The organism is Vibrio sp. 1874, assembly GCF_033344395.1.
GTDB lineage: Bacteria > Pseudomonadota > Gammaproteobacteria > Enterobacterales > Vibrionaceae > Vibrio > Vibrio alginolyticus.
The window spans coordinates 230686-346028 of sequence record NZ_JAWPOR010000003.1; the positions used below are offsets into that span (position 1 = coordinate 230686).

The 115343-nt window shown below is 44.4% G+C and carries 96 protein-coding genes (2 of these 96 only partly in view); 44 read left to right on the top strand and 52 right to left on the bottom strand.

The annotated features are described in order from the left end of the window. The 7 genes from pspA to R8N46_RS08510 form a co-directional block, all read left to right on the top strand. Positions 1-668, top strand: the 3' portion of a protein-coding gene (gene pspA / locus R8N46_RS08480; RefSeq protein ID WP_005378119.1) for a phage shock protein PspA. The gene continues 4 nt to the left of window position 1, outside the view; the window shows 668 of its 672 coding nt (coding positions 5-672); the start codon falls outside the window, past its left edge; its stop codon occupies positions 666-668. Positions 669-682: 14 nt separating this feature from the next. Continuing rightward, entirely contained in the window at positions 683-916 is a 234-nt protein-coding gene (gene pspB, locus R8N46_RS08485; RefSeq protein WP_005378117.1) for an envelope stress response membrane protein PspB, read from the top strand. Continuing rightward, complete coding sequence (pspC, locus tag R8N46_RS08490) at positions 909-1298, top strand: envelope stress response membrane protein PspC (protein ID WP_017820868.1); 390 nt, start codon at positions 909-911, stop codon at positions 1296-1298. The genes pspB and pspC overlap by 8 nt, the downstream gene beginning before the upstream one ends. 161 nt (positions 1299-1459) lie before the next feature. Continuing rightward, on the top strand, positions 1460-2491 hold the full coding sequence (locus R8N46_RS08495; RefSeq protein ID WP_213907831.1) for an efflux RND transporter periplasmic adaptor subunit: 1032 nt from the start codon (positions 1460-1462) through the stop codon (positions 2489-2491). A 1-nt stretch (position 2492) separates the two neighbouring features. Beyond that, the gene (locus R8N46_RS08500) at positions 2493-3590 is read left to right on the top strand and encodes an efflux RND transporter periplasmic adaptor subunit (protein WP_005378112.1); all 1098 of its coding nucleotides are present in this window, start codon (positions 2493-2495) and stop codon (positions 3588-3590) included. Beyond that, complete coding sequence (gene vmeI, locus R8N46_RS08505; RefSeq protein WP_085569587.1) at positions 3587-6697, top strand: efflux RND transporter permease subunit VmeI; 3111 nt, start codon at positions 3587-3589, stop codon at positions 6695-6697. The genes R8N46_RS08500 and vmeI overlap by 4 nt, the downstream gene beginning before the upstream one ends. 72 nt (positions 6698-6769) lie before the next feature. Beyond that, a complete protein-coding gene (locus R8N46_RS08510) occupies positions 6770-7336 on the top strand; it encodes a DNA-3-methyladenine glycosylase I (RefSeq protein WP_005378109.1) in 567 nt (188 codons plus the stop codon). 24 nt (positions 7337-7360) lie between these two features. On the opposite strand, the gene R8N46_RS08515 is transcribed toward R8N46_RS08510, so the two are convergent. The 4 genes from R8N46_RS08515 to cls form a co-directional block, all read right to left on the bottom strand. Beyond that, positions 7361-8221 carry a lipase secretion chaperone gene (locus tag R8N46_RS08515; RefSeq protein ID WP_054574032.1) on the bottom strand — a complete coding sequence of 287 codons (861 nt, stop codon included), beginning with the start codon at positions 8219-8221 and terminating at the stop codon, positions 7361-7363. Between the two features lie 12 nt (positions 8222-8233). Beyond that, positions 8234-9139 carry an esterase/lipase family protein gene (locus R8N46_RS08520; protein ID WP_206953275.1) on the bottom strand — a complete coding sequence of 302 codons (906 nt, stop codon included), beginning with the start codon at positions 9137-9139 and terminating at the stop codon, positions 8234-8236. Between the two features lie 249 nt (positions 9140-9388). Next, positions 9389-10594, bottom strand: a complete 1206-nt coding sequence (locus R8N46_RS08525; RefSeq protein ID WP_053349514.1) for a cystathionine beta-lyase — start codon at positions 10592-10594, stop codon at positions 9389-9391. Positions 10595-10808: 214 nt separating this feature from the next. Next, on the bottom strand, positions 10809-12263 hold the full coding sequence (cls, locus tag R8N46_RS08530; protein ID WP_005378105.1) for a cardiolipin synthase: 1455 nt from the start codon (positions 12261-12263) through the stop codon (positions 10809-10811). 430 nt (positions 12264-12693) lie between these two features. Here cls and R8N46_RS08535 point away from each other — a divergent pair, with 430 nt between their 5' ends. The 3 genes from R8N46_RS08535 (at position 12694) to R8N46_RS08545 (ending at position 15811) form a co-directional block, all read left to right on the top strand. After that, positions 12694-14064: a sodium-dependent transporter gene (locus tag R8N46_RS08535; protein WP_042522154.1), complete on the top strand. Its 1371-nt coding sequence runs from the start codon at positions 12694-12696 to the stop codon at positions 14062-14064. Between the two features lie 81 nt (positions 14065-14145). Next, a complete protein-coding gene (locus tag R8N46_RS08540; protein WP_017820860.1) occupies positions 14146-14838 on the top strand; it encodes a TIGR01621 family pseudouridine synthase in 693 nt (230 codons plus the stop codon). Between the two features lie 31 nt (positions 14839-14869). Continuing rightward, the gene (locus R8N46_RS08545) at positions 14870-15811 is read left to right on the top strand and encodes a class I SAM-dependent methyltransferase (RefSeq protein WP_054576417.1); all 942 of its coding nucleotides are present in this window, start codon (positions 14870-14872) and stop codon (positions 15809-15811) included. A 213-nt stretch (positions 15812-16024) separates the two neighbouring features. Here R8N46_RS08545 and R8N46_RS08550 read toward each other — a convergent pair whose 3' ends face one another. The 9 genes from R8N46_RS08550 to R8N46_RS08590 all read right to left on the bottom strand — a co-directional run bounded on the left by R8N46_RS08550 (position 16025) and on the right by R8N46_RS08590 (position 26311). Then, the gene (locus R8N46_RS08550; protein ID WP_213972291.1) at positions 16025-17080 is read right to left on the bottom strand and encodes a hybrid-cluster NAD(P)-dependent oxidoreductase; all 1056 of its coding nucleotides are present in this window, start codon (positions 17078-17080) and stop codon (positions 16025-16027) included. 81 nt (positions 17081-17161) lie between these two features. Beyond that, the gene (gene hcp / locus R8N46_RS08555) at positions 17162-18823 is read right to left on the bottom strand and encodes a hydroxylamine reductase (RefSeq protein ID WP_054576419.1); all 1662 of its coding nucleotides are present in this window, start codon (positions 18821-18823) and stop codon (positions 17162-17164) included. A gap of 174 nt (positions 18824-18997) precedes the next feature. Next, entirely contained in the window at positions 18998-20527 is a 1530-nt protein-coding gene (gene norR, locus R8N46_RS08560) for a nitric oxide reductase transcriptional regulator NorR (protein WP_054576420.1), read from the bottom strand. A gap of 202 nt (positions 20528-20729) precedes the next feature. Next, a complete protein-coding gene (locus R8N46_RS08565; protein WP_005386695.1) occupies positions 20730-21209 on the bottom strand; it encodes a glycine zipper 2TM domain-containing protein in 480 nt (159 codons plus the stop codon). A 123-nt stretch (positions 21210-21332) separates the two neighbouring features. Beyond that, on the bottom strand, positions 21333-21944 hold the full coding sequence (locus R8N46_RS08570; protein WP_005386693.1) for a CDP-alcohol phosphatidyltransferase family protein: 612 nt from the start codon (positions 21942-21944) through the stop codon (positions 21333-21335). Next, positions 21937-22584 carry an ATP-binding cassette domain-containing protein gene (locus R8N46_RS08575; protein WP_115385873.1) on the bottom strand — a complete coding sequence of 216 codons (648 nt, stop codon included), beginning with the start codon at positions 22582-22584 and terminating at the stop codon, positions 21937-21939. Before R8N46_RS08575 ends, R8N46_RS08570 begins: the two co-directional genes overlap by 8 nt. After that, on the bottom strand, positions 22550-24259 hold the full coding sequence (locus R8N46_RS08580) for an ABC transporter permease (RefSeq protein ID WP_017820854.1): 1710 nt from the start codon (positions 24257-24259) through the stop codon (positions 22550-22552). Before R8N46_RS08580 ends, R8N46_RS08575 begins: the two co-directional genes overlap by 35 nt. Before the next feature lie 9 nt (positions 24260-24268). Continuing rightward, positions 24269-25429, bottom strand: a complete 1161-nt coding sequence (locus R8N46_RS08585) for an ABC transporter substrate-binding protein (protein WP_017820853.1) — start codon at positions 25427-25429, stop codon at positions 24269-24271. Positions 25430-25864: 435 nt separating this feature from the next. Next, the gene (locus tag R8N46_RS08590) at positions 25865-26311 is read right to left on the bottom strand and encodes an META domain-containing protein (RefSeq protein ID WP_005378077.1); all 447 of its coding nucleotides are present in this window, start codon (positions 26309-26311) and stop codon (positions 25865-25867) included. Between the two features lie 184 nt (positions 26312-26495). On the opposite strand from R8N46_RS08590, the gene R8N46_RS08595 reads away from it, so the two are divergent. Next, on the top strand, positions 26496-26744 hold the full coding sequence (locus R8N46_RS08595; RefSeq protein WP_005378062.1) for a DUF1289 domain-containing protein: 249 nt from the start codon (positions 26496-26498) through the stop codon (positions 26742-26744). Between the two features lie 134 nt (positions 26745-26878). Here the strand turns inward: R8N46_RS08595 and R8N46_RS08600 are convergent, their stop codons facing one another. Both R8N46_RS08600 and ushA read right to left on the bottom strand, forming a co-directional pair. Next, positions 26879-27100 (bottom strand): hypothetical protein, encoded by a 222-nt coding sequence (locus tag R8N46_RS08600; RefSeq protein WP_005386686.1) that lies wholly within the window; start codon positions 27098-27100, stop codon positions 26879-26881. Positions 27101-27515: 415 nt separating this feature from the next. Next, positions 27516-29204: a bifunctional UDP-sugar hydrolase/5'-nucleotidase UshA gene (ushA, locus tag R8N46_RS08605; RefSeq protein WP_017820852.1), complete on the bottom strand. Its 1689-nt coding sequence runs from the start codon at positions 29202-29204 to the stop codon at positions 27516-27518. Positions 29205-29956: 752 nt separating this feature from the next. On the opposite strand from ushA, the gene R8N46_RS08610 reads away from it, so the two are divergent. After that, positions 29957-30472: a GNAT family N-acetyltransferase gene (locus tag R8N46_RS08610; protein ID WP_017634886.1), complete on the top strand. Its 516-nt coding sequence runs from the start codon at positions 29957-29959 to the stop codon at positions 30470-30472. Positions 30473-30619: 147 nt separating this feature from the next. Here the strand turns inward: R8N46_RS08610 and rplY are convergent, their stop codons facing one another. The 5 genes from rplY to R8N46_RS08635 all read right to left on the bottom strand — a co-directional run bounded on the left by rplY (position 30620) and on the right by R8N46_RS08635 (position 35529). Next, positions 30620-30898 (bottom strand): 50S ribosomal protein L25, encoded by a 279-nt coding sequence (gene rplY / locus R8N46_RS08615; RefSeq protein ID WP_005378066.1) that lies wholly within the window; start codon positions 30896-30898, stop codon positions 30620-30622. 283 nt (positions 30899-31181) lie between these two features. Then, positions 31182-32531 carry an ATP-binding protein gene (locus R8N46_RS08620; protein ID WP_025766856.1) on the bottom strand — a complete coding sequence of 450 codons (1350 nt, stop codon included), beginning with the start codon at positions 32529-32531 and terminating at the stop codon, positions 31182-31184. Further along, complete coding sequence (locus tag R8N46_RS08625) at positions 32521-33180, bottom strand: response regulator transcription factor (RefSeq protein ID WP_005378073.1); 660 nt, start codon at positions 33178-33180, stop codon at positions 32521-32523. Before R8N46_RS08625 ends, R8N46_RS08620 begins: the two co-directional genes overlap by 11 nt. A 76-nt stretch (positions 33181-33256) precedes the next feature. Beyond that, a complete protein-coding gene (locus R8N46_RS08630; RefSeq protein ID WP_025766855.1) occupies positions 33257-33682 on the bottom strand; it encodes a PepSY domain-containing protein in 426 nt (141 codons plus the stop codon). Positions 33683-33777: 95 nt separating this feature from the next. Next, positions 33778-35529 (bottom strand): DEAD/DEAH box helicase, encoded by a 1752-nt coding sequence (locus R8N46_RS08635; protein WP_025766854.1) that lies wholly within the window; start codon positions 35527-35529, stop codon positions 33778-33780. A 121-nt stretch (positions 35530-35650) separates the two neighbouring features. Here R8N46_RS08635 and rsuA point away from each other — a divergent pair, with 121 nt between their 5' ends. The 3 genes from rsuA (at position 35651) to R8N46_RS08650 (ending at position 38653) form a co-directional block, all read left to right on the top strand. Beyond that, entirely contained in the window at positions 35651-36352 is a 702-nt protein-coding gene (gene rsuA / locus R8N46_RS08640) for a 16S rRNA pseudouridine(516) synthase RsuA (protein ID WP_005388670.1), read from the top strand. A gap of 436 nt (positions 36353-36788) precedes the next feature. After that, positions 36789-37991 carry a Bcr/CflA family multidrug efflux MFS transporter gene (locus tag R8N46_RS08645; protein WP_005378055.1) on the top strand — a complete coding sequence of 401 codons (1203 nt, stop codon included), beginning with the start codon at positions 36789-36791 and terminating at the stop codon, positions 37989-37991. Beyond that, positions 37991-38653, top strand: a complete 663-nt coding sequence (locus R8N46_RS08650; RefSeq protein WP_005378053.1) for a DUF2913 family protein — start codon at positions 37991-37993, stop codon at positions 38651-38653. Before R8N46_RS08645 ends, R8N46_RS08650 begins: the two co-directional genes overlap by 1 nt. Before the next feature lie 30 nt (positions 38654-38683). On the opposite strand, the gene R8N46_RS08655 is transcribed toward R8N46_RS08650, so the two are convergent. Further along, complete coding sequence (locus R8N46_RS08655; protein WP_042522001.1) at positions 38684-40135, bottom strand: DUF2867 domain-containing protein; 1452 nt, start codon at positions 40133-40135, stop codon at positions 38684-38686. A 94-nt stretch (positions 40136-40229) separates the two neighbouring features. Between R8N46_RS08655 and R8N46_RS08660 the strand changes: the two genes are divergently transcribed. From R8N46_RS08660 to fabV, 8 genes are all read left to right on the top strand, one after another. Further along, positions 40230-41606 carry an MATE family efflux transporter gene (locus R8N46_RS08660; RefSeq protein ID WP_005378048.1) on the top strand — a complete coding sequence of 459 codons (1377 nt, stop codon included), beginning with the start codon at positions 40230-40232 and terminating at the stop codon, positions 41604-41606. Positions 41607-41793: 187 nt separating this feature from the next. Further along, positions 41794-42465, top strand: coding sequence for an ABC transporter ATP-binding protein (locus tag R8N46_RS08665; protein WP_005378040.1), 672 nt, complete (start codon positions 41794-41796; stop codon positions 42463-42465). Continuing rightward, positions 42446-44899 (top strand): ABC transporter permease, encoded by a 2454-nt coding sequence (locus R8N46_RS08670; RefSeq protein WP_005378038.1) that lies wholly within the window; start codon positions 42446-42448, stop codon positions 44897-44899. The genes R8N46_RS08665 and R8N46_RS08670 overlap by 20 nt, the downstream gene beginning before the upstream one ends. Next, positions 44899-46023, top strand: a complete 1125-nt coding sequence (locus tag R8N46_RS08675; RefSeq protein ID WP_213915711.1) for a lipocalin-like domain-containing protein — start codon at positions 44899-44901, stop codon at positions 46021-46023. Before R8N46_RS08670 ends, R8N46_RS08675 begins: the two co-directional genes overlap by 1 nt. Before the next feature lie 330 nt (positions 46024-46353). Next, positions 46354-47505 (top strand): Na+/H+ antiporter NhaA, encoded by a 1152-nt coding sequence (gene nhaA, locus R8N46_RS08680; protein WP_005378034.1) that lies wholly within the window; start codon positions 46354-46356, stop codon positions 47503-47505. Between the two features lie 718 nt (positions 47506-48223). Further along, positions 48224-48859: a TetR/AcrR family transcriptional regulator gene (locus R8N46_RS08685; protein ID WP_005378033.1), complete on the top strand. Its 636-nt coding sequence runs from the start codon at positions 48224-48226 to the stop codon at positions 48857-48859. A gap of 71 nt (positions 48860-48930) precedes the next feature. Continuing rightward, on the top strand, positions 48931-51213 hold the full coding sequence (locus R8N46_RS08690; protein WP_213972292.1) for an acyl-CoA dehydrogenase: 2283 nt from the start codon (positions 48931-48933) through the stop codon (positions 51211-51213). A 174-nt stretch (positions 51214-51387) separates the two neighbouring features. Next, positions 51388-52590: an enoyl-ACP reductase FabV gene (gene fabV / locus R8N46_RS08695; protein WP_005388648.1), complete on the top strand. Its 1203-nt coding sequence runs from the start codon at positions 51388-51390 to the stop codon at positions 52588-52590. A 78-nt stretch (positions 52591-52668) separates the two neighbouring features. Here fabV and R8N46_RS08700 read toward each other — a convergent pair whose 3' ends face one another. Both R8N46_RS08700 and R8N46_RS08705 read right to left on the bottom strand, forming a co-directional pair. Then, positions 52669-54351, bottom strand: a complete 1683-nt coding sequence (locus R8N46_RS08700) for an aspartate:alanine antiporter (protein WP_005378028.1) — start codon at positions 54349-54351, stop codon at positions 52669-52671. 175 nt (positions 54352-54526) lie between these two features. Further along, on the bottom strand, positions 54527-54793 hold the full coding sequence (locus tag R8N46_RS08705; RefSeq protein ID WP_005378026.1) for a GrxA family glutaredoxin: 267 nt from the start codon (positions 54791-54793) through the stop codon (positions 54527-54529). 377 nt (positions 54794-55170) lie between these two features. On the opposite strand from R8N46_RS08705, the gene R8N46_RS08710 reads away from it, so the two are divergent. Beyond that, positions 55171-56415, top strand: a complete 1245-nt coding sequence (locus tag R8N46_RS08710) for an iron-containing alcohol dehydrogenase (RefSeq protein ID WP_054576427.1) — start codon at positions 55171-55173, stop codon at positions 56413-56415. 76 nt (positions 56416-56491) lie between these two features. On the opposite strand, the gene R8N46_RS08715 is transcribed toward R8N46_RS08710, so the two are convergent. The 5 genes from R8N46_RS08715 to R8N46_RS08735 all read right to left on the bottom strand — a co-directional run bounded on the left by R8N46_RS08715 (position 56492) and on the right by R8N46_RS08735 (position 62209). After that, on the bottom strand, positions 56492-57346 hold the full coding sequence (locus tag R8N46_RS08715) for a MurR/RpiR family transcriptional regulator (RefSeq protein WP_005378021.1): 855 nt from the start codon (positions 57344-57346) through the stop codon (positions 56492-56494). Positions 57347-57657: 311 nt separating this feature from the next. Continuing rightward, on the bottom strand, positions 57658-59304 hold the full coding sequence (gene panP / locus R8N46_RS08720; protein WP_025766849.1) for a pyridoxal-dependent aspartate 1-decarboxylase PanP: 1647 nt from the start codon (positions 59302-59304) through the stop codon (positions 57658-57660). Between the two features lie 211 nt (positions 59305-59515). Further along, positions 59516-60028, bottom strand: a complete 513-nt coding sequence (locus R8N46_RS08725) for a hypothetical protein (protein ID WP_017634875.1) — start codon at positions 60026-60028, stop codon at positions 59516-59518. A 208-nt stretch (positions 60029-60236) separates the two neighbouring features. Next, positions 60237-61142: a lysine exporter LysO family protein gene (locus R8N46_RS08730; RefSeq protein ID WP_005378011.1), complete on the bottom strand. Its 906-nt coding sequence runs from the start codon at positions 61140-61142 to the stop codon at positions 60237-60239. A gap of 146 nt (positions 61143-61288) precedes the next feature. Further along, positions 61289-62209 (bottom strand): HDOD domain-containing protein, encoded by a 921-nt coding sequence (locus tag R8N46_RS08735; RefSeq protein ID WP_005378009.1) that lies wholly within the window; start codon positions 62207-62209, stop codon positions 61289-61291. Positions 62210-62578: 369 nt separating this feature from the next. Here R8N46_RS08735 and R8N46_RS08740 point away from each other — a divergent pair, with 369 nt between their 5' ends. After that, on the top strand, positions 62579-63166 hold the full coding sequence (locus R8N46_RS08740) for a TfoX/Sxy family DNA transformation protein (protein ID WP_005378007.1): 588 nt from the start codon (positions 62579-62581) through the stop codon (positions 63164-63166). 193 nt (positions 63167-63359) lie between these two features. Here R8N46_RS08740 and R8N46_RS08745 read toward each other — a convergent pair whose 3' ends face one another. The 3 genes from R8N46_RS08745 to R8N46_RS08755 all read right to left on the bottom strand — a co-directional run bounded on the left by R8N46_RS08745 (position 63360) and on the right by R8N46_RS08755 (position 66634). After that, positions 63360-63908: a hypothetical protein gene (locus R8N46_RS08745; protein ID WP_005378006.1), complete on the bottom strand. Its 549-nt coding sequence runs from the start codon at positions 63906-63908 to the stop codon at positions 63360-63362. Between the two features lie 291 nt (positions 63909-64199). Next, positions 64200-64697 carry a response regulator gene (locus R8N46_RS08750; protein ID WP_005378005.1) on the bottom strand — a complete coding sequence of 166 codons (498 nt, stop codon included), beginning with the start codon at positions 64695-64697 and terminating at the stop codon, positions 64200-64202. After that, positions 64694-66634: an ATP-binding protein gene (locus R8N46_RS08755; RefSeq protein WP_053349539.1), complete on the bottom strand. Its 1941-nt coding sequence runs from the start codon at positions 66632-66634 to the stop codon at positions 64694-64696. Before R8N46_RS08755 ends, R8N46_RS08750 begins: the two co-directional genes overlap by 4 nt. A 186-nt stretch (positions 66635-66820) precedes the next feature. Here R8N46_RS08755 and R8N46_RS08760 point away from each other — a divergent pair, with 186 nt between their 5' ends. The 3 genes from R8N46_RS08760 (at position 66821) to R8N46_RS08770 (ending at position 70736) form a co-directional block, all read left to right on the top strand. Continuing rightward, a complete protein-coding gene (locus R8N46_RS08760) occupies positions 66821-68089 on the top strand; it encodes a DUF945 family protein (RefSeq protein WP_115385875.1) in 1269 nt (422 codons plus the stop codon). A 137-nt stretch (positions 68090-68226) separates the two neighbouring features. Beyond that, the gene (serC, locus tag R8N46_RS08765; RefSeq protein WP_054574045.1) at positions 68227-69321 is read left to right on the top strand and encodes a 3-phosphoserine/phosphohydroxythreonine transaminase; all 1095 of its coding nucleotides are present in this window, start codon (positions 68227-68229) and stop codon (positions 69319-69321) included. A gap of 83 nt (positions 69322-69404) precedes the next feature. After that, positions 69405-70736, top strand: a complete 1332-nt coding sequence (locus tag R8N46_RS08770; RefSeq protein WP_213972293.1) for a D-serine ammonia-lyase — start codon at positions 69405-69407, stop codon at positions 70734-70736. A gap of 98 nt (positions 70737-70834) precedes the next feature. Here the strand turns inward: R8N46_RS08770 and cydC are convergent, their stop codons facing one another. The 3 genes from cydC to trxB all read right to left on the bottom strand — a co-directional run bounded on the left by cydC (position 70835) and on the right by trxB (position 75399). Continuing rightward, complete coding sequence (gene cydC, locus R8N46_RS08775; RefSeq protein WP_115385878.1) at positions 70835-72556, bottom strand: heme ABC transporter ATP-binding protein/permease CydC; 1722 nt, start codon at positions 72554-72556, stop codon at positions 70835-70837. Further along, a complete protein-coding gene (cydD, locus tag R8N46_RS08780) occupies positions 72549-74336 on the bottom strand; it encodes a heme ABC transporter permease/ATP-binding protein CydD (protein ID WP_042521981.1) in 1788 nt (595 codons plus the stop codon). The genes cydC and cydD overlap by 8 nt, the downstream gene beginning before the upstream one ends. A gap of 103 nt (positions 74337-74439) precedes the next feature. Continuing rightward, positions 74440-75399 carry a thioredoxin-disulfide reductase gene (gene trxB / locus R8N46_RS08785; protein ID WP_005377991.1) on the bottom strand — a complete coding sequence of 320 codons (960 nt, stop codon included), beginning with the start codon at positions 75397-75399 and terminating at the stop codon, positions 74440-74442. A 359-nt stretch (positions 75400-75758) separates the two neighbouring features. Between trxB and R8N46_RS08790 the strand changes: the two genes are divergently transcribed. Beyond that, positions 75759-76415, top strand: coding sequence for a 2OG-Fe dioxygenase family protein (locus tag R8N46_RS08790; RefSeq protein ID WP_005377989.1), 657 nt, complete (start codon positions 75759-75761; stop codon positions 76413-76415). Beyond that, on the top strand, positions 76399-77634 hold the full coding sequence (locus R8N46_RS08795; RefSeq protein WP_005377986.1) for a cysteine desulfurase-like protein: 1236 nt from the start codon (positions 76399-76401) through the stop codon (positions 77632-77634). Before R8N46_RS08790 ends, R8N46_RS08795 begins: the two co-directional genes overlap by 17 nt. Before the next feature lie 90 nt (positions 77635-77724). Here R8N46_RS08795 and R8N46_RS08800 read toward each other — a convergent pair whose 3' ends face one another. Continuing rightward, positions 77725-78549 (bottom strand): DUF2797 domain-containing protein, encoded by an 825-nt coding sequence (locus tag R8N46_RS08800; protein WP_005377984.1) that lies wholly within the window; start codon positions 78547-78549, stop codon positions 77725-77727. A 336-nt stretch (positions 78550-78885) separates the two neighbouring features. Here R8N46_RS08800 and R8N46_RS08805 point away from each other — a divergent pair, with 336 nt between their 5' ends. Continuing rightward, entirely contained in the window at positions 78886-80205 is a 1320-nt protein-coding gene (locus tag R8N46_RS08805; RefSeq protein ID WP_054574049.1) for a GGDEF domain-containing protein, read from the top strand. 161 nt (positions 80206-80366) lie between these two features. On the opposite strand, the gene R8N46_RS08810 is transcribed toward R8N46_RS08805, so the two are convergent. The 3 genes from R8N46_RS08810 to R8N46_RS08820 all read right to left on the bottom strand — a co-directional run bounded on the left by R8N46_RS08810 (position 80367) and on the right by R8N46_RS08820 (position 84533). After that, on the bottom strand, positions 80367-81737 hold the full coding sequence (locus tag R8N46_RS08810; protein WP_005377981.1) for an SLC13 family permease: 1371 nt from the start codon (positions 81735-81737) through the stop codon (positions 80367-80369). A 218-nt stretch (positions 81738-81955) separates the two neighbouring features. After that, positions 81956-82690, bottom strand: a complete 735-nt coding sequence (locus R8N46_RS08815; protein WP_005388862.1) for a vancomycin high temperature exclusion protein — start codon at positions 82688-82690, stop codon at positions 81956-81958. Between the two features lie 154 nt (positions 82691-82844). Further along, positions 82845-84533 (bottom strand): NAD-dependent malic enzyme, encoded by a 1689-nt coding sequence (locus R8N46_RS08820; protein ID WP_005377977.1) that lies wholly within the window; start codon positions 84531-84533, stop codon positions 82845-82847. Positions 84534-84746: 213 nt separating this feature from the next. Between R8N46_RS08820 and R8N46_RS08825 the strand changes: the two genes are divergently transcribed. The 3 genes from R8N46_RS08825 (at position 84747) to R8N46_RS08835 (ending at position 89770) form a co-directional block, all read left to right on the top strand. Continuing rightward, complete coding sequence (locus R8N46_RS08825; protein ID WP_115386397.1) at positions 84747-87101, top strand: helicase-related protein; 2355 nt, start codon at positions 84747-84749, stop codon at positions 87099-87101. A 288-nt stretch (positions 87102-87389) separates the two neighbouring features. Continuing rightward, the gene (locus R8N46_RS08830; RefSeq protein WP_005377965.1) at positions 87390-87767 is read left to right on the top strand and encodes a hypothetical protein; all 378 of its coding nucleotides are present in this window, start codon (positions 87390-87392) and stop codon (positions 87765-87767) included. A 329-nt stretch (positions 87768-88096) separates the two neighbouring features. After that, a complete protein-coding gene (locus tag R8N46_RS08835; RefSeq protein ID WP_115385880.1) occupies positions 88097-89770 on the top strand; it encodes an alkaline phosphatase D family protein in 1674 nt (557 codons plus the stop codon). Positions 89771-89848: 78 nt separating this feature from the next. Here the strand turns inward: R8N46_RS08835 and R8N46_RS08840 are convergent, their stop codons facing one another. The 7 genes from R8N46_RS08840 to R8N46_RS08870 form a co-directional block, all read right to left on the bottom strand. Next, positions 89849-90952 (bottom strand): phosphoribosylaminoimidazolesuccinocarboxamide synthase, encoded by a 1104-nt coding sequence (locus R8N46_RS08840; RefSeq protein ID WP_213972294.1) that lies wholly within the window; start codon positions 90950-90952, stop codon positions 89849-89851. 203 nt (positions 90953-91155) lie between these two features. After that, positions 91156-91548, bottom strand: coding sequence for a SulA-like leucine-rich domain-containing protein (locus R8N46_RS08845; protein ID WP_005377962.1), 393 nt, complete (start codon positions 91546-91548; stop codon positions 91156-91158). 411 nt (positions 91549-91959) lie between these two features. Continuing rightward, the gene (locus tag R8N46_RS08850) at positions 91960-92142 is read right to left on the bottom strand and encodes a hypothetical protein (RefSeq protein WP_005377960.1); all 183 of its coding nucleotides are present in this window, start codon (positions 92140-92142) and stop codon (positions 91960-91962) included. 177 nt (positions 92143-92319) lie between these two features. Next, positions 92320-93294 carry a J domain-containing protein gene (locus R8N46_RS08855; RefSeq protein WP_318098378.1) on the bottom strand — a complete coding sequence of 325 codons (975 nt, stop codon included), beginning with the start codon at positions 93292-93294 and terminating at the stop codon, positions 92320-92322. A 76-nt stretch (positions 93295-93370) separates the two neighbouring features. After that, a complete protein-coding gene (locus R8N46_RS08860; RefSeq protein WP_005377956.1) occupies positions 93371-94030 on the bottom strand; it encodes an OmpA family protein in 660 nt (219 codons plus the stop codon). 217 nt (positions 94031-94247) lie between these two features. Further along, complete coding sequence (locus R8N46_RS08865) at positions 94248-94943, bottom strand: DUF2786 domain-containing protein (RefSeq protein WP_005377954.1); 696 nt, start codon at positions 94941-94943, stop codon at positions 94248-94250. Between the two features lie 208 nt (positions 94944-95151). After that, the gene (locus R8N46_RS08870) at positions 95152-95832 is read right to left on the bottom strand and encodes a DUF3334 family protein (RefSeq protein ID WP_005388843.1); all 681 of its coding nucleotides are present in this window, start codon (positions 95830-95832) and stop codon (positions 95152-95154) included. Between the two features lie 262 nt (positions 95833-96094). Here R8N46_RS08870 and R8N46_RS08875 point away from each other — a divergent pair, with 262 nt between their 5' ends. Continuing rightward, positions 96095-99130 carry an FAD-binding and (Fe-S)-binding domain-containing protein gene (locus tag R8N46_RS08875; protein ID WP_115385883.1) on the top strand — a complete coding sequence of 1012 codons (3036 nt, stop codon included), beginning with the start codon at positions 96095-96097 and terminating at the stop codon, positions 99128-99130. A gap of 73 nt (positions 99131-99203) precedes the next feature. Next, on the top strand, positions 99204-99665 hold the full coding sequence (locus tag R8N46_RS08880; protein WP_115385884.1) for a methyltransferase family protein: 462 nt from the start codon (positions 99204-99206) through the stop codon (positions 99663-99665). A 110-nt stretch (positions 99666-99775) separates the two neighbouring features. On the opposite strand, the gene R8N46_RS08885 is transcribed toward R8N46_RS08880, so the two are convergent. The 6 genes from R8N46_RS08885 to hutC form a co-directional block, all read right to left on the bottom strand. Then, entirely contained in the window at positions 99776-100501 is a 726-nt protein-coding gene (locus R8N46_RS08885; protein ID WP_115385885.1) for a DUF3581 domain-containing protein, read from the bottom strand. A 335-nt stretch (positions 100502-100836) separates the two neighbouring features. Further along, on the bottom strand, positions 100837-102372 hold the full coding sequence (hutH, locus tag R8N46_RS08890; RefSeq protein WP_017821814.1) for a histidine ammonia-lyase: 1536 nt from the start codon (positions 102370-102372) through the stop codon (positions 100837-100839). Between the two features lie 11 nt (positions 102373-102383). Next, a complete protein-coding gene (hutU, locus tag R8N46_RS08895; protein ID WP_115386398.1) occupies positions 102384-104081 on the bottom strand; it encodes a urocanate hydratase in 1698 nt (565 codons plus the stop codon). Between the two features lie 73 nt (positions 104082-104154). Further along, positions 104155-105165: a formimidoylglutamase gene (gene hutG, locus R8N46_RS08900; RefSeq protein WP_033905138.1), complete on the bottom strand. Its 1011-nt coding sequence runs from the start codon at positions 105163-105165 to the stop codon at positions 104155-104157. A 1-nt stretch (position 105166) separates the two neighbouring features. Further along, the gene (gene hutI / locus R8N46_RS08905) at positions 105167-106417 is read right to left on the bottom strand and encodes an imidazolonepropionase (RefSeq protein ID WP_115385886.1); all 1251 of its coding nucleotides are present in this window, start codon (positions 106415-106417) and stop codon (positions 105167-105169) included. Between the two features lie 129 nt (positions 106418-106546). Next, entirely contained in the window at positions 106547-107254 is a 708-nt protein-coding gene (hutC, locus tag R8N46_RS08910; protein ID WP_115385887.1) for a histidine utilization repressor, read from the bottom strand. Between the two features lie 248 nt (positions 107255-107502). Between hutC and R8N46_RS08915 the strand changes: the two genes are divergently transcribed. Beyond that, positions 107503-108246: a sporulation protein gene (locus tag R8N46_RS08915; RefSeq protein ID WP_017821818.1), complete on the top strand. Its 744-nt coding sequence runs from the start codon at positions 107503-107505 to the stop codon at positions 108244-108246. 6 nt (positions 108247-108252) lie between these two features. On the opposite strand, the gene R8N46_RS08920 is transcribed toward R8N46_RS08915, so the two are convergent. Then, on the bottom strand, positions 108253-109230 hold the full coding sequence (locus R8N46_RS08920) for a DUF3187 family protein (protein WP_054576442.1): 978 nt from the start codon (positions 109228-109230) through the stop codon (positions 108253-108255). Positions 109231-109633: 403 nt separating this feature from the next. Between R8N46_RS08920 and thrS the strand changes: the two genes are divergently transcribed. From thrS to R8N46_RS08955, 7 genes are all read left to right on the top strand, one after another. After that, on the top strand, positions 109634-111562 hold the full coding sequence (gene thrS / locus R8N46_RS08925; RefSeq protein ID WP_005395892.1) for a threonine--tRNA ligase: 1929 nt from the start codon (positions 109634-109636) through the stop codon (positions 111560-111562). Between the two features lie 3 nt (positions 111563-111565). Beyond that, the gene (gene infC / locus R8N46_RS08930; protein ID WP_080276913.1) at positions 111566-112117 is read left to right on the top strand and encodes a translation initiation factor IF-3; all 552 of its coding nucleotides are present in this window, start codon (positions 111566-111568) and stop codon (positions 112115-112117) included. 120 nt (positions 112118-112237) lie between these two features. Beyond that, positions 112238-112432, top strand: coding sequence for a 50S ribosomal protein L35 (gene rpmI / locus R8N46_RS08935; RefSeq protein ID WP_005377932.1), 195 nt, complete (start codon positions 112238-112240; stop codon positions 112430-112432). Between the two features lie 40 nt (positions 112433-112472). Next, entirely contained in the window at positions 112473-112826 is a 354-nt protein-coding gene (rplT, locus tag R8N46_RS08940) for a 50S ribosomal protein L20 (protein ID WP_004727974.1), read from the top strand. Positions 112827-113015: 189 nt separating this feature from the next. Then, positions 113016-113333 (top strand): heavy metal-binding domain-containing protein, encoded by a 318-nt coding sequence (locus tag R8N46_RS08945; RefSeq protein WP_005377919.1) that lies wholly within the window; start codon positions 113016-113018, stop codon positions 113331-113333. 366 nt (positions 113334-113699) lie between these two features. Continuing rightward, on the top strand, positions 113700-114509 hold the full coding sequence (locus R8N46_RS08950; protein WP_005377917.1) for a helix-turn-helix domain-containing protein: 810 nt from the start codon (positions 113700-113702) through the stop codon (positions 114507-114509). Between the two features lie 448 nt (positions 114510-114957). Further along, a protein-coding gene (locus R8N46_RS08955) for a TetR/AcrR family transcriptional regulator (RefSeq protein ID WP_005377913.1) crosses the window boundary here: on the top strand, positions 114958-115343 show its 5' end (the start). 403 nt of this gene lie beyond the right edge of the window; 386 of the gene's 789 nt are visible here — the first part of the coding sequence; its start codon is at positions 114958-114960; its stop codon lies off the right edge, out of view.

The following is a 115343-nucleotide window of genomic DNA, read 5'->3' on the forward strand; positions in this document are numbered from 1 at the left end:
GTATTTTTTCTCGATTTGCAGATATCGTTAACTCAAACATCAGTGCATTACTGGACAAGGCGGAAGATCCTGAAAAAATGATCCGTCTTATCATTCAAGAAATGGAAGACACACTTGTTGAAGTGCGTACTAACTCGGCTAAAGCGATTGCAGACAAGAAAGAGTTGGCTCGTAAGGTTGAAACGTTAGAAGAGCAAATTGGCGAATGGGGCCAAAAAGCGAGCTTAGCATTAGTTAAAGAGCGTGAAGATCTAGCTCGTGCAGCGTTAATTGAAAAGCAAAAGCTAGAGCAAGTGATTAAGGGCCTCCACACTGAGCAAACCTTAGTGGAAGAAACGATCGATAAGCTTACTGGCGAGATTGGTAAGTTGGAAAGCAAAATTGCTGAAACGCGCGCAAAACAGCAAGCACTAGCAATTCGTAACCAAACTGCATCTAACCGTCGTGATGTGCAAAAACACCTGCACACTAGCCGTACTAATGAAGCGATGGCGAAATTTGAGCAGTACTCACGTAAAGTGGATGAAATGGAAGCGGAAGCAGACTTGTATGCTCAAACTGGTAATGCTAAATCGCTAGAACAAGAGTTTGCAGAGTTGCAGGCACAAGACGAAATTGAAAAAGAGTTGGCAAAACTGAAAGAACAGATGTCATCGAAAGATAAATAAGAAAGGAGCCATTTATGTCGGCATTTTTTATAGCAGGACCAGTGATTGTCTTTTTAATCTTTGTCGCTCCACTATGGCTCTTCTTACACTATCGCAGCAAACGCAAAACAGATAGTGCACTGTCGAGCCAAGATTTAGAGCGCCTTCAGGTACTATCTGAAAAAGCGGAAGCGATGCAGTCCCGAGTTGATACATTGGAGCGCATCTTGGATGCTGAGTCACCAACATGGAGACGAAAGTATGAATAATCGAGAACTGTATCGTGACCCAGTAAATGGCAAAATCTCCGGTGTTTGCGCCGGAATTGCCAACTACTTTGGTGCAGAAGTTTGGTTGATTCGTATTGTAGTGATTTCTGCAGCGCTGTTAGGTGGTACGTTTTTGGTATTGTTAGCGTACATCGCGATGGCGTTTATGTTAGAAAAGCAACCAGTAACGTATTCTGAAAATATCAGAGCGCAGCAAGAGCATACGCTCAAAAGTAAGCCTTGGCAGAAAGGGCAAAGCCCTGATCAACTGCTCAGTGTGTTGGAAAGGGATTTTGACCGTCTTGATGTCAAAATTCGTAACATGGAAGCTTATGTTACGTCTGATACATATAGGGTGAACAGAGAATTCAGTAAGCTCTAGGCATTTTGTATCCAAAGAAGATTTAACTGAAGCAGGCATAAAGCCTGCTTTTTTATCACAAATTACTAATTTTAAAGCACTATTAATCTTTTCCGCTCTGGAAGTTCGTTCAAAATTCATCTACTTTAAAAATAATCCCCCAATTTTTATGGATGAATGTAATGAGAAGATTGCTCATTCCTATTGCCATCTCGGCTGTCTTGTCGGGGTGCGGTAAAGAACTTCCTCCTGTTCCTGAACCTGAATCGCGCCCTGCGAAGCTATTTACAGTATCTGTTGGCAATGCCCAGTTTGAGCGACATTTTCCTGCCACGACGGAAGCTGGCGATAGAGCAGTACTGACATTTCGAGTTCCTGGGCTTCTTCAAACGATAGAAGTGAATGAAGGTCAAGTCGTCAGTAAAGGTGATGTTTTGGCGTCATTAAACCCAGATGAATATTCTCTGCTCGAACAGCAAGCTCGGGCAAATTTTTTGCTCGCAGATGTGCAATACAAGCGATACCAAAAGCTACGTAAAGACCAAGTAGTATCTGAGCAAGATTTTGATGAGGCAAAAGCGAACCACAACTCGGCAAAAGCTCAATGGAATCAAGCAAAGGCAAACTTAAGGTATACCAAACTTGTCGCGCCATATGATGGAACTATTTCGTACATTCCAGCAGAAAACCATGAATATGTTGCCGCGAAAGAAGGGGTGATGAATATTCAGTCCAACCAACTCCTCAAAGTGATATTCCAAATCCCAGACTATCTTCTAAATCGTTACACGCAGGGGAGCGATGTCTCTGCCAGAATGATATTTGATGCGTTCCCCGAGCGAGCCTTTGACTTAACCTTTCAGGAAATCGATACAGAAGCCGACCCTAAAACGGGCAGTTACAAAGTCACGATGGTCATGGAGCGGCCAGCAGAAATTGGCCTTTTGCCGGGAATGTCTGGCAATGCTTACCTCCTGTCCAAAAGTGCAGGAGCGACAAAGATTCCTAACTCCGCGTTGCTAGAAGAAAACGGCAAAACATACGTTTGGCGTGTCGATGAGCAAGGCATTGTATCCAAAGCCGCAATTGAGATGAATGACAAAAATCAAGTGTTAGCCGGGCTTAACGATGGCGACCAAATCATTATCTCGGGTGTCAGTGTAATTGAACCCGGAATTAAGGTAAGAGCGTGGATTAAGGAAAGAGGGTTGTAATATGAAAGGAATCATCTCTCTAGCGACTTTACTTTCAACGCTTTTTCTCGTTGGCTGTGGGGATAAGGCGCCAGAAAAAGAGCTCGAAACGCCACGAGTTAGAGTTACGTCATTAGCGGGAAACAAGGTGGATGACAACTTGTACTTCCCTGCGGTTGCGAATGCAGCGGATCGCTCTCATTTGAGCTTCAGAGTGGCAGGAGAAGTCAGCCGCATCATGGTAAAAGAGGGCGACAAAGTCACGAAGGGTGATGTCATTGCAACGCTAGATCCCACTGACTATGAGTTGGATGTAGATAATGCGAGTGCGCGTTTTTCTGTTGTCGACAGTCAGTATCGCCGCTCACGCCCTTTGGTTGATAAAGGCCTATTAGCTAAGTCTCAGTTTGATGAAATTGCAGCACAACGACAAATCGCCTTAGCTGAGCTTCAGTTAGCCAAACTTCGTCTATCATTTACTGCCTTAAAAGCGCCCGTGGATGGGATTATTTCGCGAGTTAATATCGACCAATTCGAAAATGTTCAAGTCGGACAGCATATCGTTAATATTCACAGCTTGGAGCGAGTCGAAGTGTTGATTCAGCTTCCTGACCGCCTCTATGTGAACCAACCGCCAACGGAAGAAAGGCTTACCGCGATCAAAGCATTAGTGCGCGTGCCCAGTGGTAACGAATATAACGCGACGGTAAAAGAATTTACAACCGAACCCGACCCAACAACAGGTACGTTTACTGTCACACTGTCGCTTCCTATGCCGGAAGAAGAGTACATCCTAGATGGTATGGCTGTTGAGGTAACTTCTAAAGACGAGAATGTTGGGCTTGATCTCAACCTAGGAATTAATGTTCCTATCGAAGCCATTTTTAATGCGGATGGTGACGAGCTGGGGCGCGAAAACAAATTTGTTTGGGTACTGAATGACGACAATACGGTATCGCGCAAACAGGTGCGAGCAGGTAAGGCATCTAAAACGTCCATTCAAATCCTTGATGGTCTCATGCTCAAAGACAAAGTCGTGATTGCCGGTGTTTCTCGATTAAGGGATGGCATGAAAGTGGAAGTGATACAGGAAATGGCTACGCAGGAGGCCGGTCTATGAGCGATCTTAATAAATCAGTGCCTCAAAGTGATGATGATGTGACCGGTATTGCTGCGTACTTCATCCGAAATCGCGTCATCAGTTGGATGGTCGCACTGATATTTTTGATTGGTGGTATCGCCGCATTCTTTGGTTTAGGGCGTCTTGAGGACCCTGCTTTTACTATTAAAGATGCGATGGTAGTGACCTCTTACCCTGGTGCGACACCGCAACAAGTCGAAGAAGAAGTGACGTATCCAATCGAAAAAGCGATTCAGCAGCTTACTTATGTTGATGAAGTGAATTCGATTTCTAGCCGAGGATTATCGCAAATCACGGTCACGATGAAGAACAATTATGGCCCTGATGATCTGCCACAAATCTGGGATGAGTTACGCCGTAAAGTGAACGACCTTAAAGGGACGTTGCCTCCAGGTGTGAATGAACCTCAAGTGATCGATGATTTTGGTGATGTTTACGGGATTTTGTTAGCGGTGACTGGCGACGGTTATAGCTATAAAGAGCTACTGGATTACGTCGATTACTTACGCCGAGAGCTCGAACTGGTTGATGGCGTGAGTAAAGTTTCGGTATCTGGGCAACAGCAAGAGCAAGTGTTCATCGAAGTATCGATGAAAAAATTGAGCAGTATAGGTCTTGCTCCGGATACCGTGTTTAATCTTCTTTCGACGCAAAACGTAGTTTCTGACGCAGGAGCGATCAGAATTGGTGATGAGTACATCAGAATTCAGCCGACTGGCGAGTTCCAGAGTGTGGATGAGCTAGGCGATTTGTTGATTACTGAGTCGGGTGCTCAGGGGCTCATCTTCTTGAAAGATGTGGCGGAAATAAAACGTGGTTACGTAGAAGTCCCGAATAATATTATTAATTTTAACGGAAGTCTTGCACTAAACGTCGGCGTTTCTTTTGCTGAAGGCGTCAACGTCGTTGAAGTCGGAAAAGCGTTTGATCATCGCCTTGCAGAGCTAAAGTACCAACAACCTGTTGGTATCGAAATCTCGGAAATTTACAGTCAGCCTAAAGAGGTGGATAAATCGGTTAGCGGTTTTGTTGTCAGCTTGGCTCAAGCTGTCGGTATCGTCATTATCGTACTTCTGTTCTTTATGGGGCTACGTTCTGGGCTACTTATCGGTTTAATCTTGCTGCTGACGGTGCTGGGTACGTTCATTTTCATGAAGTATCTCGCGATAGATTTACAGCGGATTTCATTAGGTGCCTTGGTTATCGCATTGGGTATGCTGGTGGACAATGCCATCGTTGTGGTTGAGGGGATTTTGATTGGTACTCAAAAAGGGCGAACTCGACTCCAAGCAGCGACCGACATTGTTACCCAAACAAAGTGGCCATTACTTGGGGCAACTGTGATTGCGGTAACTGCATTTGCGCCAATTGGACTGTCTGAAGACTCGACGGGCGAATACTGTGGCACTTTATTTACGGTTCTGCTGATCTCTTTAATGTTGAGCTGGTTTACCGCTATCTCGTTGACACCATTCTTTGCTGACATCTTCTTTAAAGGCCAGAAGATTAAACAAGGTGAAGGGGAAGAAAATGATCCATATAACGGGGTTATTTTCGTTATTTATAAAAAGTTTCTTCAGTTTTGTATGCGTCGTGCTTGGTTTACCGTTGTGGTGCTGATTGCGGGATTAGCGGCAAGTGTTTACGGGTTCACCTTTGTGAAGCAAGCGTTTTTCCCATCTTCGACAACGCCGATTTTTCAGTTAGATGTATGGATGCCAGAAGGAACTGATATTCGAGCAACTAACACAACGCTTAAAGAGTTAGAAAGTTGGTTAGCTAAGCAAGAGCATGTTGACCATATCACGACGACCGCGGGTAAAGGCTTACAGCGCTTCATGTTAACGTACGCGCCAGAGAAAAGTTATGCGGCTTATGGTGAGATAACCACTCGTATGGAAAACTACGAAGCGTTAAAACCATTAATGGCGAAGTTTCGAGAGTATTTAAAAGCCAACTACCCAGAAATCAATTACAAGCTCAAACAGATTGAATTAGGCCCTGGTGGTGGTGCAAAAATTGAAGCGCGCATTATTGGTTCAGATCCAACCGTCCTTCGTACGATAGCCGCTCAGGTCAAGGACATCATGTACGCCGATCCTCAGGCAACAAATATCAGGCATGATTGGCGTGAACGAACCCAAGTTCTTGAACCGCAGTTTAACGAGAGTCAGGCACGTCGCTATGGCATTACAAAATCAGATGTCGATGACTTCTTGTCTATGTCATTCTCTGGAATGACGATAGGCCTTTACCGAGACGGCACGACGCTCATGCCTATCGTGGCTCGCTTACCTGAAGATGAACGTATTGATATTCGTAACATCGAAGGCATGAAAATATGGAGTCCAGCACAGAGTGAGTTTATTCCACTTCAACAAGTCACAATGGGTTACGACATGCGTTGGGAGGATCCTATTATTGTGCGTAAGAACCGTAAGCGTATGCTCACTGTGATGGCAGACCCTGATATTCTAGGTGAAGAAACCGCATCGACGTTGCAAAAACGTTTACAGCCCCAAATCGAAGCGATTCAAATGCCTCCTGGCTATTCACTAGAGTGGGGTGGTGAATACGAATCTTCTGGTGATGCTCAAGAGTCGCTGTTTACTACCATGCCAATGGGGTACTTGTTCATGTTCTTGATCACTGTATTCCTATTTAACTCTATCAAAGAGCCACTCATTGTTTGGCTTACCGTGCCACTGGCGTTAATTGGTGTCACCACCGGTTTGTTGGCGCTCAACACGCCGTTTGGTTTTATGGCATTGCTCGGCTTCTTAAGCTTATCGGGAATGGTGCTCAAAAATGGCATCGTATTACTGGACCAAATTGAAATTGAAATGAAGTCCGGTAAAGAGGCTTATGACGCGGTCGTTGATGCTGCGGTAAGTCGCGTCCGTCCCGTTTGTATGGCTGCTATCACGACGATCCTTGGTATGATCCCACTGTTGCCAGATATTTTCTTCAAACCAATGGCGGTTACGATTATGTTTGGTTTGGGTTTTGCGACAGTCCTGACACTGATTGTCGTGCCAGTGTTGTATCGTTTGTTCCATAAAGTGGCAGTACCGAAACAGGCTTAGTGCTACTGATATAACGATGAAAAATATCGCGCCTCTAGCTCATCAGTTAGAGGCGCTTTTTAAGGAAGAATAATGACAGAACAAAAAACGTGTGCGTGGGCGATGAATCACCCATTAGAACGCGAATATCATGATTCCGAATGGGGCGTGCCAGTATATGACGACCAAGTCCTGTTTGAATTTATTACTTTGGAAGGTGCGCAAGCTGGGCTTAGCTGGATCACCATCCTTAAAAAACGCGAAGGTTACAGAGAAGCGTTCGAGAACTACGACCTAGATGCGTTGGAACAAAGAAATGAAGAACGCGCTGAATACATCGTGGAAAACTTCGATGTTGTGAGACATCGCGGAAAGATTAACTCGGTATTTAGTAATGCCAAAGCGGCTAAAGCGTTAATTGCTGAATACGGGAGTTTATCAGACGCGTTGTGGCAGTTCGTGGACGGTGAACCAATCGTCAATCAATGGCAACATATGAGTGACGTACCAGCTTCGACAGAGCAATCCAAAGCCATGAGTAAATTCCTAAAAAAGAAAGGCTTCAAGTTTGTCGGTGAAACCATCTGTTATGCTTTCATGCAAGCCGTCGGCATGGTGGATGACCATATCGTTGGATGTCCTAAAAAGCAGAATAAGTAACGTTTGGCGATTAAGCTAATGTTGTTAGTTCTGGCTATCATGAATACGTTCCAAAGCTTCGATTCGACGCCATTGAGTGGTATCGAAGCTTTGTTTTCTTAAAGCAATGATTTCTGCCTGTTTTTCGTCTTGCCCTAGAAAATCTCTATTCAGAATATTTTGACGCTGCTTTAAGTAAGTGGCGAGTTGAGTCTCAAATGATGCTCTTTGCTCATCAAGCTTTTGGAGCCTCTGCGCTCCGGCATCTCCTACCAGAGCAACACGGGCGATGTACTTGTCTTGTGAATCAAGCTGAGAAGCTTGCTCGAGCTGCTTTGCTAATGCGTTATTGCGTTCACTTTCTCGTATGTAATCCGGTTGTTCTGATAACGCTTGATTGAGAAGGTGTTCTTGACTCTCGCTATCCGATGCCTGTGTTTTAATCGTCAGCTTTTCTAAAGCAAGTTGGCGAAGTCGGTTTTCTTCGTCAAACAATTGGGTTATCTGCACCTCGTTAAAGTATTGAAGCTGTAAGTTCAGTATTGCTTCATTCAGCATGGTTAACTGTTCAAGCGTTAGGTGGTTGTGCTCAAAAGGCTCTAATGCAGAGAGTGCTTGCTTGTAGGAAAGGTAGGTTTGAAAAAGTTTGGCATCAATATTCAGAGTTTGCTTTGCTAAAGTGTCATCATTGACTTCCGCTTTGATCGTATCGAGATCTTCTTCGCCCAGCCGGCTAAGAGAATATTCGAAGAAATCTTTTGGTGAAGAGACATCGGCGGCTATATCTTGCTGAGATTGCGAATGGTTAGAGGTTATCTCTTGTTGTTTGTCGCTTTGCAACAGAGAAAGCGCTCCCACGCCAAATATCGAGAGCAGGATAAAAGTGGTGAGAGCGACTTTCTTCATTGTGATGACCTCTTATAAACCTTGAAGTTTGAGACGATTTGCATGTTGGCGATAAAGCGTGACTGGATCGGTTTCAAAAAGATGATGAATACCGAGTAGACCGTTAATTTCATCCAAATGGTTCATTTGATAATCATCACGTATGACTTTGCCCAAATGTGTGCTGCACGCACCAACTAAGCCATCATTTGGCCCATCAAAGGCTAAGCCAAGTACCATCATGGCAGCGTCGGTCGGATCGAAAACGTTTGTAAAAGTGGATGATCCGGTCCATGAGTAGTAATAAACGCCATTTGAAGCCAGCAAGTCACCATTACCACATTCACTGATAGGGACTCCCTCCGGGTAGTGTTGGTTAAACGCTAATGATCCTTCCGTGGTTAATGCTGCTAGTGAGGCTAAAGGGTCTTGGTCGAGATCAGAACCACCTGATAGAAGATTAATAAGAGTAGTTAAGCCTTGCGCCAGTTTTACCGCGAGCTGCTCACTACCCGAACCCTCAGATACGGTGCCACGAACTAAATCTGCCACTTTAGACCCTTTATTAACGCCTCCTATACTCGTAACTGATGCGACTAGGTCAGGACGGACAGAGGCAACATAGCGCGTTGTTGGACCACCATGACTGTGACCAATGAGATTGACTTTCTCTGCGCCTGTTGCTGCAAGTAAGGTTTCTACTTGAGCAAGCAGTTGCTCCCCTCGAACTTCGCTGCTATTGGTCGCGGATACCTGTGCAACATAAACCGTAGCGCCATCTTTTGTTAAGGAATGTGGTATTCCGAAAAAGTAATCAACGCCTGCCAGGGTATCAAAACCAAACAAACCGTGAACCAGAACAATCGGATACTTGGTTTGGGTATAACCTGTTGCAGCGTATACGGAGGTTATTGGGACGGTAACTAAGGTAAAAAGCATTAGCGCTATAAATTTGAGTTTCAAAACTATCTCCTTGTGGTATGACCTCTTATGAATGATAAAAAGTAGGAGAGAAACTCTAAATTTGGAAAGCCTATTTGTGGCACATTATTTCATTCTGTGACTGCTCAATTGAAAAACAACACAAATGATTAACATTAATTAATGGGTTCGGGTGAATGTTAGTTAATTCTAATTAAGTCAGGGGCTTATAAAAACGCCCCGCAATGCAGGGCGATTCAATCATTGTTATAGGGAGGCTTCTTTTTCAAGCATTAAGGCATTATAACGCGCAAAACCAGCCTCTAAATCAGCGATCAAGTCATTTACGTCTTCTAAGCCAATATGAATACGAACCAAAGTACCTTCAAAGTGTGGGTGAGCTATGGTTCTCAGGCTGTTAAAGCTCTTAGGTTCGTTAGCTAGAATGAGGCTTTCATAACCGCCCCAAGAGTAACCCATACTGAAGTGTTTCATACCATCAAGCAGAGCCGTCGTCGCTTTTGGATAAGACGTTTTGAGAACAAATGAAAACAAGCCGTTTCCACCTGTGAAATCTCGTTTGAAAAACTCATGGCCAGGATTTGTTTCTAAAGCTGGATGGCGGACATGATCAACTTCTGGGCGAGAAGCGAGCCACTGAGCGACTTTTAAACTGCTTTCTGCGTGCTGTCTTAGGCGAACATCCAACGTGCGAATACCTCGAAGACCTAGGTATGCGTCGTCAGGAGAAACGCACTGACCCATCAGGTAGCTTTGTTCACGAAGCTGATCCCAATACTTTTCAGAAGCCACAGCAGTACCTAGCATGACATCTGAATGTCCAACAATATACTTAGTTGCCGCTTGAATGGAAATGTCTACGCCATGCTCGAAAGGAGAGAAGTTCACGCCAGCTCCCCATGTGTTGTCTAGCATCACGATGATATCTTGCTCATGGGCAATGCGCGCTAATGTAGGTACATCTTGGACTTCCATGGTTATTGAACCAGGAGACTCTAAGAAAAGGACTTTGGTATTCGGCTGAATCAAGTCTCGGATACCTTCACCGATCATTGGGTCATAATAGGTGGTTTCGATGCCCATTTTCTTCATGATGGTGTTACAAAAGTCACGAGTTGGTTCGTAACAAGTGTCCACCATTAGAATGTGATCGCCAGTTTCAACGAAAGAGAGGATGGCGTTTGAAATTGCTGCCGTTCCACAAGGGTAAAGCGCGCAACCAGCTCCACCTTCAATCTCAACCATTGCGTCTTGGAAAGCAAAGTGCGTGTTGGTGCCTCGGCGACCATAAAACAACGTTTTGTTTGCACGATTAATGGTGGCTTGGTTCTTTTCTGCAACGGTATTGAATACCACAGTTGAAGCGCGTTGAACGGGTGGGTTTACAACACCATTTGTCCACTTTTTATCGCGGCCAGCGGTAATGAGTTTGGTTTTTTTTCCCTCTGACATAAAAGTTCCCTGTCTTAAATATTGCGGTTTTGAATATTTAAAACATGGACGACGTAGGTTATGCAAGGGAAAAGTCAACTATCAGCCAATAACAGCCAAGATGAACAGGTAATAATGATGTCGAGAGGTATCGTGTAGATAGGGAGCTAAAAGAACAAACCTCCAGCAGGATGCATGTAGCGCTGGAGGTTTTTTAGTCGGTGTATTTGAGGTATTAGAGGAGTGGGTTGAAGAGATAGAACACTCGCTCTAAGAACCGAGAAAATAGGCTCCTTTTCTCCCATTCTTCCAATACAACAGTGTGAGATTGCTTAATATAGCTATCTTGTAACCAAGACATTTGCTTGGTGAACTCTTCGTCATCAACGGCGAGGGTCACTTCGAAGTTCAGCCACAAGCTGCGCATATCCATGTTTACGGTGCCAACTAAACAGAATTGGTCGTCAATTACGACAGATTTTGTATGCAGCAAACCACCATAAAACTCATAAATCTTGACCCCTGCACTCAAGAGCTCACTATAAAAAGCGCGTGACGCCCATTGCACCATCATAGAGTCATTTTTATGTGGAATAATGAGTTCAACGTCAATGCCTCGTTGTGCTGTCATCTTTAACGTTTCGAGTAAATCAGCATTGGGCACGAAATATGGTGTTGTGATTCGTACCGAGCGATTGGCTTGGTTTATTGCCAATGTTAATACTTGATAGATCAGATATTCCGGCATACCTGGGCCAGAAGGCACAACCTGAATAGGGTGTTGGAATTCACTCTCATCGATCTTGCATTCAGGTAGTCTTGGTAAATGACGTTCGCCAGTTTCGACTTCCCAATCCCAACAGTGGATGGCACTCAATACGTTTACCGTTGGTCCCGTAATGCGAACCATGATGTCCACCCAATGCCCGACGCCACTGTTTTGCTTGAAGTAAGCCGGGTCAACCAGGTTCATTGAACCGGTATAAGCAATTTCATCATCAATTACGATGATCTTGCGATGTTGGCGAAGATCAAGACGACGTAAGAAAATACGCCACATCTTCACTTCTAGCGCTTGAATAACTTCAATTCCAGCATCCTGCATCATTCGATACCAAGGACTTCTGAAAAAACGTGGACTACCTGCTGAATCGAGCAATAGTTTGACATCTACGCCGCGTTTAGCCGCTTGAATAAGCGCAGAAGCGACAGAGTCAGCCAAACCACCCGGATGCCAAATGTAGAATACCATTCGAATACTGCTCTGCGCGTTTTCGATGTCTTCAATAATGGAATGCAAAATCTCATTAGGTGACTGTTGCAGCGACAATGTATTACCGCTCAATGCGGGAAGACCAAGGCGGTTGTTACAAAGTTCATCAATTCGGTAGATGTGCCTTCCCATCGTTTCTGGGTTGTGCGCGTTACAGTCGTTAAGCTGACTGAACCACTTCTCGAATGGTGTAAACATCTCTTTCGCACGTTCGGCTCGCTTTCTGCCTAAGTTCAGTTCACCGAAGAGGAAATAACATGCGACACCCAGAACGGGAAGGATATAAATGATCATTAGCCAAGCTAAAGACACGCTCACTGCACGGCGCTTTAAAACGACACGAATGGTCACACCTGCGACCAGTAACCAATATAGCCCGATGCCAGCTAAAGTAAGAAAGTGATAAAACTTGTCCATATACGCTCAGAGTAATATGCCCTTCTAGGATATTAAGCATAAAAGTGGGTTGGGGGAATAGATTTCCCATTTAGACGTGGGATTGACCTTATATGAGGAACGAATTTCATAACAGCTGATTCTGTTATTTTAATGTGAAAAATAAGGTCATTCTTTAACTTTTGAACAAAAAAGCAGCATTTAACCTGCGCAACTCGACACTTGTGCGATAAATGTACTTTTTTGGGGTTCCAATTTTAAAGGGGAGCTGCTTTACTTTCTAGACATAGTGCGTCGAACGCTTATTTTATAAGTGTACAATAATTTTTACATAAACTTTTTAGACGCCTATCTCTATGCATACACAACAAACTAATTTTGGAGAAAAAGCGTGGCTACAACTAATACAGCAGCACCACGTGATACGTGGGGGTCTAAACTAGGCTTCGTAATGGCAGCAGCGGGTTCCGCTGTCGGTTTAGGCAATATATGGAAATTCCCTTACACAGCAGGTGAGAGTGGCGGCGGTGCATTCGTTGCTATCTATCTTATCTTTGTAATTTTTATCGGCTTTAGCGTGATGCTGACAGAGTTCGCTATTGGTCGTAAGACAGGTCTTTCTGCCGTAGGTGCATTCAAAACAACTGACCGACGCTGGACGTTCACTGGTGTTATGGGAGTCTTCAGTGGTCTTTTGATCATGGGCTTCTACCCAGTGGTTGGTGGTTGGGCATTGGCCTACATCTTTAAAGTGGGCGGTGGTCTACTCAGCGCGCCAGAAGCAATTGGCGACAGCTTTGGCGGTTTCATCTCAGATCCGATTCAACCTTTAATGTGGATGGGTGTTTACCTGTTCCTTAACGTCATGATCGTGATGAAAGGGATTTCGGGTGGTATTGAGAAAGCCGGTAAGGTTCTGATGCCGCTTCTGTTCTTAATCCTAATCGTTGTTTCTGTTAAGGGCTTAATGCTGCCAGGTGCAATGGCTGGCCTTGAGTTCTTATTCATGCCGGACTTTTCTAAAGTCGACAGCAACGTGGTTCTTGCTGCACTAGGACAGGCGTTCTTCTCACTTAGCTTAGGTATGGGTTGTATGATGACGTACGGTTCTTACCTGAAGAAGAAAGAGAACCTAGTTCAAACAACCGGTATGGTTACAGCGATGGATACTGGTGTTGCGATTCTTGCTGGTGTTGCTATGTTCCCAGCTATGTTTGCCTTTGGCATGGAGCCTGCGGCAGGCCCTGGTCTTGTATTTGTTGTCGTTCCTCAGCTATTTGCTGAAATGGGCGGAGTGATTGGGTTGCTATTCGCGTTGCTATTTTTCATCGGTTTGACGGTGGCGGCATTAACTTCTTCAGTATCACTATTGGAAGTTGTCGTGTCTTACCTAATTGACGAGAAAGGCATGAAGCGCTCGAACGCAGTTCTGTCTGCAAGTGCAGTTATGGCGGCATTATGTATTTTTGCGTCACTATCGTTAGGTGGAATGGGACCAACGCTGTTTGGTACCGGTGCCTTTGATATCTTCGACTTGCTAACGGACAAAATCTTCTTAGCGGTTGGTGGTATGTTGGTTTGTATCTTTGCTGGATGGCGCCTAAGCCGTGCTGAGCTAGAAAAAGAGATCACTAATGACGGCGAAGTATCCTTCCCGCTATTTGGATTGTGGTACAACCTAGTTAAATACCTGATTCCTGTTGCGATTGCTATTGTTGCCTTCATGGGGATTAAGTCTGGCTTTGACAGTGGCAAAGGTGAAATCATGCTGCTGGGTATCGCAATCATTGGTCTTGCTGGCATTTTCTCTAAGAAGCTTTAGCAAAGACCTTAGGGCAAGCCTCGATAGCTTTGTCCGGTAACTTATGTATACTGCTGGCTCCAAACGTGGAGCCAGTTTTTTATGTTCGATATTCTACATACCCATCCCGATTTTCTGATCATCAATAAGCATCCCAACGTCTCTGTTCATAAAGACGATGGCGACACAATGCTGCTGCAAGAAGTGGCTAAGCAGAGTGGTGATGAGCAGCTTTATCTTATCCATCGCTTGGATAAAATGACATCGGGTATTCTGCTCCTCGGACGCAACGCCAAAGCGGCTAGTGCGTTATCGCAAGCTTTTGCTGACCGCCAAGTGGAAAAGTTCTATCTGGCGATTGGCTCTAAAAAGCCGAAAAAGAAACAAGGTTTGGTCGTTGGTGATATGGAGCGTTCGCGCCGTTCATCATGGAAGCTGGTCAACAGCAAAAACAACCCAGCCGTCACCCAGTTTTTCTCTCTTGCGGCAGAGCCCGGAGAGCGCCTATTTTTATGTAAGCCACACACTGGTAAAACGCATCAAATCCGCGTGGCATTAAAATCGGTTGGCTCAGGTATTGTTGGCGACCCGATTTACAATGCAGGCAATGAGGCTGATCGCGGTTACCTGCATGCATTTTCACTTTGCTTCCAATACCGAGATGAGCAATATCGCTTTGTTTGCGATCCACGAGAATACAAAGTGCTGGGTAGCAAATGGCACAGTGAAATCGTCTCTCAGGGCTTGGATACTTGGCTTTCCCCTTGGGAGCTGAACTGGCCTACGATCAAATAACCGTCACAAAGAAAACTAATAAGAGAACTCGATGCAAGCATCACAACTTCCGCTGTTCTTTCAGCATCTAGAAACCGAGCTCGCGCAAGCTCCTAACGAAATTCGTCGACTGTTTCATGGTCGTGGCCGTCGTTTTGAGGGCCTAGAGCAAATCACCTGTGATTGGTTACAAGGTCAGTTGATTATCAACTTGTTTAAAGAAGTCGACGACGCGTTTCTCGCTGAGCTGAAAAGCGGCCTGAATGCGTTGGCACAATCACAACTGTGGGCAGACAAGCAAGGTCGCACTATGGTTCTTCAGCACCGTTATGCCGATGGTGCGCCTTCAGAAGTACTTGTCGGTGAATTAGACGCTCGCCCTGTCGTTGAAGAAAGCGGTTTGAAATACCAATTGGATATTGGCCGCAACCAAAACTTCGGTCTGTTTTTGGACATGCGCTACGGTCGTGATTGGGTTCGCGAAAATGCGAAGCACAAAAACGTGCTTAACTTGTTTGCTTACACCTGTGGCTTTTCTGTCGCTGCCATTGCGGGTGGCGCAGATAAAGTGGTTAACGTCGACATGGCGAAAGCGTCGCTGTCTAAAGGTCGTGAGAACCACAAGCTAAATGGTCATAACATCAACCAGGTAAGCTTTATGGGGCACGATATCTTTAAATCTTGGGGTAAGATTAAGAAATCTGGTCAGTATGATTTGATCATTATCGATCCGCCTTCATTCCAGAAAGGCAGCTTTGCGCTGACGAAAGATTACAAAAAGATTCTACGTCGATTACCGGATTTGTTGGCAGACGGCGGTCAAGTGATGGCATGTGTGAACTCGCCATCTGTGACAAGCGACTTCTTGATTGAAAGCATGAAAGACGAAGCGCCAGAGTTGACATACCGTGAGCGTCTGGATAACCCACCAGAGTTTATGGACGTAGACAGCGAAGCAGCATTGAAAGTGTTGCTGTTTAGCGAGAAGCAATGACGACGAAACGAAAGTTGTACCTATCTATAATACCAGCCGTTTGAGTACGGCTGGCATTTCCACGATACCCCGTTAATCTGAATAGCGAGACGCGAGTGTGATTCAGAGTCTATTATCAGAGTGAGTTATTCCTAACACGCTGATATTAGATTCCTGATCTCGCCTAGGCTCGTCGGAATGACGGGAAACAATAAAAGATCGATACCAGCAGCATTAACCGATCTGCACTTCAAGATCCGCTTCGATGGTTGATGAGCAGGCGAGCACATAGCCTTGTTCAATTTCTTCTGGCGTCAATGTTTCTAGGCTAGTGGAATAGACGTTGCCTTTACGAACCTTGCATTTGCACGAGCCACAAATCCCGCTTCGACAAGCGACGATTAATGGTAAACCTGCGCCTTCGAGCACATCGGCCAGTACCTGACCTTTTTGAGCATCGATGCTTTGAGCAAAATCAGGAACAGAAACGTTAACCGTCTCATCGGAGACCGATGATTCTGCGCCAGTCGCTGGCGTAAAACTCTCTTGGTAGAAGTTCGTCATGTCAAAACCAAGGTCATTCAAATAGCCGTGAACATCTTGCATAAACTGGCTTGGACCACACAGGTAAACGGTGCGCTGTTTGAAATCAGGAACAAGCTCTTTAAGCCAGTCGGCATTCAAACGACCTTGTGGATGCGATGTTCCTTCGCGGTTTTTCAGCAACAACTTTAAATTGAAGTTGGGATACACAGCGTCTAACGTTTCTAGCTGATCGTAGTAAATCGTCTCTTCTGGGCTGCGTGCAATATGAAGAAATGCGATGTCCACATCGTTGTCGTTTTCATCTTGATTACTCAGCCAGTGCTTTGCCATCGAAAATACGGGCGTGACGCCGCAACCTGCACTGATAAGCAAGGCTTTTGTTTCGCCATCACGTAACACGGGTGGATGGTCGATGCAGTTAAATTCGCCTGCTGGTGGTAATGCTTGAACAGTATCACCGAGCAGCAGCGAGTCAACGATGTAGTTCGATACTTTACCGCCAGATACTCGTTTGATGGTGAGTTGAAGGTGATCGTCTTCATTGATCGAGCTGATTGAATAGGCACGAAACTCCATTTTTCCATCAATTTCGACGCCCAAGTTAATAAACTGGCCAGGCTTAAACTGAAACAGAAGTGATTCGGTTAGTTCGGCCAATTTTATGCTGACGGTGTCGTGTGTTTCGAAGTATTTGTCGATGCAACGGAGTGTGACGGGTTGGTTACCTTGCCATTCAAAAAACATAACAATCTCTTTGGTTGTGGCTATTTTTGGTTCGAAATAGATAGCGCCTCCGCGTAAGGAGGCGCGTAACAAGCAAGTTTATTAAGCTGCTAGGATGGCTTTTAGATCATCCTGAACATTGCCAATACTGCGCATATCGAACTTCTCTTGGATGATGGCGATTAGGTTTGGCGTTAGGAATGCCGGTGCAGTAGGGCCTGTGTAAATGCCTTTCACGCCCAATGCAAATAGCGTTAGCAAGATAACGATCGCTTTTTGCTCGAACCAAGAAAGCACAAGCGTGAGTGGCAGTTCATTGATGTCACAGTCAAACTCTTTCGCCAGTGCAAGTGCAAGCTGGATTGCAGAGTAAGCATCGTTACATTGGCCCACATCCAATAGGCGAGGAATGCCGTTGATATCGCCAAACGTATTCTTGTTGAAGCGGAACTTACCACACGCCAAGGTCAGGATTAGCGTGTCTTCTGGTGCTTCAGCCGTAAAATCGGTGTAGTAGCTACGTTCCGCTTTATCGCCGTCACAACCGCCGACTAGGAAGAAGTGCTTGATGTTGCCTTGCTTCACTTGGTCGATAACCGCAGGGGCGGCGTTCATCAGTGCATTTCGACCAAAACCAACCGTGATGTGGTGTTCGACTTCATCGTGTTGGAAACCATCTTGCGCTAGAGCACATTCAATCACTTGGCTAAAATCATCGCCTTCGATGTGAGCCACACCAGGCCAGCCAACAATACTACGAGTGAATAAACGGTCTGCGTATTGACCCACATTTGGATTCAACAAGCAGTTTGACGTCATTACGATTGCGCCAGGGAAGTTTGCGAATTCTTTCTGTTGGTTTTGCCATGCGCTGCCGTAGTTGCCGACAAGATGAGGATATTTCTTCAGCTCAGGGTAGCCGTGTGCAGGCAGCATTTCACCGTTGGTATAAACGTTAATGCCTTTGCCTTCAGTCTGTTGCAGGATTTTTTCTAGGTCATGCAAATCATGGCCAGAAACAAGAATACATTTGCCTTTTACTGGCTTGACGTTCACCGTGGTTGGTTCTGGATGGCCGAAGGTCATTGTTTCACCTTGGTCGAGCATTTCCATCACTTTGTAGTTCATCAGGCCGATGCGCATTGAGCAATCAAGTAGTTCGCCGAGATCTTCAGGGTCTGTGCCCAACCACGCCATGATTTCATGGTATTCGGCATAGATATCGTTGTTGGTTTGCTCAAGAACACGTGCGTGCTCCATGTACGCGGCTGCACCCTTAAGGCCGTATAGGCAAAGTAGGCGTAGGCCAATCACATCTTCATGTACTTGGTCCTTACCACGGTTAACCGCGACTTGAGGAGCAAAAGCTAAGATTGCTTCTGCGCTATTTGGTAGCTCAAAGTGAGCAACAACAGGGATGTCAGCAACTTCGGTATCGGCGAGTGTTGCAGCAGACATTACTTGCTCTTTTAGCAATGCTTTGTACGTTGCCGCTTGAGAAGTTAGCTCTAGGACACGTTCAGGGTCAAAGTTTACGTTCGTCAATGTAGAGAAAAATGCCTTTGGTGCCCATTGGTTGATTTCATCGTTAATGATGTTGAATTCAAGTGCTTTTGATGCCCAAAAAGAAACCCCTTGCAGTGTGTAAACCAACACGTCTTGAAGGTCAGATACTTCAGAAGTTTTACCACACATACCTTGTGCAAAAGAACAACCTTTAACAGCAGGGGTTTGAATTGTCTGTTCACATTGAATACAGAACATATTGGGTTCTCCAGTGATTGTTTTAATAGTCGTGATGTTGACCACTAGAGAGCAGAATGCGTGCCAATTATTATCTTGTTGATTTGTATTGAATTTTATCAGATTTAGGAGAGTGGTTGATGTGATTAAGACAACGCAGCTGATGTCTTAATCACATCGGCTTCTTGTGGTCGGTTATTTATTGATCCCGAGCTTTTTACCCATCCGATATAAGTTCCCTCGATCTATTTGTAAAAACTCCGCTGCTTTTGCCCAAACGCCACCAGTTTGGCTCAAAGCATGTTCAATTAAATCACGTTGATAGCTTTCTATTAGCTCTCGCATTGGTTGGCTTTCTTTAGGCAGATAATGCGATGTGTTTTTTACATCATCGAGAGCCAATGAGGTGTCGAAATGGTTAAGCATGATCGTGCTTGCGCCTTGTTGAATGGCGTGTAAAGCCGCGCGAGTTAAAGTGTGTTCGAGCTCGCGCACGTTTCCGTACCAAGGTAAAGATTCCAATTGAGTCAACACTTTAGGGTGAACGTGCAGATTGGGTGCATTGAATTGTTGGCGTACTTTTTCCAACAAATATCCTGCTAAAACGGGAATATCCCCGTCACGGGCACGCAGTGGGGGGACTTGGATTGGGAACACGTTCAAACGGTGGAAAAGGTCTGCTCGAAACGTGCCAGCTTCGACCTCTTTTTCTAGTTGTCGATTGGTCGCTGCGATGATGCGCACATTGACCATCAAATGCTGATCGCTACCTACACGTTGCAGCTCGCCTTGCTGAATTACGCGCAGCAATTTTGCTTGCAAAATCAAAGGCAGTTCGCCCACTTCATCAAGGAAAATCGTTCCACCGTCTGCCAGTTCAAACTTACCGGCACGGTGGCTATTAGCACCTGTAAATGCGCCTTTGACATGGCCAAACAGTTCACTTTCAGCCAGACCTTCTGGTAAAGCCGCACAGTTGACGTAAATCATCGGCTTATCGCTACGATGAGATTGCGCGTGTACCGAGTGCGCGACCAGTTCTTTACCAGTTCCGGTTTCTCCTAAGATAAGTACCGCGTAATCTGATTGAGCAACAGTCGCAATGTTGTTTCGTAACTGGTTGATCTGCGGACTCAAACCCACCATTTCGCCATGTTGAGAACGGGCTTGCTGGATAAGGGTTTGAGTGACGCTTTTTTGCTTCTGGTTTTGCGCTTTGAGTGCTTTTAACTGAGCAATGTTACGCAATGTCGCAGCGGTCAAAGCCGCAAAGGTTTCGATAGCGACAGGATCGATGCCATCAAACGCGCCCACCGTTAGTGCATCCATCGTTAGTGCGCCAACAAGTTGGCCTTCGACATACAAGCTAAAGCCCATGCAATCGTGAACATCAATGCATTGGTCTTCAGTTAATAGTGTGCCGTCGAAAGGATCCGGCAGTGAACAATCGGCATCGAAACGCACCGGTTCACCGCTATGAATAATGGCATCTAAGCGAGGGTGCGCCTTGGGGAAATAGCGACGACCTAAGACCGAGCTGGATAAGCCTTTTACCGCGACAGGAGTTAGAAAACCATCCTCATCGAAGATAAACAGGCAGCTCGCATCACATGGGAATACTTGCGCGACCCCATCAATGAGATTTTGATATTGCTGCTCGTGAGAGCGATTTGAGCTGAGGTTTAGCGCGATATTAAGGAGTACGTGGTCAACAGTCGGAGTCATAACAAGCCCAAAGTTATCTGGAATGGGCTCATGCTAGCAACTTGATGTCATTTGAACATCGAAAGGTGTGGGAGATTGATGTTCCATTGACGACGATCAAGTTTGATACGAAAAGAAACGCGCAAGTTAACAAGCCAGTGATGTAAGCTTGCGCGGGTTAGGTGTTTGAATTAAAGCAGGCCAAAGGTTTGGTTCGTCCGAATTAACGAGGAACGACTCTGGCGTCATTACCAGAAACATTGATTTGGACCGCTTGGCCTGGTTGGAAAATCATGTTTGGATTTGCTTCTTGAACAATAGAGATAATCTTTCCGTCCTCTAAACGAATGGTCAGATTCACGCCATTTCTTTTCGCGGTTGCTTCAGCCGCTTTGCTGCCTGCATAGCCACCCAATAGACCACCACCAATGGCAGCGATATCCGAGCCAGAACCGCCCCCAACTTTTGAGCCTAAGATCCCGCCCACGGCAGCACCAGCGATGGTGCCAATGGCATTGGATTGGGTAGAGGCATCAATGGTTACGGGTTCTACTTTTTCTACTGTGCCGTAGTAAACCTGCTGAACTTTGCGAGTGTCGGATGAGCCGTATGCATCTCCGTACGGGTTAGGTGAGCTACAGCCGCCAAGCACGAGCGCACAAGTAATGGTGAGCAACATGCCTAAATTGATCTGTTTTTTCATATAGCCTCCGAATGGTTTCTTCATTCAAAGAGTATATACCCCAATTTAACCTGCGTTTTGGTGCTTTATAAAACAGTGGCTTAGCGGCCTGTCCCTTAAGGAAACGCGATTGTCTAAGCAGTATTAATGATCGTTAAGCGTATGAAACCCTGAATAAATACGTGTAAAAGTGGTAAACCAGCATGCCGCGCCAAAGATATACGCGATGACGGCAAAGTGTTGCGGTAGCAAACAAAATAAAACCAAACAGCCAATGGTTTCTGTACCTTCGGTTAAGCCGCTCATGTAGTAAAGCGATTTGTTTTTATATACCGGATTATCGATGCCTTGTTTTCCTGCCATGATGGCAAAAGCTAAAAAGCTACTACCAGTGCCGATGAAGGAAAAAATCAAAAATGCGCCTGCAACGGCATTGTGCTCTGGGTTGGCAAGCACAAAGCCAAAAGGAATCAACGAATAGAACAAAAAATCTAAGCTGATATCAAGAAAACCACCCGCATCGGTAATGCCTTGAATCCTTGCCAGTGCACCGTCTAACCCATCACAGATTCTGTTCAGCAAAATAAACAGCAACGCCAACAAGTACTGTTCGGCGATCAAAGCAGGCAGGGCAAAACAGCCAAGCACAAAACCAAATACTGTCGTCTGATTTGCGGTGATGCCACATTTATCGATATATGTCGCACTGAGTGCCAGCGGTTTGCGGATGAGCTTTATACTCAGGCTATCAAGCATGATTTGTCTCCCACGGCCAGTTTAGGCAGCGGCTGCCATCAGGAATATCGTCTTCATCGTGCGTTACCATCAAAGTAGGGATGTTCGCTTGCTGCAATTGTTCGACCACCCAATTGCGAAATTGTACACGCAGGTCTTTATCCAGCTTGCTATAGGGCTCATCAAGTAGCGCAACTTTCGGCTTTGCTAGCAGCATACGAGTCAATGAAATACGGGCGCGTTGCCCTCCCGAAATTTGGTCAGGAAAGGACTCTGCTAGTTTGGTCAATGAAATGTTCTTCAGCGCTTGCATAGCGTGAGCTTTACGCTCTTCACCTTTGATTGAGTTTGGTAGCGCGAAGGCAAGGTTCTCCCACACCGTTAAATGAGGGAAGAGCAAATCTTCTTGGAACAGAATACCGACCTGACGCTTATGGGCAGGGAGGGCATCCAACTTTTCGTTATCAAGCGTAATGGCTCCAGAGTAATTGAACTCGGCGGATAGGTGCCCGGCAATGGCATCCAACAAAGTGGATTTACCACAACCGCTAGGCCCCATCAGGGTAACGATTTCACCTTTTTCTACGGTCATATTAAACGCCGAGAAAAGCGCGTCGCCATTGGTTTTACGGATGGCGAGGTTTTCGAGACAAAGACTCATTCAGTAGTAAACCTTTTATAGACAAGCGGCGATACGTCCTGTGCAAGTGGCTAAGCAGTATCGCAAAAGAGAAGAACATGAATGGCAGCAGAGCTTGCCAAATGGCGTAAATAGCGGTGACACGTCGGTCAAAACCACTGGATAGTGCAACGGCTTCGGTTGTGATGGTGCTAATGCGCCCAGCCCCTAGCACTAATGTAGGTAGGTATTGCGCTAGGCTGACACTAATACCGACAGCCCACGCGAATGCAATCGCAGGTAGGAGGATTGGCAGTTTCACTTTTAACCAAGCTTGCATCGGTGTTTTACCCAAGCTGAGTGCGACGCGAGTTAAGCTGTTATCGAAGCTGCGCCACGGCCCGTCTAGCGAGAGGTAAATAAATGGGAATGCGAAGAACACATGCGCCCAGCATACCCAAAAGAAATACGCGTTACTGTTTAAGTACAGTGTTACCACTTGCATACCGAATAGCACCGATAATTGAGGAATCAGCATCGGGATGGCGATGATGTAACCGGGTATCTGCCAGCGATAACGAAGGCGATACTCATGTGCTATTAAAGCAAGAACTAGCGCGATAGTCGCGCTGATCAGGGCGATTGACATACTTTGCTCTAGAGTCCCTAGAATACTGTGCCATTCGTATTCCCAAAAACGCAGGCTGTAACGGCTTGGGAGCAAATCTGGAAAGCGCCAACGTTGAGCAAAGCTCCACAGCACCATGAGTGGAATCATTAGAAGTGCAAGTAGCGCAATCAGTGAAAATAGGGTTTTACCGGGTAAACGAAACCCGTTTCGACCAGAGTACTGCCAGCGTTTGAAGCCTTTGGTCGTTAACCATTCCACCAATCGAGCGAAACCAATCAAAAGACTAGCCATCACAAACAGTATTACTGCGCCAGCGGCCGCTCTTGGTAGGAGCGATAAATCTGGATCGTTAAACCATTGCCATACCAAAACCGCAAACGTCGGCGGGTTGGTAGGGCCAATAATCAGGGCGACATCGACAACGGACAAACTGTAAGCCAATACCGCCAGCATTGGGAAACGAAGTTTTGCTAACCATTGCGGAAATACGCATTTCCACCACGCTTGCGCCGAACTATAGCCCATCGAGTGACTGACTTTTTCAACCTTATCGACTTTCAATTGCTGAAGGATCGGAATACTCATCAACAATAAAAACGGCACTTCTTTAATCGCAAGCATGATGACCAAACCGAGTGCATGTGGGTCTTTAATCAACAATGCTAAGTCATTCACCGTTTGTGCATTCGGGTCGTAACCAAACAGTTGGTTGAGAACACGAACGCCCATACCAGTTGGGGCAAACAAGAACGCAAAGCCAATTGCAAACGCGACGTGCGGCATCGCGAGAAGTGGGGAAAGGCTAACTTCAATTTTTCGCCAAAACTTGCTGCCCCAAGACGCCTGTAGAATGGCAAACGTGATGAAGCAAGCCAAGTAGCTACTGAAAATGGCGGAGTAGAAAGTAAGCCCGATGGATGTCCAAACACCTTCCCAATCAAAGACGGCATTGAAGCCATCAAAAGAAAAGTGGTGTAGACCGATAGGAGGTACATAACCGAGCGCAGAGACCACCACTCCAAGTAGTCCCGGAATGGTAGGCAAAATACAAACTGCGATAATGACTAAATACAGCGCTCTTAACATGGATTCTTACTAATTCCCGTAGCGTTTCAACCATTCTTTTTCCAACGCCGCTTGCCAACTTGGATGTGGCTCAGCGATGGATTTGAATTGTTGAGTGTTTTTGGCCGAACCAGTTAGGTATTGGTTGCTTAGTACCGAAGGGTCGCCCCAGATGTTTAGGTTACCTTTGCGAGACTGTGCTTCAGGGCTCAATAAAAAGTTTATCGCAACTTGTGCACCAGCACTGGCATTTGCGTTCCAAGGAATCGCTAAAAAGTGGATATTTGAGAGTGCTCCTGCGTCCATTGCGTACGCTTTGGTGCTCTCTGCAAGATTACCGCTCGACTGCGCAGAGAAAACCGCGTTCGGGTTAAAGGTAATCGCCAGGTCAGTCTGACCATCATCTAGTAGCTGAAGGGTTTCTGCTGTACCGCCTGGAAACTGCTTACCACCGCGCCAAGCGACTTTATGGAACTCATCTAGATAAGACCACAGCGGTTGAGTGACTTGTTCAAACGTGTCATCGGTAATTGGTTGTTGCAGCTCAGGGGCGTTGTTAGACAGTTCAATGAGTAATGCTTTGATAAAGCTTGTGCCATGAAACTCTGGTGGTCGAGGGTAAGTCAGGCGATTCGGGAACGCTTTTGCATAGCTCAGCATTTCTGAGAATGATTTTGGAGGGTTATGGAGGGTTTGCTCGTCATGGATAAACACTAATTGTCCTACTCCCCAAGGTGCTTCTAGACCTTCTGTTGGCTCGGAGAAGTCCACATCAATTGGTAGAGATTTATCCACATATTGCCAGCTTGGCAAACCTTCGACAAAAGGACCAAATAGCAATTGGTTATCCTTCATTGATTTGAAGTTTTCGCCATTGATCCAAACCATATCAACACTACCACCGCTGTTTTTGCCTGCCGCTTTTTCTGCGATAAGTCGAGTAGTGGTCTCAGAAATATCAGTTACTTTAACGTGGTTTAGCGTCACGTTATAACGTGATTTTAGCTCTCTACTCGCCCACTGTATGTAGCGATTAATTTCTTGGCTCCCGCCCCAAGCATGAAAGTAGACGGATTGCCCGTCGGCTTGCTGTTCGATTTTTTGCCATTCGCTATTCACTGATGAATCGGCAAAAGAAGGTGTCGCAAAAGTCGTGGCTAAAATGCCAATGCTGCTGAGTAGCTTTTTCATATCTATTCCGTGTTATGTCTTTTGGTTCTTGCTTTCGTTTCTATTGACGTTTTCGCAAGTCGTTCCGCTCTGTTACAAGGATAGTAATTCATCTCTCTCTATTATCAATGCCAATCCCAAACGGAATCACTCATTGATTCAAAGAATTACTCTCAATGTGAAGCAAAACGAATAAAGGACAAATTTGGTGTCATTTTAGGAGCGGACCGTTTGTTTGAGGATATTCTTTCAAGTAATTGAAAATTATTGTCCCCAGAGATATGAATAGGTTGTTTTACAGAGCAAAATTGATGTCTAAAGCATGGAATTGAGGGCGAAAAGAGAAAGAAAGTTGGCCATTTAAATGACTTTAGCATGCATGACTAACGATTCATCGATATAAAAAAAGCAGCCGTTTGGCTGCTTTAAGATACTATATGGTTTACTTAGTTGGGATTAGTTTACCCAGTCACGTAGTGTAAACGTCAATTCGTGATCGGCACTTTTCAGAACAAGACCATCTTTAGTTAGCGTGATATCGCTCCAGTTAGATAGTGTTTGTGTCATTGCGTTTTCGATCTTCATTTGATCTTCCATACACATCTTCATGGTCATGCCCATTTTTTCGATGCGTAGTTGGTTGTTTTTCAGCTCGGCTTGACCGAAGAAGTTGTTACAACCTGCGTTGCCGTTTGCGGTTAGATTTTCACCGATTTCTAGGCGAGCCGCTTTTTGGTGTTCGTCTAGAACGATATTTTTGCCATCAACTTGAACAAGTTCCCAGTTGTGGTGCTGCAAATCTTGAGCCGTTATTTCTTTCACATCATCACCGTTGCTAGCACAAGCAGTCATAAGAACAGGGAGAGAGATTGCTGTAACTAACGTTTTTAGGCTAAGCTTCATTTTATAGACTCCGTTTTTATAAACGCGGTAAGTATAAGTAATAAAACACTGTTTTTGTCAGCATAAGGTTATGGTTTCGTATGTTTTTGACATAACGAAGTATATAGCAAGTTTTGTTGCTGACTAATCTTCTCATTATTTAAACTAGGCCAATACGCCCTAATATGGAAAGAGCGGTTTTAGTATGGAGCAACTGGAGTTTTTTACTGTCCCAAGCCCTTGTGTTGGAGTATGTACCTCCGATGAAAAAGGGTATTGCAAGGGGTGTATGAGAAAGAGAGAGGAAAGGTTTAATTGGCTTAACTTAACCCCCGCTCAGCAGTTGCACGTTATTAAGTTGTGTCGTCAAAGGTACAGAAGAAAGATGTTGGCAGGGAAGACGAAGCCAGAACAGCTTCAAGATGAGTCATCGCCTCAACAAGACTTATTCTAGAACTCTTGTTCAGTCTGTGGGTTACGCCTTCGCTTTCGGTTCTGATTAGGCTTTTACATATTCCCGGTCCGGCAAGGTGTCCTTTAAGAACCGGGAATCTCCTATCCATTTTCCCTATAAAGCGGTAATTGGCGTTATTTCATCGACCAACGGTCGCTAACCCAGCCTCCCGCTTGTTCGTCGAAGTGATTTCCTGAAAATCGATGATTGAATTCAACATCTAATTTACTTGTTGGGCGTTCATCCATGAGTTGATGAATGTATCTCGCCATAGGATCCGTACAAGCTTCACGCTCTCTACGGGTAACTACTTCTTTGATCATTTGGAGTCTGTAGCTATTGCTGGCTCGTTTCATTTTTGACCTCCAGAACTCGATGGCAGCAGTTTGAACACATTGACGTCCAGATCGCTGCTCATTAGTGTGCGCGTGGAGGCACATCACCATCGTTTGAAGTCCAAAGACAAATTGTTTGAGAGCAGTGTTTGTAACGCCATTCACATCTTTCTCAGAATCATTGACTGTGCGATTGAAAATGTTTCGCGAAATTTAGCCGATGAACCTGCATATTTAAAAGACCTTATCAAACATAGAAGCCCAACACAGGGGCGTCAATAACACAAATGAACAATTTTTGAACATATTGTGAAGGTGGAGAGTTTTCAGTAATTTATCGAAAATAAAAAACCGAAGCACAAAGCTTCGGTTTTAAGGAAAGCCCTGACGAAATTGCTTGTAAAAGCTCTTAGCGCCAGGGGTAAGGTGTTGAGTATTAGCTACCAGTTGCAGGACAACCTTTTACTGGTTGGCCATTACTGAAGTACTTGACGTTCTCTAAGTTCTTGTTGTAGTTATCCGCAGAGATTTGTGGGTTGTTTACGAAGAACTCGCGCAAAACGTATGCATCGGTTAGCTGTGTAGATTGAACATCGATGATTGGATAGTTATCGCCACCAGCAGCACTGAAGCTGATTACAGAGAATGTGTACGTTTCGTTTAGATCGAAGCCTTTATTGTTAATATCGGTAATGGTTACTGAGCCAGCATCACAGTTTACATCTAAAGTGATGTTATCTAGTTGAGCGTAAGCACCAGACCCTGCAGATTTCGTCGCAACCACGTCTAGGTATTCTTTAACTTCTTTACCTGTCATAGTTGCTTTAGTCACGAAGTTACCAAATGGCTGAACCGTTAGTACGTCACGGTAAGTGATATCACCATCTTGGATTGAATCACGCACGCCGCCAGAGTTCATCACACCAAAGTCAGCATTTACCGTTTTGTAAGTACGGTATGCCTCGCCGAGTAGGTGACCTAGGTTAGTTTGTTGAGAGCGAACTACGTTACGATCACCTTCTAACTTACCCGTCGTATTAGAAATCTTCTCATCTAATAACTCTTGACCTTGTTGTTGGTATGGCAGTAGTAACGCTTTTACTGTTGCATCTTGTTGAATTCGTTCACCGATAACTTCATCGTTTTCGTCTAGAAGGTTTACAGGAATCAGTGCGTAGTTCGCTAAGTGAAGCTTGCCGTCGTAGTATTCGAAGTCTGCACGACCCACATATTTACCCCACTCATGCGCTTGCATAATCCAAGTGCCTTTTTGTTGGTCTGGGGCACAATCATCCCCAGGTTTGAAATCAGCATACTCATTGGTACCTGGTTCCATACATACAGGGTTTTGCGAGTGACCACCGATGATAGCGTTTAGCTGTCCTTCTTCAAGAGAGCGAGCGAGTTTAACGTCACCTGGTGCTTCACTACCGTTTTTGCCGTCTTCGTAGTGACCCATGTGCGTCGTTGCAAATACTAGGTCTACCTTTTCGTTCTCTTCGATTTCCTTCAGTACCTTTTTGATTTCTACTTGAGGGTCTTCGAAGTGGATGTTTGATACGTTGTCTGGATTGACTAGCTTCGCAGTGTCTTGCGTTGTTAGACCAATAACAGCGATCTTAAGGCCGTTGATAGTAAATACTTTGTAAGGGTCGAAGTAACGCTCGTTTGTATCTTTTTTATAGATATTCGCAGCCAGCATAGGGAAGTCAGCTAGCTCGGCTTGCATATCGAGAATATCTAGTGAGTTATCAAATTCGTGGTTACCGACAGCCATTGCATCGTAACCAAGTAGGTTCATCCCTACGAAGTCTGGAACCGCATCTTGCATGTCTGATTCTGGTACACCGGTATTAATATCACCGCCAGATAGCAGAATGGTTTCACCGCCTTTTGCTTCGACTTCTGCGCGGATAGATTCGATTAAAGTGTGACGCGCAGCCATGCCGTATTCGCCGTCGCTGTTATGCCAAAAGCGACCATGGTTATCGTTAGTGTGGAGAACGGTGAACTTTGTACAAGAATCTGCAGTCTCGCAGGTTACTGGAGAATTGTCGCTGTCTGAGCCGCATCCTGCTAGCGCAGCGCCCACTGCCACTACCAAAAGAGATTTGGAAAACTTCATAAGGGATCCTTTCTTTGTGATTTTGTTATTGTTACGGCGTGAAATATACGGAATTAATGTGAAACTTTAGTGATCTATCTCTTATTTATACTTCTATCGGAGAAATGAATTAATAAGCCTGCAAACTACGTCTATAAATAAACAGAATTGGTATTTAGTATTTATTTTATATAGCTAGCTCTATTTTTTGTGAGGTAGTTAATTGAATGTGTGTTGTTTGTGTGAATCAATGCGCATTTTTGCGAAGTATTACGCTGATTTTGGTGATTATTTTGCCAAGTTTATGTTTTTCCTAATAGGTATGACACAAATCGTTATAAATTTTCGCTCTGATGATGAGGGGTGGCGGTTTGTATGCATAATGAACAGCACAGAGCTTAAACTCATTTGATCATGGCTTTATTCTGCCAAACTCTATCAAAAATTGTATTTATCTCTTTACTATAATTGCGATCGTTTAGAAACCTTATGCTTTAAGCATCGTTTATTTATCCTCATCCGATACCTTATCGTGCTTATTCCGCATTTGACACTCGAATGTTTAAACAAATAGATTCAACCTAATGAGTCAAAATGAAAAGTAAATAATGGATCATTCTTCTTCGAATATTATGATGTGAACTATCATTTAATTAATGAAAATGAAATGGATTAATGTAAAGCGTTGCGACTGTAGCTGTTATCTTTGAGCTTTGGTTTAAAGGGTAGGGTTAAAAGAATTTGTAAGTGGTGAACGCTAATAAAGGATGCTTATGAGATACACAGTAAGGGACGCACTCAAAAAGGAAGCAGCCCAAATCGCCAAGATACACGTTGATTCTTGGCAGGTGGCGTATAAAGGATTAATGCCAAAGAGCTACATAGAGCAGTTTACGATTGAGCGTCGAGAAAGGATGTGGGCGCGAGTGATGACGGAGCAACTGGCCCAATTGATCGTAGTTGAGAGGCAAGGAGAAATTGTTGGCTTTTTAAGTTACGAGTTACCTAACCACACCAGCGAAGATAAAACGGCATTAGTGACATGTTGCTACGTTACGCCGCTACATTATGGGCAAGGAGCAGGAAGTGCACTGTTAGATGAGTTAGAGACACGTTTGCTCTCTACGTCAGTTATGCAGATCAGTTTGAAAGCACTGGATACTAATCAACAGGGGCTTAACTTTTACAAGAAGTGTGGTTTTGTGCGTACTGGAGAGGAAGAGTCGGAAGTGATTGAGAGTATGACGCTGACCGATCTCACTTTAGTGAAGTATATTGCCCGTTCATAAATCAAATGCTATATGCCAAATATAGTAAAACCCCGGAGGTGGTAAGACTCCGGGGTTTTGAAATTTTGTAGATGTCTCGGTTGGTAAGTCCGATTATCTTTTATGCAAAAGGTTTGGATTTAATCCGATTAATTCCTTGGTAGGGAATTAGATACGGATGAAGTCCATGTGTTCAACTTTTGGCTTGAACGCGTGACGTTGAACGTCTTGTGGCTTAACTTTAACTTCTTTGCCATCGATAACTAGAACGATGCCTTCGTAGAATTCAGGCTTGTCCATTTGGTTTACGATGTCGTCGTGGTTAAGAACGATAGCTACTGCTGCTTCTTCACCGCCGTATACAACTGCAGGGAATTTGCCAGCGTGACGTAGGCGGCGGCTCGCACCTTTACCTAGTTCAGTACGTACTACTGCTTCGAATTTCATAGTATTTACTCTCAAATTAGTAAAAATCAAATGTTCACAATCAACAATGCGACCTTGTTGTTCGTGGTAAAGCTTGAAACAGGAACTGTTCAAGCGAGCGCGGATACTATCATTCCACTTATAAATGGGCAACCCAAATCGTATCCAAATCAACAAAAAGGTATGATTTAGCGGGGTGGAAGGCTATCCCTTTTAACGCTTTGCTTGGATTTTGTTCACATCGACTTCATTTTCATCGGTTTACTGATCAAGGTCCGAAGAACAAAGTTTACTGTTATATGCTTTATGTTCGGCTGAGATGTAAGACTAAAGATGCTTTTAATCCACCCAAAGCGCTTGTATCCAATGTTAATTGACCTCGGTAACTGTGTGCCATTTCACTGACTATGTTTAGACCAAGACCTGAGCCAGGGGTTGTTTCATCCAATCTAACTCCTCTCTTGATTACTTGACTCAGTTTCTCTTTAGGGATGCCTGGCCCATCATCTTCAATAATGATGTGTATATTTTCCTTATCCTGAGAGGAGTGCACACGAATCATGCTGTTGGCCCACTTATAGCCATTTTCTAGCAAGTTACCTAGCATTTCATCGAGATCGGTCTGCTCTACTGCTACATTCAGCTCTGAATCAAGTTCATTAATTAAGGTAATGCTTCGGCTCGCATACACTTTATCAAACGCCATTGAGATAGCATCCACACGATCTGCTGGGTTCGACTTCACTGATAATATGTTCATCGATCCGGCCATACGGGCACGACCCAAATGGTAATCGATATGGTCTTGTATTTGATTGATTGGAGCTCGGAGACGGGATTGTGCCTCAGGTTCTAATGTCTGAACTTCATTTTTTAGAACAGAAAGTGGCGTTTTAAGTGCATGAGATAGGTTACCTGCATGATTGCGAGCTCTCTCTAGTAATTCTTGGTAATGGAACAGCAGAGCATTGAGGTCGAAGATTAGAGGAGAAATCTCTTTTGGGTAGGTTTCTTCTAGACTCTTTTTATTACCAGACTTCAGCTCGGCTAATTCTTTTTGTAGCTTTGTAAGCGGACTCAATGACCAAGCAATTTGCAGTAAAATGACGGTAAGTACGCCCGCGAATAATAAACCCAAAATAAGCCAAAGTTGGCCGATTAACGTCTGAAGGGTATTTTTAATGGGCTCTTCGTCAATACCAATAATAATGTGAATAGGACCATCGTAATCAGGAAGATACAGCGCTTTTTCTAGCGTAATTAGTTTTTCGCCTCTTGCTCCATACGCATCTTTATCCAAACCTTTGTATTCGATTTTTTTGTCCCACAAAGAACGAGAACGTTCGAGGCTTGCCTCTGTAGAGGCACTCCAATACAAACCACTGTAAGGTCGGTTAAATCGAGGGTCTGATAGCTGAGCTGTGAGTGAAAGATGCCCGGTGTTATCGACTTCTAACTGTGCGGCGACTTCATCCATAAAAATGCTGAGCTGTGAGCGAGTGTCATCAACCATATAGTTGTAGACCTGCGTCGGTATCGTCACACCAGCGGCGAGGATCATTGCCGTTAACCAAACGATCGCCGCTAAAACGAGGCGACTTTTGATACTCAGTCGTTTTATTGCGTTTAACGGTAGCCTGTTTCTATTCGGCATTTAATTGGTATCCCAACCCTCGGACAGTTTTGATGATCTTTGGTGCGATTTTTTTACGAATTCGGCCGATAAAAACTTCGATTGTGTTGGAGTCACGATCAAAGTCTTGTTTGTAAATGTGCTCGACGAGTTCGGTTCGAGAAATTACTTTTTCTGGGTTATGCATAAAGTAAGCGACCACTTTATACTCCAGCGCCGTTAAGCTTACTGCTTGCCCTTGCCACATGACTTTAGAAGTGCGCGTATCCAAGCTCAAGTCGCCAATTTGCATCACAGGAGAGGCGTTACCTGATGCTCTTCGCAGTTGTGCGCGAATACGAGCGATAAGCTCAACCATTTCAAACGGCTTAGTTAGGTAATCGTCTGCACCTGCGTTTAAGCCTTCAACTCGCTGCGTTAGGGTGTCGCGAGCGCTTAGAATCACGACAGGAGTATTAATGTTTTCATCTCTGATGCCTTTTAGGACGGTAAGACCATCCAGTTTTGGCAAGCCGAGGTCGAGAACAATGGCGTCCCATTCTTCCGAAGTCGCGCGATACAGAGCGTCTATGCCATCTTGGGACAATTCTGGTACCCAGCCGGTACTTTCTAATGTTTCGATGATTTGCTCGCCTAAACGAGGATCATCTTCAACAACAAGTATTTTCATATTGATGATTCTTATTATGTTTGGATTTTTATCGAAGTAAGTTACGCATCGTGTCTGGATTACGCATTAGACAAGTTTAGTTGTTTTGCGGCTTTAACGCTTTGTTAAAGCTGCGACCTTTGATCTCAAGCATTTCCAGCGTGGCGGCGTCGTACTCAACTTTCAGGACGCTATTGTTGTACAGAATTTTCAATTCATACACCCAAGCACCTTCATCTTCTTCAAGCTCGACCTTGATGATGCGGCCGTATAGGTCGTTTTCTACTGCGGCGTAAAGTTCCGAAAATGGTCGTATATATCCTTGTTGAACCGCGCGATAGACCTCATCTTGATCTTCATCGAATTCGATGCGTGTTCCTGGCTTTTCGACATCTTGCACGATGGCGTGGCCATTTTGTGATGTGTACTCGTTGCCATGCTTGGCAAAACTTGGTGCACACATGAATGTCGTGATAAGGCCGAAAAGTAACGCAGAATGTAGAGAAGTCGTTGCTTTATACATAGTCAAACCTTTTCTGGAGCGTTAGCCGCAGTATATCGGAGATAGATGAACAGAGAGTGAATCAGCTAATTAAGTTTTGCCATGTGTTGTCGATGTTATTTCAACTCATCTTCAAAAATCTTATCTCGCAGCTTCCAAAAGCGACCAGATTTTCTAGCAATAACAAACTGAGGCAAACGGAAACGATGTTGATTAGCGACAACGCGTGTCGGTGAAGCCTCTTCAAAAGGGCGATGCTTGTCTGCTAAGTGGGGGCGTACGAACTGATCTTTAAACGTTTGTTTTTGTTTTTTGGTACTCAATGTCCAAAACTCATGAACTAACGCATTGCCTTCGCCTTGGTATGGTTCACCAGAATACGTCACCTTTAGCTGAGATTTACCATCACTGGACTTAAATACAGATAGGTCCATTTCTGTGCATTCAAAGATCAATGCATCTTTGAGATTAAGGGCTTCTTTTAGCTTTTTATCTGGGTCAACGAGCGTCGCGTCACACTCATGACAAATTCGTGCAGCGATATCGTTGTCCGCACCACATTCACCGCAGTATTTGGCGCGAAAACGGTAGCCACAGTGTTTACGTTCGCCAGTGTCTTCATCTTCAAAGTAACCTTGGCAACGTCTGCCAAAATGTTCAACCAAGAAACCGTTACTATCCAACTTACCCCAGAAATTGTTATTGAATCCGCAAGCCGGGCAAGGAATCGTGATAATTTCACTGTCAGAGTCTGGTTTGGGATCACCGACTTCAGGTTGGTATAAATCGTAGCTGTTGCCTGCGTAATCAAGCACTAAACATTCTGATTTTCCGTCTGATAAGCGTAATCCTCGTCCTACTATCTGTTGGTACAGACTGACTGACTCTGTTGGTCGCAAAATCGCGATTAAATCGACATGCGGCGCATCAAACCCGGTTGTCAGTACCGAAACATTGACTAAGTATTTTATTTGACGATTCTTGAACGCTTGGATGATCGCATCGCGCTCCGGCGTAGGTGTATCACCAATGACGATTTCAGTTTCGCCTTCTGGCAATAAACTGTGTATCTCCTGTGCGTGTCGAACAGTTGCAGCGAAGATCATGACACCTTGACGCTCTTTCGCATATTGCATGATTTGCTCAACAATTTGTGGAGTCGCACGTTTGGCTTTATCGATCACCATATCCATTTCTGCTTCTTTGTAGCGTCCGGTGTTAGCGGGCTTCAGCTGAGAGAAGTCGTAAGACAAAACGGGCGCATCCATCATGCGGGCTGGAGTGAGGAAGTTTTCGTCGAGCAAGTAACGGATCGGCAGTTCGAAAATACAATCGCGGAAGAATCGAGGCTCTTCGGTTCGCACTTGACCTCGGGTATGATACTGATAAATCCAGCCCATTCCTAAACGATAGGGCGTTGCAGTTAATCCCAGCACCTTAATGCCAGGGTTCAGTTCTCGTAAGTGAGTAATAACTTTTTGGTAGCTGCTGTTTTTGTCATCTGGCACACGATGGCACTCATCAATAACGAGCAGAGAAAACTGGTTTTTGAACGAATCTAAGTTACGTACGACCGATTGAACCGAAGCAAACACGACTTGCTGGTCAGTTTCTTTTCGTCCCAATCCTGCTGAGAAGATAGAACCTTTTAAACCATAACCTTCATACTTCGCGTGGTTTTGCTCGACCAGTTCTTTGACGTGGGCGAGGACTAACACTCGTCCTTTCGCAAGGCGAGCAAGTTCTGCGATCACCAAGCTTTTTCCTGCACCGGTTGGCAGCACGATCACTGCTGGTGTCGAGTGTTTACGAAAGTAATGAATAACGGCTTTAACCGAGTCGGCTTGATAAGGACGAAGTGTGTACATGAAAATATGTGAAATTGCTCAACTATTCGAACGAGGAACGCTATAATACCTGACTTTTATACCCAAGTGACCTTTAAACCAAGATTTAGAGATCACTTGGGTATAATTAAATGAGGTATTCATGCGTTTAGATAAATATTTGTGTGACGCTCTGGGTGCAACACGCAAACAGGCAACAAAGATCATCAAAAGTGGAGACATCACCGTTGACGGTGAGGTTCAAAAAAGTGGTGCATTTAAAGTACCTAAAGGTGCGGAAGTGATGTGGGAAGACCGTGTTATTGGTGCTCCTGGCCCTCGTTACATTATGTTGTATAAGCCTGCTGACTTTGTTTGTTCACATGAAGATGGCTACAACCAAACTGCATTCGCATTGCTTGATGAGCCTAAAATTGAAAACCTTCACTTTGCGGGCCGATTAGATGTCGACACAACTGGTTTAGTGTTGATTACGGATGATGGTAAGTGGTCTCACCGTATTACCTCACCTAAGCATAAGTGTGAGAAAACGTACCGTGTTTGGCTCGTCGATGCTATTCAGCCAGATTACGCGGAAAAGCTCGAACAAGGCATCATTTTGCGCAATGAATCAGAAGCAACATTGCCCGCTCGTTTGGAAATCGTGAACGAGGCCGAGAATGAAGTATTGTTAACTATCGTGGAAGGTAAGTATCACCAAGTGAAACGTATGTTCGCGGCGTTAGGAAATAAAGTTGAGTACTTACATCGTGAGCGTATTGGTTCTATCGAACTTGATGAGGCACTAGAACCAGGTGATTATCGCTACCTCACGCAAGAAGAAATTGATTCTATTTGGAATTAATTGTCGGCATGGGAAATTCTTTAGTTCCTAATAGGAACTAGTCTTTTGGTAGGAATTGGCTCAAAATAAATTTTCCTACCAAAATTAGTGCCTAGACAATTCCGGTGTGCTTACTCATCTCAGTGATATGCCTTTGCATTTAGCTGATGCATGCATACTCTTATTGCAAAGCCTTCGGCTACGGTGAATGGAATGATGGTGTCAACGCCATCATTTTTACTGCATTGTGTTTGTTTCCCATAAACACATTTCGCTTTCACATGCTTTTCTATGTCGAGTTCGTCAAGGTCACACCTTGGTACATATTTGCCCTTATGATTCTCGAACGTTGGATAGAACAGGTTTTTGGCTTCTACATTCAGCGATATGAGAACTTCCGTTATTTTCACTTTGTTCTGCAAGTATTGACGGTAGGGCTCCAACAAGAGGTAAAAGAATGACAGAAAAAGCTCAAAGTGCTCCGCAATCCCAAATCAGTTTTCTATTGTTTCTGGTACTAGGAGCGATTGGTGCTTTGACGCCTTTGGCGATCGATATGTATTTGCCTGCGATGCCGACAATTGCGAAAGATTTGGGGGTCGCGCCTGGCGCGGTTCAGATTACGTTGACGGCTTATACCGCGGGTTTTGCGATCGGCCAGTTAATTCACGGGCCGCTTGCCGATAGCTTTGGTCGCAGACCTGTGTTGATTTTAGGCGTACTTTTCTTCGGCTTGGCTGCTGTTGTGAGTGCGACAACAAATGGCATTGATGCGCTGACCTATGTACGTACGGCACAAGGTTTTGCTGGCGCGGCAGCGGCGGTCATTATCCAAGCTGTCGTGCGTGACATGTTTGACCGTGAAGACTTTGCACGCGCAATGTCCTTCGTTACTCTGGTCATTACTATTGCGCCGTTGGTGGCACCGATGATCGGTGGCCATCTCGCGATTTGGTTTGGTTGGCGTTCCATTTTTTGGGTATTAGCTATTTTCGCTGTAGTCGTGATTTTTCTCGTACTTTGGAAAATCCCTGAAACGTTACAGCTTGAAAATCGTCAGCCTCTTCGTTTCCGCACGACGCTGAGAAACTACGCCAGATTATGCTCCAATCCTGAAGCGATCGGTTTGATGCTCTCAGGTGCGTTTTCATTTTCCGGAATGTTTGCATTTTTGACGGCGGGTTCGTTTGTTTATATTGATTTATATGGTGTTCGACCAGACCACTTTGGTTACCTATTTGGTTTGAACATTGTGGCGATGATCATCATGACCAGTATTAATGGTCGCTTGGTGAAGAAAGTGGGTTCCCATGCCATGCTTCGTTTTGGGTTGTTCGTGCAACTTTTGGCGGGGATTGGTTTATTCGTAAGTTGGTTAATGGACTTCGGATTATGGGGCATTGTGCCTTTTGTTGTGCTGTTTATCGGTACATTGTCGACGATAGGTAGTAACGCGATGGCGCTGCTTTTAAGTGGTTACCCATCAATGGCGGGTACGGCGTCGTCTCTAGCGGGGACATTAAGATTCGGTATCGGTTCATTGGTTGGTGCGCTGGTGGCATCACTGCCCGGGAATGTTGCTTGGCCGATGATCATCGTGATGTTTGCTTGTTCTGTGCTTTCAGCACTGTTTTATTGGACTTTAGGAAGAAAGGCGTAATGTCGAATTACACCAAAGAAATTCAAAACTTGGTTAACTCAGCACTTGAAGAGTTAGATCAAGAGCATCGCTCAGGTAAGTTAGCCAATGCCCCTGTTGCGAATAACCATTATTTAGTGCGTTGGGTAACAAAGGCGCTAAAATCACAACGTTTCGGACGTACGGTAGGCGATGACTTAACGCGTTGGCAAAAAGCAGGTCGCTCAAAGGGGAACGATGCTGGTTTGTTGTTTATCTTTAAACGTATTTCTGCTTTTTATGCGCAATTCTTCCCTGAAGGTGAAGACTCCAAAGTGTTCAAAGATTCAGATATTGAGTCTTTTCTTGATTTGATGGAGCAAGCAGGCTGGGAAGTCTCAACGTCTGAGCAACTGATTGGGTGCGGCAAAGTACAAATCTTCACTGAAGGTCAAAACTCTTTAGCGTTATGTGCAGACCAATGCGAAAGCTGTTTTGATGGCGAGTTGCTCGTAAAGCCAATGAGTTGGTTTGTACGTGGCAATCATGCTGAGTTTGTTGAGAAAGCAGCGCAAGCGGGCTTTATGGTACATAAGGTAACAGACTACAAATCGATGGTGAAATACCATGGCGAGTACCTTATTTTTCCAGCAAACGAAGGCAACCAGTTAGCCGAAATTCCACTCTCGTTCAAAGCTGACTAAAGTGACATTTTGAGTGTTTAGAAGCCCCTGTTATTGGGGCTTTTTGTTTTCTAAACGGTTTGCTTCTTTCGCGATGGCTTTGACCATGCCTTTAAATATGAAAAGATGGGCTGGCATCATTGCAAACCAATAAAGCAGCCCAAGAAACCCTTGCGGGTGCCACCAGGCGGTAATATCCAATTCTCGTTCGTCACCGAGATCTTTGATGGTAATTTCTAAACGCCCAAGGCCTGGGCCTTTCATACCAAAAAACAGTGAAAGAAACTGATTATTATCGCAGCGAATCACTTTCCAAGAGTCAATAAAATCACCGACTTTAAGCTCTGGTCCAGGAGGAGAAACGCGAATCGGTTTTCCGCCACCAAAAAAGATATCGAGCCATTCACGTGTACGCCACAAGATGTTGGCAAAGTAATAGCCTTTTTCGCGACTCCCGATCTTTTGCGCCACTTTCCATAATGCCGCAGCGGAGGCTTGAGTTTTAATGCTCGCTCCAGCTTGTTTTGGGTAATAGCCATATCCTGGTTGCCATCGACGAAGCGCTGCGGGTTCAAACCCCCAGACATTACTGCGTACAAATGTGCCTTCATCTTGAATGGTATCAGTTACCGCTTGCTCGTAGCTGATCAGCGTTTGAGGAAATCGTTCTTCAATCGCTTTGGAGTCTGCAATGTAGTCGTGCTCTAAGCCTGCAAGTAATGCTTTACCGATACTAGTTGGCACTGAGGTAACTAAACCTAGCCAGTACGATGCCATTTTCGGAGTAAGTAGCGGGGTCGACCACAACCGATACGGCTTGTTCGTGATTCGGCAAATGACCTTGAACTGCTCGCGGTAGCTAAGTGTATCTGGCCCTCCAACTTCATAAATTTCACTTTCTTCTGGATAGGGGGCTTCTGCTAACTTCAACAAATAGTGGTTGAGATTGGGCAAGGCGATAGGGTTCGCTTTTGAGTCGACCCATTTAGGCGCGATCAAAATAGGTAAGTTGTAGACAAAGTCACGCATGATTTCGAAAGCGGCAGAGCCGGGACCGATGATAACGCCAGCACGCAATTCAGTTACTGGAACACCAGACTGTCGAATTATTTTTCCCGTGGCTTTACGAGCGGCTAAATGGCGAGAGTTTCCGGTTTGAGGTTGAATGGCACTCAAATATACAACATGCTCGACGGAGCTTTGTTCCAACGCATATTTGAAGTTCAAAGCAAGGTTTAGTTCGTACTCAACAAAGTCATCACCTTGAGCCATCCCGTGCACGAGAAAAAAGACTAAATCAAAATCGTTCACTACAGCCTTCGTGGTCTCTGCGTCAGCCAAGTCGAGATACCTTAACGTTAAATTAGGGTGAGGCTGAGTTCTTGACTCTAAATAATCAATATGTCGCGCCGCTGCTGTGACGGCGTAACCTTTATCTAAAAGTAACGGAAGAAGTTGAGAGCCAATGTAACCCGAGGCGCCTAGCACCAACACCTTTTTCATTATCTGTCCTTTTATCGTTGGTGGAATAAACACCACAGAGTATAATCATGAGACACTTTCCCCATTCTATCAATAAGTTGTCGTTGGAGCGCTTGTGACTTTTCTTTCTCAACTCTCAATACACGCAGATAAAGCATTCTTACGTCGTTTATTTGCAATCGCGTTACCAATTACACTGCAAAGCATGATGTTTTCTAGCAGAAGCCTCGTCGATGTTCTTATGCTTGGTCAACTTGGTGAAGCTGAAATTGCCGCTGTTGGAGTTGCTGCGCGCGCGACTTTCGTCACCACCATCATGTTAGTTGGGGTGACAACGGGCGGTGCGTTGTTAACCGCTCAATATTGGGGGGCTGGCGATAAAGTTGGGGTGCGTCGCAGTACCGCTTTAACATGGATGATCGCAATGATGTTTGCTGCGATTGCTGTTGCTTTGTTTGTTGTTTTTCCACAGCCTATCATGAGTTTGACTACCGATTCACAAGAAGTGATTGAGCTAGGGGCCAGCTATCTCATTATTTCGTCGGTTAGCATGTTTGCTGTTGCATGTGTGGCCAGTATGTCGGTGGGCCTAAGGGCGATGCACCAACCAGGCTTAAGCACTTTTTTTAGTGGTATAGGCATTTTATCTAATGTTTTTCTTAACTGGGTTTTAATTTTTGGTCAATTAGGCTTTCCTGCTTTGGGTATTACGGGAGCAGCGATCGCAACGGTAATCAGTGGCGCGATCGAAGTAGGTTGCTTGTTTGGTTATCTATGGTTGAAAAAACACATAATCGCATTTGGCTGGGATGATATACGCGCAGGATTGGTCTTAGATAAAATTACGCGTTTCTTGAGCCTCTCTTTGCCAACCACATTTAACTTCTTGGCGTGGGCTGGTGGGTTGTTTGCTTATCACGCCATCATGGGGCAAGCAGGCGTGCAAGGTTTGGCGGCGCTTTCCGTAATGACACCTGTTGAGTCGATCGCATTGGCGATGATGATTGGTTTATCGAATGCGGCCGCAGTTCTAGTAGGGAACCAGCTCGGCGCTCGTAATTTTGAACCCGTTTATTATCAAGCATGGGCTACGGTCATTTTGAATGTGCTTATCGCATTTGTGGTCGCCGTCTTGTTGATAGTGTCAAATCAATGGATCCTTAATGCGTTTAGTGCACTGACAACGGACACTCGCGAGCTAGCTGAACAGTTTATGGTGATTCTTGCGTTGGGTGTCGTGCTACGCTCGGTGCCGATGATGGCTATTGTTGGTGTATTACGTGCGGGCGGTGATGTTAAGTTTTGTTTGTATCAAGACATCTTGGCGCAGTGGGTGATCGGGATTCCACTCGCAGCATTTGCAGCGATTTATCTCAATTGGGACCCACAATGGGTTTACTTACTCTTTTTGACGGAAGAAGTTGTGAAGTGGGCGATTTGCTTGCCAAGAATGGTTAGCCGAAAATGGATGAAAAACCTGATTGGCCAGTAAGGAGGAACAGAGTTTATTTTGGCTGCAAAAATCTGCTCAAAACGTCAACAAAATTAGCAACAGAAAGTGAATCGAGTTGCATTTGTACTTCCATAGTGTGATCAAGCATTCAAAATACTTTCTACTAACAGGATTTTAGTGTAGATTCTGATCCCAATTTTTAAACACCATCCGAGCGGCATAATCAATGTTAAAACTGTCAGACCTATGTAAAGGCTATGTAGACGGGGGAGAGTTTCACCCTGTATTACAAGGGGCAGAATTAACATTGCAGCAAGGCGACCAAGTTGCTCTGATGGGAGAAAGTGGTTCGGGTAAAAGTACTCTGCTGAATTTAATCGCCGGATTAGATACTGCTGACTCTGGTGAAGTGCAGTTTCCAAATTTTGCTATGCATGAAGCACCGGAGCATTTAAGAACCCTTTATCGCCGCAACAATATTGGGAATATCTTCCAACAATTCAACCTGCTTCCTACACTTAATATTGCCGACAATATTCGTTTTTGTCGTCAGTTAAAAGGTCTGCCGGAAGATAAAGAGTTGTGGCGTCAAATTCTTTCTGCTTTGGACTTAATGCCATTGCTAGGACGTTATCCGGAAGAGGCGTCTGGTGGTCAGCAACAACGTGCGGCGATTGCTCGTGCACTCTATATGGAACCCAAAATCCTGCTTGCTGATGAGCCAACTGGTAGTCTAGATGAGCGAAACGCAGAAGCAGTAATGCGCTTATTAACGAGTCTCGCTCGCCAACTGGAGTGTACTTTGCTGTTAGTGACGCACAGTGAAAAAGTGGCCGCCCATATGGAAGGAAAGATTCGACTTCAAGGAGGGCAGCTACATGTTATGGCCCGTAGTTAAGGCACTACTCGGTCATTACCGTCGTTACCCTCTACAAATTATTCTTGTCTGGCTGGGATTAACTTTAGGCGTGTCCCTCCTTGTTGGTGTTACTTCTATCAACCAGCATGCAAAACAAAGTTATGCTACTGGGGAAAAGCTTTTCTCCAATCCTTTGCCATACCGAATCCGAACGAAGCACTCTGCCAATAAAATTCCTCAAGGTTTCTATATTCAGTTACGTCGAGCTGGGTTCAACCAATGTGCACCGTTTGACGTGCTGCATCTAGATGCCAAGACCGATATGAGCCTGATGTTGGTGGGGATAGATCCTGTCGCGATGATCCCACTACAACAAGGAAAATCGCTAGGTGAGATGCCTGTTTTATCACTAATGAAGCCTCCTTATCCTATTCTCGTTAGTCAAGATTTGGCCGCTTACATGAGTTGGCAGGATGGGGACTTCATTGAGATGAATGACGGAAGCCGTCTTGGGCCTATTCAAGTAGATAAGGACAAGATGCTTTCGGGTACTCGGCTGGTTACTGATATATCGTTGTTGCGTATGCTCAAGCGGAGCTCAGGTTTGTCTGCGATTTCTTGTGGCGAAATGCCAGAGGAAAAGCTGATAGCACTGAAAAACATGTTGCCAAACGGAATGACGCTCGTTAGGAATACGCGTACTGAGCTTGAGTCGCTAACTAACGCATTCCATATGAATCTCACCGCGATGGGAATGCTGTCGTTTTTGGTCGGGTTGTTTATTTTTTATCAAGCGATGTCTCTGTCTTTCATCCAGCGACAACGTTTGGTAGGTATTTTGAGACAGACTGGTGTTAACGGAACACAGTTAGCGCAAGCCTTATTGCTAGAGTTGTCTTTGCTCGTCTTTATTGCGTGGGCGTGTGGTAACTTTTTTGGCTTGATCTTAGCGAATGAACTTATCCCAGCAGTGTCTTCGAGCCTGAGTGATTTGTATGATGCCAACGTAGGTTTAACCATAGGATGGTCATGGCAATCTAGCTTATATAGCCTAATCATGGCAGCGATGGGGGCGTTGATATCGTGTCTGTGGCCATTAATCCGTTTGCTGAAGTCACAACCAATCCGCCTCTCTTCTCGACTGTCGCTAATGCGATTTGCTGGAAGAGAGTTCTCTTGGCAGGCGCTTGCGGCGTGTGCGTTTTGTGTCGCTGCAATAGCGGTATATCAGGCCCCGAAAACACAAGAAACCGGCTTTGCTATTATTGCGCTGATGTTGGTTAGTGTGGCGTTGTTTATGCCATTTATTATGTGGCATATGTTCCAAAGTTTTTCTTATACCATGCGTTGGGTTCGTGTCCGTTGGTTTTTTGCTGATGCAGCAGCAAGCATGAGCTATCGCGGTGTGGCTACGATGGCGTTTATGTTAGCGCTGGCGGCAAACATTGGTGTAGAAACAATGGTCGGAAGCTTTCGAGATACAACCGATAAGTGGCTAAATCAGCGATTAGCCGCTGATGTGTACATCTATCCGACCAACAATTCAGCCGCTCGGATGAGCGCATGGCTCCAGAATCAGCCAGAGGTGAACTCGGTTTGGTGGCGTTGGGAAAAAGATATGCCGACCGAGCACGGTGCTCTGCAAGTTGTGAGTACGGGCTCTTCTGAAGGTGAGCTAGACTCACTTACCGTCAAGTTAGGTGTCCCAAATTACTGGTATCAACTGCACGCTACCAAGAGCTTAATGGTCAGCGAGTCGATGGCCTTGAAGTTGGATATCCGCCCTGGCGATTTCATTAACTTGCAGGAACCGCTTGGTGGTGATTGGCAAGTCGTAGGCGTTTACTACGATTATGGAAACCCATATAACCAGGTGATGATGTCGCACCGGAATTGGCTGTATGCATTTGCAGGTACGGGTAATGTTGGTCTTGGCGTAGTATTAAAAGATAACGTCAATGGAGAAGGGCTGAAAAATCGCTTAGAGAATGTATTCCGTCTTCCGCAAGATCGTGTGTTTGATAACGGTAATATTTATAGCCAAGCAATGAGAGTGTTTGATCATACCTTTGCTATAGCAGGAACCTTGGGCAATATCACGCTGATTATTGCCGTGTTTGGTTTATTCTTTGCGACGTTGGCAGGAGAACTTTCACGGCAGCGGCATTTTTCCTTATTAAGGTGCATGGGTGTGTCCGGAAAAGAACTTGTCGTATTAGGTGGTTTGCAGCTATTCGTCTTCGGAGCCATTTCTGCGATTATTGCAGTGCCGCTCGGCTTGGCGCTCGCACATTTGATCGTTGATATTATCATTAAGCAATCATTTGGCTGGTCTCTAGAGCTTCAAACGATTCCATGGGAGTATGCTCAAACCATTGCTTGGGCGATGCTTGCCATCATGGTTGCTGGCGCATTGCCAGTTATTAGAATGATCAAAAGTACACCGATGAAGTCATTAAGGGACGCGTTGTAATGAAAAAAATGGGCTCTAAAAAACGCTTGTTGGTTTCAACGCTCATTGTTGTTACGTTCGCTTTTCTGACTGGGGCTGCTTTTTACTCAACTTTTTGGTTAGAGGCGACAGCAACACGAGAAAGCGAACTTGATTCTATCTTAACGCGTGAAAATCAAACGATTTTCGAGCCTGTACTACCTAATGAGCATGTCTCTTTACCCTCAGACTTTCGCTTTCATCCCGAGTATCAGCATGAATGGTGGCACTACTTTGCGAAACTAAAAGATGAGCAAGGCAAGATCTACAATGTTCAATGGAGCTATTTCAGGGTTGCGACGGACGAGCGAGAAACCAGCGGTTGGCAGAACCCTCAATTGTACATTTCACATGTTGTCGTCAGTCATGGCTCGCATGTATGGAAAGAGCAACGGGTAGCTCGAGGTGGGATAGGCCAAGCTGGTATGATCAATCGTCCTTTCAGGTTATGGATTGATAATTGGACTTGGCGATCACTCGGTGCGACGCCTTTCCCGGGCAACTTGAATGTGAATACTGATACGTTTGGACTTGAGCTCAATACCATGACAAGCGGCCCCTTTGTGGTGAATGGAGACAAAGGCTTCCAAGTTAAACATGCGTTGCAATCTGTTGCTTCTTTCAGCTTCAGTGCTCCATTTTTAAAAGTAAAAGGCAGCTTAAGCTTAAATGGTAAGCGATTCTCAGTGACGGGTTCTGCTTGGGCGCAAAAAGAGTGGGGCAGCGGCTTAATTGGTGAGGGGCAACAAGGCTGGGATTGGTTTGTTTTCAATTTAGATGATGGTCGAGCATTAACTGTTAGCCGTTATCGTCACCATGGGCAAACACCGCACGTGTTTGGCACGTTGTCGACACACTCAGGTAAAGTCATCAACCTCTCAGACGATGATATCAGTATTAAACCAATGCAAGTGACCAGTTTATCCAATGGAAGAAGGTTACCTTTGCAGTGGATTATCAATATTCCGAAGCATCAAATTAATTTGACTACCCGTATTATCAAGTCAGATATGTGGCTACCCTTTGTAATACCTTACTGGGAAGGGCCTACTTTAGCTTCCGGCTCCAATGAGGCTTGGGGCTTTATGCAGCTGACAGGCTATTGAGTTGTGAAGAAAACCACCCCCTACGGGTGGTTTTTTAGTGCGCGAAGCTTCCTAGCTTTTTCTCAAAAGTACGGGGTTATCATGATGGTACAAGCCGTGTTATGCTGATTTTCTCATCATCTTGATAAATATTTGGTGCGACAAAAACAAATACGATCTCCGATCAAAATTGAGTGTCATGTTGGAAAATACGATGTATAGTAAACCTAACATCGAAAAAACCGAAGTTTATACTCTGAAGAAGCGATTATTCTAAAGTTTTCGACGGCTATACACTCTTATCACTCTTTGTTAATCGTTTATTAAGATAATAAATATAAGGACGAAACCATGAACGATGTCATTCGTGACTTTTTCAAAATGGAATCAGCAGGTGGTATTCTTCTCGTAATTGCAGCGGCAATTGCGATGACCATTGCTAACTCACCGCTGGGCGAAACTTATCAATCTGTACTGCATACTTATGTATTCGGTATGTCAGTTTCTCACTGGATTAATGACGGCCTAATGGCTGTTTTCTTCTTACTTATTGGCCTTGAAGTGAAGCGAGAGCTACTTGAAGGAGCGCTAAAATCAAAAGAAACCGCAATTTTCCCTGCGATTGCAGCGGTTGGTGGTATGTTAGCCCCTGCTCTTATTTACGTTGCGTTTAATGCTAACGACCCAGAGGCGGTTTCTGGCTGGGCCATTCCAGCTGCGACGGATATTGCATTTGCTCTAGGTATCATGGCGCTACTAGGTAAGCGCGTACCAGTAAGCCTTAAAGTGTTTTTGTTAGCTCTCGCTATCATCGACGATTTAGGCGTGGTTGTTATTATTGCACTGTTTTACACAGGTGATCTTTCTAGCATGGCGCTGCTTGTTGGCTTCATCATGACTGGTGTCCTGTTCATGTTGAATGCGAAGGAAGTAACGAAACTGACGCCATACATGATAGTCGGCGCGATCTTATGGTTTGCGGTACTTAAATCTGGTGTTCACGCAACACTTGCAGGCGTAGTGATCGGCTTTGCTATTCCTCTTAAGGGTAAACAGGGCGAACATTCCCCACTTAAGCACATGGAGCACGCACTTCATCCATACGTGGCATTTGGTATATTACCTCTATTCGCATTTGCAAATGCGGGGATTTCGCTAGAAGGCGTATCGATGTCAGGCCTAACTTCAATGCTGCCATTAGGTATTGCTTTGGGACTACTGGTTGGTAAGCCTCTAGGTATCTTCACCTTTAGTTGGGCAGCTGTGAAAATGGGTGTAGCTAAGTTACCGGAAGGCATTAACTTCAAGCATATCTTTGCGGTCTCTGTGTTGTGTGGTATCGGTTTTACAATGTCTATATTCATTTCCTCTTTAGCGTTTGGAAATGTAAGCCCTGAGTTTGATACCTATGCTCGACTAGGTATCTTAATGGGCTCGACGACAGCCGCGTTACTTGGCTACGCGTTACTGCACTTTTCTTTGCCTAAGAAAGCGCAAGCGTAAGATACACACTGTTTAGTAAAGCCTCCCATTCGGGAGGCTTTTTTATGTCTTGCAGATCGGCACATCAACCACTTCAGGGTGGTTACTTTTGTGACCAACTAAGGTCTAGCTTATGGAGTCGGGGCAAATCATCGAAAGGGGCGTTTGGTAAATCTATAGGCGAAAAAAAGCCCAGCCGAAAATTTGACTGGGCGGATACAAACATAGGAGTTAATAAGAAAAAAGCAGCAACGTAACAATTAGATGGAAACAAGTTTGACGGCCAGTGAAACTTCAAATGCCCTAACTGTTACGTATATTCAGACCGAGCCTTTTCCAAACAGTTCCATTTTTTTTCAAAAAATTTCTACTTAATGCTTTCTAGCTTCTTACACATCCGAAAGTAATAGAAAAATCGAGATGGATTACCAACTTGGCGAAGTTACTAACTTCTGTGTTTCTCATTTTATCTCCCCTAGAACCGAAGATGTATTTCATACTCTCTTCGCTCACTCCGAGCCGCCAACGCTATTGTTAGCGTTTCAATTGCGCTGGTCTGAGAAACTTGATCGTTTTCTTCTGACAAGCTTCATTGGAGTATTCGATTGAATTTCAAAAGATTAGATCACACCTTTTGCTGTCTGGTCAGACCAATTGGTTAAAGTGTGATGTTAATCATTTGTTAATCTTAGGTTTCGGGAGTATATTTTCAAACAGTTGTTTAATACGAGTGATTAAAATGGCCCCGAGAACATCAACAAAAGAAAAAATACTCGATGTCGCAGAAGGACTCTTTGCTGAACATGGCTTTAATGATACTTCGCTAAGAACGATAACAGGTAAAGCTAACGTTAACTTAGCATCGGTAAACTATCACTTTGGCGATAAAAAAACGCTGGTTAGAGCGGTTTTAGATAGGTATTTAGAAGCACTAATGCCGAGCATTAAGACTTCATTAATTGAGCTAAACACGCGCGATAGCTACAACATGGACGATGTCTTTGAGTCATTGCGATTACCTTTACGTACATTAAATGATGTACGCCCAAATGGTACTGCGCTATTTATGTTGTTAATTGGCCGCGGTTATACAGACGTTCAAGGTCATCTACGCTGGTTCATTACCACCAGATACGAAGAGGTACTGAACCTTTTCACTTTCTCGATAATGAAGGCGAACCCGGAACTATGTGAAGAACAGTTGTTTTGGCGACTGCACTTCACGTTAGGAACCTGTGTATTTACGATGGCTTCAAGCCAAGCTCTTTCGGAGCTGGCAGAAAGTAAGTTTGAAAAGGAAGTCGATGTGAAATCTGTCGTCGATTTACTGATTCCATATTTGTCAGCAGGAATGTCAGCAAAGCAGTTGGCATAAGACAAATAAGAAAGTTAAACCAATAATAAGATTATACCCCGAGCGGTTACGTGAACAAAAGGATCTGAACTATGAGCTCTCTACGAAGAAAATGGATTAGTGACCCGGCTTTTAAAGTGTTCAAAAAAGTATTGCCACCTCTGTCTAGCACCGAGAAAGAGGCGATGGAAGCGGGTAGTGTATGGTGGGATGCCGAACTATTCTCAGGCAAGCCAAACTTCACAACATTGCATCATTATCCAACGCCTACACTGACGGCAGAAGAGCAGTCATTTATGGATAATGAGCTTGAAACCCTGCTAGAAATGCTTGATGACCAGAAGATTGTCAAAGAAGACAGGGATTTACCGCCTGAAGTATGGGAGTACCTACGTAAAGAGCGATTTTTCTCTTTGATCATCTCGAAAGCATATGGTGGTCGTGAATTTTCCGCTTTGGCGAACTCAACCATTGTTTCTCGTATTGCGACTCGAAGTATCAGTACCGCGGTATCGGTAATGGTACCGAACTCTCTTGGCCCTGGTGAGCTGCTATCGCACTATGGTACGCAAGAGCAAAAAGATTACTGGTTGCCTCGTTTAGCTGATGGTACAGACATCCCTTGTTTCGCCCTAACTGGCCCTGAAGCGGGTTCTGATGCAGGTGGCATACCTGATCAAGGCGTGGTTTGTTACGGCACCCATGAAGGCAAAGAAGTGCTTGGCGTGCGAGTTAGTTGGAATAAACGCTACATCACGCTTGCGCCAGTTGCGACAGTGCTCGGGTTAGCATTTAAACTGCAGGATCCTGAAGGGCTACTTGGAGACAAGAAAGAGGTTGGCATTACATGTGCGTTGATTCCCGCTGACCATGAAGGTGTCGAGATAGGCGAGCGCCATGATCCTCTGGGGTCTGCGTTCATGAATGGCCCAACTCGTGGTGAAGATGTCTTCATCCCTATGGACTGGTTGATCGGTGGCGCTGATTACGCAGGTAAAGGTTGGCGTATGCTGGTTGAGTGTCTTTCTGCTGGTCGTGGTATCTCTCTTCCAGCGCTTGGCACAGCGATTGGTCACCTTACTACACGTACAACAGGTGCTTATGCTTACGTGCGTAAACAGTTTGGAATGTCGATCGGTAAGTTTGAAGGTGTTGCAGAAGCAATGGGGCGCATTGGTGGTCTTACTTACCTACTAGAAGCGACGCGTACGCTAACGACGACTTCTCTCGATATGAAAGAAAAACCTGGGATTGTAACCGCGATTGCCAAGTACCACATGACGGAAATCGCGCGTACCATTCTAAATGATTCGTTTGATATCCATGCGGGTCGTGCGATTCAAGATGGCCCAATGAACTATCTTGCTAAACATTACCTTGGTATCCCGGTTGCTATCACCGTTGAAGGCGCGAATATTCTGACTCGTAACCTGATGATTTTTGGTCAAGGTGCGACTCGATGTCACCCATATGTTCTAAAAGAAATGGAAGCAGCGGCGAATCCAGATTCTGAACAAGGTGCGAAAGAATTTGACAACTTACTCTTTAAACACATCAAGCACGCGCTCGGTAATACATTCGGTGCATTTGGTGCAGCACTAACTGGTTCTCGATTTGTTAACGCGCACATGAGTGGCCCAACGCAGCAATACTACAAAGACATTACTCGTCTCAGTCGTGCACTTGCAGTAAGTGCAGACTTTGCGATGTTAACCTTAGGTGGAGACTTGAAGCGTAAAGAAATGATCTCCGCACGTTTGGGTGATGGATTAAGCTATCTATACATGGCATCTGCTGCCTTGAAAAAGTATGAAGATGAAGGCCGTCAACAAGGCGATCTAGACTTCGTTCATTACGCTGTTCAACACTGTTTGTATAACGCTTCTAAGTCATTAAATGAGGCTTACACCAACTTCCCTGTGAAATACGTTGGCGGTGTGCTTAAGGGGCTATTGTTCCCGCTTGGTAATCATTTCAATAAGCCAAGTGATGGGCTGTGTGTGAATTTGGCTGAAGCGATGATGACGCCAGGCGCGCAACGTGATCGCCTCACGCATCTGTGCTACATCGGAAAATCAGAGGATGACAGCGTAGGCTTAATGGAGAATGCATTCCTTGCAATGTACGACATTAAACCTTTGGAGCGTAAACTTATGAAGGCTGCGAAGGATGGTAAAGTGGCTCGTAAAGGTCTGCTACATGATCGTTTGCAGCAAGCATTTGAAGCAGGCGTGTTAACTGAACAAGAAATTGATCAAATCATGGCTGCAGATAAATTGCGCTACAAGGCGATTCAAGTTGACCACTTTAGTCATGACTTTTCTGAAGTGCGAACTCATAGCCCAAAAAAGTCGCAGTTGAATCCGGCGGCATAATAGACAACTAATGTTAAGAAAAGCACCTCAATGAGGTGCTTTTTTGTATTCTTGGGGAGTGGATGGTGGGATAGTGCTCCAACCACTTGCCTTTTAAGAGCATTTTTACAGAAATTAGATGCGAAATCCCAACGAAACTTTTATCCTAACAAGGTTTTTTAAAGGAAGTTGAATATGATCATCAAACCTAGAATTCGTGGATTTATCTGTACTACAACGCACCCTGTTGGTTGTGAAGCTAACGTAAAAGAACAAATTGCGTACACCAAAGCGCAAGGTCCAATCAAAAACGCACCTAAGCGTGTTCTTGTTGTTGGTGCATCAAGTGGCTACGGTCTATCTTCTCGTATCGCTGCGGCATTTGGTGGCGGTGCATCAACTATCGGTGTTTTCTTCGAAAAAGAAGGTACTGAGAAGAAGCCAGGTACAGCAGGTTTTTACAATGCCGCTGCTTTTGAAAAGCTAGCGCGTGAAGAAGGTCTGTACGCAAAAAGCTTAAACGGCGACGCTTTCTCAAATGAAGCGAAACAGAAAACTATCGAGCTGATCAAAGAAGACTTAGGTCAAATCGATATGGTGGTTTACTCACTGGCATCTCCAGTACGTAAAATGCCAGAAACTGGTGAATTAGTTCGTTCATCTCTTAAACCTATCGGTGAAACTTACACATCAACGGCTGTTGATACCAACAAAGATGTGATCATCGAAGCTAGCGTTGAGCCTGCAACAGAAGAAGAAATCAAAGACACTGTCACTGTAATGGGCGGTGAAGATTGGGAACTTTGGATCAATGCGTTGTCTGATGCTGGTGTTCTTGCTGAAGGTTGTAAGACCGTCGCGTACAGCTACATTGGTACTGAGCTAACTTGGCCAATTTATTGGGATGGTGCACTAGGTAAAGCAAAAATGGACCTAGACCGTGCAGCGAAAGCGCTAAACGACAAGTTAGCAGCAACAGGTGGTAGTGCCAATGTTGCGGTACTTAAATCTGTTGTAACTCAGGCGAGTTCTGCAATTCCTGTTATGCCACTGTACATCGCAATGGTATTCAAGAAAATGCGCGAAGAAGGTGTACACGAAGGCTGTATGGAACAAATCTACCGTATGTTCAGCCAACGTCTATACAAAGAAGACGGTAGCGCGGCAGAAGTTGATGAGATGAACCGCCTACGTCTGGATGACTGGGAACTTCGTGACGACATTCAGCAGCACTGTCGTGAGCTATGGCCTCAAATTACGACTGAGAACCTAAAAGAGCTGACTGACTACGTTGAGTACAAAGAAGAGTTCTTGAAACTATTTGGTTTCGGCGTTGAAGGCGTAGATTACGAAGCGGATGTGAATCCAGCAGTTGAAGCAGACTTCATTCAAATCTAATCGAATCACAGACTAGATAACCAATAAACAAAAGGCGCTCATTGAGCGCCTTTTTGTATTTCATAGTCAAAGTGAGTATTAACTTAGTATTATCAGAATCGTACCAGCTAGCGTCATTAAAATATTCGCAATCGCATAGGTACCCGCATAACCAAGGGCAGGGATGGTGGACTTAGCGTAGTCGTTAACGACATCCATAGCTGGAGCGCAAGTACGGGCGCCAATAATGGCACCGAAGAGCAGAGCACGGTTCATCTTGAGTACGTGTGCGCCAACTAAGTAAGCCAGAACTACAGGCACAACACTGACAATAAATGCCAAACCAATGACTTTTGGTCCTACTTGCGTTAGGTGCTCGAACATCTTTCCACCTGCACTTAGACCAATTCCCACCATAAAGAACATTAACCCTAGATCTTTGACCATATTCAGCGCCCCTTGTGGGACATAACCGAAAGTAGGGTGATTTGCTCGTAAGAAACCAAGCGTAATACCGGACAACAGAAGACCCACCGCATTACCCAAACTGAAAGACACCTGACCGAACGTCATTGTGATGAGGCCAAACAGAATACCCAAAATAAAGAAGCTACAAAAAGCGAGCAAATCGGCCATTTGACTGTGGATCGAGATGAAACCGATTTTTTCCGCCAGTCCATGTACTCGGCTTTTCTCGCCGCTCACTTGAAGGACGTCCCCTTTAGCGAGCACAATGTCTAAGTCCATAGGCATTTCAATCTGAGCGCGAACTACGCGGTTTAAGAAACAGCCAAACTCAGACAAATTCAAATCCGATAAACGTTTACCAGCGATAGCGTCACTTTTTACGACGATTTCTTCTTCAACGATGCGTAAATCAAGCAAGTTACGGTCGAATACTTCTTTACCATTACGGAAGCTAGGGTCTAATCGAGCATGGCTGTCAGGGAAGCCAACCAGTGCAATTTCATCTCCCTCTTGCAAGATAGCATCACCATCTGGGTGGGCGAGAATACCATTGCGACGGATTCGTTCAATGTAACAGCCAGTTTGACGATAAATACCCAGTTCTCGCAAGTTTTTACCATCAGTCCAGTCAATTAGCTCTGGGCCCACTCGGTAAGCTCGAATAATGGGTAAATACACTTTTCTCTGGCTTGAATTTCCAAGGCCACGCTCTTGTGCGATTTGCTGCGCAGAGTCAGAAAGGTTTTGTTTTTGCAGTTTTGGCAACAATTTAGCAAACATGATCATGCTAATTAAGCCGACCAGATAAGCCATCGCGTAGCCTACGGATAGATTTTCTAATACCAGAGAAAATTCCATATTCCGCGGTATAGTCGCAAGGCCAGAGTTAAGAGCATCTTGTGCACCAACCAGTACTGGCGTTGCGGTCAATGCGCCTGCCATCATACCGGCGGATAAGCCAAAATCGAGGCCGAAATAGTGACTCAAACCATACGTTAAGCTGACCGCAGACACGAGAACAGTCATGCTTAAAATAAAATAATGCTTACCATCTCTGAAGAATATACCAAAAAAGTTTGGTCCAGCTTCAATGCCAACGCAGTAGATAAACAGCATAAAGCCAATGGTTAAAGCTTCTGCATTAAATGAGAAACCAAGGTGGCCCATTACCAAAGAGGTAATAAGAACGCCAATAGAGTTGCCTAATTGTAATTTGCCAAATCGAATTTTTCCGATGGCAAGGCCAATGGCTAATACGACGAAGATTAGAAGGATAGGGTTTTGCTCAAGAAGGTATACGACGTCTATGTTCACTGTGTGGCTCGGTAGAGTGTGTGCCAAAAAAGATTAAGAACTGTGAATTGTAACTAAATATAGCAAAAAGATAAGTGAATTTTTTTAGGTTTTACCATTAGTTGACTTAACGTAATAACCAGCTGAAAAATAATAAAAAAGCCGCATGAAGCGGCTTTTTTGAAAACAGTCTTTATTACTCGTCAAATAGACCTAGGTGCTCTTTCGCGTATGCTTCGAATTCGTCGCAGCCACCGATGTGCTCTTGGTCGATAAAGATCTGGGGAACGGTTTCAACTGGTTTACCAACTGTTTTCTCAAGATCTGCTTTAGAAATACCCTCAGCGTGAATATCAACGTAACGGTAGTTGAAGTCATCACGTTTTGCTTTTAGCGTTTCTGCGTGCTCTTTTGCACGAACACAGAAAGGACATGCAGGGCGACCAAAGATAACAACGAACATAATCTTATTTCTCCTAAATCTATTCTTTTTTGAAAGCGTACAAAACATAGCGGCTGAGTGCGCTTTCTTTTGTTGGAGTAACTATGCCCGATCCAGATACGGAAATAAAGCGGCAATTACCTCTTGGTTCTATAGGTGAAATCTATCGAATAAAAACTAAACGCGCGTGCTTATTTTACGGCTCTGAAGTATGTGAAGTGACGCATAAAAAACATACATTCTAAAGGGTTAATGATGGCAAGGTGGAATTGGTCAATTTTTTTTGTTTAAAAAAATAGCAATCTATTTTGGCTATACGCAAATAACTTCAACTCTTACATAAGTGTTAAATCAGAGGGCGAGAGGTTATTTGGGTATATTCTTTTGGGAGGGTGTGTATGTTTCAGTTTATGACTGCAACAAGGATTATATTTGGTGAAGGTGCACTTCAATCTTCATTGTCCGTTATTAACCAATTTGGCTACAGTGTTTTGCTGGTTACTGGGCAGGATACCCAACGAGCCGCCCCCATTATCCAATATCTTAAAGCTCAAAATATGCGTTACCAGCACGTAGCTATCGTTGGTGAACCATACATCACGATGGTAGAAGAGACCGCAGTGCTCGGTAGAAAATTCCAACCTGATATGGTGGTTGCGATAGGTGGTGGCAGCGTCATCGATATGGGCAAAGCCTTAGCTGCCATTATTCCCAATCAAGGCAATGTTTACGATTACGTAGAAGTGGTAGGAAGAAGCGTCCCTTTAAAAGCAAAGCCTCTTCATTTTATTGCAATTCCTACGACAGCAAGCACTGGTTCAGAAGTGACCAGAAATGCTGTGCTGAAATCTGGACAAGATAAAGTGAAAGTGAGTCTTCGAAGCCCTGATATGCTCGCAGACGTTGCCATTGTAGACCCGACACTTACTTACGGGACCGACCAATACACATCTGGACGTGGCGCAATGGATGCGTTCACTCATTTAATGGAAGCGTATGTGTGTGGTGAGCCAAACCCTCTTACTGATATGGTCTGCGAAGAGGGGCTACGCCGTTTAAGCCGTTCAGTGATTGCCGCTTGTAAGCAAGATAATCATAAGGCGCGCTCTGATTTATCGTTCGCTGCATTGCTTGGTGGTATGGCGATTACTAATGCCAAATTAGGTGCTGCTCATGGGTTAGCATCGGCGTTAGGAGGCAAGTTAGACGCCCCCCATAGCGTTATTACGGCTCGCCTAGCTCCGCACGTGATGCAGGAGAACATTAACGCTGCTAAACTCGCGGGTAGGAATGATGTGATAAGTCGTTATCGTAAGCTGGCCCAATTAGTCACTGAGCGAGTAAATGCTAACGAACACGATGGAATTCTTTGGGTAAATATGGTGCTAGATAAGTTAGCGTTACCGCTACTGGCTCAATTTGGAGTATGCCAAACCTCTTTTGAGCAAGTGGCGAATGATGCGCTTAAATCAATGGCAATCAAAGGGAATCCTTTACCTCTTAATCAGGAACGTTTGATACACATATTGCAGCAAGTCTGTGATTGTAGTGGAGAGTGTGTAGCAGAGAGTGCACAACATGTCAGTTCTGTTGAAGTACTGGAATCAAGAACGGACTTATCGAGTGTCAACGACTTAGGGTGATTGCTCCCTTAGCGGCATTAAAACAAAAGGGGAGCCTTGAGCTCCCCTAGATAAAGTATTGACTAAGCTTTAGTGCTTAGTACTGGCTTAGTTTGTCATAGCGACTGTCTTTCAACGCATCTTTTACGCGTTTTAGGTTCTCACGGAAACCTGTACCACGGCGAAGAGTGAAGCCAGTTGCTAGCACATCAATCACTGTCATTTGTACAACCCGGCTTGCCATTGGCATGTAAACGTCGGTATCTTCTGGAATATCGAGCGTGATGGCCAGCGAGCTTGCCTTTTCTAGAGGAGAATCCTTCGCTGTAATCGCAATAACCGTTGCGCCATTTTCACGAGCAAGGTTCGCTATTTCTACCTGACTCTTTGTTCGACCGGTATGAGAAATAAGAACCACAACATCATTATCACTGCAGTTGATACAACTCATGCGCTGCATAACAATATCTTCAAAACAAGTAATTGGAATATTAAAGCGAATAAACTTGTTTTGTGCGTCTCGGGCAACAGAAGATGATGCACCAAGGCCAAAGAATGAAATGCGCTTCGCTTGCGTTAGCAAATCGACCGCACGGTTCACTTGCATTGGATCTAGGCTATTTTTCGCGACATCTAAACAGGCCATCGTCGATTCGAAAATCTTATGGGTGTACGCGTCTGGGCCATCGTCTTCTTCCACATTACGGTTAACGTAAGGGGTGCCGTTTGCTAGGCTCTGTGCCAAGTGAAGCTTAAAATCTGGAAAGCCCTTGGTGTCCAGACGACGACAGAAGCGGTTTACAGTGGGCTCACTAACGTCAGCCATTTTAGCCAGCGTTGCAATGCTTGAATGAATTGCAGTTTGTGGAGACGCCATAATTACTTCCGCAACTTTGCGCTCTGACTTACTGAAATTCTCCAGGTTTTTTTGAATTTTTTCTAATGTATTCATAGTGTTCACGAGGGTATAGAGAACAACTCGCTGGCTCTGCTAACGAAAGGAAACACGAAGATTCCGGAGTAGAGTGGGGCGTTAACGAAAACAACCAGCGCCATAGAATCAGTATAAACCTGATCTTCAATCAGTCTAAACCAATAACGGGTACTATTTAGTGAGAATTTGACAGGCCTCAAACAAAATGTTGTAAAAACTACAGAATTGGATGTGTAAACGAAGTTTTGTTGCGCTAGTCGCACGATAATGATGTTTGAGTTACATCAAAACGAAAAAAAATTTCAAATTGATGTAACTCGATCTGGCTGTTAAGACGATTGAATATCAACAACCAGCTGTTGAATTCTTTTCATCAAATTTGGTGCTTGCTTGGCGATTTCGCGTTGTTCATCAAGCACTGAGCTCAAAATTTCTTTTGTGGTCAGTGGATTTGCCAAAACCACTCGAAACACTATCGTATTCATGCGTTGCCATTGGTCTGGGTTCAGTCTTGTACGTGAAACGAACGATTTGCCCGTTTCGCGCTGACGCTTTTGAATAAACTGTGTTAACTCATTGATCAGCTCATTCAGTTGTTCTTTTTGTGAGCCTTCTGCTTGTGCTAATGCTTCACGGATGAATGGCGGCAAATAACGGTATGTGAGCAGACAAAGCTCTGGTTCAGAAACTAACTCGAAATCATCTTGCTGTTTGATTAAATCCGCAAAGTATCGAGCTTTTTCAATGCTTTGGTCAATCAGAAGCTCGTAACCTGGGCGACTTATGATGTGCATTGCGGCGTAGACCAACATCGCCATGCCCGAACGTGAGCCTTCTAGTGTATGGCTGCCTAGGTCTTTTGAACCTTTGCGCAATATATATTGAGCGTGATGCTCTATGGATTTCATTGCGTCAGGGTCTTTGAACAGAACCATACCAGCGCCCATCGGGATATAGAGCTGCTTGTGTGCATCAATAGTTACTGAGTCTGCCATTTCCACACCTTTAAGAAGATGACGGTGATGGTTAGACATCAGTGTTGCGCCACCCCATGCGGCATCCACATGGAAGTGACAGCTGTGAGCTTGGCAGACTTCAGCGATTTCAGGCAATGGATCAACATTACCTGTCTCTGTTGTGCCAGCCACACCAATAACAGCAATAGGCTTGATGTTTTGTTTTTCGAGCTCAACAATTTTCGCTTTCAGGTCGTTGACAATAATACGGTTGTTGGCATCGGTTTTAACCGCAACCAAGCCCTCTTGGCCTAGACCTAATACATCGGCTGCTTTCTTAAGGGAGTAGTGACCACGCTCAGACACTAGCACCGCTAAGCCATCATAGCCATAGTGCTTCATGGCTTTAAAAAGGCCTTCCTTTTCAACGCCTTTAAATGAGCCATTGGCTCTTAACGCTTTGTTACGTGCTACCCAAAGCGCAGTGATATTGGCAATGGTGCCGCCGGAACAAAATGCGCCTAATGAGTGGTTTGCACTGTGCATCCACTGATTGTAAAACGTATCATTCTGACCATATATCAAGCGATGCAGCATACCCAAAACTTGACGCTCAAGTGGCGTAAAGGCTTTGGAAGTCTCTATTTTTACCAGGTTTTGGTTTAAGGCGATCATGATCTTTGACAGTGGCATCAAGAAATAAGGCAGTGCCGATGTCATATGACCAATGAAGCTTGGTGAAGATGTGTGAACTGAGTGCGACACCAAAGTGTCGAGTAAGTGCTCTGTATGATCTGACACGAACTCTGGCTGCTCAGGAATCTGAGCAGAAGAAAAGTCTTTTTCGATTTCGCGTAAAGGCTTTTCTTCTGCCACGATGTGTTCACGAAGAAATTGATTTAGATTTCGCGAGAGGCTCTCGTCAATTTTAGTTAACGTTGAGTCCGGACCTTCTGGGACAGTGAAGATCTTTAGCAAGCTCTCAAAGCTAACATCAGCGGTTTTTTGTTCCTTAACCATAGCAAAGAATCTTTGTAGTTATTTTGGTAATGCGAGCGGCACAATCTAAACTAAAACGGGCGCAAAGTCCCGTTTTAATTGTTGAAACCCAAGTTGTAGAAATGAAAATTTTAGGTGAAGGTTACGATATTCACATTAAAAAATTCTAGATTGAGTACGTTAAAACATTCTAGTGTTTTTGAATGCTAATCAACGACTAATGCGAGCAACCTTAGTCACATTTCTGCTTTTCAATCTTTTCTATTGACTGATTGTACTTATTAAGTGCGGTATCAATTTGTTGGGGATGACTAAGCAGATCAGCGAATGCTGAACGAAGCTCGTAGTTTTTGGGGTGGTTAGTTGATTGACGGTCGCTAAATGTCTGTTTTGCAACTTCACCTAACTTATCGCTTCGGGTCGCTAACTGCTTAACGTCATGTTGCTCTAGTTTTAACCATGCTTCGATTGGCTGTTCCGTCGCAACGCGGCTAGGGTCGTTCTCTAGAAAGTAGTGAACCGCTTCGCGGTTTAATTCAAAGTGATGTTTACGTCCATCCAAGAACCATTGACTCACTTCTTTCAGATCTGGATATTGGGTAACCGTCAAATCAACAAGATCTTGATACCACTGTAGTGAGGCATCGACGTAGCCATCGTATTTGCTAGCAAGACATTGTTGATCTGCGGCAAGCGTAAAAGTTGAGCTTGTAGCGAGGAGCGCTGCAACGACAAAGCGTTTCATTCTTCTTCCTTCTGGTTGTTATCCCTTTATTAACGCAATGCACATCAGTTGATGTTTCTCCCTTCTTTCTATTTGGTCGTGACAAATCGTTGGGCTGAATGACGAAAAGAAAGAGGGGTCTTGCCAAAAAATATTGACCACTTTGACGTTAACTGGGTATTTAAATTTTTGCCGTATTGTAATGGATGTTAAAGCGAAAACCTGAGATCTAGCTAGCAAGTGATACAAAGAAAAGCATCATAACTGGTACCAATAAACTCAAAATAAAGCCGCTAACGATAGCAACAGGAACACAACGCACACCACCGGTAGTTTGAATAACGGGTAGGGTGAAGTCCATTGCTGTTGCACCGGCATAACCAATTGCGGTGCACGGATAGCTACGAATAAAGAGAGGAATGGCAACCAGTGCGACTAACTCTCTCATCAATTCAATCAAGAACGACGCGCCACCAAATACCGGACCAAAAGCGTCACCCATTAAAATACCTGCGAGTGAATACCAGCCAAAACCTGAAGCCATTGCGAGTGCTTGATAAAGAGGAAGATCCAAAAGCACCGCTGCAAGAACGCCACCAAGCATACATGTTGCGATGACAACAGCCGCAATGGCCATTCCTTGTTTATTTAATAGGATTTGACGCAGAGTAAGTCCACTATTGCGCAGCTGAATACCAATAAAAAATAGAAGTAGAAAGAGTATCCATTCGCTTGCTGTATCTACCCAACTCAAATCAATGGGTAACAGCAGGCCAACCACTAACCCTCCGCCAACGACCACGATAAGCTTAACTGACTCTAAAGCCATCGAAGATAACGGTAGCTTCTTTTGATTCTGATTGGTCTGGAGTGGAATAATTTTATCAATAATAGGCAGAGCCAACAGGTTGCAGGCACTTAGACACAAAAAAAACGTACTCGCATAGAGGAGAATACTTTGTAAGTTGCTGCTTAAATTATCGAGCGCCGCCAAACTAAGACCCATCAACGACAAAATGACGTAAATAAGGTAGGACGTTGACTGATTGATCTTCTCCAATAACGAAGATCGAGATATAGGAATTAGATACCCCACCACAAGCGGAGCGAAAATAAATAGCATCCCTGAGAACATAAAGCTCAATGATTCCTTTTTGAGATAACATCAACACGCATAAATCAAATTATCTATCGGTTGAAATTAGAGACATTTCACCACACACAGCTCAGCCTTGAGCGAATCGTTTTATCGCGGATAAGGTATTATCAGAAAGCGATAAATTACAAACCGCTAGCATTGAGTACAGCACGGATTTGATCATTGAAGTCAGTATCACTCATGTTACTAAGTTCATACAAGACTTCTGCACCAGTTAAGTTGAATTCAACTTCATGTTCGTCAATGCGTTCATCGTGATTGCGGAACATCAATAAATGATGCGCAATTCTAGCGATGTCGAGATAACTCACTTCTGGTCGCGTTAACTCGTATTTTTCGTTTGAGGATACTTCTCTGAAGTCGTTGTCAAACCCCCAACGCTCAAGTACCAGTTTACTTGTGGCAGAACAACGTGTTTGGAAGATCTGCAATGCAATATCTGGGTCTAAGTAATTGCCCCTATCTAAGTACAAGTGGTACTCATTAATTAGGCAAAATAACCCAATATCGGCTAATAGACCGACCAATAACGCCTTTTCTTGCTCTAGATGACCATAAGTGCCTGGCTCGTGGCTACGAAACGATTGAACCAACATCACCATGACGGCACCGAGCTCACGAGATATCGCGGCACTCTTCACCAAGATGGCATTGCATTCTTTAGTGAGATTAACTGAGTGTTTAAGTTGCTCAATCGCTTGTGCGGTAACAATATCACGTACACGAAGTATTCCGAGACGAGATACCGCTGTAGTTAAGTCGTTGCAGGTGATATTTCTGCGATTGAAAATCACAGAGTTAGCGACTCGTAAAACGACCGCTGCTAATCCGGGATCTTCCAATAAACAGTTAGCAACATCGGCAATCGTGGTGTGTTCTTCGACACATAACTGCTGAATTTTAAGCACGACATCAGGAATAGGAGGTAACGAAATCTTACCCGTGGCGATGGACTGTTCTACCAGCTGAGCAAACTCGGATTCCAGTGCGTTGATAAGCTTATCTTTATTATTTGGCAGCCAAAAAAATGATAAATGTTCCATTGTGACGCTGTACTTGAGATCTTTCGTACAGTGTACCCTTACAGCGTATTCTTTATCAATTAAATGCGTATTATGTGCCCGTAATTGCCAGCGAGATCATAATGATGGCGTGTTTTAGGCATGCTATGCGTCAAAAAAATATCACCACACAAACAATAAGTGTGAAACTAATCACGTATGCAGAATTTATACTTTTTTATATGTGACCTATGTCCTAACTTATTTTTCAACGTTAAGTATGATTAAGCAAGTTGGTGAGCACAACTCACAAAAATATCGCCAACAAATCGACATTTATAATTCGCTATAAGCTGCTGTTTATCTGGTGACATCGCTAATCGGGGTAATTTATTCAGATTAAAGAGGTCAATGGACATGACAGACCAAGCTTTTTTTAAATATGTACGCACCTTCAGTGAGTACCAAAAACGTTCTATGTTCGGTGGTATTGGTTTATTCACCGATGATGCTATGTTTGCGCTTGTCAGCAATGATTGCTGCTACTTACGTGGTGGTAATGGGCTAGATGAAGTGTTTACTCAACTGAGCTGTGAGAAGTATAAGCACGTCAAAAAACAGACGACGGCAACCGTAAATTATTATGATGTAACCGATTTATTCGAATCCGGATATGTAGGGCTTGATGAACTGGTACAGAAATCAATTGAATACTCAATTAAGGAACGGAAATATCAAAAGTCCTCTGCCAGTAGACGCTTAAGAGACTTACCCAACATGCAACTAACCCTTGAACGTATGGTCAAGAAAGCCGGTGTTGATGACGTAGAAACCTTTTTAGAACTTGGACCTGTAAAAGTCTTCAACAAAGTTAAAACGGCTTACGGTAATGATGTTGATGTAAAGCTACTGTGGAAATTTGCTGGTGCAACTGATGGCGTACATTGGAAACTGATCCAAGAGCCGCGTAAAAAACAGTTATTGGCACTGTGTGACTAAGCGAAGCTGATCGCACAATGATTGACTCGTTTCGATGGAGTTAGCGGGTCGTAAAAGCAAGTGTGAAAAGCGGAAAAAGGACGTTGAAGTTTTTTACCACTTCATTGAGTTAGTCATTAAATTAGACAAAAAAACCGAGGCAGAGACCTCGGTTTTTGTTTTTTTAATTTGCTCTTTTCTTACAGCACAAATCTTAAAACTTAAAACGCGTAGTGAACATTACCTGATCACCGTAAAAATCGTTGATACGAGCTTCAGCACCCAAAGAGAAAAGCTCTGTTGAGTGGAATCGAGCGTAGGCAGAGCCAGTCCAATCGTCATCGTTATCGATAGAAACGTAGCCGACTTTGCCGCCTACTTCTAATTGAGGGCCCAACCATTGGCGAACACCTAAGTTAAGCTCCATACCAACATCTGTGCTGCTCTCATTCGAAGGTTGCACAACGCGCATTAGCATTTCACCAGTAAGATCTGCCCAGTTGTTTAGCGGAGAATGGAAGCCAAAGCCTGCAGCTGAGTCAAAATCACTTTCAAACTCAGAGTCAATACGAGCAATAACATGCGCGTTCGGGTGAATTGATTTGCTGAATCCAGCACCAAATGTCACAGGACTTGCGCCAATACGTGCTTCGAAATAGTCGTAGCTAAAGTTGCTCATAGTTGCTGGCGCATTGCGATCGTTTGCAGCTAGGGCATGGCTTGATGCCACTAGTAAGGCAGCGGCTAATAGTGTTTTACGCATAACTAACGATAAACCTTGTTCATTATTTCCATGGATTCAAGCAACCACTTGAACCGTAATCTGATTTGTCCGACATCATAATAAAAAGGAAGGTCCACGACCAACAAAAATGTGTCGATGTTTTGTCAATTAACTTAATAGTTCCTTGGTTTAAGCAAAAACTACGCCATATACGTAGTGTCCGAGAATTTCACTCGGACAAGTAACGATGTTTTTCTAACCTCATTCGACTATGCGAGGTTAGGTGGTGCAATGAGCATCGTTGAGTTCAAGTTAGAACCAAACACTTTATTACTCGCCAAAGCTTGCTCTTCTTTCTGCCATGGCGTTGAGGATTGCCTCAGAATCAAGGATTTGAGTCCAGGATAGCAGGTTATCATCATTCTCAATCACAAACGCGGTAAGCTGAGACACGATTGCTTTTCTCAATGCTTCACCTTTCCAAGGTTTGGCAATGTAATAATCGAGACTCGCGTTATTTACGGCTTCTACGGTGTCTTCCAAACCAGCTTGTCCTGTGAGTAAAACTTTGCGCGCTGCTTTTGTGTCACCATTTTGACTGAGTTCGATTAAGAAGCTGATCCCAGTTTGTTCCGGCATAATGTGGTCACATAAAATGAGCGCAAGCTGAACTTCTTCTTCCGCCATCTCCTCAATCACTTGCCGAGCTTCAGTCACCGATTCCGCTCCTTCGACGACAAAGTTCTCCTCGAAGGGAGCAAGATCTTGGAGCACGCTATCCAAGACTTCTCGTTCGTCATCGACACATAAAATTAGATACTTGGTCATGTTTCATCTCCTTCTTCGATGACTGGTAACCAGACGGTCATTCGTGTGAACTGGCCGATCTCTGATTCGACGTCAATCCACCCTCTGTGTGCTGTTACGATTTGCTGGCAGATGGACAGCCCGATGCCTAAGCCAAAATTACCTTCTTTTTTTGTGGTGAAGTTCAGCTCGAAAATGGCGTCTCTTTGCGATTCAGGAATGCCACATCCATTATCTTCAAATGAGATAACGGCATAATGTGTGTGCTCTTTTTCTATAAGGCGTGTTTGTATGTTTAACACACCTTTCTCTGGAAATGCGTCAATGGCGTTAGAGACCAAGTTCGTCCACACCTGTTGGAGTGCGATCGGTTGACAAAGGATGGAAGGCAAGTTTGCATAGTCGGTTGAAACTTGGTGCATTTTTAATTTGTTCTCGAAAATCACCAAGGTGTCTTCAATGCCCTCATGAATATCGGCATAGTGCAGGGTCTCATCATCTGACCGAGCATATCCTTTCAGGCTTTTTACCATATCAGCAATTCGTGCTGCACAGACATTAATTGAGCGAAGTGTAGAACCTGCTTTGTGGTATTGCTCTAGTGTATTGAGAGCATGATAAGACGCTTTCTGCTTTCTCGTTAGTTGGGTAAGTAGCTCTTGATCGGACTCTAATCCAAGGCTCACCACTTTTTTTGCCAATGCTCGGTCTGGAAGAGTATGGCTAAGCGCTTTTACGCGTGATCTGAGCTCGGCGGTTGAAGCGGGTTTTGAGGTTTGCGCTTTGCTCAGTAATTCAATGCCTTTGCTTTGTATATCGGAACTGGGCGCATCGTTAAGTAATCGTTCTAGCGTATGCGTTAAATTCTCTACGCCCCTCAATATCGCGGCTACTGGATTGTTTAGTTCGTGTGCCACTCCCGCAACCAATTGGCCAAGCATCGCCATTTTTTCTCTTTCAATGAGCTGCTGGTGGGCTGATTCTAAAGATTCGAGCGTTTTTTGAAGTTGCAGTTTGGTGTTGATGCTTCTTTGCAATCGGCGGTTGAAGTGGCGTAAAAGCAAGTTTGTAAAAAGAGGCAGTAAGTTTGAGTCGCTTTGCATCACTTTATTGAATACGTTGCGATCGAGTTTGATAACTTCTGTTTTGGTTAGTGTTAGAGCTGTCGAGAAAGAACATTCCCCAGTAACAAACGACATGCCTCCGACAATATTCCCTTTGTTATGGCGTACAACCTCTCGCTGCATGCCTTGCTCATCGCGCTTGTACAGAGCCACTTCACCTTCGGTGATAAACCACAAAAAGCAATTTGGCTCGCCTTCCACGGTTAATAAGTGTTCAGGTGAGTATGTACGGCACGCTCTTGTTTCGTCATTATCTTTGAAAAATTGCTGGAGAGCGGAGATCACTTGCTCGGCTAACTCGGCATCAGACATCGAGTGGTAGTCGTGTAAGAATCCGGCTTGATAATGGCTCATCTGGTTATTGATGTGCGCTCGCAACAAGCTGTGATGATCCAATATCTGACTGTAACTTAGCAGGTCTTCTTTGCCATTTCGCAAGATAAATTGGGTCAGCTCTTTTTGCACTGTGTTAAATAAGACGTGATCTGGCAAAGGTTTAGTGAGGCAGTGGTCGAGCCTGCCCTCATTAACGGCAGTGAGAATTGCCTCTATATCAGACGAGCAGCTAATAAGAATTTTTCTTGCTTGCTCGGTATGTGGCATCCGGTCTAAACCAATAAGAAAATCCACGCCGTTAAAATGAGCGTGATGGCTCGCTATAACTAAAGCAACAGTCTGTTCTCTTTCTTCTAGATACTCTAAAGCGCTTTGAGCCTCTTCTATCGATTCGACAGAAAAAATATCAAACTTACTTGAGAAGGCAGACAGCTCCAATCGAAACTGTTCAGCACTGATTGGGTTGTTGTCGAGACACAACACAGCATAACGATTCACAGATGTTTTAGCTCCGGTTAAAACTTCGCCACGCAAACTTTAACAATAAAAGGACATGATGAGTGGGAGCCAAGTATGATTCCTGATTAATGGACTAGAATAAGCATCAATAGTCTGATTTGTCTCAATGTTTTCTCCGCAGGTGGTTTGGGGTAGACTGACCGAAAATATCTAATAAGTGACGTTATGCAAAATCTTAAAAAAATCGGCGCCATTGGTGGTGCTATCTCATTAGCACTGTGTTGGCCATTGGCTGTCGGACAAATTGGTCAGTCCATCATTGAAGATGGTATTACCAATATGAATGATGAAATGATTAAAGGCGAAGTGGTCGAGTATCAGCGTGGCTATTTGTCTTCAGTCGTGCTGACTCGTTATTCAGTTGTTGATCCTGAGCTTAAAACGCAGTTAGAGCGTGATGGTATGCCAACGACGTTTGACGTAACCAGTGATGTTAGCCACGGTCTAACAAGCCTAACAGCAGATTCAAAATTGGTGGACAATGACTTTTTGCCTCTCACGATGCATAGCCAGACTCAACTAAATGGCAATACAGCATTTATCCTCGACCTAGACAGTTGGCATTATCGTAACGAAGCGCAAGGCGTTTCTGTTTCTACAAGCCCTGCAAAAGTAACAGGTGATGTGACGGTATTGGGTGATCTCAATTACCAAGTTTCCGTTCCTTCTGTTCAAGTGGATTTTGAAAACGGTGAAGAGCTTCATCTGAATGCATTGACAGGGCAAGGTAAAGGAAAGCAAGCAAAAGGCTACTGGTTAGGCGAGCAATCTTTCTCTCTAGAGAAGCTAGATGTGGTTGATGCGAACTTAACGCCTGTCTTTTTGATTGAAAATGCGAGCTACCGTGGTAACACTACGATGAGTGAGTCTGGTGATAAGCTGAACAGTCAATTAAACCTAGATGCTAAGAAACTACGTTTAACTGATGGGACGGATGTCGATAACTTTAAGTTGGATTTCTCAATTGCAGATGTGGATAGCCAGTCTTTTGATCAAATTATGTCTATCTATCAAAGCTCTCCTATGTTAGATGAGCAGGAAATTGCGAATTTATTGCCGCATTTCGATACGCTGTTTAGCAAAGGTTTTGATTTATCCGTGAACGAGCTTTCACTCGCGTTCGGTGACGGCAAGTTCCACAATGAGTGGCAACTATCCATCCCTGAAGGTACTGAGCATATTACTCAAGATCCAATGAAGTTGGTAACGGCCACTACTGGTGAACTTAGCACTTACTTCTCTGATGAATTAGTAACGCATTACCCATTTATTCAAGAAGGGATTGATGAGCTCCTTATTATGGAGTTGATCGAAAAAGTAGAGGGCGGTTATCAATTAAAAGCAGAAATTGGTGAAGGCAAATTGAAGTTCGAAAATGGGCATGAGTTCCCATTGGTGGCTCTACTTATGCCTGCTTTGATGCAACAACAGTAATTCGTGTTGTTGCGAATTTGTTCCAATTCAACGCTTAGTCTTTAAAAAGAGGTCGTAAGACCTCTTTTCTTGTTTTTATCACTGCGAAAACGTGATATTAATTTCGTAATATTTACATAGCAGGAGCAATGAGCATCATGGAACAAAATACGGACAACGTATTTAACTTCAGTGCAGGGCCAGCAGGTCTGCCTAAAGCAGTTATGCAGCAAGCACAAAAGGAACTAATCGATTGGCAAGGTCTTGGCACTTCGGTCATGGAAATCAGCCACCGAAGCAAAGAGTTCATCAAAGTTGCAGAAGAAGCCGAGCAGGATTTACGTGATCTTCTGAATATTCCGGACAACTATAAAGTGCTGTTCTGCCAAGGTGGTGCTCGTGCTCAGTTTGCTGCTGTTCCTCTAAACTTACTTGGTGATGCCGATACGGCAACTTACATCGATGGTGGTTATTGGGCTGAAAGCGCGGTAGCTGAAGCGAAAAAATACTGCGAACCAGACGTGTTTGATGCAAAAACAGAAATCAACGGGAAAGTCGCGGTTCTACCTGCAAGTGAATGGAAAATTGCTCCAGAAGCGGCTTACGTTCACTTCTGTCCAAATGAGACCATTGATGGTATTGAGATTAACGATCTTCCTATCACCGACAAACCGATTGTTGCTGACATGTCTTCGACAATTCTTTCTCGTGAGATCGATGTGTCTAAATACGGTGTGATTTACGCGGGCGCTCAGAAAAATATTGGTCCTTCCGGCATTGCTATTGCTATCGTGCGCGATGATTTATTAGGTATGGCGAAGCAGGTTCTACCAAGTATCTTGGATTACACTGTTTTGGCAGAAAAAGAATCAATGTTCAACACGCCACCAACCTTTGCATGGTACCTGTCTGGTCTTGTTTTCAAATGGCTGAAGGGACAGGGCGGAGTAAAAGCGATTGAGCAAGTGAACCGCGCTAAAGCCGCGCTACTGTATGATTACATCGATCAGTCTGATTTCTACCGTAATGGCGTGCACTCAGCGAACCGTTCTTTGATGAACGTTCCATTTCAACTTGCTAAGCCTGAACTGGATGCAACCTTCCTTGAGTTAGCAGACTCTAAAGGGCTGAAAGCGCTAAAAGGTCACCGAGCAGTTGGTGGTATGCGAGCATCCATTTATAACGCAATGCCGCTAGAAGGCGTTCAAGCGTTAGTAGACTTCATGCAAGAGTTTGAGAAAAACTACGCGTAAGCTCAAACTGATAGTTGTTCTCCAAAGCGTCGCTATTGCGGCGCTTTTGTTTATCTCAACTCACATCATTCCAGGAAGGTAAAATGACCAAGGCAAATATTGAAGCGCTGACTAAGCAGTTCCCACTCTTGGCTGCACTTATTGATCTTGAAGAGGTTTGTTGGTTCAACCCCCATATCACTTCCTTGGAGGAAGGCTTATCTCATGTCGGGTTAGATGAAAAAGATATTCAAGCGGCGAGTGAACGGCTAACACGATTTGCGCCTTATTTGATGAAAGCGTTTCCCGAAACGGAAACGTCGCGTGGCGTTATTGAGTCCGCAGTGGTGGATATTCCCAATATGAAAGTGCGTTTGGAGCAGCAATACGACACACCAATATTGGGCCATTTAATGCTCAAAAAAGACAGTCATTTGCCAATTTCTGGTTCGATCAAAGCGAGAGGTGGTATTTATGAAGTGCTCACTCATGCAGAAAAGTTGGCGTTTGAAGCCGGCTTGCTCTGTGAAAGCGATGATTACAGCAAATTGTTCAGCAATGAGTTTCGGCAGTTTTTTAAGCAGTACAGTATTGCAGTTGGCTCAACCGGCAATCTTGGTATGTCCATCGGTATCATGAGTGCGAAGCTGGGTTTTTCAGTTTCAGTCCACATGTCTGCGGATGCGCGGGAATGGAAGAAAAATAAGCTCCGGTCACATGGTGTTAATGTCGTAGAGCACCAAGAAGATTATGGTATTGCTGTCGCGCAAGGTCGTAAAGAGGCAGAAAAAGATCCCAACTGTTTCTTTATCGATGATGAAAACTCACGGACGCTGTTTCTAGGTTACTCTGTTGCGGGTGAGCGTCTTAAGCAGCAATTTGATGACTTGGGAATCGTTGTTGATGAGCATCATCCATTGTTTGTTTATCTTCCTTGTGGTGTTGGCGGCGGGCCTGGTGGCGTGGCATTTGGCTTGAAGGTAGCGTTTGGCGAGCATGTCCATTGTATTTTCGCGGAGCCAACGCACTCCCCGTGCATGCTGTTGGGCGTACATACAGGCTTGCATGACGATATTTCGGTACAAGATTTGGTTATCGATAACATCACCGCCGCTGATGGCTTGGCAGTCGGGCGTGCCTCGGGATTTGTCGGAAGAGCGATGGAAAGGCTACTTGATGGTTTTTACACCATTGATGACGCTCGTATGTATCACCACTTGGGTGAGTTAAGTGAACTGGAAGGTATTAATCTAGAGCCTTCTGCATTAGCCGGTATGATTGGGGCAGTGCACGTCTCGAATAACCATGCTTATCAGTCTCAAATGAAATTTGACGAAGAAAAACTCAAAAACGCAACACATCTTGTTTGGGCAACTGGTGGGGGCATGGTTCCGGAAGATGAAATGGCGGCTTATCTCAAAAAATCTGGTCGGTAAATCAGCACTGTATACGTGCTTAATTAGGTAACTAATTAATACAGGAATAACAAAAGGGCTCATCGTTTGATGAGCCCTTCTCGTCACTGAAAATCGAATTATAGAGATTGTAATAGCTGGTAGTAACGACCTTTTTGAGCGAGTAGCGTTGGATGGTCGCCTTGTTCGATGATCTCACCTTGTTCCATCAAACAGATGCTATCCATACTTTCTAACTCTATCAGTCGGTGTGTAATGAATACTACTGTCTTATTAGCAAAGTGTTCATTGAAAAGCGCCATCACTTTTTGTTCCGTACGCTTATCGAGGCCTTCAGTCGGTTCATCTAAGAGTAGGATTGGGGCATCACGTAGCAATGCTCGAGCAATGCCGATTCGACGTTTCTCACCGCCAGATAACTGACGACCGCCGTCGCCTAACCAAGCGTCTAACCCCGGCTCTTCAAGAAGTCCGCCAAGCTCGACTTTTTGTAAAATAGTAGACAGTTGCTCATCACTTGCATCCGGAGCGGCCATGAGTAAGTTGTCACGTAGTGTCCCGTTTAGTACATCTACGCGTTGACTGATCACAGTCATTGCTGATCGCAGGTCCGACTCGCTCCAATCTTGCAGTTTTGTACCACCGATTCGAACTTCACCTTGGTTAACATCCCAGTAGCGGCAAAGAAGCTGAATCAGTGTTGATTTACCTGAACCTGTTTGACCTACAATTGCAGTTTTAGTGCCCAACGGTAGTGAGAGTGACAAGTCTTTCAGCACCTTTTGCTGACCGTCAGGGTAAGTAAAATCTATGTTGTCGAATTCAATGTCTAACGTTGTGTCTTTATGTTTCGACAGCTCAGGGAAGACAACGTCAGGTTCAGCCAAAATTACTTCATTTAAACGACGAGCAGAGGTCAACGTTTGACCGAGATACTGGAATGCGCCCGCGATAGGCATCAGAATCTCAAAGCTCGCCATGGTTGCAAACGCAAACAGCGCAATCCAAGGATCAGGAGCACGACCACCTACGCCGTCTGCAGCAAACCAAAGCATCACAACCAGTGTAATGCCGTTCACCAGCATAAGCAGGCCTGAAGCCATGCCCGTTAAGTTCGCGTTCACAAATTGGTTAGACAGCAACTGCTTCTGCTTCTCTAGAATGAGATTACGATAACGTTCTTCTGCTCCAAAGATACTCAGTTCGCTGTAGCCTTGAAGCCAGTCCAGTGTCGCCACTCGCAATTGCGCTTTATGATGAGTGAGATTCTCGCCATTGTTTTTACCCAGTTTATAGAACAGCACTGGCCATACAAACAACATGACGGTAAGAATCGAGCCAAGCAGTAGGGCGAGATGCCAATCAAAGAACGCTAGGACAGCCGTTAAACTCAATATGCCAAAAATACCAATCACGACAGGGCTGATAAGTCGAAGGTATACGTGATCCATCGCATCTACGTCCGCTACTAGACGGTTGAGCAGATCGGCATCACGCATCGTAGAAACACGACCCGGAATCAGTGGTGCAAGTTTCTTAAAGAAGAAGATACGTAGATCGGTAAGCAGCTTGAACGTTGCATTGTGGCTAACGACACGTTCTCCCCATCGACCTGCGGTTCGAGCCATTGCAGCGCCGCGTACCCCGGCACCTGGTAACATGTAGTTGAAGGTCTCACGAGCAACCGTCAAGCCTGCCACCGCTGCGGCTGAAATAAACCAACCTGATAGCGTTAATAAGCCAATAGATGCCGCTAAGGTCAGAAATGCCAGTAGCATACCTAGCGAAAGACCAAACCAGTGTTTCTTATAGAGTTTTAGATAAGGGAGTAAATCACGCATCTAAGTTCCCCTTGTCTGTTTCACGTTGTGCGAGGTTCGCTTCCAACATGTCTTTAAATAAGCCATCTTCTGTCGACAGTGTGGCGTAATCACCACGTTGAACAATCTGGCCGTCCTGCATAACAAGAATTTGCGATACGTTTTGTAAAGGCGCAAGTTGGTGAGTAATCATCAAATTCGTTGTGGCATGCGCATACTTGTTAATGCCTTCCATCACGAGTTTTTCACTGCGAGCATCTAAGCTTGCGGTTGGTTCATCTAATAACCAAAAACGACCATTTTGTAGCATGGCGCGAGCCAGTGCTAAACGCTGCGCTTGGCCGACAGATAAACCACCAGAACGATCAGATATCGGATAATCCAACCCATGCATTTCAACAAATTCAGCAGCGTGAGAGTCATTCAACACAGAATGTACGTCTGCATCCTGAACATTGTGCTTACCTAGTGTGATGTTATCTCGAATGCTACCGTGTAATAGCATCGGGTTTTGACCAATCCAGCTTACTGCCTCTCGCCATGTGGCTAGATCCAGTTGCGACAATTCACAACCATTAATCTTCAAGCTACCTTGATAAGGCATGAAACCGAGGATGGTGTTTACCAAGCTTGTTTTACCTGCGCCACTTGGTCCAACTAAAGCCGTACTTTTGTTGGCTTCAAGAGAGAAGGATAGGGGACCTGCGAGCTGCTTACCTTCCGGACTAAAAATGGTTAACTGGTTCGCTTCAATATGGATAGGGCTGTTTTTATCTAACGCTTGGGTACCATCTTTGATTTGATCGACTTCCAAATCCAGAAACTCGACAATGCTTTCTGCTGCCCCAACCGCTTGCTGTTTCGCATGATAGAACGTGCCCAAATCACGTAATGGCTGATAAAACTCTGGAGCAAGAATCAGAATGAACAAACCAGCAAAGAGCGTAACACCTGTGCCGTAGTAGCCGAAGTCCAGCTCCCCGATATAACTAAAGCCAAAGTAGACAGCGGTAATTGCGATAGAAATGGAAGTGAAAAACTCTAACACCGCAGAAGACAGAAACGCGATTTTCAGAACGTCCATGGTACGAGTACGAAAGACTTCTGAAGCCCCCTTTAGCGTCTCAGTTTCAGATTTTGTTCTATCGAATAAGCGAATGGTTGTCATTGCTTGCAAGCGGTCATAAAAGTGACCCGACAAACGCTGCATCGCTTTAAAGTTTTTACGGTTTGCTTCTGCGGCTTTCATCCCAACCAGTGCCATGAAAATAGGCACTAGTGGTGCAGTGACCAGGAAGATCAAGCCTGCTGCCCAGTTTACTGGGAATACGACAACCAAAATGATGAAAGGCACTAGTACCGATAATGACATTTGAGGCAAGTAGCGTGAGAAGAAATCTTGCATATCTTCTACCTGCTCTAAGATGAGCGTTGCCCAACTGCCAGCAGGTTTGCCTTTGATGTAAGCTGGCCCAAGCTTATGAACTTTATCTAAAATGAGTTGGCGAATATAAACTCGAATTTGCTCCCCGCAACGGTAACCGGCAAGCTCTCGACCCCAGGTACAAGCAGCTCGACCGATAACCGTGCCACCGAGCCCAACAAAATGCCAAATGAGCTCGGCTTTGTCGACTTGGTCAATGATTAACTGGTGCAGAATGGAGGCGAGCAGGGCTGCTTGAGCCAATAAAAACACGCTTGAAAGTACGCCTAGGCCTATCGCAATCATAAGCCAGCGCTTGGCTAACTTACTTTGTTGCTTCAGCCACTTATTCAAGCTGCTTTGCTTTTTCTTATCCATCGTGAAGGCTTAATGATAATTGTTTTAATGAGGCGGTAGTATACAAAAGAAAACCCAGCGGGAATACCGCTGGGCTTTAAGGATATGACACAAATGTGAAAAGTTATTTGTCACCAAGTGAGTCTAAGAAACGTTCAGCATCTAATGCAGCCATACAACCTGTACCTGCAGAGGTGATCGCTTGACGGTAGTTGTGGTCCATTACGTCGCCAGCTGCAAATACACCTTCGATACTAGTTTGTGTTGCGTTGCCTTCAAGACCTGATTGAACGATGATGTAGCCATCTTTCATGTCTACTTGGCCTTCAAAGATTTGTGTGTTTGGCTGGTGACCAATTGCGATGAATGCACCCATTACATCGATATCTTCTGTCGCACCGCTGTTCACGTCTTTAATGCGGACGCCCGTTACGCCCATATCGTCACCCAGTACTTCATCGAGAGTGCGATCGGTATGAAGAACGATATTACCGCTTTCAACTTTATCCATCAGACGTTTCACAAGGATCTTCTCTGCGCGGAATGAATCGCGGCGGTGGATCAGGTGAACTTCTGACGCAATGTTAGATAGGTATAGCGCTTCTTCAACAGCCGTGTTACCACCGCCCACAACTGCAACTTTCTGATTACGGTAGAAGAAACCGTCACAGGTTGCACAAGCAGAAACGCCGCGACCTTTAAATGCTTCTTCAGACTCAAGGCCAAGGTATTTTGCTGATGCGCCGGTAGATATGATTAAGGCATCACAAGTGTACTCACCTGAGTCGCCTTTTAAACGAAATGGGCGTTGTGATAGCTCTACTTCATTGATGTGATCAAATACGATTTCAGTTTCAAAACGCTCGGCGTGTTCTTTCATGCGATCCATCAATGCTGGACCTGTCAGTCCCTCAGCATCGCCTGGCCAGTTTTCAACTTCAGTTGTGGTGGTTAGCTGACCACCTTGTTGCATTCCCGTCACAAGCACAGGGTTTAAGTTTGCACGCGCTGCGTAGACGGCAGCTGTGTATCCTGCAGGACCAGAACCAAGAATTAATAATTTACAGTGTTTTACGTCGCTCATTATGGCTCCAAAAAGGGCGTAACATTTCCCTCGATTGTATGGAAATTCTTAGTGCTTTAAAAGCATAAACAACGATTGTGATCGAATAATTGGTTATAGATTAGAACCCACTAAATATTGATTGAGAACGTTGACTTCTAGCATAAAATTCTATTCGTAGTAGAGAAGCCTAGTTTCAAATATTGTCAAAGCGTAAAACTGAAACATGGCTCTGTTTTTGTGGTTTGGTTTGGTTTGTTATGTTGTTTTCGTCGTTTTGTTGAAGCTATCAACGTTAAAAGCTGGTAATTGCAGAATATTTGCGTAACCTAGTGTGTAAATTAAATGTTAATTAATGTGCCTCATTAAAGGAGCAAATGATGTTACATTCACGTGAGAATACTCTACATTTAACACAGCTCAGCATGGCAGCAATTGAGCAGCTTTCCCCATCGTTTGAAGAACTGCCTCGTACCGAACATGCAGATGGTCAGTATCGACTACGACGTTATTCTGTGGTTGGCTTTGATAACGGCAAAGTCATCGACTTAAATAAAAATAGCTTTGTTCAATCCTCTGATATCAACCGATTTCAAGGTGATGTAGTAAGACAATTCGAGCCAATTGAGAAGGATATTCTTACCAGCGATGGATTTCGAGAAATGTGTGAATTGTTTGTCAATGCGAATCATCTGCCAAACGGTCAAGAAATAGAAATTCACCAAATCCGTATCAGGGCACTGGAAGAAGAAACCCAAGTAGCACCTGAAGGTGTGCACCAAGACGGTTTTGATCATATTGCAATGGTTGGTGTGGGACGCCATAACATCATCGGTGGCGACATCATGCTGTACAGCAGCCATAACCAAGCCCCATTTTTCCGTAAAGTGCTAGAAACCGGAGAGGTCGCAATCTTGGCTGATAGCAAGCTGTGGCATAACGCGTGCCCAATCCGCTCTGTTATTGATGACGAAGCGGGCCATATGGATGTATTTGTACTTACTGCTACGGATAAGCGTAATGAACTTCAATCTTAATCAGATCAGAGAGCAATTTCCGGCGTTGGCTCAATACCACAACGACAAGCCCGTGACGTTTTTTGATGGTCCAGGTGGCTCACAAGTGCCTCAACCAGTACTAGACAGCATGGTTGGGTATTTAGGTCGTTTCAACGCTAACTTAGGCGGGCATTATTTTTCTAGCCAAGTGACCGTTGACGTAATGCAAAATGCGCGTGAGTCGGCTCAGGCTCTACTTAATGCCCCTTCATCTGGCAATATTGTCTTCGGTGCCAATATGACCTCACTAACCTTTCAGCTTAGTCGCGCGATTAGTCGAGATTGGCAAGCAGGAGATGAGATCATTGTCTCCGCTTTGGATCACTATTCAAATGTATCCAGCTGGCAGCAAGCGGCAGAAGATAAAGGCGTTACGGTTCATCAAGTTCGTATCAACGAAGAAGATTGTACGCTTGATATGGAGCATTTAAGCCGCCTTCTTTCTGATAAAACGCGCCTTGTCGCTGTGACTTATGCATCGAACACGACGGGCTCTATTGTGGATGTACAGCAAGTAGTCAGCATGGCGCACAATGTTGGGGCACAAGTTTATGTGGATGCCGTCCATTATGCGCCTCATCATTTGGTTGATGTTCAAGCGTTAGGTTGTGACTTTTTAGCTTGCTCAGCTTACAAGTTTTTCGGACCACACGTTGGTATTGCTTACATAGCCGATCAGTGGCTCCACAGTATTCGCCCTTACAAAGTCGAGCCTGCCACTAATATAGGCCCTGGTCGATTTGAAACAGGAACGCAAAGTTTTGAAGGTCTTGCTGGTGTCGTTTCTGCGGTTGAGTATCTGGCTCAATTTGGTGAAGTCGGTTTACCTCTTCGCCAACGATTGGAGCAAAGCTACCAACTGTATGAACAACATGAGCAGCGCTTGAGTGAGCGTTTCTTGCAGCGTTTGAATGCATTAGATGGTGTCAATCTATTCGGTATCGCAAAGGAAGATAGCCAACTCCGCACGCCAACTTTTGCGCTAACGTTTGACCGATATTCTCCAGAGTTCATCGCGAAAACACTGGGTGAACATAACATTTGTGTATGGAATGGTCACTTTTATGCGTTGGGCTTAGTTCGTCAACTTGGTTTAGAAGAATCGGGTGGTGTAGTGCGAATTGGTTGTATGCATTACAACACAATAGAAGAAGTCGATATGTTATTCGATGTGCTAGAAAGCATCCTTGACGCATAACTAACGATTTCTTCCTAATAGAAAAACAAAAGCTCGAGTCAAACTCGAGCTTTTTTCATTTTTATTTGAATCAACGCGTTCTGCAAGCGATTACTCACTAACTTCAACTTCATAGGAAGTGAATTTTCTTACATTAATAACGCCGGTATCAAAGATGAGGTATTGACCTTTGATGCCTTGCAAAGTGCCAGTAACAACCGGGTTTTTATCGAAGTTATGCGAAGTGATCTTCGTTGGGTGCTGTTGTACCGGGTAGCTAAGGTCGGTAATGCTTTCGTTTAATACTTCAATGGCATCTTCGCCGAATTGCTGTTTTATCTCGGCAATTTTCTCTTCGACTAAAGGCAATAGCTCAGCAAAACGGTCCTGCAATGCCATAGGTTCACCGTCACCTTTTAGCAGTGTGCGCCAATTGGTCTTGTCTGCGATATGTTTCGCCAGTTCAACTTCAATTAAACCGGAGATATGGCGAGTTTTTACTTTAAAAATTGGCAAGCCCTGAGTCGCGCCTTGGTCAATCCAACGAGTCGGGATTTGAGTATGACGAGTAATACCAACTTTTAAGCTGGATGTGTTGGACAGGTAGACAAAGTGATCCACCATGCAATTCTCTTCACCCCATTGTGGTTCGCGACAAGTCCCTTGATCGTAGTGGCAGGTCTCTGGCTTCATGATACACATGTCGCAGCTTGCTAGCTTTTTCATGCATACAAAACAGTGGCCTTGCGAATAACTCTTTTTCGTTTTCTTTCCACATGAGCAACAAAAAATATTGCCAGTGTGAGTCAGTGTGAGCGTTTTACCCAGAAACGGAGTTAAGTCGATTTCTTCCTCACCGACAGGAAGACGGTAGTTGACGGCACCGTCCAGAGAAGCACGCATTTTGTTTAGCGTGCCAGTTGCAATTAATGACATGACATTACTCATTATTGTGTTTTTGCACAGTATATACTGAAGTGGAGAAGAGATGCAGGGTTGACAGGAGCTTTAAAGTAAATGTCTTGCACTAAATTATTATGCATCGTGTTTTATTTTCTAAAAATTATGGCTGTGAAATGCTTCGCAAATAGAAGTTGAGCTGCACTTTTTAGAAATTTTAAAACGTGATAACGGTTCAAAATCCGTTACTATGTGTCGAAACTAAGAATTGAATGAGAAAGTGATTTTATTTCTTGATAAATCACCTTGATTTCATTTTTTGAAATTATTGAACCTCACGTATTGCATATAATCTCAGCAGGTCACTTGCCCATGAAGTGGATCCATAACTTTATCTTTGCTCTTTCTATTTGCACTATCAGTTTGGTTGCCCTTTATAGTGTGCTTGGCGATACGCGAAAGCTGACCATTACACCTGAGCATTTCAATATCTATGCAACTAAAGATGCCAGTGAAGGAGGTGTGAGTGAGGCTGATATCACATACGATCGGCAAAGCCTAGTTCTTAGCTGTGAACTAAAGCAGAGCTCGTATGCTTGGCCTTACTGCGGAATCTCGGTTTATACCGATTCAGCAACGCCAACACAGGGTATTGACCTTTCCAACTACCATACGATTCGATTGAAGGTGCGATATGAAGAGGCAGGAATAGGGGCTAACACTAGCCACGACCTACGTTTGTATCTTCGCAATTATAATTCTGAGTATTCCAAGCCGGACGACGAGTACACCATTAAATATAATGGCATGCAGTTTTCTCCGTCGGGTTCGATCGATATTGTCGAAATTCCGATTAAAAATCTTCAGGTGATGACCTGGTGGTTAGCAGATAACGGAGTCGCGATTGAACACTCTGCACCTGAATTTTCAAACATCACACGTATTGATATTGCAACTGGGTCTGGTGCGGCACTTGGTAAACATAGAATTGTGATTGATAAAATTGAGTTTGAAGGCGCTTACCTTGCGCAAGAAACATTGTTGTATGCATTATTACTCTCTTGGATGGCGCTTGGACTGGCTTTTTCACTGCATGAGTTACGAAAAAATAGAGTGGCTTATGAAAAAGCGCAAAAGCGTCACCGTCATTTGGAAAAGGTGAATGATACTTTGCGAGCTCAAAACTATGAGTTTGCAGAGTTAGCGCATCGAGATGCTTTGACGGGCGCGATGAACCGATATGCTGTGCAACACTGGCTGGAACAACAATCTCGTCAGGTTCGCTGGGGGCATAACACCTTCAGTATTCTCTATTTGGACTTGGATAAGTTTAAAAAGGTGAACGACAAATTTGGGCACCAAATGGGGGATGACATATTGCGCGAATTTGTCATGGTGGTAGCGACTTCTATTTACTCAGACGATCGACTCGTTCGTTGGGGCGGCGAAGAGTTTGTCGTATTTTGCCCTGATACCAATATTGAACAAGCGTTAGAGAAGGCAGAAATGATTCGCAAAAATGTGGAGGATCATTTGTGGGTGCACGGTGATTCATTAACTTGCAGTATTGGCGTTGCCCAAATGCAGAATGAACGCGTCTCAGAAACCATGGCGAGAGCTGACGAAGTGTTGTATCAGGCGAAGCGCAATGGCCGCAACCGAGTGGAAGCTCATTATGGTTTACTTGCTTGAGAAAAGAAGCAAGCCTGATAGCCGTTCACTGAAAGGAAAGAAAAAAGGTGGCCAACTGGCCACCAAGAGGGAAACTGCTGAACACCACTTAGGGGGGGAAGTTTGGGTTATCGATACGATTACCGTGAGCAGCAGTGTAGTGCTAATCGAACTTGCTATTTTTACCAGAACAACCAAGCGAAAAGCGTTAGTGCAGCAATACACGCAATGTTTAATACGAAACCAATTCGCATCATTTCTTTTTGCTTGATATGACCCGTACCGAACACAATCGCGTTTGGAGGTGTTGCAACTGGTAACATAAATGCACAAGATGCAGCGACGGCAATCAGTGCAGAAAGAATAACCGGAGACATGCCTAAGGCTTCTGCAATGGTCGCAAATACAGGGACAAGTAGCGCAGCACTGGCGGTGTTACTCGCAAACTCAGTCAAGAAGACAACAAAAGCAACCACTGCAAGAATCGTTAAGAGAATACCGGCTTGCTCAAGGAAGCCTGACAAGCTATGAGCCAAAAATACGCTTGTTCCGGTTGCTTTTAGGACGTTACTCAGACAGATACCACCACCAAATAGGATTAACACACCCCAGTCGGTTGTTTTCTCAATATCTTTCCACTCGACGGCGCGAGAAGCACCAAGTAGAAGGATGGCGCCAATAGCTACAAGAGTATCGAACTTCGCGAAGCCACCCAGCATAGCGTTAATAGGCTTACTGAATATCCACAACGTCACGGTCAGTAAGAAAATCGCCAACGTAATCATTTTGCCGTTTGTCCATTCGACTGGTTGATGGTCAAGGTCAAACTTGTGGCTAAGGTCAGGCTTAGTCATCGTGTACAATACGAGGATAGCGATTGGCATTAATACTAGGGAAATAGGTACACCAAACTTCATCCATTCAGTGAAGCTTAGGCCAACTTCAGCGGCTGCAATTGCGTTTGGTGGGCTACCAACCAGTGTTGCAATACCACCAATTGAAGCACTGTAAGCGATACCGAGTAGAACAAACAAAAAGGTGTTGTGGTTTTTCTTGGCGTCTAGCTTTGTCATCACACCCAGCACAAGCGGTAACATCATCGCGGCGGTGGCGGTGTTTGAAATCCACATTGACAGGCCAGCACTCACACCAAATAGCATGAATACAGCGACAGACATTTTTCCTCTTGCCAGCAATAGTACTTTATCTGCAATAGCTTGATCTAACTTTTGTTTATGTAGAGCCGCAGCTAGTGCAAAACCACCCAAAAATAGAAAAATGATGGAGTTGGAAAAGTTATTCAGTGCGGTTTGAGTGTTGAACACACCCAAAAATACCGCAAGTAGTGGTATGAGCAGCGCGGTAATGCTGACGTGAATCGCTTCGGTTAGCCACAGAATAGCAACAAAAACTAAGATGCTCAGGCCGGTTACTACTTGTGGTTCAAAGGGTAAGGTATTAAACAAGATAATGAACAATAGGATATTCGCGTTCAAAATCATGCTGTTGCGAGTGAAGAACCAATTCTTCAATGTCACAGCGAGTGCGGTCATGGGTAGTGCTCCTTTTGCATTGCCTTTTGTCGGTTTTTTATGGCAAAGTAACTGACTTGTAGTTATTTATTGATGAAATGTTACTTTGAATGCGAAAAAGAGTTTTGCCTGAATCGTAGAGCAAATTAGAAAGTGTGATGTTGAGAATTGGAAATGGGTAGAAAACTACCCATTTGTTTTATAGAAATGTTACTAGGCTTGTGAGCCACGTTATTCCTCTATTCGACGGGGACTTGAAGAGGCTCGTTAGCTGCTTTATTTGGCTCTTTTACTGCGACGATAGGTTCTTGAGGGCCAAGAAACTTAGGCTGCGTATTGATAATATACAGGTCTAAAAACGCTTTCACACGGGCTAGCAGTTCTCGAACACGCATCGATGTTTTTTGCTTGTTGGCCGTCGGCCCTGCTACCGCGAGACACTGCGCATCAATGCTGTAAGCATCAGCGATGAACAGTGCGCGTTCGCAGTGAAAGCGTTGAGTCACAATCAGAAATCGCTCCGAAGCAAAAATTTTTTTTGCTCGTACAATCGAATCTAAGGTACGAAAGCCAGCATAATCAAGGTGAATCACTTCTTCAGGCACGCCTGCTTTAAGTAAGTCGCGTTTCATTGTCCACGGTTCGTTATATGAACGGTGGGCGTTATCACCACTCAATAAAAACTGTTTTACTTTGCCTTGGTTGTAAAGCTCAATCGCCGCATTAATGCGATGAGTGTAGTAAGTGTTGAGGATCTTTCCGATGTATTTACTGGTACCAAGAACTACGGCAACCTCATGTTGAGGGATTTGCTCGTATTCAGTGAAAATGCTCTCTTTGGCTTGTAAAACCACCCACCGGTCGATGGCAATAACAGAAACAAGCAGACTAAGTGCAGAGATCGACAAAATCAAAGCAAATCGCTTCCAGGAAAATTTCAGCTTCCACTTTGATCTTATGCGAGAAAACAACAAAACGTTTTATATCCTTAACTAAAAATTTAGTTCTCATCATATCTGATAGAAACAAAAAGAGAGAAGCCCATTTATGCCAAAATCTGGTTAGGATGATAAAAAAATAAAAGCCCCTACATGGTAGGGGCTAATTATTAAACGAATTGTCTCAAGCTTAGAACGCAGTGCGTTTGTAGCGGCGGTAAACAGGTTGCCAGAACGACTGTTCAATCGCCACGTTCAATGCTTCATCAGTAATTTCTAATGCGACACCTTGTTCAATTGCCTTTTTACCAACGGCAAATGCGATTTTTTTCGATACTAAGTGGATCTCTTCCAGTGGTGGAAGTAGTGCCCCACGACCGTTGATTGCTAGAGGAGAACATGTTGCGAGCGCGCGGCTTGATTCCATTAGCATCTCGTCAGTGACACGTTTTGCATTGACAGCAAGTACACCAAGGCCAATGCCTGGGAAGATGTAGCTGTTGTTACATTGTGCAATAGGGTAAGTGCGACCTTCATGAACCACTGGCTCAAATGGGCTACCTGTTGCAACCAGTGCTTCACCATTTGTCCAACGAATGATGTCGTTCGGTGTCGCTTCCACGCGGCTTGTTGGGTTCGACAGTGGGAAGACAATCGGACGCTTACAGTGTTTATGCATTTCTTCGATGACTTCTTGGCTAAATAGGCCAGGAGCACCAGAAACACCAATTAGTACCGTTGGCTTGGCGTTACGCATAACATCGAGTAGTGAGAAGCCATTTCCTTCATTTTCCCACTCTTTCGTATTGGTATGCTTTTGCACCAAGCGTTGTTGGAAATCAAGAAGGTTAGGCATGCCTTCTTGTAACAGACCCCAACGGTCAACCATGTAAACTTGTGAGCGAGCTTGCTCGTCAGAAATTCCTTCCGATACCATTTGTGCGATGATCGCTTCTGCGATACCACAACCAGCAGACCCTGCGCCTAGGAAGGTAATACGTTGTTTAGAAAGCTGAGTTCCTGCTGCTTTACAAGCTGCAAGTAGAGAGCCAACAGTAACAGCAGCAGTACCCTGAATATCATCATTGAAGCAACACACGCGGTCTTTGTAACGCTCAAGAAGAGGCATCGCATTTTTCTGAGCAAAGTCTTCGAATTGGATCAAAGCATCAGGCCAACGGCGCTGTACCGCTTGGATAAACTCTTCTACAAATGCATCGTATTCTGCACCCGTAATACGAGGATGACGCCAACCCATGTACATCGGATCAGCTAAGCGTTGCGGGTTATTGGTACCCACATCAAGCACGATTGGTAGCGTGTAAGCAGGGCTGATACCACCACACGCGGTATATAGTGACAGTTTACCGATAGGAATACCCATGCCGCCGATACCTTGGTCACCCAAGCCAAGGATACGTTCGCCATCTGTCACAACAATCACTTTAACGTTGTGGTTTGCTGCGTTGTTCAGCAAGTCGTCAATACGGTCACGGTTCGGGTATGAAATGAACAGACCGCGACCACGACGGTAAATGTTAGAGAAGTTTTCACATGCTGCGCCAACAGTCGGTGTGTAGATGATAGGCATCATCTCAGAAATGTGATTTTGCACTAGGCGGTAATACAATGTTTCGTTGGTGTCTTGGATATTACGCAGATAAATGTGCTTATCCATATCGCTTTCGAAACTTTTGTATTGCTGGTAGGCACGTTCCACCTGCTCTTGGATAGTTTCGGTCGACTCTGGAAGCAGACCTTCTAAGTTGAATGAACTACGTTCTTCAGCAGAGAATGCACTGCCTTTGTTCAAAAGAGGGGTTGCTAAAAGAGCCGGACCCGCATATGGAATATATAGTGGGCGTTTATCGTTGTTCATTGGGTGCCTTATGTAGGGTTGAAGGATGCGCACCAAATTTTAACGGGTTCACTATTTAGTTGTAAACATGCGTTGATGCACATCAATGTAATGTCGCAAAAAAATTCAGATACCGACGAAAATATCGGCAATATTGGTTGTTTAGAGATACCTAAAGCAGGATTTTTTTACTTGGGTATAATGTTTTGCATCATCAAATCAAATCCAATTTCTATGTTTCAACTACCTATCGACAGCCTGAAAGCCGAGTTTGACCATCATGTAAGCCTTAACCATCTTGTGGTGGAAGCCGAAACCGGGTCGGGTAAATCTACCCGCTTGCCCATGTGGGCGGCAAAACACGGACGCGTTCTGGTTATTGAACCACGTCGAATTGCTTGTACCTCGCTGGCTGAATTTCTTGCGGAGCAATCTGGAGAGCCAATAGGTCGCAAAGTCGGTTACGCGATCAAGCTTCATGCCTACTTTGATGAAAAAACCGAAGTTGTATTTGTGACTCCGGGGGTTGCACTGCGTTGGTTTTCGGAAAACAAGCTAGCAGACTTTGATGTCGTGATAGTGGACGAATTTCACGAGCGACGCTGGGATATTGATCTATTAACCGCCATTTTGAAGCATGAAAATCAACATCGATTGATCGTCACTTCCGCTACCTTAGAAGGCGAAAAGCTTGCTCGTTACCTGAATGCTAAGCGTCTGCGTTCGGAGGGACGTTGCTTTCCAGTCACGGTGACACATCGTTCTACAGACAGCCGCTATTTACCGAACAAAAAGGGATGTGAACAGGAGGTTGTCGGAGCGGTAAAAGAAGCACTGGAAGATGAAGATGGCGATATTCTTGTTTTTCTCCCAGGACGTAAAGAGATCGCCCAATGCGCGCAGATGCTACAAAGCAGCAGTGATGTCATGGTGGTTAAACTTCATGCCTCGGTCAGTGATGCAGAACGACATCGTGCGCTGACGGTACAAAAGCAACGGAAAGTCGTATTGGCAACCAACGTCGCGGAAACCTCTCTGACCATTCCTAATATCCGTGTGGTAATCGATAGTGGTTTAGAGCGCAGAACTGTACAACGAAATGGACGTACAGCACTGACATTAACCAACATTTCTAAGGCCAGTGCCGCGCAGCGAATGGGGCGAGCAGGTCGCGTTACCGAAGGGGCTTGTATTCGTCTATATGGTGAGCACGCGCCTTTAGAGTTGGTGACACCTCCAGAATTACACAGAGAAGAGCTCGTCGAGCCCATGCTGGCAGCGGCTTGTTGTGGGTACCGTCTCTCAACACTCGATTTTCTCGACTCAATTCCAGAAAAGTCGCTAGAGGCATCTCATTCGACGTTGTTATCCATGGAAGCGATTGATGAGGATGGCAATGTCACGCAGCACGGGAGAAAAGTATATCCACTACCCATTGATGCACTGTTTGCCGATCTCGTTACCAGAATTCAAGCGAAGCCAGAGAAGGAAGCAATGATTGATTTGGCTGCCGCCTTATCTGTGCCTGCGCAGCTCTATCAGCGACAAAGTGGTGAAGTTGCTGAGCTTCTATCTCAAGAGGAGCCATACGGATGTGATGCCTCTTTACTGATCCGTTTGGTTCGAGGGGAGCAACTCTCAGGCATTATCATTGACGCTAGCGCGCTCGAAGAGGCACAAGGTTTAGCGAAACAAATGCGAGAAGTGTTTGAATTGCCGGAACTTGACGTTGCCTCTCGATATAAACGTGAAGCGCTCTTTTTCTCCATCGCCTCATTGCACCCTGAGCTTGTGTTTGTCCGACGAGCTCGTCGAAGGGATGCTCTAGGAAATGGCGTAGTCGAGATGCTGGTTGGGCGTAACAGCCGCTTTCCTGACAAAGAAGAAGCGGCAATCGTGCTAGATAGCCATAGCGTGCCAGGACGAGGCGTTAAGCAAACACTAAACCTCGCATCGGTTATGATGCCTATCCCGCTGACGTTGCTACGCGAACTTGAATTTGGGGAGTGGCGACAAGGTGAGACGAATTATGAAGAAGAGACGCCAAGAGCAACAATGCATTTGGTCTACGCCGGGCGAACAGTCTGTTCTGAACACCAAGCGTTACAAGGTGATGTTGCTGTTCAGTCTATTGTCGAAATGATAGAAGACGAGACACTGTTACCAGGTTTTGCTTCTCAAAGAAAACAACAAATCCAACACTGGAAACTCTACAACGCATTGGGCCTTAATGTCGAAGGAGAAGAGGTTAACGACTTGGCCTCCTTGACATTTTCTAGCTGGTTAAAGGATCAGTTGGAAACATTAGGCGTTGAAAATGTCGATGATATGGCGTTATTTGAACCGGAAGACTTAACATTTAACGGTGTTCCAGAATGGGAATACGACGATTTCACGGAGCAGTACCCTTTAGAACTTTCGCTGCCAGAACTCCAACTGGATGTTGAGTATTACGCGTCTCGCAAGCTGGTACAGGTCGTTTATCGAGAGGGAAACCGTAAGGGGGACCCGAAGCGTTGGGAGCTGCCACGTTGGGCTGGTTGGAAGATACAGTATAAAAAGGCCAGTCGAGTGATTGATGTAAAGTAGGTCGGCGGATGACGTTGTGACAAGAATTGATATTTTTTTGGTGAATCTATAATGATTTCATATTGATAGCGTTACTTGCGTGTTGTTTTTAGTTTCTTAATTGAAATATTAATCAATTGAATGCTTATATATGGCGAAGCTGTACATCAGTTGTTACAAAGCTGGTTTTAATATTTCCTTTTGTATGTAAATTAGGGCATAAAAGACGAATGTTTTATATCCCATTGCTATATCAAAACAGTTGAACGATATTTGGTATATCTCATTTTCGAGTGTCGGGGGCATAGAATGGATCAACAAGGAAAGACGTGCATTGAATTCGACTACACTAGCTTTTTAGGAGCGACAGGTAGTAAAAAATGGACCTTTTTAGAGGCATTTGCCACCATCGCGCCTATTTTCGGTTTGATGTGGAAACAGAACATTGCGGAATTGAGCAAGCCTGAAGATCGGTTGTGGGATGCCGCATTAAAATCGATGTCTTCTCGTAAAAGTGATGAATCCAATTTGGTCCGCTTAACCCAGTTAGCTAAACATGAAGGGATCAATGAATTGCGAGTCGTTATGCCATATTCGCTCGATGTTCAGCAAATCGAGTACATAGAATCTCGCAGTCAGTTGAAGGTGGATACGTCAGAACAAGATGTTCTTAACATCAAGTTTTAGGCTGAGTATTTCCACTTCATCGATGTACTACTTAACAATAGTGCAATGAAAAGCGACCTCAAAGTAGGTCGCTTTTTTATTTTGAGGTTTTTGTCACAGGTCTTGGAAGTGTGATGAATATAGAGTATTTGCACTTAAATTAACAAAAATGTAACGTTTGGAAATGCAATTGTCATAACTAGCTTCTAACTTTGTGTTTTTAGGACAAATTACCGACTAAGTGGTTGGTACTGTAAGTTCGAATTAACGTCCCTTATTGGCACACAAGGATGATTGAGTCACCACGTCATTTGGGCATAAAAACAAACACAATAAGAAAGGAAGTCAATATGTCTTTGTCTCGTCGAGACTTTATGAAAGCTGCCTCTTCAACGGCGATTGTTACCGGGCTGGTGGGCTGTGGTAGCGATGCTAGTGAATCTGTTGCGGTTACCTTTGAGCACGGAGTGGCGAGTGGAGATCCTACTCAAACACAAGTAATCATTTGGACTCGTGTTACAACCTCAGCAAGCTACGCAGATGTAAGCTGGCAAGTTTCATCTAACGAAAATTTTACTGATATCGTGCAAAGTGGCACTTTTGCCACAGACACGAGCCGAGATTTCACGGTAAAAGTCGATGTTCAAAATCTCAATGCAAATTCTCGCTACTACTATCGATTCATGGTTGGAGATGTCACTAGCGAAGTCGGGCAAACTCAAACATTACCAGAAGATGGTGTAGAAAAGGCATCCATGGCGGTTGTTTCTTGTGCAAACTATCCTGCTGGTTACTTCCATGTGTATCGAGAGATCTTAAATCAACATGAGCAAGAACCGTTTGATGTGGTGCTTCATCTCGGTGATTACATTTATGAGTATGGTGCTGGTGGCTACGCTAGTGAAGATGCTGAGGCACTAGGGCGAGAGCCAAGCAAAGGCACTGAATGTATTACCTTAGATGATTACCGAAAACGGTATGCGCAATATCGCCAAGATGCTGATTTGCAAGCGTTACATGCGAACCTACCAATGATTGCTGTCTGGGATGACCATGAGCTTGCAAATGATAGTTGGAAAAATGGTGCGGAAAACCATCAAGAAGAGGAAGGCAGTTTTAATGATCGTCGTGCAGCTGCGGCTGCCGCGTGGACAGAATGGTTGCCCGTTCGTGAAAACACTTTCTCAAACATGCTGATTTACCGTCAGTTTTCGTTTGGAAGTTTAGTCAATTTGATGATGCTCGACACGCGACTTGTGGGGCGTGATAAACCGTTGGATTATTTCTCGCTCAGCTCACCAACGATGGAAGCTATTGGCGGTTTAGTTGCTCAGTCGCGCAGTCAAGACCGAGAGCTGTTAGGCGGTGACCAACTCGCTTGGCTGATGGATGCGTTCAGTACGCACGACGCAACTTGGAATGTGCTAGGGCAACAAGTGTTAATGTCTCGTATGGAGTTGCCAAGTTCGGTTATGACCGCGATGTTTCAATTGTTTACTGCCACTGAAGAACAAAAAACAGAGGCGTTATTAGCGGTAAACTCTGCGATTACGGGTTATCTCTCTGACCCAAGTTTAGATACCATTGCTTTACCATATAACCTAGATGCATGGGATGGTTACTACGTTGAGCGAGAGAACGTTTATCAACTGGCCAAAGCCAGCAGTGGTAACTTTGTCTGTTTGGCAGGAGATACGCACAACGCATGGGCAAGTGAGCTTAAAGACGTATCTAAGCATCCTATCGGGGTAGAGTTTGCGACTAGCTCTGTGAGTTCCCCTGGGTTAGAGGCCTACCTCGCGTTAGACCCTGTTGCGATCGCTCAAATGGAATACACGCTGCCGCACTTAGTGTCAGAATTACAGTGGGCAGACATCAAACAGCGTGGCTTTATGCGCGTTACTTTTACGCCCGACAGGGCAGAGTCGACCTGGTATTTCGTATCAACGATTAAAGACAAAACATATCAGGTGACGACCAAGTCAGCCTCTACAACAGATGGCACTACGTTAAATATCGGCTAAACTGAGCCTAATACGAAAAAAGTCCGCAAGCTAGTGCGGACTTTTTATTGGAAAGCATTTAGCAATCTAGCGACAGTGCTAGTCAATCAATCCGTATTCTTTGCTCAGAACTTCGATGATTTCCGCTTTCGGATTCTCACTCAAATGAATCGGCTTGCCTATAATCTTCTCGGCAATACCAATGTAGGTGCTCGAAATCGCCATCAAAGATTCGACGGGTAAAGCATTATCACGAGCGAGTGCTTCACGCTCTGGCATACGTTCTTTATTTAGCAAGATATCTGGGTCAGGGAAGTGGTTAAGTAGGAACTGGCGGAAACCTTCTTTTGAGTTCTCTACGATGTGACCTGCTTGGTACTCTTTAGCATCCCATATACGAGACGAGTCTGGTGTACCCACTTCATCCATGTAAATCAGCTTTTCATTGCTAGCAGCATCATGAACATAACCAAATTCGAATTTGGTATCGACAAAGATTTGGTCGATTTCTTCTAACGCTTGGCTGATAACGTTAAAGCCTTCTTTCAGCAGTTTTTCGTAGAGTGCGATATCGTCGGCACTTGAGAAGTTAAATGCTTCGTAGTTGTCTACGATGTTTTGACGAGTAATATTAACGTCATCCGCTTCTGGCACACCGGGAATACCTTTTAGAATGCCTTTTGTGGATGGGGTCATTAGCAACTCTGGCAGTGCTTTGTCTTTTCCTAACCCTTCAGGAAGTTGGATTCCACAAAACTCGCGCTCGCCATTTGCGTAAGCGCGCCACATCGAACCCGTGATGTATTTGCGGCAGATGGCTTCGATTTTTACCGGTTTGGCTTTTTGTACAATCCAAACAAAAGGGTGAGGAATGTCTAGAATATGGCTATCTGCTAAGCCATTTTCTTTGAACAGTTTGAACCAGTGATTAGAAATCGCATTAAGCGCAGCCCCTTTACCCGGGACACCATTAAGACCACCTTCAGCATGCCAAATACAATCGAATGCAGAGATTCGGTCGCTAATCACCATGATAGCCAAAGGCGCATCTGGAGCGACATTGTATCCTTTTTCTTTGATCAGTCGGGCGCTGTCTTCTTCAGTTAACCAGTAAACTGAACGAACTTTTCCACTATGAACGGGTTTATGGGTGCGAATTGGCAGGTCGTCATTGACGGCAAGTACTTGATTAGCAAGGCTCATTGCGACATTCCTATCATCTTAATCAAACGTCAGAAAGAGAAGATATTCAGCAAAATGTGGGCGCTGAATAAATCGAATGTGGGCATCATACCAGAACTATTTTAACTCGCCAGAGAAAAAGCAAACGTTTGCCTGTTTTCTTTAATACAAAAAAAGCCCCCTTAAAAAGGAGGCGAGATGCAGGATGGATAACGTCGAACTTATTAGTGGTACTTATTAACTCTGCCTTCGACGAAAAAGACTTCACACTGATAGCGCTGCGCCATGTCGCGCAACATAGATTGATTCATAAGTGCAATTTTATTGGATGCGACAACAGCACTGGCATTGCCTGAGCGGATGGCTTTTATCACGATCTCGACTTCTGAAAGCTGTTGAGAGGGCTTCATTTGAATAACGTTTTTACAGCAAATATTAGAAGCAGTGAGTTGTTCAAAGTCTGGACGAGGGCAGTCTGCTGTAAACAAAATCCATTGTTTCTGCTGCGATAAAACAGCCAGCTTAGATAGAAGCTGATCCGAAACGGCCATGGGCTTAGTTGCTTGTGCCAATACGTTGTAACGAGAGTATGTATGAGATTGACTTTGTAACTGCATCTTACTGTTCCTTTATACATGCTGTATGTGTATACAGTAGTTTGTTTTGGTGACCTGATCAACCAGTTTCTCAAAAGTTATTTGCGGTTTTTTGAGAAGGAAATAAAAGGATTTGATTCTAAGTAATTGAATTTATGTGGTTGTTTTTCATTTTTGATATGTCTAACATCAATTTAAAAATGTGAGGTGAGTAGAAAACTGGACGAGAGACATACAGGGGTTTACTACTGTATATACAGGTGTTTTTCACGGACAATGGTTTGTATACAGTGGGAGAGGGCTGATAACCGATGCGACGTGCTATGTAGGATAGGAGGGAATACGAGATAGAGATTGGAAATAGGGCTTGGCCGATCAAAAAAGCGCCTTAAGAGGCGCCTTTGAAAATCAGTTCCGTTGATTCCGTCTTGCTTAGCTCGCTCGTTGCAAGCGTTCGCGCATTTGTAATTCGCCTTGGTTAAATAGGCGCACGTCGATTTTCGCCATGTCGTAACAAGCTTTACATGAGTAGTGGTGCTTGCCATCTAAATAATCGTGACGAGTTACAAGGCTAGGTTTTTTACACCAATCACAGGTGCCTTCTTCAGTGAACATTGATTTTCTCCCCACCTAGATTAATTTGAGTCGTTAGGTGTTATTTTGCGCCGGGCATTATGGCATAAAAGCGCGACTTAAGTTAAATGTCTGTTAATTTGTTTGAGAGGGAGATCGATTGCGGCGCTTGATTATATAGGTCTAAAAGCATGCTAGCCAAAGTATCCTGACCTATTTTTACTGTTTTGTAACATTTTGTGAGACGAGCTTAAAGGCATGATTGAGTCGCTTCATTTCTTCTTCACTGCCTCTTGTGTCAGGATGATAAAGCTTTGATAGCTGTCTATAGCGTAGCTTGATTGCTTGTAAATCAGGGATGTGTTGTGGTGTGTAGCCAAACATAGCACACGCGACGCTTAGCTTATGGTTCTCTGCCTGGGTTTTGGATTTCTTAAATTCTTTGAATACTTTCTCTAGCTGGCGTTTCAGTTGCTTGTTCGTAAACTCTAGCTCTTTTATTTTTTTCGCCATTCGTTGATTTTGGCTTTCCTCTTTGGCTTCAAGCGCTTTTCTATTCTGCTTAAGTTTCTTGATTACGAGAAAACTTAAGCCGCTGATGATGAGTATCGCCGCTAGCCAGATCAGCCATAAAAACTGCGAGTGTTCTACTTTGGGGTTTGCAACTGTGCTTTTCTCTTCTTGTGTTTGCTCTGCTTTTTTATCGAGCGACTTTATTTGCGAGACTTGTTTAGCTCGTAGTTGGTTGAAGCGCAGCTCTAACAGTTGATTATAAGCTTGTTCTGCTGCTGAATTATGCTGAGAAGCCATTTGATACAAGGCTTCAGTCAATTGAGAAGTTGTGACCTTACCTGGATTGCGCTGAATAAAATCGGCGAGAAGAAAGCCACGATCGGTTGGGTCATTGAGTGCGATAGAGGTTAGCCAATATAACGCTTGTGTTTCATTTTTTTCGCCATTTATCCCTTTAGCAAAGTCGTTCGCGAGCTGTTTTTGTGCAGGGAGGTAACCTTGGTTGGCGGATTGCTCTAGCCAGTAGCGCGTTTCTGGTGAGGCTTCAGCTTCGTTTGATGCCAATAATTGTTGTGCGTACTCGTATTGTTCGATGGGGTCATTTGGAGCTTGAGAGGCAAGCGAGTAGCCAGAAAAGCTGAGGCTAAATAAGCAGAGTAGGGCAGACGTTTTGACAGACATTAATATGTCAGGCCTAACGATAATGGTTAGGCCTGCTCCGGTAATTTTTTATTATTACCGTTATGGTGCAACCAAATTACTTCAGTGGCAAGATCTGGATTTCAACACGACGGTTGCACGCACGACCTTCAGAAGTTTGGTTTGAGCAAATTGGGTTACGTTCGCCGTAGCCGCGTGCAATTGCACGACCAGGTGCAACGTTTTGAGATACTAGGAATTGACGTACGGACTCTGCACGGCGCTCTGACAACGTTTGGTTGTATGACTCACTACCTGTGCTATCCGTGTAACCGTCAATAACGAGACTGGTATCTGGGTACTCAACTAGGATGCGAGCAACACCGCGTAGAGTATTATGGATACTAGCATCAAGCTGGTAAGAGCTTGAAGAGAAGCCGATACCGTTTTCCATACGCAGTAAAAGCTGATTTTCACCAACACGCTGAACTTGTACGCCAGAGTTTAGCAAAGCGCGACGTAATTCCGCTTCTTGTTGGTCAAAGTAGTAACCAACGCCAGCGCCAGTCGCTCCGCCTGCGGCTGCACCAATGAGTGCATGCTGACGACGTTCTTTAGCATCATCACCCGTTGCTAGGCCGATTGCTGCGCCAGCGATCGCACCAATAAGCGCGCCTTGCGTGGTGGAGTTAGTTTCGTATTCACCCGTTGTTGCATTTTGGCGTTGAGTGGCTTGACAGCCAGTAAGAGCTAGCACTAGAGCTAGTGCAATAGGCATCTTTTTCAAGGGAAAATCTCCGTATAAAACTGAGGCGAAACCATGCCTCATAATGGGATGCGAATTATGAATAAACAAGCATTAATATTTGTTATGAGAAAGTAAGATTGATAAGAGTTTCTGTAAGAAAATTCCTACCAATACTGCCAAAGCTCTCAAAGTAAGCCCCATAGACATCGAAGTCATTGCTGCTTATGTGAATCCTTTACTATTCTGGCTATTTCGATGAATCGCCCAACATTTTGCGTGCTTGTTCGCCGCCCACTCCACGGTTAACTGAAACCTTTCTACCTTTCTTTAAGCCCACTTCGTAGTCTTCAGTTAGGTTTTTCATTGCTTCTTTCAATTGCTTCTTGAACGTTTCGCGGTCAATGTTTTGGAATTCTTTATCAATATAGTCATTAATTTTATTGGCCGACTCTTCATCTGGAGAAATAATTGGCAATTTTTCAATCGCGCCTTCCACCCAGCCAGATACAAATGAGTTCACACGGCGAGTCACTTCCTGAGAAGAGGTGCCGGTGCCAGCAAAGCTGTTTCGGAATTGTCCGGTACTTTCGTTCATCTCGCGATAAACAATATCGAAAGCAAATGCAGCAAAAATAGCGCGATCTGCTTCACCGATAAATTCGACACGTTTGAGCCCTTTGTGATTCAACAATACTGCTTCGACACCGAATTTTGTGTTAATGCCGCGAATCACTCGCAATATGGTAGAACTGATGTTCGCTGGTAGCAGATGAGAAGATTGTGTTTTTCCCATTCTGATGAACTCAATATCGTCTTTATCGAGACCATATTTAAGCATGAGGCGATGTGCCATTTTGATAGCATTGGCAGCCTCATTAACATTAGCGGAATTGCCCAGTTCTAAGCACTTGGCGATTTTTTTCAGAGCTTTTTGTTTATCCATCGACAACCAGTAACGAAAGCAGAAAATTTATGAAGTCAGACATATTACCTTTTTTGACATAAAAACGAAATACAAGGTGGGACTGAAGATAATTTCTGCACATAAAAAGAAGCCTCGCATTAAGCGAGGCTGGCGTTTTAGTTCGTCGTAATCAGTATGAAGTCGTACTTGTGTCTAAGAAGCCATTCTTCATTAAGATTCGTTAGAATTACAACCCGAGCTGGTTGAGCAAGTCATCGGCATCATCGTTTGATCCCGACGATTTAGATTCTTTCTCAGCCAACTGTTTACGTGTTGCCTCTAAAATGTCGTCTGGGTTTTCGTCTTCAGCAACTTCAAACTCTTCCAGTTGGATGAACTCAGTTTTATCCATTGCTAGCTCGAGATAGAAAATATTGTTGTTTTCGGTGGAGAACGTCACTCTGCGCGCTTGAGGGCGGTCAAGGTTGGTATCAACTTGTAAGATAACTTGCTTATTCAGCGCCAGCATTTTTGGTTGGTTTTGTGTGATGTTCGTTTGCAGGTCTTTACGAATTTTATTAGTGAAGTCTCCGACCAGTTGATTCATGAGTTCACCCAGAACATCGCCTACCTCGTCAGAAGTATGAGATATTGCCAGTTCTTCTTCTGGCATGCCCATATTACGCATGTAGTTGGTGTAGATCTCCAGTGCGGCTTTTGCCGTAAAATTAATCACAACTAGCCCGGTAAATCCGCCATCAAACAGAACAAAACAGCCAAAATCTGGTTTGAGGCTAGTCTTGTGGATTTTTTGCACCATTGCTGAATAATTTACTTGAGAAGATGTCGCCGAAGTAAGTACGCCAGAAACAGACTGGCAAAGTTTGAGAAGGATATCTTCAGTGGTCACAATTTTATTTTTTTTCATTCTGAAAACTCATCTAGAAACGCGATTCGTTCCCCAATGTAAGGCATCAAGCGTGAAAAAATAAAGCATAAGTTTAATTATTGTATCGAGATTCTGATTTGCTCGTCTTTTTAAATGTTGTAAAGTGACGAAATTCAAAGAATATTACTTCACTAACTCTTTTGTGGTGTTTTTTTCGCTTAGCGCCAATTTGTATGAGAAGTGAGCAAATAATTACACAACCCGCAGCTGATCGGATCAGCGTCGTAGGGGCAGGAAGCAAATGTTACCAAGATTACACTCGCAAACTGATGTCGATCCTCTTGTTCTTAGTTTTCTGAAAGAGCTTGAGCACGCCGGATTCACTGGTGATATCGAAAGCCAATATTCAAGTCGACTAGCGGTTGCCACTGACAACAGTGTTTACCAGCAACTTCCTCAGTCTGTCGTTCATCCCAAAACGACAGAAGATGTTTCTCTCCTCGGGAAACTGAGCAATAAAGAAAAGTACGAACGAATTACCTTTTCACCTCGTGGTGGCGGCACGGGGACCAATGGTCAGTCGCTAACCAAAGGTATTGTGGTGGATATGTCTCGCCACATGAACAAAGTGCTTGAGATTAATGAGAAAGAAGGCTGGGTTCGTGTACAAACTGGTGTAGTGAAAGACCAGTTAAATGACGCAGTTCGCCCTTATGGCTACTTCTTCTCTCCAGACTTATCTACCAGTAACCGTGCAACGATTGGCGGCATGGTCAACACCGATGCTTCTGGTCAAGGTTCTCTGAAATACGGAAAAACATCCGATCATGTTTTGTCGCTACAAGCGGTGTTTGCTGATGGCTCAGTTTTAGAATCAGACCTGTCCAACGGCTACCCAAAAGAAGACGAGTTTGCTGCCAAGGCGCTACGTGTAACGGAATCCGTATGTCGTGAAAAACGCCAGCAGATCGTAGATAAGTTTCCTCCTCTTAACCGCTTTTTAACGGGCTACGATTTAAAAAATGCCTTGAATGAAGAAGGTGACCGTTTCGATATCACACGAGTACTGTGCGGCGCTGAAGGTTCATTGGCATTCATTACCGAAGCGAAGCTTAACCTGACGCCAATTCCGAAAGCGCGTACTTTGGTTAACGTTAAATACAACAGCTTTGATTCTGCACTGCGTAATGCACCGTTGATGGTCGAAGCGAAAGCGCTATCTGTAGAAACCGTTGACTCGAAAGTGCTTAATCTAGCAAAGCAAGATATCGTTTGGCACACCGTGAGCGATTTACTTACCGATGTTCCAAATAAAGAGATGCTTGGCATCAATATGGTGGAATACGCAGGTCAGGACGAAGAGGAAGTTGCTGCTCAGGTTGCAGCATTGACCGCCAAGCTCGATACCATGTTGGAAACAGAAGAAGCGGGCATTATCGGCTACCAAGTTTGTAACGATGTAGCTAGCATTGGGCGTATTTACAACATGCGTAAAAAAGCGGTGGGTTTGTTAGGCGCAGCAAAAGGTCGTGCTAAACCGGTCGCATTCGCTGAAGATACCTGTGTGCCACCAGAAAACCTGGCGGACTTCATTGTAGAGTTTCGAGAACTGTTAGACAGCAAGTCTCTGAATTACGGCATGTTTGGTCACGTCGATGCTGGGGTGCTTCACGTACGTCCTGCGTTGGATTTGTGTGACCCGCACCAAGAAGCATTGATGCACGAAGTTTCTGATGAAGTGGTCAAGCTGGTGGCGAAATACGGCGGTTTGATGTGGGGTGAACACGGCAAAGGTTTCCGTTCAGAATATGGCCCTGAGTTTTTCGGCGACGAGTTGTTTACTGAACTGAGACGTGTGAAAGCGGCATTCGATCCACACAACAAAATGAACCCGGGTAAAATCTGTACACCGCTGGATAGTGATGCAGAGCTTGTCAAAGTTACCGATACCAAACGTGGTTACTTCGATCGTCAGATTGACGTTCAAGTACGTGACAGCTTTAAACAAGCGATGGAATGTAACGGTAACGGTTTGTGTTTTAACTACGATACTAGCTCGCCAATGTGTCCATCGATGAAAGTAACAGCCGATCGTCGTCATTCACCAAAAGGTCGTGCAGGTTTGGTTCGCGAGTGGTTGCGTCAGCTTACTGAGCAAGGCATTGATATTCTTGACTTAGAAAAGCAAACACTAGAAAACAAAATATCAATCAAAACCATGATTGACCGCGTACGTCATTCTATCAATCGTCGTCACGAGTATGACTTCTCTCACGAAGTGTATGAAGCGATGAATGGTTGTTTGGCGTGTAAAGCGTGTGCGAGTCAGTGTCCGATTAAAGTCGATGTTCCGAGCTTTCGCTCACGCTTTTTAAACATCTATCACTCTCGTTATCAACGTCCTGCAAAAGACTATCTGGTTGCGAACATTGAGACTATGCTGCCGATGATGGCAAAAGCGCCAGGTGTCGTAAATGGTGTTTTGAAGCAGTCGTGGGTGAAAAGTTTAACGGCATCTACGGTCGGGTATGTCGATGCGCCGTTGTTATCAGTACCCACCTTGAAACAACGAGTAGAGTCGCTGACAACGCCTTATGATCTGCAAGCGCTCAGTGGTTTGTCTTCGTCTGAAAAGAGCAAGCATGTTTTAATTGTTCAAGACCCATTCACTAGCTACTACGACGCTGATGTCGTTGAAGACTTCGTTAAGTTATTGAAAAAGCTGGGTATGTATCCGGTACTTCTGCCGTTTAAGCCGAATGGTAAAGCACAACACATTAAAGGGTTTTTACGTCAGTTTAAGGACACAGCAGCCGACACAGCGAAGTTCTTGGCGATGGTAGCGGATTTGGATATCCCATTAGTTGGCGTCGATCCTGCTTTGGTGCTGTGTTACCGAGATGAATACGCTGAAGTGCTTGGCAGTAAGCGAGGTAATTTCGATGTACTAACAGCCCACGAATGGCTTTACCCAAGACTAGAAGCGTTTGAAAGCGGAGAGCATAAGGCGCAGGAACCTTGGTATCTGTTTGCGCACTGTACTGAAAAAACCAAAATGCCAAATGCGGAAAAAGAGTGGGGCGCTATTTTTGCTCACTTTGGTGCAGTTTTGAATACGGTACCTGTTGGTTGTTGTGGTATGGCGGGTACGTTTGGTCATGAGGTTGATAAGTTGTCGATGTCGAAAGATATTTACAATTTAAGCTGGAAGCCAAGCTTAGATAAGTTGGATAACGAGAGATGTTTGATTACAGGCTATTCTTGCCGCAGCCAAGTTAAACGCTTTGAAGGAACGAAGCCCAAGCATCCCGTTCAGGCATTGTTAACTTTGTTGTAATCGGACTAAATCAAGCCCAGTTTTACTGGGCTTTTTAGAAACCGTATTTAGACCCTTTCAAAGGATATGAATCTTGAGAAAACTTGAACTCAAAGTCCCACCTGTTGTGGTGTTTTTACTAGTCATACTTTTGATGTGCGGACTTAAAGTTTTGACGCCGAGCATGAACATTCGAGTACCCTTTGTTGAATTTGTAGTAGGTGTATTAACTTTGTTGTCTGGCTACATGGGCATTGCTGGCGTGTATGAATTTCGCAAAGTAAAAACCACAGTGAACCCAGTAAAACCTGAAGCGGCATCTTCTGTTGTAAGAACTGGTGTGTTTGCCTTTTCACGCAACCCTATGTACACGGCATTATTGCTTCTAATCATAGCAACTGGTTTGTGGTGGCAGCACTTGAGTGTGGTGCTTTGTGGCGTGATATTTGTCAGTTATATGAATCGGTTTCAAATCAAGCCTGAGGAACGCGTTTTAGAGCGATTGTTTGGTGAAGAGTATGTGGATTATAAAAACCATGTTCGTCGTTGGCTCTAAGCATTGCGTTTAGTTTTGTTTGGATGAGACATAAAAAGAAAGCCCAACGGTCGACGTTGGGCTTTCTTTTAGTAAACACGTTTTTTGTGCGCTTCTGATAGGGCAGTCGACTAGGCTGCCTTAACGAACTTTGCTAGGAATGCATCCTTACGTTCATTAAAGCGGCGTACAAGGTCGTCAACCGCTTCTTGGTCATATGGCTTCAAGCCACTTGCAACCATGCGCTTAATACCTTTGCCAACGACTTCACCGTCTTCTTTGAACGCAAAGTTTAAGGTGACTACACCTCGTTTTCCTTCTACGCCGAATGTTGCGCCAGTGAAATCCACCTCTGGATGCGTAAGGTCTAAGCGTGAAAATTCGACTTCCATACTTTCATAAATAACTAATGGACGCTGGCAGTTGATCATCATTTGCTTCTCTTCCATAAGAGGAACCATGATGTGAGGGAAGTTCATACCAGAAAATTGCACGTAATTTGTCACTACATGCTCAATAAATGCCGGATCGTGGTTAGTTTCACCTTCACGGGACATGTGTAAGTATTCTTTACCTGCCTCGTCAACAACAGCGCTTTCTTTGTCACACTTATTTTCAATATGAAGTGCTACACCATCGTTTACCATGCCAGAGAAGTTAAAACGCATCTTTTGGCTAACGCCTTCTTTACTAAGGAGCACTGCGAAAAGTAAATCCCCAGGGACACAAAAGCGTTTGTTGTCTTCATCATGAATTGGGTTGTAGTCACCTGCGACACGTTTTGCAAAGTGGCTTGCTTGTTCGCGAGTGAACTGAAACTGGTGATTAGTGTTTGAAAAATAAGGTGTTAGAAACATAATTTTTACGTAGTAACCAAAACTGTGTGGGATTATATGCGAATATCTGCGTAGCAATGGTCCATCCAGTGAAAACTTCACCGTATCCTAACAATAAGACACTATTTCGGCGGATAAACCGTTAAAAACGCATACTTTAGCAACGCTTTTATTTGTGAAAACAATAAACAACGACCTTTTCGCTCGCCTATCTTTTAAAGTATAGCCATCAAAGTAGACTGGCGTTCATAAATAGTGCCATCAACATGTTTAATCGTATGTAAAAAGGCTCCACGCTGAACGTAGAGCCTTCAAGTCATTATCTGTTTATTCGATGAAATGCCAGTTATGCTTGGTTATTGAACACTTGGTAACAAGCTCTCTGGCATGAGCGTGTTGTGGATAGCCAGCTTAAGCAGAGTATTTGCCTGTTCAATGTCTGGAGCAAAGTAGCGATCTTTATCGTAGAACGATACTTTTTCACGCAACATTTGTTTCGCAATCTCAATACGCTCAGAGGACTTGTTTGGTGCTCTAAAGTCTAGGCCTTGTGCTGCTGAGAGGTATTCTACCGCCAGAATACCGCGAGTGTTTTCGCCCATTTCTTTCAATCTGCGAGCCGCGAATGTTGCCATTGACACGTGATCTTCTTGGTTTGCAGATGTTGGCAAGCTGTCTACTGACGCTGGGTGAGCGAGCGTTTTGTTTTCACTTGCTAACGCAGCAGAGGTCACCTGAGCGATCATGAAACCAGAGTTCACACCACCATTGTCGACTAAGAACGGTGGCAGTTTTGATAGCGCGCTATCGATAAGTAATGCCATACGACGTTCAGACAAGCTGCCGATCTCGGCAATCGCAAGTGCTAGGTTGTCGGCTGCCATTGCAACAGGCTCCGCGTGGAAGTTACCGCCAGAGATGATGTCACCATCTTCAGCAAACACCAACGGATTATCTGATACGGAGTTCGCTTCTACTTGTAATACTTCCGCCGCATTGCGGATTTGCTGTAAACACGCGCCCATCACTTGAGGCTGACAGCGCAAAGAATACGGGTCTTGTACTTTTTCACAGTTAGTGTGCGAATCACCTATTTCACTCGATGTGTCTAACAAATGACGGTATGCGAGTGCTGCGTCCATTTGGCTGCGATGACCACGTACACGGTGAATGCGCGGATCGAATGGACGTCGGCTGCCGAGAGCGGCTTCAACAGACATTGCACCACAAACGGTTGCTGACGCGAAAAGGTCTTCCGCGATAAACAGGCCTTCCAATGCGAACGCTGTGGATGCCTGAGTCCCATTTAGTAGCGCTAAGCCTTCTTTTGGCGCCAGAGTGATAGGCTCTAGACCTGCGATTTTTAATGCTTCTTGCCCGGAAATGATTTTACCGTTGTGGCGAGCTTGTCCTTCTCCCAGTAATACAGTGCTCATATGGGCTAGAGGAGCTAAGTCACCTGATGCGCCAACAGAGCCCTTTTTAGGTACACAAGGGTAAACTTGTGCGTTGACTAGGTCGGTCAGCATATTAATGACTTTTAGGCGAATCCCAGAAAAGCCACGAGACAGACTATTGATTTTTAATACCATCATCAGACGAACCGTTTCATCTGACATAAACTCACCGATACCTGCCGCATGAGAAAGAACGATACTGCGTTGCAGTGTTTCTAAATCTTCTGGTGCTATTCGTGTGTTAGCCAATAGCCCAAAACCAGTGTTAATTCCGTAAACCGTTCTATCTTCCGCGATGACTCGGTCTACGACCTGTGTGCTTTCTTCAATGGCCGGAATGGCTTCAGGATCCAAAGTAAGGTTGACTGGTGAACGGCTCACTTGGCGTAGTTCGTTTAAGCTAATATGACCTGGCTTTAGCGTTAAATTTAACATCTCTTTCATCCTTACTTGAGCTTCTTCAGTTCTTCGTTGAGCATTGGCAAATCTAGCCCTTGCTCTGCTGCACATTGTTTAGCGATATCGTATCCCGCATCAGCATGACGCATGACACCAGTTGCTGGGTCGTTATGCAACACGCGGGCAATACGTTGTGAGGCATCTTCGCTGCCGTCACAGCAGATAACCATACCTGAGTGTTGCGAGAAACCCATTCCTACGCCACCACCGTGGTGCAGTGAAACCCAAGTTGCGCCGCCCGCCGTGTTGAGTAGCGCGTTTAATAATGGCCAGTCTGATACGGCGTCAGAACCGTCCATCATACCTTCGGTTTCACGGTTCGGGCTTGCTACAGAACCAGAGTCTAAGTGGTCTCGACCAATGACAACGGGCGCCTTAAGTTCGCCATTTTTCACCATTTCGTTGAATGCTTGACCAAGACGCTCACGATCTTTAAGACCAACCCAGCAAATACGCGCAGGTAAACCTTGGAACTGGATGCGCTCGCGAGCCATATCTAGCCAGTTATGTAAGTGCGGATTATCTGGAATTAGCTCTTTTACTTTTTGGTCGGTTTTATAGATGTCCTCAGGATCGCCAGAGAGAGCAGCCCAACGGAAAGGACCGATACCTTCACAGAATAGAGGACGAATGTAGGCTGGAACGAAGCCAGGAAAATCGAATGCGTTTTCTACGCCTTCTTCCAAGGCCATCTGGCGGATGTTGTTACCGTAGTCGAGTGTTGCGGCGCCGCGATTTTGCAGCTCTAACATCGCTTGAACTTGCACAGCCATGGATTTTTTCGCTGCTTTTACGACCATTGCTTCATCTTGCAAACGCATTTCCGCTGCGTGAGACATGCTCCAGCCTTGTGGTAAATAGCCATTGAGCGGGTCGTGTGCAGACGTTTGGTCTGTTACGACATCAGGCGTGATATTACGTTCTACCAGCTCAGAGAAAACGTCTGCTGCATTACCTAGTAGACCAACCGATACTGGTATGTCTGACTCTTTAATGATAGCTAGCGCTTCATCTAAAGAAGTCGCTTTCTTATCGACATAGCCTGTACGTAGGCGGTAATCGATACGTGATTCATCACACTCTACTGCAATCATGGAGAAGCCCGCCATTGTACCAGCGAGAGGTTGAGCTCCACCCATGCCACCGAGACCACCTGTTAGAATCCAACGGCCCTTTGCTTCACCGCCAAAGTGTTTTTTTGCAACAGATACGAACGTTTCGTATGTGCCTTGTACGATACCTTGCGAGCCAATGTATATCCAGCTGCCAGCGGTCATTTGGCCGTACATCATCAAGCCTTGTTTATCGAGCTCGTTGAAGTGTTCCCAGTTTGCCCAATGAGGAACGAGGTTTGAGTTTGCGATAAGCACGCGTGGGGCGTTTTTATGGGTAGGGAAAACACCAACAGGCTTGCCTGATTGAACTAAAAGCGTTTGGTCATCTTCGAGTCTTTCAAGTACTTCAACAATCTTGTCGTAACATTCCCAGTTTCGCGCTGCTCGGCCAATGCCGCCATATACAACCAGTGAATGTGGATGTTCTGCAACATCAGGATCAAGGTTGTTCATCAGCATACGAAGAGGGGCTTCGGTTAGCCAAGATTTTGCGCGCAGTTTATCTCCGTGAGGTGCACGAATTGTTCTGCTTGTATCAAGTCGTGGATCTTGTCCCTGGCGCTGTGTCATTTCAGACTCCTTTAGTTTCTCGTGATGACCAAGTACTTGCTTGGTCGTAATAATCAGTGGCATCTGGGATGCATTATGGTTTGTGCTGTTTTTCCGCCATCGCGTTGGCGATATCCCAACACAAACGGGCAGCTAATCGTGCTGTTTGACTATCGACGTCATAATTTGGGTTGTATTCGGCGATATCAGCCAGCATTAGCTTATTTTTGTAATGAAGAATTCGATCTAAAAAGGGTGCAATAGTGTCGTAACTCACTCCCCGAGCTGCTGGTGCGCTGACTCCAGGTGCGGTTGCAGCAGGGAATACATCCAGATCAATAGTCAAATAGAGGTAGTCACAGTCGTCAATAAAATGCTGAAGCTGAGTTAAGTGATAACTGTGGTTTAAGTAGCAGAGCTGATTGTCCTCTACATACCAAACATTTAACGCATCTGCTTTTTCAAATAGCGCTTTAGTGTTGCTACTGCGGCTTACACCAATACAAGCGTAATGAAAGTCCCAATCGTTACGTTGACAAAAATGGTGAATTTGGTTGAAGGGTGTACCAGAGCTCGGTCTTATGTCGGCGAGGTTACTCTCGAATGCGCGCAAATCGAAATGCGCATCGAAATTGATAATGCCGATTTTAGGCTTCTTCTCTGGATGGTGCGCTTTAAAATATTCCGCTAAGCCGGAAAACGAGGCCCACGCAATCTCATGCCCACCACCCAGCACGATGACTGGCGTATGGGGCAGTGCGCTTGAAATGGTTGCTGCACATAGAGCTTGGCTCTCTTCCAGTAAGTCGTCTTCACACACCACAGTACCTAAGTCATATAGTGGGGCGTCTTGGTGCCATGCTAAATTAGCGAGTGCTCGTCGGATTAAGTCTGGCGCTTTTTTCGCGCCAATGCGTCCTTTGTTTCTCGCAACGCCAGCGTCGGTAGCAAAACCGAGTAATGAGACGCCATGCGCAACGGCACTCAACTCATCTGCTTTTTGGCGTTGAACAACGTGATGAATTCGCTGACCAAGCTTGCCGTCCTCGGCATCATGACGGCCTTGCCAATGAAATAGGGGAGAGTGTAGGTCGAATTGAGACATATTATTGGCCTCCGTGTGAAATGTATTCACCATTTACTATACGACCTACCAGACGTTTTGCTCCGACTTGATAGCTTAAATCCGCAGGGTTTTCGATATCCCAGATAGAGAAGTCCGCATCAAACCCTACTTTGATTTCGCCACGTGAGTTTTGATAACCCAGAGCTTTGGCTGCATGTTGCGTTACACCACGCAGTGCTTCTTGCGGTGTAAGGCGAAATAGCGTGCACGCCATATTCAGCATGAGTGTGAGATCAGAAAATGGTGATGTACCTGGGTTGACGTCCGTAGCAATTGCCATCGGCACGTTATGCTCTCTCAATAACTCAATCGGTGGTAACTGAGTCTCTCTTAGAAAATAAAAAGCGCCAGGCAATAGAGTGGCGACGGTGTTTGATCGAGCAAGTGCTTTAACACCTTGCTCATCTAAAAACTCGATGTGATCCGCTGACAGACCGTTGTATTGCGCAGTGAGGGCTGTACCACCGAGATTAGAAAGTTGCTCAGTATGCCCTTTAACCTTTAAGCCGTGGCGTTTTGCAGCTACAAACACTTTTTCTGTTTGTTCAAGATTGAAACCAATCGATTCACAAAAAACATCGACACTCGTAGCTAATTCTTCCTTTGCGACAACAGGGATTATGTCCTGACAAATGTGCTCAATATAATCATCTGCACGACCTTGAAACTCTGGCGGAATAGCGTGAGCGGCGAGAAGTGTAGTGGTGATTTTAACTTTGCGCTCTTGCTCTAGCATTTTGGCGGCACGGAGCATTTTTATTTCATCATTCAGTGTCAATCCATAGCCAGATTTCACCTCGACAGAAGTGACGCCACTCGCGAGTAACCCATCTAAACGTGGTAACGCTAACTCAACTAGTTGTGCTTCGGTTGCAGAGCGTGTCGCATGTACCGTTGAGAGAATCCCGCCGCCTTGTTTGGAAATTTCTTGATATGGCACGCCGTTTAAGCGCATTTCAAATTCGTTGGCACGATTGCCCGCGTAAATAAGATGAGTGTGGCAGTCGATCAAACCTGGCAGAACTAACTGGCCTTGAAGATCGATACTCTGAGGGTAATGTTGGGCAGACAACAGAGACTCGGTTTGCGGTGCGTCTTCACCAATGGCACAGGTACTGATCGCAACGATTTTTCCAGATTGAATACCAATGCGCGCTGGAGGCGTTGGAAGGTATCCGCATTCTCCCGATTGCATGGTAACTAGACGTGCGTTTTCAATCAGCAAATCCATGTTTGTGTCCCTGTGTTTATTTGTATCATTAAATGTATATACAAATAAATAGAGCAAAATAAGAACACTGACAAGGTTGATGTTGCTAAAATGTGATCAAAACGTAGATCTAGAGGACAAATCTTGTCCTTAAATGAGCACTTTTGAGCTCAGCTTATATTTGCTACCAGGGTGATAAAGTAGGGCGGTACTGACTAATTTATCTTGGCTCCACGTTCTGCGATTCAAGAGAAGGCAAGGTTCATTGGCTTGCATTTTTAAGTCTTGCTTAATACGGCTTTCAGGCACAATTGCCTCTACAGTATGTTCTATCGCGCTGAGTGGGCAATTATTTGACAGGTATTGATTTGGAGTGATTTGTGTGAAGTCTTGATTTAAATAACTCGGAGCATATTGGCTATTCACCCAGCGGAGCTCCAATTGAATCGGCGTTTGGTCTTCATAGTGAATAATTTCACTGTAAAACACTGTCGTGCCTAGCATAACGCCGAGTTTTGTCGCAATGTTGTCATCTGCTTTTATGGCAATCTGTTTGAGCACTTTACTGCCATACTTTCGCCCTCTATCGCTGACTTCTTCGGCAATGTTTCGAATGTCTAGCAGGGGAGATTCTGACTTTTCACCAGGATCACACACGAACGTGCCTAAGCGTGGGCGACGTTGTAATCGGCCCTCATTAACTAAATCCCGAATTGCTTTGTTCACTGTCATTCTACTGACACCAAATTGCTCGGTAAGCTCAATCTCGGTGGCGATGCGATGACCAACTACCCACTCTCCAGCCTCAATTTTATCCAGGATAAATTGTTTAATTTGAATGTAGAGTGGTGCAGACATAATCATTTTCCTTTATTTGACTATACAAATACTGCTTAATTTAGGTACAAATTGCAAACATTTCTCGACGAATGTACAGCTTAGTGACCGAACAATCCTATTGCAGGGCTGAATGACTCTTGCTGCTGAGCATTATTTGGATTGATGATTGAATTCAAACATTTTCTTGTGGTCTATTGCTTGCACAGCAGAAAACAATTGTGTAAACAAACGATCATTAGAAGAAAAGTCGCTAAAAAAGGAAAAATATGTTTAAAAAATTGAAAGCATCACTGGGGATCGGCTCTGCAAAAGTAGATACCATTTTGGACGAAATGAGCGTGTTTCAAGGAGCGACGCTGAAAGGGCATGTTCATATCAAAGGCGGAGACGTCGAACAACAAATTGATGCTATTACGATTAAATTGAACACGGAAATGAAAGTCGAAGTGGATGATAGCGTAAGTTACCAAACCTTCACTATTGATCAATTGAAAGCAGTTGACCCTTTTGTGATTCAACCTAATGAAGAAAAGCAGGTTCCGTTTGAGCTAAAACTGCATGATGAAACGCCAATTACTGCGGTTAGCGCACTTAAGAATCAATGTCATGTTTGGGTCGAGACGACGTTAGATATTGATTTTGCGATTGACCCGCGTGACCGTGACTATATTGAAGTGAAACCACTACCAGTAGCATCTCGGGTTATTCAAGCGATCGAGCAAGCTGGCTTCACTATGGTTAAAGCCGATGTTGAAAAAGGCTTTTTGCGCGGTGGCTCGTTTGCCTCTCGCTCTGGTATTTATCAAGAGCTAGAGTTCCGTAACAGCGGCTTTATCTCATCAAAAGAAATTGAGCTCTCTTTTATTCTGGAAGGGCAGGTCATGCATTGTTTGGCAGAGATTGACCGTTCGCTCAGCTTGGCTGGTGACCAATATCGCTCGTTTACGTTGCCGATCAATGCAACCGATGCTCAAGTCGCTGCCGCAGTTGCACCAACGCTAAATCTATAGCTCTCATCAACTTGATGAAAATATGTACCGATATCCTATTGTGAAAGCGATATCGGTACTGTTATCCATGTTTCTTGCGTTCTCTACGGCTAAAAACTCAAGCGCTGAATTTTCCATTAGATATCGATAGCCCAATACCAGTTCATTAGAGGCATCAGCAAACTCTGTGGGCCCTTCTGTTGAGCCTTGATACCAATGATATTCCAACATCAGGTGATGGTTATCTTCTAAGGCATAACGGTACCCACCCGCAATGGCAATCGTATTATGTCGATAAGGCAGATCGAGCAAGGCACGGTCATCCGAGCGAAAAGTCATGCCAATCATCGAATAAAATGCATGAGCATCACTTAAGTAGCTGTAGTTTAATTGGAAGCCTTGCTCGAAACTGCTACCTTGAAAAGTACCGTGAGCCACATCGTTAAAATACAAACTGCCGCCAATCGATAGGCCGTGATGTTCATTTTGGAACACTTGATACTGTAAGTAAGTAGATAGGTTATTGGCCAGTGTTTGTCCTTCGAAATCATCTTCAAGCACATCATATTGCGGCATTGAAATGTAAAAACGATCTCTGTCTACTTTATCCCGCCCATTTTGTCCGATACCGAAAAGTTTATGGAAGCTTTTCGTCAGTCCATCTAAATGGTTGTCAGCGGCAAAGACCCATCGATAGTTGAGCTCCCACTGCCAACGGTTGCTGACTTGCCATTTGCTGCCTAATTCGATTTGATTGTGGTAATAATCCAGTGCGTATTCATCAGTATGAGCCCAAACACTTGCCACGGTTCCCGAACCATAGGCTTCGACAAACCCAGAGGGCAGACTGTGTCCTGAACGTAGTATGTTGGTGTGACTAACCACTTGCATTGGGGATTGTGCGTAAGAACGCAGCGGGCCATATAAGTCACTTGATGCGAAGGCTTGCAAAGAACATATCGAGGTGCTTAGAAGCACCATAAAGCGCGATTTGAAATAGACCATGATGAATACCTACATACAAACTACTCTATAAAACAACTATATACCTAAATCGCACGTTGAGCTCTCGCCAAGCGTGTTAAGCTTTGTATCGGTTCACACGTAATAGGCAATATTGTAATTTGTTGTGTAAGTTCATTGAGGGGTAATTCCGTTTACAAGTTATGCGGTCTCTTAAAAAAGCATGATCAGATTGTCGTGACGGGTCTGCGGTTAAGTTCTTATGACAAAACAAAATCGCGCTTTGCATTCTAAATGTGAGCTAGGTACAATCCCATTTTCGATAACGGTCCGGTATTCGTGTTACCGAGAGGCCTTTATTGACTCTCAACTATTTTCAACAAATAGCTTCTAATTTGAATAACATGTGTTGCTTGGTGTGCAACACCACTGTAAAGGACATAGCATGCCTATTATTACTCTTCCTGACGGCAGTCAGCGTCAATTTGACAACCCAGTATCTACTATGGAAGTTGCGCAATCGATCGGTCCCGGTCTTGCCAAAGCAACTATCGCTGGTCGTGTAAACGGTAACCGCGTTGATGCGTGTGACCTAATTGAAGAAGACGCAAGCCTTGAAATCATCACAGTTAAAGATGAAGTAGACGGTCTAGAAATCGTTCGTCACTCTTGTGCTCACCTTCTTGGTCACGCTCTTAAGCAGCTTTACCCTCAAGCTAAAATGGCGATTGGTCCAACCATCGACAATGGCTTCTACTACGATATCGACCTAGACGAATCTCTAACGCAAGAAGATCTTGAAAAGATTGAAAAGCGTATGAAAGAGCTAGCGAAAACCAAGTACGAAGTGGTTAAGAAAAAAGTAAGCTGGCAGGAAGCGCGTGATACGTTTGAATCACGTGGCGAACCATACAAAGTGGAAATCCTTGACGAAAACGTATCTCGTGATGATCGTCCAGGCCTTTACCACCATGAAGAATACATCGACATGTGTCGTGGTCCTCACGTTCCTAACATGAGCTTCTGTCAACACTTCACTTTGCTGAATGTTGCAGGTGCTTACTGGCGTGGTAACAGCGACAACAAAATGCTTCAACGTATCTACGGTACGGCTTTCCACGACAAGAAAGCACTGAAAGCGCACCTAACTCGCCTAGAAGAAGCGGCGAAGCGTGATCACCGTAAGATTGGTAAGCAACTAGACCTATTCCACATGCAGCAAGAAGCACCGGGTATGGTGTTCTGGCATCACAATGGTTGGTCTATCTTCCGTGATCTAGAAGTATTCATCCGCGCTAAGCTAGATGAGTACGGTTACCAAGAAGTGAAAGGTCCACTTATGATGGACCGTGTTCTTTGGGAACGCTCTGGGCACTGGGACAAATACGCTGATGCAATGTTCACAACTTCTTCTGAGAACCGTGAATACGCGATTAAGCCAATGAACTGTCCAGGTCACGTACAGATCTTCAACCAAGGTCTAAAATCGTACCGCGACCTACCGCTACGTATGGCTGAGTTTGGCTCATGTCACCGTAACGAACCATCTGGTGCACTACACGGTATTATGCGTGTACGTGGCTTTACTCAGGATGACGCTCACATTTTCTGTACTGAGAGCCAAATTCAAGAAGAAGTAACAAACTGTATCAAGATGGTGTACGATACGTACCAAACATTTGGTTTCGACAACATCGTAGTGAAACTGTCTACTCGTCCAGAGAAACGTGTAGGTTCAGATGAAATCTGGGATCAATCTGAAGAAGCATTGAAGCAGTCTCTTGAATCGATGGATATCCCATACGAAATTCAAGAAGGCGAGGGTGCGTTCTACGGTCCTAAGATTGAATTCACACTATACGATTGTCTAGACCGTGCGTGGCAGTGTGGTACTGTCCAGCTAGACTTCAACCTACCAGGTCGCTTAGGTGCAACTTATGTAGGTGAAAACAATGAACGTCTTGTACCGGTAATGATTCACCGTGCGATTCTAGGTTCACTAGAGCGCTTCATCGGTATCCTTATCGAAGAATATGCTGGTTTCTTCCCAACTTGGTTGGCGCCAGAACAAGCAGTTCTTATGAACATTACTGATAAACAGTCAGGTTATGTTCAAGAAATAGTACAAAAACTACAAAAAAGTGGAATTAGAGCTAAAGCGGACTTGAGAAATGAGAAGATTGGCTTTAAAATCCGCGAACATACTTTGAAGCGTGTACCGTATATGCTTGTTGTTGGTGACCAAGAAATGGAAGCTGGCGAAATTGCAGTGCGTACTCGTAAAGGTAAAGATCTTGGTAAATTTAAAGTGGATGATTTTATTGCATACATCCAAGACGAGATCTCTAGCCGTAAGCTCAATCTGGAGGAATAAGCTATTAAAGGCGGAAGACGTGGCCAACAGCCGGTAAAACAAAACCCGCACCGTATCAACGGTGAAATTCGTGGTATTCGTGAAGTTCGACTAACAGGCGCTGACGGTGAATCAGTTGGTGTTGTATCGATTCAAGAAGCCATTGCAGCTGCTGAAGAAGCTGGTATGGATCTCGTTGAGATCAGTCCTAACGCCGAGCCACCTGTTTGTCGTGTGATGGACTATGGTAAGTTCCTCTTCGAGAAGAGCAAAACTGCTAAAGAGCAGAAGAAGAAGCAAAAGCAGGTCCAGATCAAGGAAGTAAAATTCCGTCCTGGAACTGATATTGGAGACTATCAGGTAAAACTACGCAACCTGACGCGTTTCCTTGAAGAAGGCAACAAAGTGAAAGTAACAATTCGCTTCCGTGGCCGAGAGATGGCACACCAAGACATCGGTGTTGACGTTCTAAATCGTCTTAAGGAAGATACTGCAGAAATTGCTGTAGTTGAATCTTTCCCTAAGAAGATTGAAGGTCGCCAGATGATCATGGTGCTAGCCCCTAAAAAGAAGTAATTAACGGCTCATCAAGTAATTAAAACCTAGCCGCTTTCCTTTATATAAAGGCATATGGCTGGGTTTTGTTCGCCCTAATTACGTTGTTTATTAAACCTACTCAATGCGGAGTTATTCATCATGCCTAAGATGAAAACCAACAAAGGTGCTGCTAAGCGTTTTAAGAAAACTGCTGGTGGTATTAAGTACAAGCACGCTACAAAACGTCACATCCTGACTAAGCGTACTACTAAGAACAAGCGTCAACTACGTCCGAATGCAATCCTTCCAAAATGTGAAGTGGCTGCAGTAATCCGTATGTTGCCATACGCTTAATTCTTTTTAGTTATCAATCGTTTAGTTTAGGAGAAGCATAATGCCTCGCGTAAAACGTGGTGTACAAGCTCGTGCACGTCATAAGAAAGTTCTAAAACAAGCTAAAGGTTACTACGGTGCGCGTTCACGTGTTTACCGCGTAGCTTTCCAAGCAGTTACTAAAGCTGGTCAATACGCTTACCGTGACCGTCGCGCTAAGAAACGTCAATTCCGTCAACTATGGATTGCACGTATCAATGCGGCATCTCGTCAAAATGGTCTATCTTACAGCCGTTTCATCAACGGTCTGAAGAAAGCATCTATCGAGATCGACCGTAAGATCCTTGCGGACATCGCAGTATTCGACAAAGCTGCATTTGCAGTTCTAGTTGAAAAAGCGAAAGCTGCTCTTTAATTAGCAGTTTAGGATTAAGAGAAGGAGAGCATTAGCTCTCCTTTTTTATTGCTAAAATTTATACCCAAATGACTTTTAGCTTGGCTATTTAGAGTATTGTTTATCAGTCTTCTCAATTTATTGGTTAGCATCTTATGTTAGTTATAAGGTAGCTTGGGTATAAATTTTTACGTTTATAAGGGATTAAAAATGATCTACACAACGACCGAAAGCATTCCTGGCAAGCAGATCTCTGAAATCAGAGGGGTTGTAACTGGTAATGTTGTTCAATCAAAGCATATTGGCCGTGACCTCATGGCGGGTATCAAGAGCATTGTTGGCGGCGAAATTCGTGGTTACACGGAAATGATGACCGACGCGCGTGATATTGCTATACAGCGCATGGTGGCGGACGCTGAATCTAAAGGTGCCGATGCAATAGTAGGGATTCGATTTACCACAAGCTCAATCGTAGATGGTTCTTCGGAAATTTTGGCATTTGGTACTGCAGTGAAACTAGCGGACTAGTCTACTTGAATAGCATTGCAAAAATGCTAATAGAGAGCGGTGAATTATTATGCATTTACCGTTCTGTTCCTTTTAGGTTAATTATTCTAGATTTTTGTAGAGAGAATAGGTTTATATTCTCAACTTTACGTTACTATTAAAATTAATCACGATGATTTAGAGTAATTGCTTCACTTTTATTTTGCATATTATTTTATATCTATAATGAAATTGAATTCATATTGAATTTTTCATTTGTTGTGTGAATTCTCCTTTCAGTATATTCATTCATGTTTTTCTTATAAAAATATGAACTTATACCTTGCCAAGCGGTTCTAAATTGTTACAAATACTATACAGCTGTAACATTGCCAAAAGGAATTGTAGATGAGAGATCTGACTCCCGAATACTTGCTAGCCGCATTACGCCAAGCGATTAAAACAAAAGGGCTAACATATCGAGAGCTATCTGAGAAAATGGGTATGCCACTATCTACCTTTAAGAGACATCTTACAAGCACGAATCTCGCTTTAGATAAGTTGCTGGAATATTGTAGAGCGGTTGATTGCACGTTAGATGAACTACAAAAGCTCGCAAATCAATTGCAAGGTGAAGACGAGGATTACTTTAGTCGCACACAGGATGAAGTATTCTTTCAATTCCCTCACCTTTACGACTTTTATCGTGAATTGAGAATGTTACGAGGTAAAGACGGCTATTCTATTTTAAAGAAAAAGTATGACTTGTCTGAGCAGAGCATGTCCGATTACTTAAAAGCATTAGAGTTGTTGGATCTCGTTTACGTTGATGAAGATAAAAATATAACGCTGCACGGACCTTTATATTATAGCTATGCAGAGAACTCCAAGCTCAACGACAAATATACCGAAATCATAAAAGAGCAGACGACTACCCACGATAAGTGTGTTCGCGTTGCTTTGGCGCGTATGAAAATTACCGAAGAACAGCTTTTGTTACTGGAAGATCAAGTCGCAAAGACCGTCATCGATTTTCATTCCAAAAATGTTGTAGCAGAGAACTTTAATGTCTCTGATTTTACTAATATTGTTCTACTTGCTGGGCCACATCAGCCAGTCACATTCTCTGACGGCATTATTGAGACAGAGGGGCGATTTATTGATGATATTCGTTATGCCATCGCATCTGCAGGTGATAAGCCAAGCCTATCTATATAGATTTTGAGCCTTTTTTGAAGAGAGTTTCTGAAAGGGCGTTGCAAAAGAAAAAGCCTAAGACAGCAAATACTTTGTAAGTAGGGCATTCAGCGGTGTTTGCTCTTAATTCAGACTTAAAGTGTTTTGGGCTTATTTCGAATAATACCTGTTCAGTATCTACTTTCGTCATTTTTAACATGCTGATTTCATTCGTTGTTCCTCCCAAAGCCTCTCTCGCTTCCTCTACAAAGAAACCATTCTCGTTGAACCAAGCATCCTGTAGCTACTTGGGTATGCATAATTGGTATCTATTTATCTTCTAATTATAAATTCATACTTGAAATGTTTGTTTTTTGATCTATTATGACGAAGTGTCATTTGTGACGGTTCGTCAACTTTAGTTGCGTTCCTGTATTAAAGAATCGTGTTACAATTATTGGGAGTGTGTTGGTATACGGATCAAAGGATTATGTTTAACTTTCGCTGTAAAAAATATAGCAAGCAAGACGGATGTCGTGTGTCTTCAGGGCTAACAAAAAAGCAACAGGCGATTGCTGATCGTGAGATAGAGCTTATTCAATTGGCTAAGTCTTTAGTTCAAGAGCAAGGCTTTGCCAACTTAACGATGGACAAGCTTACAGCGTCAAGCCCTTATTCTAAAGGGACGATCTACAATCATTTTTGCAGCAAAGAAGATGTGATTCTTGCGCTTTGTATTCATTCGCTGAAAAGCGAAGCAATATTTTTCGAACGTACCGCCAAATTTAATGGCAATACCAGAGAAAAAATCATTGCGATGCATGTAGGTTATCGTATTTACGCTCGTATGGAGCCAGTACTATCAACTTGTGCGAT

Bases quoted from the DNA above. Each gene is read 5' to 3' on its own strand.
- vmeI (WP_085569587.1), top strand. From the start codon at position 3,587: ATGAGCGATCTTAATAAATCAGTGCCTCAAAGTGATGATGATGTGACC.
- R8N46_RS08600 (WP_005386686.1), bottom strand. From the start codon at position 27,100: ATGAAACGAGCCAGCAATAGCTACAGACTCCAAATGATCAAAGAAGTA.
- R8N46_RS08590 (WP_005378077.1), bottom strand. From the start codon at position 26,311: ATGAAGCTTAGCCTAAAAACGTTAGTTACAGCAATCTCTCTCCCTGTT.
- R8N46_RS08790 (WP_005377989.1), top strand. From the start codon at position 75,759: ATGTTACATTCACGTGAGAATACTCTACATTTAACACAGCTCAGCATG.
- R8N46_RS08620 (WP_025766856.1), bottom strand. From the start codon at position 32,531: ATGCCGAATAGAAACAGGCTACCGTTAAACGCAATAAAACGACTGAGT.
- R8N46_RS08750 (WP_005378005.1), bottom strand. From the start codon at position 64,697: ATGACCAAGTATCTAATTTTATGTGTCGATGACGAACGAGAAGTCTTG.
- R8N46_RS08495 (WP_213907831.1), top strand. From the start codon at position 1,460: ATGAGAAGATTGCTCATTCCTATTGCCATCTCGGCTGTCTTGTCGGGG.
- R8N46_RS08585 (WP_017820853.1), bottom strand. From the start codon at position 25,429: ATGAAAAAGCTACTCAGCAGCATTGGCATTTTAGCCACGACTTTTGCG.
- R8N46_RS08715 (WP_005378021.1), bottom strand. From the start codon at position 57,346: ATGAATACATTAGAAAAAATTCAAAAAAACCTGGAGAATTTCAGTAAG.
- ushA (WP_017820852.1), bottom strand. From the start codon at position 29,204: ATGAAGTTTTCCAAATCTCTTTTGGTAGTGGCAGTGGGCGCTGCGCTA.
- R8N46_RS08610 (WP_017634886.1), top strand. From the start codon at position 29,957: ATGAGATACACAGTAAGGGACGCACTCAAAAAGGAAGCAGCCCAAATC.
- pspB (WP_005378117.1), top strand. From the start codon at position 683: ATGTCGGCATTTTTTATAGCAGGACCAGTGATTGTCTTTTTAATCTTT.
- R8N46_RS08850 (WP_005377960.1), bottom strand. From the start codon at position 92,142: ATGTTCACTGAAGAAGGCACCTGTGATTGGTGTAAAAAACCTAGCCTT.
- R8N46_RS08500 (WP_005378112.1), top strand. From the start codon at position 2,493: ATGAAAGGAATCATCTCTCTAGCGACTTTACTTTCAACGCTTTTTCTC.
- R8N46_RS08760 (WP_115385875.1), top strand. From the start codon at position 66,821: ATGCAAAATCTTAAAAAAATCGGCGCCATTGGTGGTGCTATCTCATTA.
- hutG (WP_033905138.1), bottom strand. From the start codon at position 105,165: ATGTCTCAATTCGACCTACACTCTCCCCTATTTCATTGGCAAGGCCGT.
- R8N46_RS08885 (WP_115385885.1), bottom strand. From the start codon at position 100,501: ATGTTTCTAACACCTTATTTTTCAAACACTAATCACCAGTTTCAGTTC.
- R8N46_RS08875 (WP_115385883.1), top strand. From the start codon at position 96,095: ATGTTACCAAGATTACACTCGCAAACTGATGTCGATCCTCTTGTTCTT.
- R8N46_RS08870 (WP_005388843.1), bottom strand. From the start codon at position 95,832: ATGAAAAAAAATAAAATTGTGACCACTGAAGATATCCTTCTCAAACTT.
- pspC (WP_017820868.1), top strand. From the start codon at position 909: ATGAATAATCGAGAACTGTATCGTGACCCAGTAAATGGCAAAATCTCC.
- R8N46_RS08650 (WP_005378053.1), top strand. From the start codon at position 37,991: ATGTCGAATTACACCAAAGAAATTCAAAACTTGGTTAACTCAGCACTT.
- nhaA (WP_005378034.1), top strand. From the start codon at position 46,354: ATGAACGATGTCATTCGTGACTTTTTCAAAATGGAATCAGCAGGTGGT.
- R8N46_RS08545 (WP_054576417.1), top strand. From the start codon at position 14,870: ATGCAAGCATCACAACTTCCGCTGTTCTTTCAGCATCTAGAAACCGAG.
- hcp (WP_054576419.1), bottom strand. From the start codon at position 18,823: ATGTTCTGTATTCAATGTGAACAGACAATTCAAACCCCTGCTGTTAAA.
- R8N46_RS08800 (WP_005377984.1), bottom strand. From the start codon at position 78,549: ATGTCATTAATTGCAACTGGCACGCTAAACAAAATGCGTGCTTCTCTG.
- hutU (WP_115386398.1), bottom strand. From the start codon at position 104,081: ATGACACAGCGCCAGGGACAAGATCCACGACTTGATACAAGCAGAACA.
- R8N46_RS08675 (WP_213915711.1), top strand. From the start codon at position 44,899: ATGAAAAAAATGGGCTCTAAAAAACGCTTGTTGGTTTCAACGCTCATT.
- R8N46_RS08580 (WP_017820854.1), bottom strand. From the start codon at position 24,259: ATGTTAAGAGCGCTGTATTTAGTCATTATCGCAGTTTGTATTTTGCCT.
- cls (WP_005378105.1), bottom strand. From the start codon at position 12,263: ATGGACAAGTTTTATCACTTTCTTACTTTAGCTGGCATCGGGCTATAT.
- R8N46_RS08595 (WP_005378062.1), top strand. From the start codon at position 26,496: ATGGAGCAACTGGAGTTTTTTACTGTCCCAAGCCCTTGTGTTGGAGTA.
- R8N46_RS08865 (WP_005377954.1), bottom strand. From the start codon at position 94,943: ATGGATAAACAAAAAGCTCTGAAAAAAATCGCCAAGTGCTTAGAACTG.
- R8N46_RS08830 (WP_005377965.1), top strand. From the start codon at position 87,390: ATGGATCAACAAGGAAAGACGTGCATTGAATTCGACTACACTAGCTTT.
- R8N46_RS08550 (WP_213972291.1), bottom strand. From the start codon at position 17,080: ATGTTTTTTGAATGGCAAGGTAACCAACCCGTCACACTCCGTTGCATC.
- R8N46_RS08625 (WP_005378073.1), bottom strand. From the start codon at position 33,180: ATGAAAATACTTGTTGTTGAAGATGATCCTCGTTTAGGCGAGCAAATC.
- R8N46_RS08825 (WP_115386397.1), top strand. From the start codon at position 84,747: ATGTTTCAACTACCTATCGACAGCCTGAAAGCCGAGTTTGACCATCAT.
- R8N46_RS08575 (WP_115385873.1), bottom strand. From the start codon at position 22,584: ATGAGTCTTTGTCTCGAAAACCTCGCCATCCGTAAAACCAATGGCGAC.
- R8N46_RS08515 (WP_054574032.1), bottom strand. From the start codon at position 8,221: ATGAAGAAAGTCGCTCTCACCACTTTTATCCTGCTCTCGATATTTGGC.
- R8N46_RS08570 (WP_005386693.1), bottom strand. From the start codon at position 21,944: ATGCTTGATAGCCTGAGTATAAAGCTCATCCGCAAACCGCTGGCACTC.
- R8N46_RS08860 (WP_005377956.1), bottom strand. From the start codon at position 94,030: ATGCCTATTGCACTAGCTCTAGTGCTAGCTCTTACTGGCTGTCAAGCC.
- R8N46_RS08945 (WP_005377919.1), top strand. From the start codon at position 113,016: ATGATCTACACAACGACCGAAAGCATTCCTGGCAAGCAGATCTCTGAA.
- R8N46_RS08535 (WP_042522154.1), top strand. From the start codon at position 12,694: ATGGCAGCAGCGGGTTCCGCTGTCGGTTTAGGCAATATATGGAAATTC.
- R8N46_RS08665 (WP_005378040.1), top strand. From the start codon at position 41,794: ATGTTAAAACTGTCAGACCTATGTAAAGGCTATGTAGACGGGGGAGAG.
- R8N46_RS08730 (WP_005378011.1), bottom strand. From the start codon at position 61,142: ATGTTCTCAGGGATGCTATTTATTTTCGCTCCGCTTGTGGTGGGGTAT.
- R8N46_RS08670 (WP_005378038.1), top strand. From the start codon at position 42,446: ATGTTATGGCCCGTAGTTAAGGCACTACTCGGTCATTACCGTCGTTAC.
- rpmI (WP_005377932.1), top strand. From the start codon at position 112,238: ATGCCTAAGATGAAAACCAACAAAGGTGCTGCTAAGCGTTTTAAGAAA.
- panP (WP_025766849.1), bottom strand. From the start codon at position 59,304: ATGGTTAAGGAACAAAAAACCGCTGATGTTAGCTTTGAGAGCTTGCTA.
- hutH (WP_017821814.1), bottom strand. From the start codon at position 102,372: ATGTTAAATTTAACGCTAAAGCCAGGTCATATTAGCTTAAACGAACTA.
- R8N46_RS08845 (WP_005377962.1), bottom strand. From the start codon at position 91,548: ATGCAGTTACAAAGTCAATCTCATACATACTCTCGTTACAACGTATTG.
- cydD (WP_042521981.1), bottom strand. From the start codon at position 74,336: ATGGATAAGAAAAAGCAAAGCAGCTTGAATAAGTGGCTGAAGCAACAA.
- R8N46_RS08795 (WP_005377986.1), top strand. From the start codon at position 76,399: ATGAACTTCAATCTTAATCAGATCAGAGAGCAATTTCCGGCGTTGGCT.
- R8N46_RS08705 (WP_005378026.1), bottom strand. From the start codon at position 54,793: ATGTTCGTTGTTATCTTTGGTCGCCCTGCATGTCCTTTCTGTGTTCGT.
- R8N46_RS08745 (WP_005378006.1), bottom strand. From the start codon at position 63,908: ATGCGTAAAACACTATTAGCCGCTGCCTTACTAGTGGCATCAAGCCAT.
- cydC (WP_115385878.1), bottom strand. From the start codon at position 72,556: ATGCGTGATTTACTCCCTTATCTAAAACTCTATAAGAAACACTGGTTT.
- R8N46_RS08805 (WP_054574049.1), top strand. From the start codon at position 78,886: ATGAAGTGGATCCATAACTTTATCTTTGCTCTTTCTATTTGCACTATC.
- R8N46_RS08835 (WP_115385880.1), top strand. From the start codon at position 88,097: ATGTCTTTGTCTCGTCGAGACTTTATGAAAGCTGCCTCTTCAACGGCG.
- R8N46_RS08690 (WP_213972292.1), top strand. From the start codon at position 48,931: ATGAGCTCTCTACGAAGAAAATGGATTAGTGACCCGGCTTTTAAAGTG.
- fabV (WP_005388648.1), top strand. From the start codon at position 51,388: ATGATCATCAAACCTAGAATTCGTGGATTTATCTGTACTACAACGCAC.
- R8N46_RS08655 (WP_042522001.1), bottom strand. From the start codon at position 40,135: ATGAAAAAGGTGTTGGTGCTAGGCGCCTCGGGTTACATTGGCTCTCAA.
- trxB (WP_005377991.1), bottom strand. From the start codon at position 75,399: ATGAGCGACGTAAAACACTGTAAATTATTAATTCTTGGTTCTGGTCCT.
- R8N46_RS08950 (WP_005377917.1), top strand. From the start codon at position 113,700: ATGAGAGATCTGACTCCCGAATACTTGCTAGCCGCATTACGCCAAGCG.
- R8N46_RS08520 (WP_206953275.1), bottom strand. From the start codon at position 9,139: ATGCTTTTTACCTTAGTTACCGTCCCAATAACCTCCGTATACGCTGCA.
- rsuA (WP_005388670.1), top strand. From the start codon at position 35,651: ATGCGTTTAGATAAATATTTGTGTGACGCTCTGGGTGCAACACGCAAA.
- R8N46_RS08645 (WP_005378055.1), top strand. From the start codon at position 36,789: ATGACAGAAAAAGCTCAAAGTGCTCCGCAATCCCAAATCAGTTTTCTA.
- R8N46_RS08685 (WP_005378033.1), top strand. From the start codon at position 48,224: ATGGCCCCGAGAACATCAACAAAAGAAAAAATACTCGATGTCGCAGAA.
- norR (WP_054576420.1), bottom strand. From the start codon at position 20,527: ATGACTCCGACTGTTGACCACGTACTCCTTAATATCGCGCTAAACCTC.
- R8N46_RS08540 (WP_017820860.1), top strand. From the start codon at position 14,146: ATGTTCGATATTCTACATACCCATCCCGATTTTCTGATCATCAATAAG.
- rplY (WP_005378066.1), bottom strand. From the start codon at position 30,898: ATGAAATTCGAAGCAGTAGTACGTACTGAACTAGGTAAAGGTGCGAGC.
- R8N46_RS08740 (WP_005378007.1), top strand. From the start codon at position 62,579: ATGGACATGACAGACCAAGCTTTTTTTAAATATGTACGCACCTTCAGT.
- R8N46_RS08725 (WP_017634875.1), bottom strand. From the start codon at position 60,028: ATGAAACGCTTTGTCGTTGCAGCGCTCCTCGCTACAAGCTCAACTTTT.
- R8N46_RS08635 (WP_025766854.1), bottom strand. From the start codon at position 35,529: ATGTACACACTTCGTCCTTATCAAGCCGACTCGGTTAAAGCCGTTATT.
- hutI (WP_115385886.1), bottom strand. From the start codon at position 106,417: ATGGATTTGCTGATTGAAAACGCACGTCTAGTTACCATGCAATCGGGA.
- R8N46_RS08630 (WP_025766855.1), bottom strand. From the start codon at position 33,682: ATGTATAAAGCAACGACTTCTCTACATTCTGCGTTACTTTTCGGCCTT.
- hutC (WP_115385887.1), bottom strand. From the start codon at position 107,254: ATGTCTGCACCACTCTACATTCAAATTAAACAATTTATCCTGGATAAA.
- R8N46_RS08565 (WP_005386695.1), bottom strand. From the start codon at position 21,209: ATGAAAAAACAGATCAATTTAGGCATGTTGCTCACCATTACTTGTGCG.
- rplT (WP_004727974.1), top strand. From the start codon at position 112,473: ATGCCTCGCGTAAAACGTGGTGTACAAGCTCGTGCACGTCATAAGAAA.
- R8N46_RS08820 (WP_005377977.1), bottom strand. From the start codon at position 84,533: ATGAACAACGATAAACGCCCACTATATATTCCATATGCGGGTCCGGCT.
- R8N46_RS08915 (WP_017821818.1), top strand. From the start codon at position 107,503: ATGTTTAAAAAATTGAAAGCATCACTGGGGATCGGCTCTGCAAAAGTA.
- R8N46_RS08510 (WP_005378109.1), top strand. From the start codon at position 6,770: ATGACAGAACAAAAAACGTGTGCGTGGGCGATGAATCACCCATTAGAA.
- thrS (WP_005395892.1), top strand. From the start codon at position 109,634: ATGCCTATTATTACTCTTCCTGACGGCAGTCAGCGTCAATTTGACAAC.
- R8N46_RS08770 (WP_213972293.1), top strand. From the start codon at position 69,405: ATGACCAAGGCAAATATTGAAGCGCTGACTAAGCAGTTCCCACTCTTG.
- R8N46_RS08735 (WP_005378009.1), bottom strand. From the start codon at position 62,209: ATGGAACATTTATCATTTTTTTGGCTGCCAAATAATAAAGATAAGCTT.
- serC (WP_054574045.1), top strand. From the start codon at position 68,227: ATGGAACAAAATACGGACAACGTATTTAACTTCAGTGCAGGGCCAGCA.
- R8N46_RS08525 (WP_053349514.1), bottom strand. From the start codon at position 10,594: ATGTCAGAGGGAAAAAAAACCAAACTCATTACCGCTGGCCGCGATAAA.
- R8N46_RS08920 (WP_054576442.1), bottom strand. From the start codon at position 109,230: ATGGTCTATTTCAAATCGCGCTTTATGGTGCTTCTAAGCACCTCGATA.
- R8N46_RS08810 (WP_005377981.1), bottom strand. From the start codon at position 81,737: ATGACCGCACTCGCTGTGACATTGAAGAATTGGTTCTTCACTCGCAAC.
- R8N46_RS08840 (WP_213972294.1), bottom strand. From the start codon at position 90,952: ATGAGCCTTGCTAATCAAGTACTTGCCGTCAATGACGACCTGCCAATT.
- R8N46_RS08710 (WP_054576427.1), top strand. From the start codon at position 55,171: ATGTTTCAGTTTATGACTGCAACAAGGATTATATTTGGTGAAGGTGCA.
- R8N46_RS08855 (WP_318098378.1), bottom strand. From the start codon at position 93,294: ATGTCTGTCAAAACGTCTGCCCTACTCTGCTTATTTAGCCTCAGCTTT.